85 protein-coding genes, 2 tRNA genes and 1 riboswitch are annotated in these 115,343 nt (G+C 53.9%); of the genes, 47 read left to right on the forward strand and 40 right to left on the reverse strand.

Annotated elements, in window-relative coordinates:
* Positions 1 to 171: 171 nt before the first annotated feature.
* The 3 genes from ACLHIL_RS03710 to modA form a co-directional block, all read right to left on the reverse strand.
* Positions 172 to 441 carry a GlsB/YeaQ/YmgE family stress response membrane protein gene (locus ACLHIL_RS03710; protein WP_411296606.1) on the reverse strand — a complete coding sequence of 90 codons (270 nt, stop codon included), beginning with the start codon at positions 439 to 441 and terminating at the stop codon, positions 172 to 174.
* A gap of 192 nt (positions 442 to 633) precedes the next feature.
* Positions 634 to 2,829, reverse strand: coding sequence for an ABC transporter permease (locus ACLHIL_RS03715; protein ID WP_411296607.1), 2,196 nt, complete (start codon positions 2,827 to 2,829; stop codon positions 634 to 636).
* A gap of 165 nt (positions 2,830 to 2,994) precedes the next feature.
* A complete protein-coding gene (gene modA, locus ACLHIL_RS03720) occupies positions 2,995 to 3,813 on the reverse strand; it encodes a molybdate ABC transporter substrate-binding protein (RefSeq protein WP_411296608.1) in 819 nt (272 codons plus the stop codon).
* A gap of 336 nt (positions 3,814 to 4,149) precedes the next feature.
* Between modA and ACLHIL_RS03725 the strand changes: the two genes are divergently transcribed.
* Positions 4,150 to 4,641: a molybdenum cofactor biosynthesis protein B gene (locus ACLHIL_RS03725; RefSeq protein WP_411296609.1), complete on the forward strand. Its 492-nt coding sequence runs from the start codon at positions 4,150 to 4,152 to the stop codon at positions 4,639 to 4,641.
* Between the two features lie 520 nt (positions 4,642 to 5,161).
* Here the strand turns inward: ACLHIL_RS03725 and glp are convergent.
* Both glp and moaC read right to left on the reverse strand, forming a co-directional pair.
* Positions 5,162 to 6,778: a gephyrin-like molybdotransferase Glp gene (glp, locus tag ACLHIL_RS03730; protein WP_411296610.1), complete on the reverse strand. Its 1,617-nt coding sequence runs from the start codon at positions 6,776 to 6,778 to the stop codon at positions 5,162 to 5,164.
* Positions 6,771 to 7,262, reverse strand: coding sequence for a cyclic pyranopterin monophosphate synthase MoaC (gene moaC / locus ACLHIL_RS03735; protein WP_411296611.1), 492 nt, complete (start codon positions 7,260 to 7,262; stop codon positions 6,771 to 6,773). The genes glp and moaC overlap by 8 nt, the downstream gene beginning before the upstream one ends.
* Before the next feature lie 168 nt (positions 7,263 to 7,430).
* Between moaC and ACLHIL_RS03740 the strand changes: the two genes are divergently transcribed.
* Positions 7,431 to 7,862 (forward strand): molybdenum cofactor biosynthesis protein MoaE, encoded by a 432-nt coding sequence (locus ACLHIL_RS03740; RefSeq protein ID WP_411296612.1) that lies wholly within the window; start codon positions 7,431 to 7,433, stop codon positions 7,860 to 7,862.
* A gap of 52 nt (positions 7,863 to 7,914) precedes the next feature.
* Here the strand turns inward: ACLHIL_RS03740 and moaA are convergent, their stop codons facing one another.
* Positions 7,915 to 8,961, reverse strand: coding sequence for a GTP 3',8-cyclase MoaA (gene moaA / locus ACLHIL_RS03745; protein WP_411296613.1), 1,047 nt, complete (start codon positions 8,959 to 8,961; stop codon positions 7,915 to 7,917).
* A 97-nt stretch (positions 8,962 to 9,058) separates the two neighbouring features.
* Here moaA and ACLHIL_RS03750 point away from each other — a divergent pair, with 97 nt between their 5' ends.
* Together ACLHIL_RS03750 and ACLHIL_RS03755 are read left to right on the forward strand one after the other, a co-directional pair.
* A complete protein-coding gene (locus ACLHIL_RS03750) occupies positions 9,059 to 9,733 on the forward strand; it encodes a molybdenum cofactor guanylyltransferase (protein WP_411296614.1) in 675 nt (224 codons plus the stop codon).
* 168 nt (positions 9,734 to 9,901) lie between these two features.
* Complete coding sequence (locus tag ACLHIL_RS03755; RefSeq protein WP_411296615.1) at positions 9,902 to 10,642, forward strand: helix-turn-helix transcriptional regulator; 741 nt, start codon at positions 9,902 to 9,904, stop codon at positions 10,640 to 10,642.
* A 227-nt stretch (positions 10,643 to 10,869) separates the two neighbouring features.
* On the opposite strand, the gene ACLHIL_RS03760 is transcribed toward ACLHIL_RS03755, so the two are convergent.
* From ACLHIL_RS03760 to xylA, 3 genes are read right to left on the reverse strand one after another with little or no spacing between them, the layout of a single operon-like run.
* Positions 10,870 to 12,240 (reverse strand): alpha-amylase family protein, encoded by a 1,371-nt coding sequence (locus ACLHIL_RS03760; RefSeq protein WP_411296616.1) that lies wholly within the window; start codon positions 12,238 to 12,240, stop codon positions 10,870 to 10,872.
* Between the two features lie 50 nt (positions 12,241 to 12,290).
* Positions 12,291 to 13,619: a xylulokinase gene (gene xylB / locus ACLHIL_RS03765; protein ID WP_411296617.1), complete on the reverse strand. Its 1,329-nt coding sequence runs from the start codon at positions 13,617 to 13,619 to the stop codon at positions 12,291 to 12,293.
* 37 nt (positions 13,620 to 13,656) lie between these two features.
* Positions 13,657 to 14,838, reverse strand: a complete 1,182-nt coding sequence (xylA, locus tag ACLHIL_RS03770; RefSeq protein WP_411296618.1) for a xylose isomerase — start codon at positions 14,836 to 14,838, stop codon at positions 13,657 to 13,659.
* A gap of 232 nt (positions 14,839 to 15,070) precedes the next feature.
* Between xylA and ACLHIL_RS03775 the strand changes: the two genes are divergently transcribed.
* On the forward strand, positions 15,071 to 16,705 hold the full coding sequence (locus ACLHIL_RS03775; RefSeq protein WP_411296619.1) for an ROK family protein: 1,635 nt from the start codon (positions 15,071 to 15,073) through the stop codon (positions 16,703 to 16,705).
* A gap of 104 nt (positions 16,706 to 16,809) precedes the next feature.
* Entirely contained in the window at positions 16,810 to 19,074 is a 2,265-nt protein-coding gene (locus ACLHIL_RS03780; protein ID WP_411296620.1) for a hypothetical protein, read from the forward strand.
* Between the two features lie 651 nt (positions 19,075 to 19,725).
* On the opposite strand, the gene ACLHIL_RS03785 is transcribed toward ACLHIL_RS03780, so the two are convergent.
* The 5 genes from ACLHIL_RS03785 to ACLHIL_RS03805 all read right to left on the reverse strand — a co-directional run bounded on the left by ACLHIL_RS03785 (position 19,726) and on the right by ACLHIL_RS03805 (position 26,597).
* Entirely contained in the window at positions 19,726 to 20,277 is a 552-nt protein-coding gene (locus tag ACLHIL_RS03785) for an O-acetyl-ADP-ribose deacetylase (RefSeq protein ID WP_411296621.1), read from the reverse strand.
* A gap of 234 nt (positions 20,278 to 20,511) precedes the next feature.
* Positions 20,512 to 21,447 carry a hypothetical protein gene (locus tag ACLHIL_RS03790; protein WP_411296622.1) on the reverse strand — a complete coding sequence of 312 codons (936 nt, stop codon included), beginning with the start codon at positions 21,445 to 21,447 and terminating at the stop codon, positions 20,512 to 20,514.
* Between the two features lie 958 nt (positions 21,448 to 22,405).
* Positions 22,406 to 22,482: transfer RNA gene (locus tag ACLHIL_RS03795), tRNA-Pro, on the reverse strand.
* Positions 22,483 to 22,579: 97 nt separating this feature from the next.
* Positions 22,580 to 23,770, reverse strand: a complete 1,191-nt coding sequence (locus ACLHIL_RS03800; RefSeq protein ID WP_411296623.1) for a metallophosphoesterase — start codon at positions 23,768 to 23,770, stop codon at positions 22,580 to 22,582.
* A 379-nt stretch (positions 23,771 to 24,149) separates the two neighbouring features.
* Positions 24,150 to 26,597, reverse strand: a complete 2,448-nt coding sequence (locus ACLHIL_RS03805) for a penicillin-binding protein (protein WP_411296624.1) — start codon at positions 26,595 to 26,597, stop codon at positions 24,150 to 24,152.
* A gap of 309 nt (positions 26,598 to 26,906) precedes the next feature.
* On the opposite strand from ACLHIL_RS03805, the gene ACLHIL_RS03810 reads away from it, so the two are divergent.
* The 3 genes from ACLHIL_RS03810 to ACLHIL_RS03820 all read left to right on the forward strand — a co-directional run bounded on the left by ACLHIL_RS03810 (position 26,907) and on the right by ACLHIL_RS03820 (position 28,044).
* Positions 26,907 to 27,245 carry a WhiB family transcriptional regulator gene (locus ACLHIL_RS03810; RefSeq protein ID WP_411296625.1) on the forward strand — a complete coding sequence of 113 codons (339 nt, stop codon included), beginning with the start codon at positions 26,907 to 26,909 and terminating at the stop codon, positions 27,243 to 27,245.
* A gap of 155 nt (positions 27,246 to 27,400) precedes the next feature.
* Complete coding sequence (locus tag ACLHIL_RS03815; protein ID WP_411296626.1) at positions 27,401 to 27,556, forward strand: hypothetical protein; 156 nt, start codon at positions 27,401 to 27,403, stop codon at positions 27,554 to 27,556.
* The gene (locus ACLHIL_RS03820) at positions 27,553 to 28,044 is read left to right on the forward strand and encodes a RidA family protein (protein WP_411296627.1); all 492 of its coding nucleotides are present in this window, start codon (positions 27,553 to 27,555) and stop codon (positions 28,042 to 28,044) included. The genes ACLHIL_RS03815 and ACLHIL_RS03820 overlap by 4 nt, the downstream gene beginning before the upstream one ends.
* 512 nt (positions 28,045 to 28,556) lie before the next feature.
* Here the strand turns inward: ACLHIL_RS03820 and ACLHIL_RS03825 are convergent.
* On the reverse strand, positions 28,557 to 29,234 hold the full coding sequence (locus ACLHIL_RS03825; RefSeq protein WP_411296628.1) for a Crp/Fnr family transcriptional regulator: 678 nt from the start codon (positions 29,232 to 29,234) through the stop codon (positions 28,557 to 28,559).
* 185 nt (positions 29,235 to 29,419) lie between these two features.
* Here ACLHIL_RS03825 and nth point away from each other — a divergent pair, with 185 nt between their 5' ends.
* A complete protein-coding gene (nth, locus tag ACLHIL_RS03830) occupies positions 29,420 to 30,154 on the forward strand; it encodes an endonuclease III (protein WP_411296629.1) in 735 nt (244 codons plus the stop codon).
* 421 nt (positions 30,155 to 30,575) lie between these two features.
* On the opposite strand, the gene ACLHIL_RS03835 is transcribed toward nth, so the two are convergent.
* The gene (locus ACLHIL_RS03835) at positions 30,576 to 31,484 is read right to left on the reverse strand and encodes an alpha/beta fold hydrolase (protein ID WP_411296630.1); all 909 of its coding nucleotides are present in this window, start codon (positions 31,482 to 31,484) and stop codon (positions 30,576 to 30,578) included.
* 159 nt (positions 31,485 to 31,643) lie between these two features.
* Positions 31,644 to 33,329 carry a hypothetical protein gene (locus ACLHIL_RS03840; RefSeq protein ID WP_411296631.1) on the reverse strand — a complete coding sequence of 562 codons (1,686 nt, stop codon included), beginning with the start codon at positions 33,327 to 33,329 and terminating at the stop codon, positions 31,644 to 31,646.
* A gap of 150 nt (positions 33,330 to 33,479) precedes the next feature.
* On the opposite strand from ACLHIL_RS03840, the gene ACLHIL_RS03845 reads away from it, so the two are divergent.
* The 5 genes from ACLHIL_RS03845 (at position 33,480) to ACLHIL_RS03865 (ending at position 38,127) form a co-directional block, all read left to right on the forward strand.
* On the forward strand, positions 33,480 to 34,523 hold the full coding sequence (locus ACLHIL_RS03845; protein ID WP_411296632.1) for a hypothetical protein: 1,044 nt from the start codon (positions 33,480 to 33,482) through the stop codon (positions 34,521 to 34,523).
* An 11-nt stretch (positions 34,524 to 34,534) separates the two neighbouring features.
* Positions 34,535 to 35,662, forward strand: coding sequence for a TadA family conjugal transfer-associated ATPase (locus ACLHIL_RS03850; protein WP_411296633.1), 1,128 nt, complete (start codon positions 34,535 to 34,537; stop codon positions 35,660 to 35,662).
* Between the two features lie 2 nt (positions 35,663 to 35,664).
* Complete coding sequence (locus tag ACLHIL_RS03855) at positions 35,665 to 36,525, forward strand: type II secretion system F family protein (protein ID WP_411296634.1); 861 nt, start codon at positions 35,665 to 35,667, stop codon at positions 36,523 to 36,525.
* Positions 36,526 to 36,915: 390 nt separating this feature from the next.
* Positions 36,916 to 37,422, forward strand: coding sequence for a hypothetical protein (locus ACLHIL_RS03860; protein ID WP_411296635.1), 507 nt, complete (start codon positions 36,916 to 36,918; stop codon positions 37,420 to 37,422).
* Between the two features lie 519 nt (positions 37,423 to 37,941).
* On the forward strand, positions 37,942 to 38,127 hold the full coding sequence (locus ACLHIL_RS03865) for a DUF4244 domain-containing protein (protein ID WP_411296636.1): 186 nt from the start codon (positions 37,942 to 37,944) through the stop codon (positions 38,125 to 38,127).
* A gap of 122 nt (positions 38,128 to 38,249) precedes the next feature.
* Here ACLHIL_RS03865 and ACLHIL_RS03870 read toward each other — a convergent pair whose 3' ends face one another.
* Entirely contained in the window at positions 38,250 to 38,390 is a 141-nt protein-coding gene (locus tag ACLHIL_RS03870) for a hypothetical protein (protein ID WP_411296637.1), read from the reverse strand.
* 46 nt (positions 38,391 to 38,436) lie between these two features.
* On the opposite strand from ACLHIL_RS03870, the gene ACLHIL_RS03875 reads away from it, so the two are divergent.
* The 7 genes from ACLHIL_RS03875 (at position 38,437) to ACLHIL_RS03905 (ending at position 46,190) form a co-directional block, all read left to right on the forward strand.
* Positions 38,437 to 38,823, forward strand: a complete 387-nt coding sequence (locus tag ACLHIL_RS03875) for a hypothetical protein (protein ID WP_411296638.1) — start codon at positions 38,437 to 38,439, stop codon at positions 38,821 to 38,823.
* On the forward strand, positions 38,807 to 39,232 hold the full coding sequence (locus ACLHIL_RS03880; RefSeq protein WP_411296639.1) for a pilus assembly protein TadG-related protein: 426 nt from the start codon (positions 38,807 to 38,809) through the stop codon (positions 39,230 to 39,232). The genes ACLHIL_RS03875 and ACLHIL_RS03880 overlap by 17 nt, the downstream gene beginning before the upstream one ends.
* 102 nt (positions 39,233 to 39,334) lie before the next feature.
* Positions 39,335 to 42,118 carry a type I DNA topoisomerase gene (topA, locus tag ACLHIL_RS03885; protein WP_411296640.1) on the forward strand — a complete coding sequence of 928 codons (2,784 nt, stop codon included), beginning with the start codon at positions 39,335 to 39,337 and terminating at the stop codon, positions 42,116 to 42,118.
* Positions 42,118 to 42,765, forward strand: a complete 648-nt coding sequence (tmk, locus tag ACLHIL_RS03890) for a dTMP kinase (RefSeq protein WP_411296641.1) — start codon at positions 42,118 to 42,120, stop codon at positions 42,763 to 42,765. Before topA ends, tmk begins: the two co-directional genes overlap by 1 nt.
* A gap of 2 nt (positions 42,766 to 42,767) precedes the next feature.
* Complete coding sequence (locus ACLHIL_RS03895) at positions 42,768 to 43,967, forward strand: DNA polymerase III subunit delta' (RefSeq protein ID WP_411296642.1); 1,200 nt, start codon at positions 42,768 to 42,770, stop codon at positions 43,965 to 43,967.
* Positions 43,968 to 44,355: 388 nt separating this feature from the next.
* Complete coding sequence (locus ACLHIL_RS03900; RefSeq protein ID WP_411296643.1) at positions 44,356 to 45,936, forward strand: alpha/beta hydrolase; 1,581 nt, start codon at positions 44,356 to 44,358, stop codon at positions 45,934 to 45,936.
* Between the two features lie 178 nt (positions 45,937 to 46,114).
* A tRNA-Thr gene (locus tag ACLHIL_RS03905) sits at positions 46,115 to 46,190 on the forward strand.
* A 90-nt stretch (positions 46,191 to 46,280) separates the two neighbouring features.
* Here ACLHIL_RS03905 and ACLHIL_RS03910 read toward each other — a convergent pair.
* Together ACLHIL_RS03910 and ACLHIL_RS03915 are read right to left on the reverse strand one after the other, a co-directional pair.
* Positions 46,281 to 46,700: a Fic/DOC family protein gene (locus ACLHIL_RS03910; protein WP_411296644.1), complete on the reverse strand. Its 420-nt coding sequence runs from the start codon at positions 46,698 to 46,700 to the stop codon at positions 46,281 to 46,283.
* Between the two features lie 85 nt (positions 46,701 to 46,785).
* Entirely contained in the window at positions 46,786 to 46,971 is a 186-nt protein-coding gene (locus tag ACLHIL_RS03915; RefSeq protein ID WP_411296645.1) for a hypothetical protein, read from the reverse strand.
* Positions 46,972 to 47,495: 524 nt separating this feature from the next.
* Here ACLHIL_RS03915 and ACLHIL_RS03920 point away from each other — a divergent pair.
* Positions 47,496 to 47,945, forward strand: a complete 450-nt coding sequence (locus ACLHIL_RS03920; RefSeq protein WP_411296646.1) for a hypothetical protein — start codon at positions 47,496 to 47,498, stop codon at positions 47,943 to 47,945.
* 1,080 nt (positions 47,946 to 49,025) lie between these two features.
* On the opposite strand, the gene ACLHIL_RS03925 is transcribed toward ACLHIL_RS03920, so the two are convergent.
* The 3 genes from ACLHIL_RS03925 to ACLHIL_RS03935 form a co-directional block, all read right to left on the reverse strand.
* Positions 49,026 to 49,841 carry a hypothetical protein gene (locus tag ACLHIL_RS03925; RefSeq protein WP_411296714.1) on the reverse strand — a complete coding sequence of 272 codons (816 nt, stop codon included), beginning with the start codon at positions 49,839 to 49,841 and terminating at the stop codon, positions 49,026 to 49,028.
* 554 nt (positions 49,842 to 50,395) lie between these two features.
* Positions 50,396 to 51,214, reverse strand: a complete 819-nt coding sequence (locus ACLHIL_RS03930; protein ID WP_411296647.1) for a hypothetical protein — start codon at positions 51,212 to 51,214, stop codon at positions 50,396 to 50,398.
* Between the two features lie 12 nt (positions 51,215 to 51,226).
* A riboswitch (SAM riboswitch) is annotated at positions 51,227 to 51,340 on the reverse strand.
* 749 nt (positions 51,341 to 52,089) lie between these two features.
* Entirely contained in the window at positions 52,090 to 55,011 is a 2,922-nt protein-coding gene (locus ACLHIL_RS03935; RefSeq protein ID WP_411296648.1) for an AAA family ATPase, read from the reverse strand.
* Between the two features lie 342 nt (positions 55,012 to 55,353).
* Here ACLHIL_RS03935 and ACLHIL_RS03940 point away from each other — a divergent pair, with 342 nt between their 5' ends.
* Positions 55,354 to 55,530 (forward strand): hypothetical protein, encoded by a 177-nt coding sequence (locus tag ACLHIL_RS03940; protein ID WP_411296649.1) that lies wholly within the window; start codon positions 55,354 to 55,356, stop codon positions 55,528 to 55,530.
* Between the two features lie 37 nt (positions 55,531 to 55,567).
* On the opposite strand, the gene ACLHIL_RS03945 is transcribed toward ACLHIL_RS03940, so the two are convergent.
* The 3 genes from ACLHIL_RS03945 to ACLHIL_RS03955 all read right to left on the reverse strand — a co-directional run bounded on the left by ACLHIL_RS03945 (position 55,568) and on the right by ACLHIL_RS03955 (position 57,903).
* Positions 55,568 to 56,056, reverse strand: coding sequence for a hypothetical protein (locus ACLHIL_RS03945; RefSeq protein ID WP_411296650.1), 489 nt, complete (start codon positions 56,054 to 56,056; stop codon positions 55,568 to 55,570).
* A gap of 543 nt (positions 56,057 to 56,599) precedes the next feature.
* Positions 56,600 to 57,454, reverse strand: coding sequence for a hypothetical protein (locus ACLHIL_RS03950; RefSeq protein ID WP_411296651.1), 855 nt, complete (start codon positions 57,452 to 57,454; stop codon positions 56,600 to 56,602).
* Between the two features lie 68 nt (positions 57,455 to 57,522).
* Entirely contained in the window at positions 57,523 to 57,903 is a 381-nt protein-coding gene (locus ACLHIL_RS03955) for a VOC family protein (protein WP_411296652.1), read from the reverse strand.
* 92 nt (positions 57,904 to 57,995) lie between these two features.
* Here ACLHIL_RS03955 and ACLHIL_RS03960 point away from each other — a divergent pair, with 92 nt between their 5' ends.
* Entirely contained in the window at positions 57,996 to 59,414 is a 1,419-nt protein-coding gene (locus ACLHIL_RS03960; RefSeq protein WP_411296653.1) for a hypothetical protein, read from the forward strand.
* 396 nt (positions 59,415 to 59,810) lie between these two features.
* Positions 59,811 to 63,182 carry an AAA family ATPase gene (locus ACLHIL_RS03965; protein ID WP_411296654.1) on the forward strand — a complete coding sequence of 1,124 codons (3,372 nt, stop codon included), beginning with the start codon at positions 59,811 to 59,813 and terminating at the stop codon, positions 63,180 to 63,182.
* Positions 63,183 to 63,265: 83 nt separating this feature from the next.
* On the opposite strand, the gene ACLHIL_RS03970 is transcribed toward ACLHIL_RS03965, so the two are convergent.
* Entirely contained in the window at positions 63,266 to 66,049 is a 2,784-nt protein-coding gene (locus ACLHIL_RS03970) for a class I SAM-dependent DNA methyltransferase (RefSeq protein WP_411296655.1), read from the reverse strand.
* Between the two features lie 828 nt (positions 66,050 to 66,877).
* Here ACLHIL_RS03970 and ACLHIL_RS03975 point away from each other — a divergent pair.
* From ACLHIL_RS03975 to ACLHIL_RS04010, 8 genes are all read left to right on the forward strand, one after another.
* Positions 66,878 to 68,671 carry a 5'-nucleotidase C-terminal domain-containing protein gene (locus ACLHIL_RS03975; protein ID WP_411296656.1) on the forward strand — a complete coding sequence of 598 codons (1,794 nt, stop codon included), beginning with the start codon at positions 66,878 to 66,880 and terminating at the stop codon, positions 68,669 to 68,671.
* A 92-nt stretch (positions 68,672 to 68,763) separates the two neighbouring features.
* Positions 68,764 to 69,153: an excalibur calcium-binding domain-containing protein gene (locus ACLHIL_RS03980; RefSeq protein WP_411296657.1), complete on the forward strand. Its 390-nt coding sequence runs from the start codon at positions 68,764 to 68,766 to the stop codon at positions 69,151 to 69,153.
* 666 nt (positions 69,154 to 69,819) lie between these two features.
* Positions 69,820 to 70,794: a 4-hydroxythreonine-4-phosphate dehydrogenase PdxA gene (locus ACLHIL_RS03985; RefSeq protein WP_411296658.1), complete on the forward strand. Its 975-nt coding sequence runs from the start codon at positions 69,820 to 69,822 to the stop codon at positions 70,792 to 70,794.
* The gene (locus ACLHIL_RS03990) at positions 70,791 to 71,342 is read left to right on the forward strand and encodes a tripartite tricarboxylate transporter TctB family protein (protein ID WP_411296659.1); all 552 of its coding nucleotides are present in this window, start codon (positions 70,791 to 70,793) and stop codon (positions 71,340 to 71,342) included. The genes ACLHIL_RS03985 and ACLHIL_RS03990 overlap by 4 nt, the downstream gene beginning before the upstream one ends.
* 12 nt (positions 71,343 to 71,354) lie before the next feature.
* Positions 71,355 to 72,986, forward strand: a complete 1,632-nt coding sequence (locus tag ACLHIL_RS03995) for a tripartite tricarboxylate transporter permease (protein WP_411296660.1) — start codon at positions 71,355 to 71,357, stop codon at positions 72,984 to 72,986.
* Between the two features lie 184 nt (positions 72,987 to 73,170).
* Positions 73,171 to 74,157, forward strand: coding sequence for a tripartite tricarboxylate transporter substrate binding protein (locus ACLHIL_RS04000; RefSeq protein ID WP_411296661.1), 987 nt, complete (start codon positions 73,171 to 73,173; stop codon positions 74,155 to 74,157).
* 478 nt (positions 74,158 to 74,635) lie between these two features.
* Positions 74,636 to 76,000, forward strand: coding sequence for a C4-dicarboxylate transporter DcuC (dcuC, locus tag ACLHIL_RS04005; RefSeq protein WP_411296662.1), 1,365 nt, complete (start codon positions 74,636 to 74,638; stop codon positions 75,998 to 76,000).
* Positions 76,001 to 76,026: 26 nt separating this feature from the next.
* Positions 76,027 to 77,367: a lyase family protein gene (locus ACLHIL_RS04010; protein WP_411296663.1), complete on the forward strand. Its 1,341-nt coding sequence runs from the start codon at positions 76,027 to 76,029 to the stop codon at positions 77,365 to 77,367.
* Positions 77,368 to 77,400: 33 nt separating this feature from the next.
* Here ACLHIL_RS04010 and ACLHIL_RS04015 read toward each other — a convergent pair whose 3' ends face one another.
* The gene (locus tag ACLHIL_RS04015) at positions 77,401 to 78,270 is read right to left on the reverse strand and encodes a MurR/RpiR family transcriptional regulator (protein WP_411296664.1); all 870 of its coding nucleotides are present in this window, start codon (positions 78,268 to 78,270) and stop codon (positions 77,401 to 77,403) included.
* A gap of 133 nt (positions 78,271 to 78,403) precedes the next feature.
* Here ACLHIL_RS04015 and ACLHIL_RS04020 point away from each other — a divergent pair, with 133 nt between their 5' ends.
* From ACLHIL_RS04020 to ACLHIL_RS04035, 4 genes are all read left to right on the forward strand, one after another.
* Positions 78,404 to 78,847, forward strand: coding sequence for a MarR family transcriptional regulator (locus ACLHIL_RS04020; RefSeq protein WP_411296665.1), 444 nt, complete (start codon positions 78,404 to 78,406; stop codon positions 78,845 to 78,847).
* Between the two features lie 103 nt (positions 78,848 to 78,950).
* Positions 78,951 to 79,199: a hypothetical protein gene (locus ACLHIL_RS04025; RefSeq protein WP_411296666.1), complete on the forward strand. Its 249-nt coding sequence runs from the start codon at positions 78,951 to 78,953 to the stop codon at positions 79,197 to 79,199.
* A 17-nt stretch (positions 79,200 to 79,216) separates the two neighbouring features.
* Entirely contained in the window at positions 79,217 to 79,852 is a 636-nt protein-coding gene (locus tag ACLHIL_RS04030) for a radical SAM protein (protein WP_411296715.1), read from the forward strand.
* Positions 79,853 to 80,216: 364 nt separating this feature from the next.
* Positions 80,217 to 80,450, forward strand: a complete 234-nt coding sequence (locus tag ACLHIL_RS04035) for a hypothetical protein (RefSeq protein WP_411296667.1) — start codon at positions 80,217 to 80,219, stop codon at positions 80,448 to 80,450.
* A gap of 420 nt (positions 80,451 to 80,870) precedes the next feature.
* Here ACLHIL_RS04035 and ACLHIL_RS04040 read toward each other — a convergent pair whose 3' ends face one another.
* The 12 genes from ACLHIL_RS04040 to ACLHIL_RS04095 all read right to left on the reverse strand — a co-directional run bounded on the left by ACLHIL_RS04040 (position 80,871) and on the right by ACLHIL_RS04095 (position 97,900).
* Positions 80,871 to 83,522 carry a DEAD/DEAH box helicase gene (locus ACLHIL_RS04040; RefSeq protein ID WP_411296668.1) on the reverse strand — a complete coding sequence of 884 codons (2,652 nt, stop codon included), beginning with the start codon at positions 83,520 to 83,522 and terminating at the stop codon, positions 80,871 to 80,873.
* Positions 83,523 to 83,538: 16 nt separating this feature from the next.
* On the reverse strand, positions 83,539 to 85,203 hold the full coding sequence (locus ACLHIL_RS04045; RefSeq protein ID WP_411296669.1) for a site-specific DNA-methyltransferase: 1,665 nt from the start codon (positions 85,201 to 85,203) through the stop codon (positions 83,539 to 83,541).
* A gap of 159 nt (positions 85,204 to 85,362) precedes the next feature.
* Positions 85,363 to 86,982 carry a class I adenylate-forming enzyme family protein gene (locus tag ACLHIL_RS04050; protein ID WP_411296670.1) on the reverse strand — a complete coding sequence of 540 codons (1,620 nt, stop codon included), beginning with the start codon at positions 86,980 to 86,982 and terminating at the stop codon, positions 85,363 to 85,365.
* Positions 86,983 to 86,997: 15 nt separating this feature from the next.
* On the reverse strand, positions 86,998 to 89,091 hold the full coding sequence (locus ACLHIL_RS04055; protein ID WP_411296671.1) for a glycerate kinase: 2,094 nt from the start codon (positions 89,089 to 89,091) through the stop codon (positions 86,998 to 87,000).
* Complete coding sequence (locus ACLHIL_RS04060; RefSeq protein ID WP_411296672.1) at positions 89,034 to 90,383, reverse strand: MFS transporter; 1,350 nt, start codon at positions 90,381 to 90,383, stop codon at positions 89,034 to 89,036. The genes ACLHIL_RS04055 and ACLHIL_RS04060 overlap by 58 nt, the downstream gene beginning before the upstream one ends.
* A 13-nt stretch (positions 90,384 to 90,396) precedes the next feature.
* A complete protein-coding gene (locus tag ACLHIL_RS04065; RefSeq protein ID WP_411296673.1) occupies positions 90,397 to 91,572 on the reverse strand; it encodes a thiolase family protein in 1,176 nt (391 codons plus the stop codon).
* A gap of 20 nt (positions 91,573 to 91,592) precedes the next feature.
* Positions 91,593 to 91,727: a hypothetical protein gene (locus ACLHIL_RS04070; protein WP_411296674.1), complete on the reverse strand. Its 135-nt coding sequence runs from the start codon at positions 91,725 to 91,727 to the stop codon at positions 91,593 to 91,595.
* Positions 91,728 to 92,096: 369 nt separating this feature from the next.
* Entirely contained in the window at positions 92,097 to 93,572 is a 1,476-nt protein-coding gene (locus ACLHIL_RS04075; RefSeq protein ID WP_411296675.1) for a CoA-transferase, read from the reverse strand.
* Positions 93,569 to 94,330 (reverse strand): SDR family oxidoreductase, encoded by a 762-nt coding sequence (locus ACLHIL_RS04080; protein WP_411296676.1) that lies wholly within the window; start codon positions 94,328 to 94,330, stop codon positions 93,569 to 93,571. The genes ACLHIL_RS04075 and ACLHIL_RS04080 overlap by 4 nt, the downstream gene beginning before the upstream one ends.
* Entirely contained in the window at positions 94,327 to 95,382 is a 1,056-nt protein-coding gene (locus ACLHIL_RS04085) for a LacI family DNA-binding transcriptional regulator (RefSeq protein WP_411296677.1), read from the reverse strand. Before ACLHIL_RS04085 ends, ACLHIL_RS04080 begins: the two co-directional genes overlap by 4 nt.
* A 300-nt stretch (positions 95,383 to 95,682) precedes the next feature.
* Positions 95,683 to 96,999 (reverse strand): MFS transporter, encoded by a 1,317-nt coding sequence (locus tag ACLHIL_RS04090; RefSeq protein WP_411296678.1) that lies wholly within the window; start codon positions 96,997 to 96,999, stop codon positions 95,683 to 95,685.
* A gap of 67 nt (positions 97,000 to 97,066) precedes the next feature.
* Positions 97,067 to 97,900 (reverse strand): SMP-30/gluconolactonase/LRE family protein, encoded by an 834-nt coding sequence (locus tag ACLHIL_RS04095; protein ID WP_411296679.1) that lies wholly within the window; start codon positions 97,898 to 97,900, stop codon positions 97,067 to 97,069.
* 275 nt (positions 97,901 to 98,175) lie between these two features.
* On the opposite strand from ACLHIL_RS04095, the gene ACLHIL_RS04100 reads away from it, so the two are divergent.
* The 9 genes from ACLHIL_RS04100 (at position 98,176) to ACLHIL_RS04140 (ending at position 115,254) form a co-directional block, all read left to right on the forward strand.
* The gene (locus tag ACLHIL_RS04100; RefSeq protein ID WP_411296680.1) at positions 98,176 to 99,522 is read left to right on the forward strand and encodes a hypothetical protein; all 1,347 of its coding nucleotides are present in this window, start codon (positions 98,176 to 98,178) and stop codon (positions 99,520 to 99,522) included.
* Between the two features lie 176 nt (positions 99,523 to 99,698).
* Positions 99,699 to 104,582, forward strand: a complete 4,884-nt coding sequence (locus ACLHIL_RS04105; protein ID WP_411296681.1) for a family 20 glycosylhydrolase — start codon at positions 99,699 to 99,701, stop codon at positions 104,580 to 104,582.
* 371 nt (positions 104,583 to 104,953) lie between these two features.
* On the forward strand, positions 104,954 to 107,128 hold the full coding sequence (locus ACLHIL_RS04110; protein ID WP_411296682.1) for an HtaA domain-containing protein: 2,175 nt from the start codon (positions 104,954 to 104,956) through the stop codon (positions 107,126 to 107,128).
* Between the two features lie 112 nt (positions 107,129 to 107,240).
* Complete coding sequence (locus ACLHIL_RS04115; protein WP_411296683.1) at positions 107,241 to 108,356, forward strand: hemin ABC transporter substrate-binding protein; 1,116 nt, start codon at positions 107,241 to 107,243, stop codon at positions 108,354 to 108,356.
* Positions 108,353 to 109,561, forward strand: a complete 1,209-nt coding sequence (locus tag ACLHIL_RS04120) for a FecCD family ABC transporter permease (protein ID WP_411296684.1) — start codon at positions 108,353 to 108,355, stop codon at positions 109,559 to 109,561. The genes ACLHIL_RS04115 and ACLHIL_RS04120 overlap by 4 nt, the downstream gene beginning before the upstream one ends.
* Positions 109,554 to 110,378 (forward strand): heme ABC transporter ATP-binding protein, encoded by an 825-nt coding sequence (locus tag ACLHIL_RS04125; protein ID WP_411296685.1) that lies wholly within the window; start codon positions 109,554 to 109,556, stop codon positions 110,376 to 110,378. Before ACLHIL_RS04120 ends, ACLHIL_RS04125 begins: the two co-directional genes overlap by 8 nt.
* Positions 110,375 to 112,456 carry an ATP-binding cassette domain-containing protein gene (locus ACLHIL_RS04130; protein WP_411296686.1) on the forward strand — a complete coding sequence of 694 codons (2,082 nt, stop codon included), beginning with the start codon at positions 110,375 to 110,377 and terminating at the stop codon, positions 112,454 to 112,456. The genes ACLHIL_RS04125 and ACLHIL_RS04130 overlap by 4 nt, the downstream gene beginning before the upstream one ends.
* Positions 112,453 to 114,537 (forward strand): ATP-binding cassette domain-containing protein, encoded by a 2,085-nt coding sequence (locus tag ACLHIL_RS04135; protein ID WP_411296687.1) that lies wholly within the window; start codon positions 112,453 to 112,455, stop codon positions 114,535 to 114,537. Before ACLHIL_RS04130 ends, ACLHIL_RS04135 begins: the two co-directional genes overlap by 4 nt.
* Positions 114,538 to 114,549: 12 nt before the next feature.
* A complete protein-coding gene (locus ACLHIL_RS04140; protein ID WP_411296688.1) occupies positions 114,550 to 115,254 on the forward strand; it encodes an FMN-binding negative transcriptional regulator in 705 nt (234 codons plus the stop codon).
* Positions 115,255 to 115,343 lie beyond the last annotated feature (89 nt).

Consider the following 115,343-nt stretch of genomic DNA (forward strand, 5'->3'; position numbering starts at 1 on the left):
CCCCCCCCCCTCCCCCGCCCTCCCCCCCCCCCCCCCCCCCCCCCCCCCCCCCCCCCCCCCCCCCCCCCCCCCCCCCCCCCCCCCCCCCCCCCCCCCCACGCTGTTTTATGAGATTTTCCAGATGCGTTGCTGTCTTACGCGGCATCTGGTGATGAGTGATTGGTGAGAGGGCTACTTCCGGGAGCTCTTTCCCGTCATGCCAAGATATACACCGATCACTACCATTGCGGCGATCGTCGAGATAATCCAACGCCACCAGTCGATACCTGGAGTGTTTGCCGAGTAGTGGAACAATCCAAGGATAAGATTGGCAATCGCGACGCCACAGACGCCGAGGACGACGGTGGCGATCACCGAGACGTTCTTAGCATCTTTGCGGAGGAAGCGGGCGAGAAAGCCGATGATCCCACCAAAGATGATGGTTCCAATGATGTTGCCCATTGTTAAATATCCTTTTCTGATAGGGGTTATCTGCAAAAGATTGCAGACGGCTACTTACTATACATTTCTAGGGAAAACTCGCATCTCAATAGAGCAAGTGTGCAAGGGTTTGCTGAAATTTTATTCGCGAAAATACCGACATGATGGCATAAAACGGCTAGAGAAAGTGTGCGGTTAGTCTACTTTGTCGGATTATTGGGGTGTACGCTCTGAGCTAAGTGGAATAATTCGCACCTGCATCGCCTTCACTTCTACGAACAAGTTACTGCCAGGATGCAAAGATAAATCCGCAGCAGCGCGCGTCGTAATAACCGAACGCACCACGTGATCGGTACCGATGTCAATACTGACTTCCACCCCGCTCGGTCCAGTATGAACATCTCGCACCTGACCGGCCCAAACGTTTCGAGGCGATCCAGCAGAGAGTTCTCGCCTAATAGTAACTGCCGTCGGATCAAATACGGCTGCAGCCCGAGGAGAATCCACAACCCCCTCCGTCATGCCATCAACACGCACCTGAGAGTTATCAGTATGCAACACCTGCCCGTCATAACGACCAACTTGCATATTGACTCCAGCAAAACGCGCTACAAAAGCAGTCGGCGGATGGGTGAGAATATGCTCCATTGAGCCCAGATCGACACATGCGCCATCTTCAAGAACGGCCACCTGATCGGCCAGCATCACCACATCAATCAGATCATGAGTCACAATCACCGTCGTTAAACCAGCAGTGCGCTCAGCGATAAGGGAGCGCAACGTAGCCGATGACGCAGAATCCAGGGCGGCGAAAGGCTCATCTAACAGAAGTAGCTGCGGATCAACTGCCAACAATCGAGCAAGAGCCACCCGCTGGGCCTGCCCGCCAGATAGCTGCCACGGGGCCTTATGTGCATAGGCAGATAACCCTACGGCGGCAAGCTCATGCTGGGCGCGCTCGCGAGCCGCTGAGGCGCTCATCCCGTGGCAGCGCGGGCCAAAAGCAATGTTTTCAAGGACGGACATGTGCGGGAAAAGCTGCGGAGATTGGTCAAGAAAACCGATCATTTTTGGGGCGTCCACCTGCGAATGCGGGTCAGTAATATCCCCAGCTAATAAACGGATACCAGTGGATTTGCCCGAACCATTCGGGCCGATGAGGGCAAGAGTTTGCCCCGGATTAACGCGCAACCTGTAGTCAACTCCGCGCTCGGGGACGCACGCATGCAAGGTGCAGCCGGCGCCGGAGTGCGAGGAGGCGACCAGCGCTTGTGAGATATGCGGATCGGATACGTTTGAGCGTGGCGAATCAGTGGCTGGCTGGCTAAGACCCGACGAGGTAGCCGCTGCTTGCGTGCGCGAAACTGCGTGAAGATCCTGCAAGCGATGAGAAGCCAAACGCGGGTTGAGAGCTGTGTTCGCCGCTGTATGCGGTACTGCATCTGATCTACGAGACGCAGTTTGCCGCGCCTCGTCTGCGGTCATTTCCCCCAGCTCATGCGAGACGGTTTCCAGTGCCTGGGATCTGGCTTGCGGGAATCCTGGTGTGGTTTGGGCTGACGAAAAATCGCCGGCTGCATCTGGCACGAATCCCTTGGGCGCGCGAAAACGTCGCATATTGCGCGCCTCAATAACCGTGGTGGCGGCAGTGAGGATTAATGCGATAACAATGAGCACGACGCTGAGGGCCAGGGCGCTAGGCGTATCCTGTTCCCGCTGAAGATACACCTCCAGCGGCAGTGTACGAGTAGTGCCCTGCATAGAACCGGCAAAGGTAATCGTCGCCCCGAACTCCCCTAACGAGCGAGCAAAACTTAAGGCCGCACCGGAAATAATGGAAGGTCCGAGCAGCGGAACAGTGATGCGTGAAAATTGGATCCAGCGTGAGGCGCCCAAACCACGGGCGGCATGTTCTAACTGAGAACCGGCTGTTTTAGCGGCAGTTTCTACCGTCATGACCAGATATGGCAAGGAGACAAAGACTTGGGCGATAATGACGGCAAGTGTCGTGAATGGGATATTAATGCCGAAGGCCGCTAAGGACGGTCCAAATACCCCGCGGCGCCCAAAAGTGGTCAAGAGTGCCAGACCAGAAACCACAGGCGGCATGACGAGTGGAACAAGGATGAAAGCGCGCAGTGGAGTGAGCCAGATGGGACGATGACCCTCACTTGCTCGCGCCAGGATTAATGCCAGCGGAGTTCCGAAGAGAATGCACCATATTGTTGAAACGGCACAGGTGCGCAGCGATAGCACTAGGGCTTCTCGCGAGGCCTCGGAACTCAAAATAGCAGGTAGTTCTGCCCACGGTACCCGAAACGCCATACCGGCAAGCGGGAGCAGTAGCACTCCGAAGGCAATTAATGCCGGAAGCCAAAACCAGTGAGGGATACCGCGTAGCTGTTTCATTGTGGAAATCCTCAAACTCGCCAGATCCATCAGGCGATGGGTCATAGATGGGTGACGGGCGGATAGTAGGTAAGTGGGTGGGGAGGTGGTGTGAGGTCAATGTGCTCATTGGCGTAACGGCTGAGGTGGGTGAGTTGCTGGGATGACGACTCACCCACCTGGTCGCTATTTGCCGTTACCAGTGCCAAACCCGTAGGTGGCGAGAATCTTTTGCCCCTCCGGTGAGGCGACGGATTCGAGGAAGGCGGCAGCCCAATCGCTATGTGTTGATCCGCTTAGTGCTGCGATCTGGTAGGAGGTTCCAACGTCCTCCATGCCGGGGATATCCACAATATCAACCTTGCCTTTTGCGAGGAGGGCGTCGGTGTAGTAAACCAGTCCAGCGTCAGCTTCACCGGATTCCACTTTGGTGCGCACATCCGTCACGGATTGTTCTTCGGAAACCGGCTGGAAGGTGATGCCTTTTGCTTTGGCTAGCTCCCCAGTGACGCGACCACATGGAACTTGTGGGGCGCAGACGACGAATTTTGTGCCGTTGACGGATTCCAAGTTAGTGATCTTGGCAGGGTTGCCAGTGGGAACGATCAGGCGCAAGGTGTTTTTGGTGAATGTAACGGGTGTTGGAGCGAATTCTTTGACTTTCGACATATTCTTCTCGTCAGCCGAGGCAAAGACGTCTACATCTGCGCCAGCCAGTATCTTTTCAGCAAGGGAGGAAGAGCCCTCGAAAGAAAAGTTCACTTTCACATGGGGATATTTTTTTGCAAAGACGTCTTGGGCGATCTGTGGGAAAGCGGTATTGAGTGAGGCCGCCGCGAAAACCGTCAGTTCTCCAGAATCTGTTGATTCGCTTGCTGCGGATTCGGTGCTGGTCACGGGGGCGTCGGTCTTTTCAGTGTTTTCGGTCTTGCCGCTCTGAGAGCATCCGGCCAGTGGAAGGGTTAACAAAAGCGCGCATGAGAGCGCAATCTTCCGAATATTCATCTGTATCTCCTGTGCATCGTAGGTCCCTAGGCGCCACCGGAGTGATGCGATTCCGGTGATAGGACGTGTGACGGTAGCTTTGTTCGCCCTACCGTAGCGATACCGCGATGCTAGCAGGATGGGGGCGGGATGTCGTGGCAATATCGCAGCGGAAGCGGTCAGCACGGCAAAGCTGCGGCGAACTCGCGCAATGGGTGCGAAAAACGTCGGAAAAATGAGAAATCCTTAACGGTAAAGTGATTAACCAGGGCGCTAAATGTTGCCAATACGGCTGAGTTACCAGCGTGAAGCTACCGGCATATTTACCCTGCCCAAACGCCACCCTAGAATGGGAGTATGACGATTACAGCCGCAGTAATAACAATTTCTGACCGATGCTCAACCGGCGAACGCACAGATATTTCTGGGCCGACGGCTGTGCAGCGTCTAACTGAAGCGGGCATTGAGGTCCGGCAGACCATGATTGTGCATGATGATGTGCGCGCTATCGCGGAGGCCGTCCAAACGGTGGCTCTCGATACTGTTGATTTTGTGCTCACCACTGGCGGGACGGGGATTACCCCGCAGGATTACACTGCGCGGGCGATGGATCCGCTGCTGCGTTTTGATATTCCGGGGATTGCCGAGGCGATTCGGATGTACGGGATGAACAAAGGCGTGCCGGGGGCTTTGCTTTCGCGCGGGCGCGCTGGCGTGATGGTGTTAGGGCCGCGCCGTATTTTGGTGGTCAATGCGCCTGGATCGGTCGGCGGGGTCAGCGATACTTTGGACGTGCTGCTGCCTATTTTGGAGCACACGATTGACCAGGTGCGTGGAGGCGATCACTGAGCGATTTCCCGTTTAAGCAGGGCAGATGCTGATCCGTCGGGGCTGGATTCTGCGTCTATAAATAATTCGGGTTAGGAATCTGAGGCTTATCTTCCTGCGTGGGAGGTAAGGGCGGCTGGTCGTTTGATCGGCTGCTGCGTCGGTGCAGATGGTAGGCAATGAGTGTAGGTAGCCGGCGGCAGGCGTTAAGCTGCCTGCGCGGGGAGATAGCGGTCATAGCAGGCAGTAGATGGTGTTCTCCTCTGACGCTACCACTGGTATTAGCACCATGTGGTGCCCTTGATTTTGGCTACTCGGTTGTTGAGTTGGTGCTTCGCTGGAATGGCGGGTAAGCGTAAAGCCGCAACGAGATGGCGTGAGGGGGCATAGCGCGCCAATTCTTATAGATGGTAGTCCCGCACGTCAGCCTGAGCACTGCCCGAAAGTAACGAGAAAAGGTAGGGTATGCATTGCTGCTGGTGGCAAAGCTGCGGCGCAGATGAGCGACTACTAGCGGAGGACCGCTAGGGGCTGCAGTCAATCACAGTGGGGAGATTCTGAGAATCCTTAGCTCATCGCCAGGATTGACGGTGCAACACTCCTCAGGAACGACGGCAAGTGCATCGGCACCCGCTAATCCGGTGACGAGGTGAGAACCAGATCCGCCGACGTGGGAGGGGCAAATAGTGGCGATCCCGTTGGAATAGCGAAGTTGTACGGGGACGAATTGGCGTCGGCCTGCAGGAGAACGCCATCCGATTTCCGCGCGGGCATATTGGCAGCCCGAATCGCTATCCATAGCCGTTGGCATACGAGCAAAGAGCGCGTCAATGATCGGGCGAACAAAGAGGCAGAAAGAGACCAGCACAGAAACAGGATTCCCGGGTAGGCATACGACGGGAGTGCGCCCAGAGGTTCCAGCCCAGCCGTAACCTTGTGGTTTGCCTGGTTGCATGGTTACTTTGCGGAATTGCCAGCCATGACGCAAACCGTGATGCTTAATGGGATCAAAAGCGCCCATCGACACCCCACCGGAGGTGATAATCAGATCCGCATCAATACTGAGAGCCTCGGCCAGCTCGTTCGGATTATCACCAACTCGCTGACAGAGCGGTTCGCCGCCCAGTTCGCGAATCAACCCGGCAAGCTGCACAGAATTAGAATCCGGGATTTGCCCTAAGCCGAGCTCTTGGCCTGGTGCGCACAGTTCGTCGCCGGTGGCGATAACCGCGATTCGGGGGCGGCGGCGAACCGGCACGTCAGCATATCCCACCGAAGCAAGGGCGCTTAGCCGTTGCGCGTTGAGTTGTTGCCCGCAGGGGATAACGAGCTGGCCGATCTCGATACTCTCCCCGCGCCGGCGCACGTTTAATCCGGCGTGTGGTGGGGCAAAAATCCGTACCTGTTGTGGCGCCTGGCTGGGGCCGCTCGGAGCGTTGGTGTCCTCAACTTTGACTACCGCGTCGGCCCATTCAGGTAGCACAGCGCCGGTCATAATGCGGCAAACGCGGATGGGGGAGTTGCCCTTTGCTGAGGATTCGGTTGATGGGTGTAGCTCAACTGCTGAGTAGCCGGTATCTGGCGCAGGGGTAGGAATCGAGCCGGTGTTCGGGCAATTAGGATTAGGCGAGCCGTCAGAGTCATTAGATTCCTCAGATCCGCTAGCTCCATCGGTGCTCTCAAGGTGGTCAGATCCAATCGAACCGGCCGCCCGATCACCATCCACCTGGCAGTCCCACGGCCCGCCTCCACGGAACTGTTCACTACAGACGGCGTATCCATCCATAGCGGAATTAGTGAAAGGTGGGACGGGAAAACGGGCATATATATCCTGCGCGCAGATACGCCCGAGTGCCTCACTGAGTGCAACATGCTCTATCGCCAGGGGAGATAACGCGAAAGTATCCAATAGTTCCTGGCGATAGGTTTCTGGGCTGATCGGTTCGGCAGGTGCGGGATTGTCCGAGTGGTTGGTGTTGGGCTGGGTGGCACAGTCGGTAGCGATGCTTGCATGGGCGGCAGAGGCGGCATGATTCGTCACTTCCGGATTGCCGGTATGTTTGTAAGCCGCATTAGCTCCGTCAGTTTCACCAATTTTGCCGCTTAAAGGGGTGTTTTCTGGGATCCTTGGCTGTGGTGATGAGTGCGGCTCACTCATGGTTTGTTTCCTCCCAGCCGGGGCGTACCCACTGGCCAGAGCGGCCGCCGTCTTTATGCGTGATAAGGAGTTCGCTGATGGCAGCGGAGCGATCTACGCCTTTGACCATATCAACCACGGCAAGTGCAGCAACGGCCGCCGCAGTGAGGGCTTCCATTTCTACTCCGGTGCGATCAGCAGTGCGAATTTGGGTGCGGATGAGGACGTGATCGTCTTTCAGGAGGCAGTCAACCTGCGCGCCATGAACCCCGATAGTGTGGGCGAGTGGCAATAGCTCGGGAACGCGCTTACACGCAGCAATTCCAGCGATGCGAGCTACTGCGAGGACGTCACCTTTGGGGACTCTGCCTTCGCGTAAGGCGCTCATAACCTCCGGCGAACAGTGCACCTTTGCCTGGGCGCACGCGGTGCGAACACTTGGTTGTTTGGCACTGACGTCAACCATGTGTGCTTCGCCGGTGTTCCTCAGATGGGTGAATTTCATCGAATATCCTTTCGCTCAGGCTGTGTTCCATCGTAGTGCGTGTGCTGCTTGGTGCTAGGTTGATACGGCGGCGCGGCACGTTGTCGATATGATCGGATAGGTTGATAGCAGATTGAACGATAACGTGCTCGATAGTTCGTGGTTAACGCAGGGCGACGGAGGATGGTAATGGAACGCGCAGAACATATTGGCATGGTAGGTGTCAGTTCATGCCCGCTCGTGACACAGCAGATTGCCGATACGGTACGTGATGATAGCGCTGGAGCGCTCGTCGTTTTTGAAGGGATTGTGCGTAATCACGATGCGGGTCGAGCAGTATTGGGGATTGAGTACAGCGGTCATCCCAGTGCGGCCGATGTACTGCGCGAAGTGGCTGGTGAGATAGCGCAGCGCCACCCACAGTGTCGGGTGGCTGTGGTGCATCGGCTCGGTCCGTTGCAGGTGGGCGAATGTGCGATGGTGGCGGCGGTGGCTAGCCCGCATCGCAGTGAGTCTTTTCGCGCGATTTCAGATCTGGTTGATACCGTTAAGGAGCGTTTGCCGGTATGGAAACGTCAGTTATTCCCCGACGGTACCGACGAATGGGTTGGTAGCGCGTAAGTGCCGTGAGTGCCACTGCGCAGTGGTGGGATTGATGGGTTGCGGTGCGGAATCAGCCGCCAATTTCAGACATGTACCGATCCGGCTGGACGAAATCGGGATCATCAATCCCGTGACCAGGTTTTTTATCCCACATTGCGCGTGCCCATAGGTCTGCGATTTCTACGTCGCTTGCTCCGGAACGCAGTGGAGTGCGCAGATCGGTTTCTGTACGGGCAAACAGGCAGGTGCGCATATACCCGTCGGCGGTAAGTCGCGTCCGGTCACAATTTATACAAAATGGCGCGGTTACAGAGGCGATAATGCCAACCCGCCCGCCAGGATGATCGGCTCCAGCGGCAACATCCCACAGGGTGGCTGGAGCGCTCAGATCGGTGCGCGGCGCTGGCGTGAGATCGAATTGTGCCCCCAATATTTCCAAAATCTCGTCGCGAGGAACGAGATTATCTCGCGACCAACTCTCCTGAGGGCCAAGTGGCATGTGCTCAATAATGCGCAACTCCGCCCCATTTTGCAGGCTGTATCGCAGTAGATCCGTCAAGCCGCTGTCATTTACTGAGCGAATCGCAACGGCATTGATTTTGATGGGGGAAAGCCCGGCGGCTCGCGCAGCGGTAATACCGCGGAAAACATCGTGCAGGCGGTCGCGATGGGAAATGTGGCGATACACCTGAGGATCGACGGAATCCATCGAAATATTGACTCGCTGCAAGCCGGCACGGGCGAGCGCTTCGGCTTTTTTATCTAAGCCAAGGGCATTCGTTGTCAGGGAAATATCCGGTTGTGTGCCAAGATATGTGCGCAAGCCGTGGGTGAAAGCAACGAGATCAACAAGGGATTTGCGCAGGAGTGGTTCGCCGCCGGTGAACCGAATTTCGGTGATGCCAAGCTGCTCAATGGCAATGCGGATAAGCCGCATGACTTCCTCGTCGCTAAGTGTTTCCTCGGTGGGCAGCCACTGTAGCCCTTCTGGTGGCATACAGTAGGAACAGCGCAGGTTACAGCGGTCCGTTAAGGATATACGCAGGTCGCGCGCTATCCGCCCCCACTGATCGACCAGCTCGCGGTATGGGCGAGACGGTATGCTGTTCACACTCATATCGCGAATTCTAGCCCACGAGTTGGCAGGGTTTCCTACCGAGATAGATCAGATATGATCTTTCCCAATATCACAGGAAAGCTGGAAGAAGGCACAGATGGATCGTTCGCCCGTCAAGCAGTCACATATACCGTATATGCCGCCTGCTAACCAGCTGGATGCGGTTATCGTGCTAGCCGGTGGGACGGCTCATCGGCTAGGTAGGGTCAGTAAACCGGAATATCGAGTGGCTGGGTATCGGCTATTAGATTTGGTCCTCGGTGAGATCTGTGCAATTGCTCCGGCGGCGCGGATTGTTGTCGTTGGTCCGCCGCAACTTTCTGTTCCGCCTGGGGTTATTCTGACGAATGAAGATCCGCCGCTGGGTGGCCCTTTGGCGGGAATTGCTGCGGGGGTAGCGGCACTCGGTGAGTTACCAGCAGATGGCGTCCTCGGGTTGGCAACGTGTGATGCTCCGCGTGCGATTGGGTGTTTTATTCCTCTGCTTGCCCGGATGGCTGGCAGCCCGCAATGCGCCGGAGCTGTGCCACGTGCCCAGGATCGTATTCAGTATGTGCATGGGGTGTATCGGTGGGCGTGGATACGTCAAGCTATTGAAAAAGAGTCACAGGTGGTGCGCAATGGCTCAATTCGTCAGGCATTCGCGCAGTTGCCCTTATGTGTAGTTGACTGTGATAGTAGCGATTTCACTGACGTTGATACCGTTGCGGACGCACAGCAGCTAGCTGAGCAAATTCGTCGTGGTGTATATGTTCCCCGACCAGTGAAATAGTGCGTTCCGGGACTTTCGCGCTCGTTGGGGACGTAATATCCTGGATCGTATCGTGTGGCTTTGCTCGCATAGCTGAGAGCTTCAATGATAGGGAAGCCCAGTAGTGGGCAGGTAGCCCGTAGTAGGTACATACTCGTAATGGTGCGGAGAAAGTGAGGGGTGAACATTATGGCACAGCATGACGTTCCGTTGACTGCGGCGGCGCTCTATTCGTCAATGGTGTCGCTTTCGGCTGCTCAGCAGGCGATGTTGACCGCCATTTCTCGGCATCGAGAGCACGTCACCGTCACGGAATTAGCTGAAGAATTAGATCTACATCCTAATTCGGTGCGCATGACGTTGGATTCGCTTGTGGAGTTGCGGCTGATTGATCGGGAGCCGATAAAAGGAGAGGGGCGTGGGCGCCCGGCTTGGGGATATTTTTCGCTGGCGCCGAGTTCGAGCGCATTTACTGCGGCATATTTTGTTGAGCTGACGAATTCTTTTTGTGACGCTATCCGAGAATATTCCCCTGATCCGGTGGGTAGTGCCCGCCAACTAGGGAAGGCATGGGCGGATCGGATCTTTTTGCAGCTTGCTCGAACGGCAGGTGGCGACGGGGCAGATACTGAGGCAGATTCGGACCATACACATCGTGTGGCTGCCATGCGGATGCTTTACTCATCAATGGGTACTTCAGCCTCGATTGATGACGATTCTTCGGCATTAGATCTGCACTCATGCCCTTTCGTTCATAACGGTAGTGTTGACCCGCTCATGTGTGAGATACATGCTGGGATGAGTGACCAAATGATGAAATTGTGGTACGACGAATCAATTGCTGCCACGCTTTATCCGCAATATCGCGACGGGGTATGTCGAATTCAGATGCGAGCGGTAACTGCGCCGTATAGCCCCCGTGCGGAGTAAATGTATGCCACGCTGTGGAACGTGTTTTACTCGATAGGGTAGGGCTGGTGTGACGCCGGGCCAATAGCGGCACGATAGTACCGACGTTCCGTGTGCGGCGGCGTGTCTTTCCAGCTTTCCGACGAAAATCTTCGTCTACCTTGGCATATCACGAAGATTGAGGATCACCCCAAAATCATCGCGACCGTGCGTAAAATTCCGGCAGCGGTCTGCTCTGTTCCGCAGCCTTATTCCACATCCCCAAAGGTCCACACCTCAGAATCACTACACGAAATACGGATCCATCCGGCGGCCGCATCTAGATCAACCGTCAGCCATTGGGCGCAATCGCTATCGTGATTACCTGGATTACCTAATTCAGGAGGGCAGTTGCTATCCTGCCTATCCGGTGCATCTCGCTCAGCGGGATAACCAGCAGGCGTGCCAGATGTGCCGGTTTCGCACCGCTGCGTGACCCGATAGCTGATCCGCTCATTCGTTTTCGACGTAACCTCAATGTGTGCATTAGCAATCCAAGGATGACGGCGGCGCACACCAATCAACGCCTGGTAGTGCCGATACATCCAGGCCCCAGCCGGAGAAAGTTCTGCGGGACTATCTGGTAGCGGGGCGCGAATCTGATCATCGGTCGCGACGCCATCGCCTTTAACCCCGCGAAATGCCTGCTCGTCACCTTGATAAATACTGGGCATACCGGGGACGCTAAAGACGATAGCGGTAGCAAGGGCAGCACCAGTATCCGTGAGCGTGGAAGCAATGCGGTCTACGTCGTGATTGCCGATAAAGGTATTCAACAAGGGCGGGTAGTAGCGGTGATCGCGCTGCCCGATCTGGTAGGCGCCTTCGGTGAAATCTGCGTGGCGCTCCAGGGCATGGGCCAGCTCCCACATATTAACGTCGGAAAGCGAACTCCAGATAGCTTTCCACAATTCGTACTGGGTAACGGAATCCAAATGTCCGTCGGCAATCAAACTGAGGTAATCACCGTGGATAATCTCGCCTAAGAAAAATGCCTGTGGAAAACGCTGGCGAACTCGGTCGGTGACGCGCCGCCAAAACTCATTCGGCACGGCATACGCAACGTCAAGCCGCCAGCCAGAAATGCCGCGCTCCAACCAATACTCCATCGTGTTGACGACGAGATCTTCAGTTGCTGGATTGCTGTGGTCCAGCTCGGCAAGATCTAAATGACCTTCCCAGTGTTGCGGGTAGCCATCAGGCGCTACCAGGACGGGAGAGGGCTCACCGGCTAGAGCGGCTTTCGTCAGTGGATGTTCCACTCCGACGTGGTTAAAAACGCCATCAAAAAGAACGTGCAATCCGCGCTCGCGGCACTGTGCCAGCAGCCACTCCAGATCCTCATTCGTCCCAAGCCGAGGATCGACGTGGAAATGATCGGTCGTATCGTAGCCGTGAGTGGTTGAGGCGAAGAGCGGCCCGAAGAGCAGCCCGTTACACCCTAAATCGCGCACGTAATCGAGCCAGTGGGATAAGCGGCGTAACCGGCCGGTCGTCCCGTCATCATGCCAATCGGGGCGAATGGGTGCGCCGAGAGCGCCAAGTGGGTAGATATGCCACCAGATTGCGTGTTCGTTCATGCCTCTCCTCGTCAGGGTATCTGACAGTATATAGAGTCACGGCGAGGGTGTTAGCGCAATTGAGCAGCTTGCCGTGCTGCCCCAAGGGCGACGTATTCCCGGGTAGGCGGAATCGTGACTGGCAGACCAAAGATCTGGGCGGCAAGGTGTCGAACCGCCTGCGACTGCGCTCCGCCGCCGATAAGAATAAGCTCGTGGAGGCTTACGGAATGTCGAGTGATACACCGGAGGGCGTCGGCCATGTGGTGCAGCAAGGCTTCGATAGCGGCTCGGGCGATATATGCTGGTTGGCTGTTTGCCAGGGTCATTCCGTGCAGTTCACCGCGGGCTTCGGGGAGGTTTGGAGTGCGTTCTCCGTCGAAATAAGGAATGAGTTTTAGCCCATTGGCATGAGGAACGCTTAGGGCGAGTTCGTCGAACTGGGCGTAGTCAACACCTAAGATGCGGGCCATGGCGTCAACAATTCGGGAGGCGTTTAGCGTGCAGACCAGGGGCAGCCAATGGCCGGTTGCGTCAGCAAATCCGGTGACTAAACCATCTGGATCGGCAATACTATGCTCGCTAACGGCACTAATGACGCCGGATGTTCCCAGGGAAACAAGGCCTTGACCAGGTTTTAGCCCAATTCCAAGAGCCGCTCCAGCGTTATCCCCACAGCCCGGCCCAAGCTGGATATGCCCCCATCTCTGACGCGGATCTCCGCTTCCGGCAACCTCCCACGGTGTGAGGATCTTCGGTAAAACAATGTCGTCAGCATGGGAACGACGTAGCGCTTGAGCGAGAAGATCGCGTCGGTAGTTTTGGGCGTCACGGCTGAGATAGCCCGTTCCTGAGGCGTCTGATCGGTCGGTAGTGAGCTGGCGGATGTCACCTGATCCGGCAATTTTCCAGGTCAACCAGTCATGCGGGAGGCATATTGCTGCTATTTTTTCGGCATTTTCTGGCTCGTTATCGGCGAGCCAGCGCAGTTTTGTGATAGTTAAGGAGGCAACGGGAGCGGATCCGGTGGCCTGAGTCCAGGCGCTAATGCCGTTTCCGTCGGGCTGATTTACGGCTAATTCCTCAATCAGCTCCTGGGCGGCGTGAGCGGATCGCGTATCGTTCCACAGCAGGGCGGGACGAATGACCTGTCCATGTTCGTCTAGGCAGATCATCCCGTGCTGTTGCCCGCCTATCGATAATGCGTAGACGTCCTCCAGTCCGCCGGCTTGTGAAACTGCCTGCTGGAATGCGAGCCACCAGTGGTGTGGATCAATCTCGCTACCGTCGGGATGTGGGGCTTTTCCAGATCGGACGATCTCTCCGCTGTGTGGATCGACGATGAGTACTTTCGTGGATTGCGTTGAGGAATCGACTCCGGCTACATAACGCGGTTTCACCCGTTGCCTCCTGGGTAACTATGGTTTTAGTTGCACATTAGCCGATGAGGTGACGCATGGCGTGGTGATACAACTCAACGAAGTGGTATTCGCGAGCTCCGGCTGCGTCGGCATCAAACTCTTCATAGCTGTGTGGGTCGGCGAGGAGGTCTGAAATGCTTTCTCCCTCGGATAAAGTGGGTGTGCTCAGCTCAGGGATAGATGCGCTGGTCATAAGTTCGGCAGTGCGCGGGTCGGCACGGAAAGCAATGGCCTTTTCCTTGAGCATGAGGTACATTTCCATGTTCGCGGCAGCAGATTCCCAGACGCCTTCGGCGCCTTCTGTGCGCGAGGGCTTGTAGTCGAAATGACGTGGTCCGTCGTAGCGTGGTCCGCCGCCAGGGAAACCGTTTTCTAGTAGATCGACGGTGAAAAATGCACTAGCGAGGTCGCCGTGCCCGAAGACTTTATCTTGATCGTATTTGATGCCGGACTGGCCGTTGAGATCAATGTGTACGAGTTTATTGGCGTTGAGCGCTTGAGCAATTCCGTGCGTGTAGTTCAGACCTGCCATTTGTTCGTGACCAGTTTCTGGGTTGACGCCAACGATGTCGCCGTTATCGAGTTGTGCGATAAGGGCTAGTGCGTGACCGACGGTGGGGAGGAAAATATCGCCGCGCGGTTCGTTGGGTTTGGGCTCAAGGCCGATTTTCAGGTCGTAGTCACGTTCTTTGATGTATCCGGCGATGACGTCTAAGCCTTCGCGATAGCGATCAAATACGGCGTTGAGGTCTTTCGAGGAGTCGTATTCGCTGCCTTCGCGTCCACCCCACATGACGAATACCTGTGCTCCGAGTTCGGCGGCAAGATCGACATTGCGCAGAATCTTTCGTAGGGCGAAGCGTCGGATGCTGCGATCGTTATTGGTTAAGCCACCGTCTTTGAAAACTGGGTGGGTGAAGGTGTTGGTGGTGACCATGGAGATCACGAGGTTATTGGCTTCGGCGGTTTCTTTGACTTTCATAACCCGCTGGTGGCGTTCTGCGTCGGAAGCGTCGAAGTCAAAGACGTCGTTGTCGTGGAAGGTGATTCCCCAGGCGCCAAGTTCGGCGAGGCGAGAGGTGTACTCCCAGGGGTCAAGGACTTCACGAGTGCCGGTTCCGAAGGGGTCAACAGCATTCCAGCCGACCGTCCATAAACCAAAGGCGAATTTGTCATCTGCGGTGGGGGTGCGCGTCATTGCGGGCCTTTCTGGTGAAGAATGAAATGAATTTAATTAGTTTTATTAATATACTAAATGCGGGTCGCGGTATAGTCAACACATCGTCTGTTCGCATTATCGGCATGTTTTAAGGGGTGAATCGCTGCATACCAACTTGCTGCGGTATATCGCCTCGCTAAAACGTCAAAATATGCCGAGGTGCTGACGAAATACCGCAGGCACAAGCAAGGGCATAAGGGAAACGAAACGCGTGAGTAATAACAAGAAAAGCACCAAAGGGGTGAAAGGCACTAATCTGCATGCCATTCCGCAAACACTTCGAGAGATGAATTTGCGGGTGGTCTTGCAAGAAATTCTTGCCAATCCAGGTCAATTATCTCGGGCGGATATTGCCTCGCGTACGGGTATGACGAAAGCGACTGCTTCTCGGCTTGTTGATGAGCTACTATCGCATGGTTTTATCGACGAGCATCCTCTGCCAGTGGGTAGGGTAACGCCAGCTCTGATCGCCAGCAAAGACGAGATGAATGGTCAAAGAGAGAAAACGAATAGCGAAGTAAGTGGCGAACAGAATAGCAATTCTTCCAATCAAACCCGATACCAGGAGGCGATTGAGCCGGTAAAGACGAGTACGCGGAATCATGCGGATGTCGCTGCGAGTCAAGAATCAAAGTCGCGCCGGCGAGGGCGGCCCGCAGTTTTTCTCTCACCACGCCGCGGCAGTATTGTCGCGCTCGGCTTGGAAATCAACGTCTCTTTTCTCAGCGCTGTAGCGGTAGATTTGGCGGGCAGAGTTCTGGCCCGTCGCAGGGAGTGTTGTGACGTCAGTGCACTGTCAATGCACGAAGCGATGACTCGATTAGCGCAGATAGCTCAGGAAGTGCGTGCCAGTGAATCGGTGTGTTGTGCTCGATTTGCAGGAAGCTCATTAGCGCTACCAGGGTTAGTCTCAGCCGATACCCTGGCAATTGCTCCCAATTTGGGTTGGAAAGATGTTGCTTTTGCTCAATTGCTCGCTCCATTAGCTGATTTTGACGTTCGACAGGTTGGTAATGAAGCAGACCTGGCGGCCTATGCCATTGCGCATCCGCGTCCAGGAGTAGCTGGCGATTTAGCGGAATTTATCTACCTATCGGGCAATGTTGGGGTCGGAGCGGGGATCGTGCTCAACCATGATTTGGTTTCTGGTTCTGGATGGTCTGGAGAAATTGGGCATGTCATGGTCGATCCGAACGGCCCTCAATGTTCGTGTGGAGCTCGCGGATGCCTGGAAGCCTATGTGGGATTGAATGCATTGCGGCAAGCTGCCGGAATAGATAATGCCTCCTCCTTGGGAAGTGAGCTAGAGCAAGTATCCCCGTATGAGGCAAACGTGGCAACGCACCGCATAAGAACCGACGGGAAATACGACCTAGCAACTGCGAACCAAAGCGAATCCAGTGAAAGTAAGGAAATAGCAGAAAATCTACTAGCTCCTCACCCATCTATCGAAGCATCTACCGGCATTGCGGTAACACCCTCTCGGGCAGAGGTACGCGATATGGGGGTTGAAGCAATTATGCAGGCTGCGCTAGCCGGAGATGCTCGAGCGTGTGCTGCGATGCGGGATGCGGGTATTGCATTGGGGCGAGCATTGGCTGCAACTATTAATACGCTCGGTATCTCCACGGTTCGAGTGGGAGGAATTATTGGGCAGATATTGCCGGTAATTCGATCGGTCATGGAATGTGAGTTAGCGGATCGCACATTGCAGTCGCAGTGGCAGGATATGGATATTGATGTCGTTGAGCACGCTATGGATTTAGCGAGTATTGGAGGGGCTCATCGTATCTTACGTGAGGCTGCCATTAACCCTGGCGCATGGATAGCTCAGGATTCAAAATAGCAGTTACTCTACTGCGGCGGTGGCATAGAATTGTGCCGTCATTATATCCACGCTGGGAAAGGTCACTCATGAGTGCTACCTCAAATTCTTGTGGCGCATACCGAATGCCTCGTCTTTTACGGTTGGCATGTGCGCTGGTTGCTGCGTGTTTGCTGGCTGCATGTGGCGTGAAAGTTACGTCGACGACGACGATTGATAAAAACATTGCCGGTACTCGCATATTCACGTTTGCCGTATCAAAAAATGATCTGTCATCTAGTGACGTGAAGAAGACTCCGGCAGAAATTGACGCGGTTATCCGTCAGCATCTGCCATCCATCCTGACGTATTCCGGTATGGCTGACGATGGATCGACGATCTCTGGCAGCTTTACGATGGGATTCAGCTCTGCTGACGATTATGCGCAGAAGATAGATACGTTGCGCTCTTTGGCGGGTCTTAGTGAAGATTCGTACTATGGCGAGCCAGAGATGAAGTATTACGATACCCCCTTGAAAAAGGGGTTGAGTATCAACGAGCAGTTCACTGATGTTGAACTGATGGGCTGGCTTGCCGATGCGCTCGTCTATGAACACGTGATTGAGGAGCACAATCGCAATTCCATTTTTGATAACAGTGGATCACCTAAACCCACCGTTGTCTTTGAGGGGAATACGTATCCATCTGAGAAGGGTAACCGTCTGGTAGTTAAGCAGATAAAGGACGATACCTTTGCGCATGTTGAGGTTTATACCTCGATGAAGCCGGAGAATCAGGGTGAAACCGTCGTCATCTACCATTCAGATAGCGGATTGCCGGATCATCAGGTTAAGGCATTGGAGGAATTCCTCAAGGATCGTATGCCTGAAGGCGCAGAGAAACTTACCCCTTTGCATCAAGGCGAATACATGATTCGCTTCATGCCTAAGGATATGGATGATTTATCAGCGAAGCTCAAGAAACTTCTTGATGATGATAGCGTCTCCATCAAACTCGATGTTGCCCCGAACGGGGATAGCATTACGGAGCGGATTTATCAGCTCACTGGCACTATCGGATGCCGAGGGGTGTGCCAAAGCACTGATGATGCAGATGATGAGCGAGCGCGGTGGTACTTCGTCTATGACCAAGAGAATATGACGCCAGAGGGTAACTCGTATGGTGATCCAGATTTCAGTGGAGTTATTCCCGATTGGACGGGATCCTCTGCTGGGGATGGCAAGAAAGTTGATTTGAGCTTCGCATCCAAACTGGTCTTTGAACCGTGGACGGTAACCGTGGAGCGCTCGTTTATGGGAGGCTACGACGTTACCTTTGAGTATCCGGTTAAGACGGAAGAACTCAAGAACTTCGATCTCGATTTAGAAAAGCTTTTTGATCCTGGGGATGCGGGCGATATTACGGTGGAAGAACGCGACGATACCACCGTTGCAGTTGTGACGCTTTCTGGTTCTAACGCAGAGGAGATTTCCGAACGTCTTGCGGGGTATCGCACTGGTGGTGAAATCCGTGAAGATGATCAAGGTGGGGCGTTGTGGTCGAAAAAGACGATGATCTCCATTGATTTACCAATGTTCTATGACAGTGATACCCCCAGTGGGTCAACACTTGTGGTACGCCCCTCTGTATTGCATAGTTTGGAGGAGGAACCGGGTGCGGTGGTCAAAACTGATGGTAAAGATCTGATCTATACCGATGCTGGCGCGACCCTTGTTATGGATCACGGGCCGACGTTATTCTCGCTGATTATCTTGGGCGTTATTGCTCTGACGATTATCGGGTTGATTGTTTTGGCTATCGTCTTGCGTAAGCGGGCGAAGCGGCGGATGGCTGCTGGTGGGATGACCCCAGCGGGGATGTCTCCTGAGGCAATGGCGTCGGCAGTGCCGTATTCGGGGGATTCTGCGGATTTTGCGCAGGGATATGAGCCAGCGCCGACGGGTGAGGCCGCGCAGTATGCGCAGACGCCGACGCCGGAGGGCTACCAGCCATATCCGGCGCAGGATTCATCTCCGGCATATTCGCCGCAGCCGTATCCGACGCCAGGTGGGTACGAGGCTGCGCCGTCGGGTGATGGCTATGGCGATGGTTATGGGCAAAATGGTGCGTATTATCCGCAGGGGGCAGCACAATACGGTCAGCCCTCGGCAGATATGCAAGGCACTGCAGATTATGCGCAACCTGCAGATATGGTCGCAGATACGCAACCGGCAGCGGGATATGTGCAATCTGCGCCAGAGTATGCGCCACCTGCGCCAGAAAGCGCCGCAGAAGGTGCCTCTGAGGGCGATCCAGAAAGCACGTCAGATGATCGGTTAGCCCACGGTGCGGCTGGGCCGGAGGATTTCGGCACAACGCCTCCACCTCCGCCGCCAGCCCCAACCGTGTAGGGGTGACTGCTTTGCCGCCTAAGGGGTTAATGTCATAACGCGTTAGGCGGTGAGGGAGGAATGTTACCGCTGGTGGGTGTCCATTGCTGGACACCCACCAGCTTTTTATTCTGCATGACGTCCATATCTGTGCGGCGTCTAACGCTGTCACATCTATGTTCCTTATTTGGGCGAGATGGCTATGCTGAGCTATTACGTCAGTTTTCCGCTTAATGTGTGGCGCTTGGGATGTGGTCAGGTTTCGCGTGAGGGGTATGCGCAAAGGGTGCCCGAACGCGAAATAGCTGAGAGGTTTAGAGGAAATAGGCAATGGGTCTGGGGTGTGAGGATACGTCACGATGTATGCAGTCGAGGAGGCGAAAGGCGCGTGAAGCTGAAGGGTATGCGAGGATAGCCAAAGCCAAGCCGAGGATAAGGTGCTCGGCGGCGGTCCATATATTCGTAACGTATGCTCCTGCGGCTGTCATTACGTCTGCAAAATCATTTGTATTGCGTAGGAAAACCAGGCGAAAGGAGAAGGAACAGGGCAGGATAAAGCGCACAATATGGCAAAGAATCAAAAGGCTCCTGAGAATCCCGCATGGGAATGAGCATGGAGCGTGCAGGTATTTACGTATTTACGCCCCTGTTGATGCGTGGCGGCAGCGAGTTTTACGCGCTGTACTGGGCAAGGGCTTGGCGAAAAGCGTGGTCGGCACGATGGCTAAAGGCGACGAGATATACAGTGATAGTGGCTGGCTCTTTCAGGTTAAGCGTGGCGGTTTGGGCAGTCTGCTGTAATTCGGTGACGGCGATTCGAGCGACCTCATCTATATCCCAGCCGTACACGCCGGCGGAGATAGCTGGAAAAGCGATAGATTGAGCGCCACATTCCAGCGCGCGCTGCAAGCTATTGCGGAACGCAGCCGCCAAAAGTTTCGGATCTGTCTGGCCGATGTGCCGATTTGGCCCGACGGTATGGATCACCCATTTGGCAGGCAGCTTGTATCCTGCGGTTGCTATAGCTTGCCCGACTGGCAGACCTGAGGGTAGCGAGGTTTCCCGCAGGTGGCGGCACTGCGCTAAAAGTTCCGGACCAGCTGCCCGATGAATAGCACCATCGACTCCGCCGCCGCCCAGGAGGGTGGAATTTGCAGCGTTAACAATCGCGTCTACGCTCAGCGTCGTAATATCGGCGAGGACCACCTCAAAATGAATAGTCACCGTTTCAGTGTAATTCGCTTTGGTGTCATGCGCCGCAGCTATTCCGGACGGCGGTTAGTGCTGGCTTGCACGATAGCTGATCGGCAACGCCAGCAATTCTGGCTATGGATCACCGCCGAAATTGAGAATCTAGCACTGTGGCAAGGAAGCGGAAAGCATGCATACTGCAGTGTTTTATAGGGGAGGGGGGACTCGGCACGAGTCCCCTATAATATACCTTCCTAAAACTTTTCCTTAATTAAACGGGTCGAACACTGGACGATTAGGATCTGGTGGTGGCGTCAAGCTCTTCACAAAATCCAACAACCCATCTACATCGCTACTTAAACCGTCGCTACTATCGGGAGTCCCAGTATTCCCGCCGGTATCATACCCGCTACCTAACCCTGCAACGTTACCGTTACCGCTGGTTGCGTAGCCTGTACCCCCGCCTTGTGGGTTGGTGGTAGCGCCCCCAGAGTGTGAGTACCCGCTGTATGGGCTGTAGGTGCTGTATGCTTGTGCCCGTTGAGCTTGAGCCTCAGCTACCCTTTGAGCCTCCTCAGCCGCCCTCTGTTGTGCCACCTCTTTATCATGCGCATCTTTCTTACCCTGCGCCCCAGCTACCGCCTGATTAACGCTTGTAATGAGACCTTTAACCCCATCCAGATTGTTAAGCTCATCAGCAGACTTGTTCAATCCATCCAAAGTAGCTTGGTCCACAAACCCGTTATAAGCCTCTCCCAGCATTGCAATCTGGTCGTGCAAAGCCTTCTTCTTACCGTCAATGGCTTTAGCTTTTGCCGTCGCTAAATCTTTCTTAGCACTCTCAAGTGCAGTATTAACATCTGTGGCACTCTTACCAATCTTGTCGAAAGTGTCTTTACTACACGTACCAATCTCAAGAGCGTTCAACCCGTCAAGGGTTTTCTGAATATTCTCGTTACCGTACTCTGCGTACTCGGTTAAGAACGTGGCATACTCCTCAGAGAGTTTCTTTGCCTCATCCTTACCAGCGGTGATCCCTTTAACATGACCCTCGCACCCCTCCAGTGCCTCCGCATACACCCTCTCATTATTGCTATGCACATGCCATGCGACCCCGCCAGTGATACCCCCTGCGAGGAGGAGGGTTGCGAGACCAGCCCCTACGTAGGTTTTCTTTTTGTTTGTAATGCTGCTCTTTGGCATGTTCCAGCCTTCTCGTCTTGAAATAATATTTTCATTAGGTTGCATGATTGGTTGGTTGCAGTACGCAGAAATATCCCGTTCATTTGCTACCGTGCCCGTTAACAGGGTAGCGCGCTCCCCCCCCTCGCAAGTTGGGCTATAGCTGGCATCAGGTGGTCCTGCACCAGATAATTCCAGCTAGTCATTTTCCCTAGACCGATCTTTTGACAGGTGGTTATTATCTTGCATGCTGTGTAGCGTGATGGTTCTGATACCCGCATGGCATCCGACCTGTGGTAGACGGTGATGCGGTGTAATGCTTACCGCCGAAATTGAGAATCTAGCCCTGTGGCAAGGAAACGGAAGGCATGCATACTGCAGTGTTTTATAGGGGAGGAGGCAGTATATCTTCTACCTGCCCGTACCAGCTTGACAATCTGCTATGCCTGGCACAAGCCCGACAACTCGAACGAGCCTTCAAACTTTAGCAATCCTAGATCCTGGCTCGTGTCACGTCTGGTTATAAAACTCTCCACCGAAGTTATGAGCAGTCTCTTCAAAGGTGGGCAAACGCCTGATACGGATTTACTAAGTTAGAAAACTGCCGAACCTGATACCTGCTCGGCGCGGGTAAACCCAACTGGCGACTACTAGGTAACAACTTTCCCCTAGCTCCACCAAAATCCGAAGAGCCTGGAAGAATCGACCGCTGAACGCGCATGCCTTAACCCGAAGCCTTGGCGTTGTAACGGCAGATACAGCGCTGGCATGCGCAATATGCTAACTACGTCAGGCCTATACATGGTGGTTAGATGCTGAGATGGATCGCGCACTGATCGGCAAGCTGCAACCCTGACGTACTCGGGGTACACATAGGGTACACGACGCGGGGATAAACTCCGCCATGCCTACTGAGAATCTTTCACATAGAGATACAGTAAATCGCCGCTTTCCTTATTTCCTAGAAAGCGGCGATTAGTGGTCGGGGTGGCGGGATTTGAACCCACGGCCTCTTCGTCCCGAACGAAGCGCGCTACCAAGCTGCGCCACACCCCGGTATGCCTACGGCAACCCAGTAATAATAACCAATTGTGTGCCCATTTGGAAAATTGAAAAAGGCTTGCTTGCTCACATACGGCGTTACGCAGGTTATTTACTGGACGATGAGATCAAGGATAATGGCTTCAGGTGGGCAGAAAGTCCGTACTGGCGCGTATGTCGTCGTCCCGATTCCGGCGCTAACCTGAACCCACATATCATCGTTCGCCTGGGCGGCTCCATCCTTTGCGATCAATTCCGTCAGACCATGACGGGTATGGCGCAATTGCCCGTCGCGTAGCGGGGATTCTGCGCTGGTAGTGGCTGGCCAGTGGAATAATCCGGCAGCAAGTTGCGGGTCAATATCGCAGTTAGAGACTAAATGTTTGCCGGGCAGGCATACCTGCCCACCGTGGGTATGCCCAGCAAAGACGAGGTCGCAGTTATCGCGTGCCATTTCATCGAGAATCCGCAGATAGGGGGCGTGGGTCAGCCCGATACGCAGTTGCGGGTGAAGGGAAAGCACCGAGGTTTCCGAGGCGCAATGCAGATCCGGCACTGGTTTATCGCCATGCGGGATTGGAAATACGTCGCGGCGGATATGCGGATCGTCAACGCCAACAAAATGACATTCCCATCCGGCTACTGGCAACATCGCCCGAGTGTTCGTCAGGTTAACCCAGCCGAAGTCTTCGTAGATCTGCACAAGATCCTGCCAAGGCAGGGGGCGGGCTTTTGGTTTAGGCGGTGGAGTAGATTCCGATTTTTGTACCATTTTCCGCGACGATGGGCCAAGGAGATACTGGAACGGATTTTTTAGTTTGGGAGCATAGTAGTCATTCGATCCGCAGACGAAGACCCCAGGAATATCTGCCAGTGGAGCCAGGGCTGCCCGGAGCGGGGAAAGCGCAGAGGAATGGGCAAACATATCGCCAGTTATGACGATCAAATCTGGCTCATAGGCAGCCAGAGAAGCGATGAACTCAAAACGGTTACGATGGCGAGCTAAAGCGTGTGCGTCGGAGATATGCAGGATCCGTAGTTGGGCGCTCGGTGCGTGCTGATTCTGCGGTGGCAAGGTGAGCTGTGAAGCCTTTGAGTCGCGATTAGCTTCGCGCTTTTGCGTGTTGTCTGACGCAACGCAAAGAGCAGTCGGCGTTACGTTGTACACCCGCTCAGTGGGCATATACAGCGTGCGGTGGCGAACGGTATATGCGTGAGCGTGGGTCAATCCGTATATGGCAGCGCCGATTCCGGTTGCGGCTGTTGCTGCCAGTGTGCCGCGTAAGTTTTTCGATAAGGACATTTAGCTGTACTCCTGTCCGTCCCATGTAGTACTGCACTATTGCTGTGCGTTGGCTATATATGGGATTTTCGGTTTCTTCTCCGTTTCTCATGAACGCAAATCCCCGGAAATCCCGCACGTACCTGGTATGCCAGGTGAGGGCAATAGGTAATAGCTGTCAGCTATCTAGAGGCTGGAGCAGGTGGCTAGCCTCGCCCGATACCTGCTTAATACCTTGCGCTAACTGCTCCCCCCCAACTACTTGCTGGAGTTTCTGCTTGCCGGCTAGATCTCCAATCTATCTGGCAGAGCCCCGCTACGTGGCATGATTCGGTGCCGATTGGTATGCGGTTAGCCTCGCGTTTCTCACATCTCGCTTCTCGTTGGCCTTAGTTTCGCGTCAGCCTCTGCCGTTGGATACCCAAATGTCAATACGTATGCCTGGTTCTGCTTTTTCACCGGCGGCGGGGGATTGGGCTACCACGGTTCCGGCTGGCTGGTTCGAGTCTTTCGCGCGGGTGGTGTATCCAAATCCGGCGGCAAGCGCGGTGTTTTGGGCATCTTCTTGGCTCATGCCAATCAGATTTGGCGCGCTGGCGTTCGAGTCGTTATTTTCCTTGTCTTTGTTCTTGTCTTTATCTTTATCCTGATCTTGATTCTTGTTCGCGTCTGCTGGTGGGCGATTTGCTCCGCGCAATGGATCTTTCGCTGGCTTATTGAACTGTTGGATAGGCGTATTTGCTAAAGCATTATCCATGTATTGCTTGAAGCTTCGGGCGGGATACAGACCGCCGTACACTTCGGAGTGGAAGGTCCCGTTGATGACGCTATCAAACATGGAGATTGAGCCTTCATAGTGACCTTGCCATACGGCGGTGGCCAGTTGTGGGGTGTAGCCCACGAACCATGCGTGATAATCAAGATCGGCAGTACCCGTCTTACCGGCGGCTGGGCGCCCTCCGGCGAGGATCGCGTTTTCGCCGGTTGCTCCTCGAGTGAGAACCTGTTGGAGGACGGCAGTGGTCTGCCGAGCTAGCTCGGCATCCACCGCTTGGCGGCACTGGGGTTCAACGGCGGCAAGGATAGTGCCATTGTTGTCAGTGATCTGGGTGAATGATGTCGGTTCGCAATACTTTCCTTCTGCTGCCAGGGATGCCATGGCATTTGCCATAGATAGTGGCGTAACCGGATTTGTACCTAAGATTGAACCGGGATTGGGCAATAGCGGCAAGGGTTTGCCGTATTCGGCGTGTAGCCCGGCATTGAGAATTTCGGCGGTTTGGGAGCTGCCTTCTTGGGCAAGCGTTCCGCGGCGCACCCCGAGCGCGCTGGCGCGATCAACGATGTCACATAGATCGTATTGGTTTGCCATTACCGCGAAGGCAGTGTTCACAGATTTTCGAGTGCTTTCCAGGACGGTCATTCGCCCGCCGCCAGCGCCTTCCAAGTTACTTGGGTTGAAGACGTCGGCAACACTAGGAGCGCACCGAATTTTCCAGGTATTAGCTGGGAAGGTTCGTATATCTGTGTTGATAACTTCATTGACGTTACGCCCTTGATGTAGCCATTCCATCAAGGTAAAGATCTTGAACGTCGATCCTGATTGGAAGCCGAAACCGCCGCCCATATCTTGACCGGCGTTGAGATTCAGCTTCGTATTGTTTGGACTTTGCTCGGTGGGGTTGCCATACGTCGAATTTTGGACCATGGCGACGATGTGCCCAGTGTTCGGTTCAACGGACGATAGGGCCATATCGACACTAGAGGGATCGTTGACGGGGGTGGAGGCAACGATGGCGTCATAAGCGGCTTGCTGTTTGTGTAAATCCAGGGTGGTTTTGATGACAAGACCACCGCGGTAGAGCTTTTGGATGCGCTGAGCGCTGCTCTCTCCCAGGGATTTAGATTTCAGCACATCTTGGACGACGTAATCGCAGAAGTATGCGGAAATTCCTGCCGTCGCACAGCCATTGGGAACTTCCGTTACGTGCAGCATGGCTTCAATCGGAACAGCGGAGGCGGCTTCAAATTGTTCGCGCGTGATCTTATCGAGCTTGTACATCTGCCCTAAGACGGTATCGCGGCGGATCTTAGCATTCACTGGATCAGTAATGGGGTTCCATTTGCCGGGTGACTGGGTGATACCAGCAAGCATGGCGGCCTGTTCGAGGGAGACGTCTTTTGCGGAGACTCCGAAGAAATAGCGCGAAGCTGCCTCTACGCCCCATTGGGATGGACCAAATTGTGCGATGTTGAGATATGCGGTGAGGATTTCGTCTTTAGTGAGCTTGTTTTCAACGGCGATTGCGTAGCGGGCTTCGTTGATCTTTCGAGCGATAGAATCCTCGGTGGCTTTTGCGATGAGGTTTTCATCGCCCAGGATACGCCCTTGTTCGATGAGTGCGTTCTTGACGTATTGCTGGGTGATAGTGGAACCACCTGCGAGGGCGCCGCCGGTGAAGTTGTTGACAGCCGCGCGGAAAATGCCTTGCGCATCTACGCCGTTATGCTGGTAGAAGCGTTCGTCCTCGATGGAGACGACGGCGTCTTTGAGGAGCGGTGAGATGGCGTCAGATTTGACGATGATTCGGTTTTCGGCATAGAACGTGGCGATCTTTGTGCCGTCGGCGGCAAGAATGACGGATTGCTCGGACGGGCGAGTGAAGTCGATTCCGGTGGGTAAATCATCGAACATTCGCGTGACGGCATTGGCCGCAGTTCCAGACATTGCTGTGAATGGAATAGCTGAGGCGGCAAGGAGAGTACCACCGACTCCGCACAGCAAAGAGAAGCTGAGAAGGGCAACGATGAGCTGCCGAATAGTAAGACGCCGACCAGTTTTCTGCATAGCGTAAGCCTATCCGGTTTGGCTTTCACCTGACATACCTTCCTTCAGACTGTGGCATGGTCGGCGCGAATGGTGGGGTGAGGCAGCGGGCGAGAGGGAAGGTGTATGCGCACTGGGTAGTAGTTGTTTTCCTGAGATGTGCGGGTATTGTGCGGGTGGTAAATGGCGGTATGCCAGAGAAAATGGTGACTAGGTGTGAGCGTGAGATAAAGGTAATTTTTCTTTCGGCACATGTGCATGTAACATAAAACACGTGACCGTCATCACGCCACTTTGGAAGCAAGGGCGCTTCCTACGGAGGAGAGAGACATGACACAGGTTTATCAAGATCAAACTTGGGCGGCCCAGGCGCTGTGTGCAGACATTGATCCTGACGCACTGTTCGTCCGCGGTTCGGCACAGGTCGATGCCCGCCAGATGTGCTTCTCGTGCCCGGTTCGGATTCAGTGCCTTGCTGACGCATTAGATTCCGGAATGACCTTTGGAGTATGGGGCGGAATGACGGAACGCGAACGCCGAGCATTGGTGCGACGTTTCCCTGAAGTGCGCGATTGGTGGCTTTACCTCAATGAGTCCGACGATATTGTTGCCGTGGAACTGCGGGCAGGTCGGATTCCGCGGCTCTCACGTCGGCCTGCCGGGCGCTAACCGTAAGAAGTATATGCCCGCGCTGCGTGGCAAACAGGCGTTCGGCAAGTGTGCCCGTGAGGGAACGAACAGATAGTAACTGAGTAGATCGCGCGGGCAGTAGCCATCGCGGAGATCACCTTGCTGGCGGCAGCGTCACTGCCTAGGCTTGAGCTATGACTACATGGGAATACGCCACAGTGCCATTACTAATTCACAATACGAAAGCCATTCTAGATACGTGGGGTCAGGACGGGTGGGAACTCGTCACGGTTATCCCTGGGCCGGATGGAACGAATCCGGTTGCTTACCTGAAACGAGAAAAGCAGTGAGCGGATTAGTGGGAAACGAGGAAAATGTGAGCATATCGCAGCGGTTAGCCCAGCGCGGATTGGAATTGCCTGAGGTTGCTGCGCCTGTGGCAGCGTATATTCCGGCAAAACAGGATGGCCATCTGGTGCGAACTTCCGGGCAGCTTCCGTTCGTTGCCGGAAAATTACCGATGACGGGGAAAGTGGGCAGTGAGGTTGACGCAGAACAGGCCAAAGAGTTAGCTGCTCAGTGTGCCCTGAATGCTATTGCGGCGGCAGCGGCAGTATGCGGAGGCGTAGAACGGCTAGTGGGGGTTTCCCATGTGACGGGATTCGTGGCTTCTGCGCCAGAATTCACCGGTCAGCCAGGGGTTATCAACGGGGCCTCGGAACTGTTGGCAGATCTTTTTGGAGCGGCTGGATCACATACGCGATCAGCGGTAGGTGTGGCAGTGCTGCCGCTCGATTCTCCAGTAGAGGTGGAAGTGACCTTTCTGGTCGCGCAGTGAGCAATGAGTCGCGGTCAATGCTGCGAGTTATTGGCGATACGTTGAAGAAAAGCCGGAAAGGGCCCGCGGTAGGGCGGCGCTGGTAGGGCGTGGCGCTCTGCCTGTCTCTCAATAGCGCCACTCAACGGAATGTCGCATGCGGATTTGCCTTGCTGGATCAGGCGAAATAAGCCTCCAGGGCGATATAACTGGAGCAAATGCCCTAGCGTAAATGAGGGTAAATCATGATGGCGGGGTGGGGAGAGTTCATACTCCCCACCCCGCCATTGCTATGTTCTTGCGGCATTTACGGCAAAAGCGCCGCAAACCTATCGCACGCCCCGCGCGCCACCACGGGAGGAAGCCCCCTGCTTTTCCGGTGGGATGTTAGGGGGCTGCGGGCGCGCAACCATCGCGGCGCTTTGGCATTACCAGGAGAACTAGACTGCCAGGAAGAACCGGCGGTTACGCTATGTGTGCACACCTATTCGCGCGTCACTGCTATGTGGCGTCCTCAGCCGAGCCGTGCGTGCTCAGTGGGCGCGCCGCTGGAGGCGCCCTACCTGCATGAGCAGGACCGCGCGACCCTCTAGGCGAATCCAGCCACGAGCAGTGAAATCAGCCAGCGACTTATTCACCGTCTCGCGGGAAGCACCAACCAAATGCGCCAGCTCTTCCTGAGTCAAATCATGAGCCACATAGATACCTTCAGGCGTGCGCTCACCAAAGCGCTCCGCCAAATCCAACAGCGCCTTAGCCACTCGACCAGGAACGTCGGAAAATACCAAATCCGCCATCTGGTCATTGGTGTTGCGCAAGCGGGTAGCCAGCTCGCGCAACATCGACTTCGCCATCTGTGGATGGGCGTCAATGTATTCCATCATTTCCTGGTGGGATAGGTACAGGAACGAGGACGGAGCGATAGCCGTCACCGTTGAAGAACGAGCGCCGAGATCAAACAGCGACAACTCGCCGATAATCTCACCCGGCCCGAGGATGGCGATGAGGTTTTCCCGCCCATCATCGGCAGCGTGCGAGAGCTTAACCTTGCCCTCTGTGATGACGTAGAGACGATCGCCAGCGTCACCCTCGTGGAAAAGTGATTCACCACGCTTGAGGCTTGTCTCGGTCATAAGGGCGAGCAGAGCATCACGCTCGTCGTCGTTCAGCTCCTTAAAAAGCTCTACATTGGCAAGGATGTTGGATTCCATCCGAATACCTTTCTCGTGATCGGGCACGAACCATCAGCACAGCAGAACCGACATACAGTACTCTCTGGCTTGTGTTCGAGGTCATACAGAATCTATCTTGCCATGTAGGAGGCTGGTATGCACGACATATTGATAGGTTTGTTGTGCGCAAAGTCGGCAATATTGAGACAAGGAAAGAGATACCGATGACGAATACGAGTTCACGAAGATCAGCGTCATTGGCCAAGAACACCCCACAGCGGGCGAATTCTCGGCGCTCTGCCGCCGCTACTCGCCGCAAAAAGCGTCAGCCTCGCAATGTAGAGCCAATCTGTGACCAGCTTGCAAAACTGTATCCGGATGCCCGATGCTCACTCACCCATCGCAACGCTTTCGAACTACTCGTTGCAACCGTATTATCTGCACAGACGACCGACGAACGAGTCAATTCTGTGACCGGAGAACTATTTGAACGCTACCCCGACGCGCAAACCCTAGCCGGCGCAACTATTGGGGATTTGCAGCGGATTTTGCGCCCCCTGGGATTCTTCCGAGCAAAAGCTGATTCGCTCAGCCGACTCTCGCGCAGCCTCGTCCACGATTTTGGCGGCGATGTTCCTCAAACATTGGAAGAGCTGGTGACCTTAGCTGGAGTAGGGCGCAAGACGGCCAACGTCGTTCTCGGTAACGCCTTTAATACCCCTGGAATCACCGTCGATACCCACGTCGGGCGACTTTCGCGCAGATGGGGATGGACGAAAGAAACCAATGCGGAAAAAGCCGAGCGTGACCTGATGGATATTCTCCCGAAAGACCAGTGGACGGTCTTATGCCACCGCATTATTGCGCACGGGCGGGCCATCTGCCATGCGCGAGGACCGCAATGCGGGATCTGCCCTATTGCCTCGCTGTGCCCGTCAGCCAAACTCGAATCAGCATAGCGAAAACACGACAGCGCGGATTAAGAAAAGACGAAAGGACGAGCGCGCTCAATATTGTAAACGCCGACGCATAATCCACGGCTTATTACTGGCTCGTCACGATGGATTACAGCCGGGTTGTTGCCGTTAACCTGGGCGACCAGGAGCGGTCACGTACTAAAACCCCAGCTAATCTCAATGCGGACTGCGGATTCAACATATCAAAACCCATAGCGAAATCACGACGCCACCGCAGAGCACAACCAGCGGGAAAAGAGAGAATGCCACGTCGAGCGCCACGCGCACCCCTCACAGGGCAAACCACAGGGAATACAGATCAATCGCTGAACGCCGCCGACGAGGATACGCCCAGCCGCTAGCGCAAGCACCGATGATCCTAATCCGTGATGATCCATGCGCGCCCTACTGCGGCGACTGCAGGTTACAACCCCGCGAGGAAATTCAACAAGATTCGGTTAAACACCTCAGGTTGCTCCTCAGGAACGAAATGCCCAGCGTCACTGACCCGCACCTTCCGATACGGCCCGCCAGCGAATTCCCAATCCTTATTCCACGCACGATCCGGCAAAAACGGATCAAGTTCCCCGCGAACTGCCAACACAGGAATATACACAGTATTGGCAGCCTCGCGCAGATAACGTCGGCCAGTTGGATTGCGCTGTGCCCGCCACGTCCACCGCAACTGATCGACAGCGATTTGCGCCGCCCCTGGCAACTGCAAAGCCTGACTGTAGATCTCCCACTGGCTTGCCGCCCCGTCGTTCCCAGGAGCAGACCAGCGGGTCAATAGCTGACGGACGGACTGCGGATCGCGCAGATTTTTACGACCCATCGGCGGAACAAGCGTGCCTAATACCTGCTGCCACGTTTTGAACGTAACGTGCGTGCCAATGCGATGTAACGTGCGCGGATGAGGAGAAGAAACAGTGACTAACCCGGAAAATAAATCCTGTTTCATGGAAACAGCCGACCACGAAAAAGCTCCCCCACGCCCCAAACCAACCAGCACGGCCTTACGCGCGCCCAAGGCTTGAACGATAGCGATGAGATCTTGAGTGAGCGTCAAACCATCTTCCGAGTTCGGCGTTTTATCGGAGCCGCCGATTCCGCGTTGGTCAATAGCCGCAACCTCATATCCGGCCTGCGCCAGAGCAGAAATCTGATGACGCCACGCCCACCAATACTGCGGAAAACCGTGAACAAGCAAGACTAACGGCCGGTCATCGCGATGTTCACCGGCGTAGGCGGCGTGGAATTGTGCGCCATTAGCTTGAATTTTGCGGTGCGTCCACGGGCCACAGAGCGTAATGCACGAAGTGTCGGCGGGCATGTGCAAGAACCTACCTGTCTGACGAAAACGAGGGAGTTTTACCGAAAACGTGCGCCGTCATGCGCGATGCGCAGCACACGGGCTGACGAAATAGCTAGAGATGGGATTGTGGGAAGAAAGGAAAGACCCGACCGGAAAACTCCGTGTCGGGCCGATCCACTACTTTGCGTCTGTCTCGTGGGCGAGAAGCAGATCGCGACGAGTAACGATGATGGCTCGCCGTTCTCCACGTCGGCGCGCCAAATGCGAAACTAGACCAGTGAACAGCAACAGGAAGCCAAAGACGGCGATACGACCTGAACCAAGATCATTGGTCAGATGATAGACGACATTGCCAGTGAAATCGTTATATGACCCAATGGCGTGGTCAATCTTAGCGATCACCTCATGAGCGAACTTCGGCATGATGAGGGCAAGCGAACCAGCCACCGCAAGGATCAGACCAAAGAACTGTGCGCCCAGTGAGGAACGGCGAGCTGTGAGCCACAAGATTGCAGCAACAGCGACGCCTCCGAGAAGCTCAACAAATGGCCACAACTGGAAAACCTGCTGATCCCAGCCATTGTTAGGAACTGTGTAAAGGCGCGCCCCCGCGTCGGCAATCAAATACCAAGCAATCGGGATGAGGATGAGCGTCAGGAAGAAACCGCCGATATGCGCCCACGTGCGCGGCTTTGGTTCCTCGGGAATATCAGTTGATACCTCACCAGGATCTTTGGACCAGCGCTCGCGGCGGGCCTCATCTTCGCTGTTTCCGGCGACGGGTGCAACGGCAGTATCGGTTGTCGTTGCAGGTGTGAGAGTCTCATCACCCGCTGGGGTGGCAGGGGTAATAAGTGATCCGCCCATGACGGAGGTGCGAGTAGGAGCGCTGGAGCGAATCTCCTCAGCTTCTTCCTCGCGTTGGCTGACGTAGCTGCCTAGCGTGGGATTATCTGAGGTCCGTTCCATGCGGCGTGAAGACAGCCCTGGGCGGGTTGTTGCGGCTGTTGTTGCTGCGGCGGCAACGGATTCGCTCGGAGATGCTGCTTCAGGCGCAGCGGAACGTTCGCTGCTATCGCCGGTAGCGGCTGGGCTTTCAGCGGAACGGGCAGATTCTGAGCTGGAATCGTCATCGCTGGTCGCAAAGGGATTGGTGGCGACAGTGCGATCTGAGGAGCTGCCGGCTGATTCTTCTGCGCGCTCGGCGGAAGGGGCGCTATCAGGCGTGCTTACGCGGGATGTGCCCGTGTGGAAATCTGAGTCGGTATCCGAGCGGAAATGATCTGATGAGGCTGAATCGCTGGGATATTCGTGGGAATATGCCGTCGCGCTCTCGCCATCTGCAGGGGATGGAGCTGCGTCGGTGGAATCGCCGGGCTGGTATGAAGAGCTGCCATTCGATGGGGAATCCGCATAACCAGATTCTGTGGATGCGAAGGACCGGTATGAGGACTCCGATGATTCACCGAACTGCGGATCGTCTGCAATATCGAGATCCTCGTTGGAAAATTCGCGAGTAGGGTGCGAGGCGTCTGACGCCGGATCAGAGTATGTGGACTGATCATAGGCTGGCTCGCTGGGCGTGGCAGACGCCGTATTGTGTACGCGGTATCCTTCAGGATCGTCGTCATCTTCGGGTGCTGTGGAAAACGCGCGATCCCAGGCGGCGTGTTCGGCTGCCGCAATATCGACTTCAGCAGGGCTGGCTTCAAATGAGCCGGCTGTTTCAGCGGGGGCGTCCGTAGGGGACGCTTCGGACGCGGTATCGCGTGCTTCTTCGTCGGAGAGCGGATCGAGGATGTTCTCCTCGTCCTCAAATGGACGACGGGACGCCGAGTTATACGGATCAGTTGGCATAGACACAGTTACTCCTATCAAATGCTGTTTTCAGCGTAACTGTTATGCGGGTGCTAATCGACAATGATTGCGGCGTGCCTTTGTGGATAAGAGGAGTTTTTCCACACATCTTGCCGATCTTGCTCAGAAATTATGGGAAGCAGTCAGGCTAAAGGCATGGTTGATATGGATATCTTTTCGGTGCTCTACACTGGAGCAGACCGAGCAATTGCCGCAGAATTACAGCGGTTGGCAGATCTCGTCGGGGTGGATTTCACCTGCGAACCGCGCACATCTATCCGAATCTCTCACGCACAGGAAGACGATTCAGCCTCCCCTATCGTCTCTCGGCAGTCAATGGCCGTCCTGTACTTTAATGACGCGCCGACCCCAGGGCAGGTAGAGGCGCAATTTCATGAAATGTTTGCCCCGTACTTTCCCCGTGGAAAAGTACGGCTACACCCACGAGAGGACTCCTCAGAGATTCTCGAACTCATGGCAGCCGTTGGGGCAACAGTACGTGGGCGAGTCGTTGGCGTGCTTGGTGCTCACGGTGGCGCGGGAACATCAACAATTGCTGCCTGGCTCGCACGCATATTCGCACGCGAAGAATCCGCTGGACTCATTGATCTCAACCCAAGCTCCGTCGGAATAGATCAACTCCTCGCAATTGAGACAGCGCCCGGAAAAAGATGGGCAGATCTCCTCGGCAGCGGAGCAGTGCTCGCCGGTCGGCTCAACGACGTCTTACCAATATGGCACGCAGTGCGCGTCGTTTCTGCTGATGAGCGCGGGGCAGTACCCAATATGGAAGCAGGGGCACGAGTAATTGCGGCACTATCACAAGTGCAACCGTGGACGATTCTCGACCTACCCACCTACGCTGGCGTGCCCGGAACAGCAGAACACAGCCTCGTGGAATGGTGCGATATTCTCGTCCTGCTCACCAAAACAGACGCGGTTAGCCTGGCTCACGCCGCCTGCCGGATCACCCACATATCCCAACAGGTGCTCGTCGTTGCCAATGGTATTTCTGGTTCGTTTCACAGCGCGCATATCGCGCACAGCGTGGGAGTAGAACAGGTCCTATCGGTCCGGCATATCCGAGGAATGGCCGCAGATATTGACCACGGGGTTAGCCCAGGTGATCGGAGTCGGGCCGCAATGGCAAAAGACATCCGGAAGATTTGCCAGCATATTCGCGATCAAATCTCGGCTTAAGCGGTAACGCCATGAAACTAGCAGGTGAGCAATTGGCGGCTATGCGCCAACGAATCGCTGCCGGAGAATCAGTGCGCGCGGCCGTCGCCCAACTCTCTGGTGCTGTATTCACGGCAGATCTGGCGGCAGTTGATACCCAAATTCGCCACGAACTGATCGGGGCAGGGCCTGTGATAGCCCCACTTTTGGAAGATCCCGCAGTGACGGATGTCGTCATCAATGGGCTACACGTATGGGTAGACCGAGGTGAGGGGATGGTGGCTATTCCTCAGGCACAATTTGATGACGAAGAAGAGGTGCGGGCCTTGGCGGTGCGGCTAGCGGCTGGATGTGGGCAACGGCTGGATGATGCCAGCCCAATCGTGGATGGCACATTAGCTTCCGGGGTGCGGCTTCACGCTGTAATTCCGCCACTATCTGCGGAGGGAACGCTCATTTCGCTGCGTACCCATCGGGCTCGGGTGATTGGGCTGCACGAATTAGTTGCTAGCGGTTCCGTACATGAAGAACTTGCCGATCTAGTGCGCCAGCTAGTAGTGCAACGGGCAAACGTCATCATTTCCGGAGCTACCGGATCAGGTAAAACGACCTTCTTGAACTCGGTTTTATCGTTAATAGATCGTCGCCAGCGGATCATCATTATTGAGGAAGCCGCGGAATTACGCCCCGAACACCCGCATGTTTTGCATTTACAGGTGCGTAAAGCCAATGTGCAAGGCGCTGGGGAAATCACCATGAGTGACCTGGTGCGAGCGGCCATGCGCATGCGCCCCGACCGCATTGTTTTAGGGGAATGTCGCGGGGCAGAGGTGCGCGATGTGTTAGGCGCATTGAACACTGGGCACGAGGGTGGCTGGGCGACGCTCCATGCCAATTCCACGGCGGATATCCCTGCTCGATTAGTGGCTTTAGGGGCGCTCGCTGGGATGAGTGAGGAAACGACGGCGGCGCAGGCGGTAGCGGGCTTAGATTGCGCTATCCATATCAGGCGGGCGGGGCGGCGCAGATACCTCCACGAAATTGCAACCTTTCGTCGGGAAAATGGACGCCTAGTAACAGACGTGGCAGTGCGAATAACGGATAGCGGGCAGGTAATGCACGGCAATATGGCCGTTCTCGAACAACGATTGGTGAGATAGCCATGTGGATAGTTGTGTGTGCTGTGATTTTTGTGGGGTATCTCAGTGTTCCGCGGCGATATGTGCGGCATCGGCGGCGCAGTCGGCGCGTTCGACAGCCAGTGGTGCGCCAAGATCTGGATATGGGGGCGATCGTTACGGAGGTGGCGACGCGGTTACGCTCTGGGGCAAGTGCTGAACAGGCCTGGGCTGGAGCTTTAGATCATGCGGGCTTGCGTGCGCAGATACCGATGCCTGGGCAGCGGTTGGCTAATCCTGTGCAGCGGTGGCGCGGACGAGGAGGACGAGGAGGTCGCGCGCTGCGTGGCGGGAATAGTGCTAGCAGTAATGCGTCGGAATATGGGAGGAATCGCTCTGGAGTGAAGAATCGAGCGAAGTTAGCGGCTCCGCAGGCTACGGCTGGGGCGGGTGGTGCAGAGTCGATCTTGGATGAAAATGGCGTGCCGCTAGTGCTGTATGACCTCATGCGTCGGTCTTGGGGATTGCCGTGGAAGCATCGCGTTTCTCAGACGGTTCGCCATTCGCTTCCGGCGGTATTTGCGGTGTGCCATATGAGTACGCGCACGGGTGCGCCAATGGCGGAGGTATTGGATTCATGTGCGGCTGGGATTACGGAGTCAGGGGAGGCCCAGGCGGCTCGGGAGGTGGCGTTAGCTGGGCCGCGATCCTCGGCACGTATGTTGGCTTTTCTTCCAGTTTTGGGGTTGTTCTTGGGGTGGTTGTTAGGGGCTGATCCGGTGGGTTTTCTCTGTGGAACTGCGATTGGGCGGATTGCTTTGCTGGCAGGGGTGGCTTTTGAGAGTGCCGGAATTATGTGGACAACGCGGTTGGTGGCGCGCGCACGTTCTCAAGCGGATAGGTAATCGTCGGTGACAAGAGGCAAGAGCGGGTCAGCGGTGGATAGCGTGCGAATCAGGGAAGTATTTACGGGCGTGGTCTGTGGTGTGCGGTGCAGAGAACGGATTGGTGATGTTACAGCTTAGGGCGTCGGTCGGTTTAGCTTACGGCAAGTCAGGTGGATCGTTCGGTCAACGGCTGGGGTAACGAAGCGGGTTTCTCGCTATTTTGCGCAGATATTTTACATATTTTGCATGGGATTTCATTGCGCACGATGTGTATAGGGATTGTGTGCGGGGATTGTGTATGGGGCTTTCACGTCATGATTACCCCTTGAGCTTAGAGAGGGAAAAGACGGGTGTGCTGTTTTGGGTGGTAACGGGCAGTGCGGGTAGATGTGGGGAGATGGAAACAGGATGCATATTGTTTTGGGATTAGCTGTGGCGGCGTTGGGGCTAGTGTGGGTGGTGCCTGGTCCGGGTCGAGTTCCGCGGAGTGTGGAGTTACGTAGCACGGATAGTGCGGTGTTGTTGGATTTAGCGGCGGCAGCGCTCAGCGCGGGGTTGTCTATTCCGGGAACTCTTCATGCGTTGGGGATAGCTACGGGTGGTGCACAGTTGACGACGACGGCGAATCTTTTGCTGATGGGTGCCGGATGGGAAGAGGCGTGGGCGGATAGTCGGGCCTGTGATATGCCGATCCGAGAGGCTTTATATGCGGCGTGGACGGATGGGGCTGCGCCGGTTCCGTTATGTGTTAGAGCTGCGCAATCGGTGCGTTTGGCGCGGCAGCGTCGTGCGCGGGAGGCGGCAGCGCGGTTAAGTGCGCAGCTTGTTCTTCCGTTGGGTTTGTGTTTTTTGCCGGCGTTTATCTTTTTAGGGATTGTTCCGGTCGTGGCTGGCGCTGCGCGTTTCGTCTTGTGAGGAGTGCGCGTCTTACGAGGAGCGCGCGTCGGTTATTAGGGCGTCAGTCGATTATGGGATGCCGGTGCGTTATTAGAACGACGGGCGGATGGCGGAAATACGAAGGTGGATGGGTGGTGGCATGGTTCGTTGCGATAGCTGGATATGCGTTCTAGACGAGCTGTGAAAGCTGCTCAGATCTGTCTTATTGGGAGAAGGCCAAGGCGGATAGTGCTGGGGAATAAGGCCGATGGTGTCGGGAAAAGGAAAAGAGTGGATTAAGGAAAGCGGGGGTCAAGGAGGGGAGGAGGGCGTTGCACGTAGCACGTACCCTAGAAAGGTTTTCCACATAGATAGCTGCGTAGGTGTTTTCCACCAGAACATTGCGGTGCTGACGGGCGCGGTAGCTCAACGCGCACAATCAAAACGTCACATCCGGTGGCAGGCCTTACGGGATGGATGCTGGGTTTCCCAAAGAACCATTGGGATAGTCAAGCCTCGGCCGTAGGGCAGATTTCCTACAAAAGAAAAGAGAAAAACATGTTTCACAAAATGATGACTGCAGCGGTGACCCCTCGCGTTGAATCCGGCATGGTGGCCGCAGAGTATGCGGTGGGTACGGTTGCTTCCACAGGTTTGGCCGGGATTCTCGTCTGGCTAGCAAAGCAAGATTGGTTCCGAGAGGGCATTTCCTCTATTTTCAAAATGATCTTTAAGTGGGTCTAATCCCAGATAATATCGGTCAGATATGGGCAGTCAGGGCGAGCGAGAGATAGTCGCGGCTCGCCCTGGGGTTCCCAGTCATGGCGCGTTTCTTATTGGTTTCCGACGCTGAGTGGTTGCTGTATCTACATTCGGCGTATCGGAAGTAATGCGCTCGCAATGCTGGCAAGGAGCGTCAAGTGATAGGCGTCGTTGTGCGGAGCAATAAAGCTAAGAGCCAATCCGTTTAAGACCACTTTGAGGGCGTCAGTGGAAAAACGCGTCACGTATTGATTCAAAATATGTCGGATATGCCGAAGAAAGGAGGCAGGTGTGAGACGTTCAAACAGTTTTTGTACACATGCTGGCGGTGCTGTTATTCGTGCTGAGCCAGGAATGGTAACCAGTGAATTTGCGATGGTTACTCCAATCGCCTTGATGGGGACCTTCCTACTGGTGAGCAGTATTGTCCAGTCTTTTCACGTATTAAATGCAGCTAATGATGCGAGAGATATTGCTCGTCAATTGGCTGTCAATGGCACCTCGTCAATTCAGTCGGAAGTAGAGGCTCGTGGTGGGCGAGTGGATGTTTCGATGGAGGGATCGTCTCTGACTGTGCGAGTCACTGAGCCAGTTCGAGGGCTTTTCCATTCGCTGGGAGTAGAGGTTAGCGAAGAAGCTCATATCGCGATGGAGCCTGGTCATGGTCGCAATCCGTAGTAGGCGAAAATGGTGGCGCGTGGGTAGCTTGCGCAAGAGTCGAACTGCGAGGCCCGGCAATGAATCTGGTTCTATGACGGTACTCGGGGCGTTTTCCATGATGCTATGTGCCATACTGGCTGTTTTCCTTATGCAAGGGGGATATACCGCACTGGAAGCCCATCGGGCGCAGAATTCAGCAGATCTGGCGGCGATTTCTGCAGCGACGGTACTGCGCGATACAGGTTCGGAGCAGCAGGCCTGCCGTCAGGCGAATGAGGTCGCATATCCGTTAACTGCCAAGTGTCGATTTCGCGGCGAGATAGCTATTGTTGATGTTCGAGGTGCGGCACGGTTTACCTGGCTACGATCCGAACATCAAGCACAGGCAACGGCTGGGCCAGCTCGTCTCATGCCGAACTCCGAGTAAATATCGTGGTTTCTGAGACGATTGGGCGCTGTCATAGCTAGATGGTGCCTGCACATGGTTACAATGTCCACGAACAGCTAAGCCGAAAGAGGGTAAGAGCAGATGTCGAAGCTAGTGATCGTGGAGTCGCCTGCGAAAGCGCGAACGATCGGGAAGTATTTAGGCTCCCCGTACGTTGTGGAGGCGAGTGTAGGTCACGTGCGAGATCTTCCGCGCCCGAGTGATCTGCCAGCACAGATGAAAAAAGGGCCGTATAAGAAGTTCGCAGTGGACGTCGAGAATGGCTTTGAACCCTACTATGTGGTTAGCGCAGATAAAAAGAAAAAGGTCGCAGAGCTCAAGAAGATTTTGAAGCAGGCTGACGAACTGTACCTCGCCACCGATGAGGACCGCGAAGGTGAAGCAATTGCGTGGCATCTTCGCGAAGTCCTTAAACCAAAAGTTCCGGTTAAGCGCATGGTCTTTCATGAGATTACTCAGGAAGCTATCTCGCGCGCCCTGGATAATACGCGAGACATCAACATCCCCTTAGTGGATGCGCAAGAAACCCGCCGAATTCTTGATCGACTCTACGGTTATGAAGTTTCGCCGTTGCTGTGGCGCAAGATTGCGCCAAATCTCTCGGCTGGTCGAGTGCAATCGGTGACGACCCGTTTGATCGTTGAACGTGAGCGGGAGCGTATCGCTTTCCGTCCGGCCTCCTATTGGGATGTCACTGTCACTCACGATGCAGCCGGAGAGTCATTTGTTTCTAAGCTCGTTGCATTAGATGGGCGGCGAATCGCCACTGGCAAGGATTTTGATGATGACGGGCAGCTTAGCGCCAAGGCACGGGGAAATAATCTGCTAGCTTTGACGCAGGCAGATGCGCAAGCAGTGGCATTATCTTTGGCTGATAGTCAGGCTGGAGTGGCCTCAGTGGAAACGAAGCCCTATCGTCGGCGCCCACCGGCACCGTTCACAACTTCCACCTTGCAACAGGAAGCCTCTCGTAAGTTGCGCGTAACAGCTCGGGAGACGATGCGAGCAGCACAGTCGCTGTATGAAAACGGCTACATCACCTATATGCGTACTGATTCGGTGAATCTATCGAGTCAGGCCATCGGTGCCGCGCGTAAGCAGGCGGCAGCTATGTATGGTGCGCGGAGCGTGCCAGAAAAACCGCGTATCTACACGGCAAAATCGAAAGGCGCTCAGGAAGCGCACGAGGCGATTCGCCCAGCCGGTGAGTCTTTCCGCACGCCACAGGAATTAGCGTCGGTGCTCTTTGGCTTGGAGTTAAAGATCTATGAGCTGATCTGGCGTCGAACGCTGGCCAGTCAAATGATTGACGCGACGGGCGTGACGGCTTCGGTGCGGTTGCACGCGTCAATTGACGCGGCTGGAGCGCGGCAGGCGGAATTGGCGGCATCGGGGACGGTAATCACCGAACAGGGATTCTTAGCGGCATACCAAGAAGGTCGCGATAAGAAACGATATGAGGACGAGGCAGAAGGGCAGTTGCCGGAGCTATCCGTCGGGCAGCATGTGAGTAACGCTGAAGCAACGGCAGAAGGTCATCAGACGACGCCACCACCGCGATACACAGAAGCGTCTTTGGTGCGAACCTTAGAAGAGCGAGGAATCGGGCGGCCGTCAACCTATGCGTCAACGATCTCAACGATCATTGATCGCGGATATGTAACGAAGCGGTCGCAGGCTCTAGTGCCGACTTTCCTGGCGTTTGCTGTGGTGGGATTGATGGAAAATAATCTGCCGCAGTTAGTCGATTATGACTTCACCGCTGAGATGGAAACAGAGCTGGATAATATCGCTGCTGGTGAGCAGGATCGGGTGGCATATCTCAAGGAGTTTTATAACGGGGATACGAACAGTACGGGTTTGCATGCCCAAGTGGATGGTCTTGCGGAAGAAATTGACGCACGTGCGGCTAATACCTTAAAGCTTTCTGACGAGGTTGCGATTCGTATTGGGCGCTATGGCCCGTATGTGGAGCGCAGCAATTCTGCCGGGGAAGCGGTTGGGCGAGCAACGATTCCTGATGATGTCGCTCCCGATGAGCTGACCTTAGAGCGGGCGCTCGATTTACTAGAAAATTCTGGTTCAGAAGAACGCGAGTTGGGTCGTGATCCGCAGACGGGTTATCCGATTATCGTTAAGAATGGTCGCTTTGGTCCGTATGTTACAGAGGTTTTGCCTGATGATGCTGTGGCATATACCGCGACGGGGAAGGTTTCCAAGGTGAAGCCGAAGCCGCGCACTGCGTCCCTGTTTTCGACGATGAGCCCACAGACCATCCGTTTGGAACAAGCCTTAGAACTCCTGACTTTGCCGCGTGAAATCGGCGAATTCAATGGTGAGATTATTCGGGCGCAAAACGGTCGTTATGGTCCGTATATTACGTGTGGCAGCGAATCGCGGTCCTTGGAATCGGAAGAGCAAATCTTTACAATCACCGTGGAAGAGGCCCAACAGCTCCTCTCTGAGCCGAAGAAGCGTCGGGCGGCGGCAAGCCGTACCAGTCTTAAAGAGTTCGGAGCAGATCCAGTTTCCGGGGGCAATATCGTTATGAAGACGGGGCGTTTTGGTCCGTATGTTACTGACGGTACTGTCAACGCCTCGATTCCGCGGGCTGAGGCGGCAAACTTGGATACTATTACGCCGGAGCGCGCTCAAGAGCTACTGGCTTTGCGTCGGATTAAAATTGCGGAATCCGGTGGGGCAACTAAGTCCTCGCGCACATCGGCAGCAAAGAAGGGCGCCGCAGCAAAGAAAGGCTCAACGGCCAAGAAAGCTAGCGGATCACAGCGAGCCTCGGCGAAGAAAACAACGAGTCGCACAGCTAAGACGTCTCGGAGCGCGCGCACAACAAAGAAGGATGCATAATGGCGGGCTGCTTCATCTCTTTTGAAGGTGGGGATGGCACCGGAAAATCCACCCAGGCGGCGATTGTGGCCAAAAAGCTCGAAGAACGCGGGTATCGCGTGTGCGTGACGAGAGAGCCTGGCGGAACGGAATTGGGCAAGCAGATCCGTCACTTGCTGCTGCATGGATCGGATATGGGGCCGCGGGCTGAGGCACTGCTGTATGCGGCTGATCGCGCGCACCATGTTGATACGGTGGTGCGCCCTGCTCTGGAACGCGGGGAAGTGGTGCTCACGGATCGCTACCTCGATTCTTCTGTTGCCTATCAGGGGGTTGCCCGTCAGCTTGGTAAGGATGAGGTTCGCAATCTTTCGATGTGGGCGACGAATGATCTGCTCCCGGATGTAACGATCTTGCTGGATTTATCGCCGGAGGCTAGTGCCCGACGGACGAATGAGCGAACGGGAGGAAAGCTGGATCGGCTAGAGTCGGCAGGGGATAGTTTCCATGCGGCGGTCAGAAAGCAGTTTTTGCAGATGGCACAGGAGTATTCCGATCGCTTTGCGGTAGTGAATGCCGATCAGACGGTTGATGAAGTAGCTGCAGATGTTTGGGCGGTTGTTGAGGGAGCGCTCGAAAGAAGAGCAATAACGGTGGATGCACAGTAGCCATGAATGTATTTTCCGACGTGGTGGGGCAAGAAGAGGCGGTCCGCGAATTACAGCGAGCTGCTCAGGCCGCGCATGAAGTGCGTAGCGCATTCGCTGACTCTAGTCAGTCGGAGATGGCATCGGCTGCGATGAGCCACGCCTGGCTCATCACCGGCCCGCCCGGGTCGGGCCGCTCGCTCGCCGCCCGCGCCTTCGCGGCAGCCTTGGAGTGTACCGGCGAGGAACTCGGCTGTGGGCAGTGCTCGTCGTGTCGTGCGGTGATGGCCGGTAATCATCCGGATGTAACAGTGGTGAGCACGGATCTGGTGACGATTAGCGCGGATGAAGTGCGTGGTTATGTTGCCAGCTCCTATCAAGCGCCAGGCAGTGGGCATTGGCGGGTATTCATTATCGAAGATGCGGATCGTATGTTGACTCGCACAACGAATGTCTTGCTGAAAGCCATTGAAGAACCTGGCCCACGGACGGTGTGGATGCTGTGTACGGCGGCGGTTGCAGATGTTTTGCCAACGATCCGGTCGCGCTGCCGGAACGTCAATCTGGTAACGCCGTCGGAGCAGGCAATTGTTGATTTGCTGGTGCGGCGGCATGGGGCAAGTGAGCAAGAAGCTCGGGTTGCGGTTGCGGCGGCGCAGCACCATATAGGGTTAGCGCAGGCGCTTATCACTGATAAGACGGCGGTGGAGTTGCGCTCGCGAACCCTAGATTTTTTGGTGCAGGTGCGAGGTGTTGGCGATGCGGCGTTGGCGGCCCAGGTTTTAGTTGATCCGCAGCTTATGGGTGGAGCCTCGAAAGCGGCGGATGAGGAGTCGATTGCTCAGGAGGAAGCGGAGCGGTTGGCGGCTCTTGGGTTAGAAGTGGGGGCGAAAGTTCCGGTAGCTTTGCGTGCTCAGATGAAGAGTGCTGGTGTTGATGCGAAACGACGGGCAACTCGGCGCTTGCAGGATACGATTGATCGGGAACTAACGTATATGATCTCGTTTTTTCGCGATGTGCTCGTGTGCCAAATGGGGGCAGAGGTTGCACTGGTTAATTCGGATTATGAGAAATATATCCGTCAGTGTGCTGAGCAAAACAGTGTAATATCGATTTTGCGCCGCATTGATGCGCTAGCGGAGGCTCGTACGAGATTGACGTCGAATGTAGCCCCGCAGCTACTAATGGAATCGGCGTTAATGCAGGCTCGTATTGCGCAATAATAGGCGCAATGATATAGGCGTGTCTTTGGTGTGCTAGTGCCGATGACGTTCCTGGCCAGGTTTTCATATTGATTGTTCTTAATAGGTAGTTTTAGTAGCTGGATTTCAATGGCTAATCTGCGAGTTTGCCCTAAAACAATCCTCAAGGAAGATTCCCAATAGCTACTTATGTAATGAATATTTTGCCGATTTTAATGGGCGCGTTACAGAATTTAATAGCTGCTTGCCGAGGTAATAGGTGCTTTACTGAGCTGAAATCTGAACAAAATGGAAAGCTATCAAGCTGCCCTTGTGTAGAAACTTTTCCACAGTTTTATTCGTGTGGGTATTTCCTGGAGATCTGTGTACAACAGATGCTGAATATGACGAAATGGCTTAGATTTATGGGGTGAAGTCATACAAGAAGATTGCTACCGTTATTGCCGTATCGGCAATGGGCTTGGCTGCGTGTTCAGCAGATGTCAACGTTGATAACGTTGGTTATCCGTCGGGGAAAGTCAGTTCTTCATCAACAAGTGAGTCAACAAATAGCTTGGTTCCGCAGGCAATCGAAGCTCCTATGCCGGCTATCCCTTCCGGTTTAGAGAAGTTTTATACCCAGAAATTGACGTGGACGGACTGCGATTCGCAAAAATGTGCTGATCTGACGGTCCCAATGGATTATCAGCATCCTGACGGGAAGACGATTACATTGCGGATGCACATGGTTCCGGCGCGGGGTACGGCGATTGGGAATCTGTTGACGAATCCGGGTGGTCCGGGGGCAAGCGGTCAAGAAATCGCAAAGATGGCCGATCAGTATTTCGATTCTGAGATTTTAGATTCCTTCAACCTCATAGGTTTTGATCCACGTGGTGTTGGAGATTCCACGCCGGTGGATTGTTTGCCTGATAAAGAGCTGATTTCTGTTATTGAAGCGTCTTATCCAGATACGCCAGAGGGAACGGCACAAAATGAGGCTGACGCGAAGAAAGTAGTCGATGGATGCGTTGCCCGAACAGGTGATGTGCTGAAATTCCTTGGGACGGAAGAGGCGGCACGGGATATGGATGTTATGCGCCATGTCCTCGGCGATCCACAGTTGTACTATGTTGGATTTTCTTACGGAACGTCTCTCGGGGGAATGTATGCTCAGTTGTTCCCGAAGAATGTGGGGCGTCTAATTCTTGACGGAGCAGTGGATGACTCCCTATCCTCATTTGACCAGTATCTGACGCAGACCAAAGGTTTTGAGCGGGCCTTCAACGCGTATTTAGAGTCGTGTTTGTCGAATAAGTGCCCCTTAGGTAATAGCGTGGATGAAGCTCGCGCAAAGTTTAGCCAACTAGCGGAGCAAGCGAAAAAGACGCCATTCCCAGGTGAGGATAACCGGACGGTTAACGATACGGTGCTGCTGTATGGCGTGATCCTTCCTCTGTATGACAATATGGCGTGGCCGGCATTGACTTCAGCGTTCGATGAGCTTGTTAATGACGGAAAAGCGGGGCTATTCCAACGATTCTTCGATATGTATATTTCGCGTGAGGGCGATACATTGACGAGTAATATGATGGAAGCAAATTGGGCTATTAGCTGTGCGGATACCGTGGTAACAGGAAATCCGGAAGAGTGGAAGCGACTATCGCAGCAGGCGGCTCAGGAAGCTCCTATTTTTGGCAAGCTCATGCAGTACAGCGAATATATGTGCTCTATTTGGCCTGGTGGTGGGCGTAAGACTCCATTAGGCCCGTACGTTGCTAAAGGTTCGGCACCGATCGTAGTTGTTGGCACGACGGGTGATCCGGCAACGCCGTATGAGTGGGCGCAGAAGTTTGCAAAGGATCTTGATAATGGTGTGCTGGTGACGTGGAAAGGCGATGGCCACACGGCTTATGGTCGGGCGGGGGACTGTATCAGCAAACCGCTTGATGAATATTTGCTGACTGGAAAGGCTCCGCAAGACGGCTTGACCTGCGAAGGAAAAAACTAAGAAGAAGCGGGATCAAAAGTAGAAGGACGAGGGGCGCCGCCGGTAGCACGGGTAGTGTATGGGGTGCGAGTAGCGTACGCGGGCTACGCGGGTAGCGCCCCCACGTCACTCAGATCACGTCTGCCTATTTGAAATTCTATGGGGATGTTCGGTAGATTGATCTAGCTGCTTGCAGCGTGCCACCTTAGCTCAGTCGGCAGAGCGATTCACTCGTAATGAATAGGTCGAGAGTTCGATTCTCTCAGGTGGCTCCAGTTATGCGTAGACACCCATTTTGATACAACGCCCGGCGAGGTCGGGTAGCGAATCAGGATGGGTGTTTTTGCTCGTCAGCGCATAGGGGTTTATTTTTCGGCTTGTTCGGCTAGTTGGGGAAAGAACACTGACTGAGTGCGAGTGTTGCCCTCTCTAAATGAGTGAACGACGTTGATTTCACCCCAATACTCAGCCAGTGCTTTCACGAAATCCTGCCGGTCAAGCCCGCGCAAGCAGTTATCTGTACCAAGACTATCGAATAACCGCTCAGCTTCGCGGGTTAATCCTGGACCAGGCGGATAATACCTGTGCCCGCCCTTGATCGTGCCAACGTGACGTTCTTGACCGGCCCACGGGTAAACATCTTGGAAAATATGACGGTGGATGGCTTTGAAATGCTCATAGGAGAAATCCTCAACAAGCGGCTTATCGAGCCATTCAATAGCGCGCACCATCGTAAAAGACGTCTCAACATTTTGCAATACTTCGCCATCGCGAATATTAGCCACATTAATGAGGCAACCGCACCCTGTGATGGGATCTATAGTTTCAGGGTAGAAATACGACTCCCAAGTGGGATACTCATTCCCTTCACTAAGCAACATATTTATCTAGTACAATCGCGCGGTATTCCTCCATCGTCATCTCATGGCGGGCAACCTTCAGAAGAAAAGGACGCAGATCTTCAGGCACGTATCCGGTTGCTAAGCGCACGCATCCCATCGCTTCGTCAACGATTTCTTCATCAGTTTTTCGAGTGTTAATATCTGTGCTACTCATCGCTCTCCCTCCTTTTCCAGTAGTTCAGCTATACTCAGCTCACTGCCTATTCACTAGAGTAAATCCTTGGATAATCAACGTTTTCAGGTTGTTCTAGTCTGATTTCGTATCCTGGGATTCTCCGATGTTTAGCTCCTGTTTCTCGCCGTCAAGAGAGGTGAATATGCCATGAGAACCCCATCATTTTCCTCAACGAGGCTATCACTTCATGTATGGACTGTTTGAATCTCAATAGTCTGGCTAGTGATGACTCTGAAATAGATTCCACAACGCCAATGTTTGTGGCGTATGACCTCACCTACTTCTGGCATCGAGTGTAAAGTTGTGTTTGCTGGATATTTCTGGAGTGACTGTGGCTATAACTTTCGGGTTATGCTCTTGTGGTGCTGGCAGGGATTGTTGGCTTTACCTACCCTGGAGGCGGTTTTGGCTATAGGGTGTATAGCTACCGAGCTACGACAATTTCGTGGAAGAGCGAGTAAGTGAACGCTGGTAGTAAGTATATGAGAAGGTATGCTCTCTACATGACGATAAGGAAAATTGCCCTTATCGTCGCTACTATCTTGTTTTCTCTTTGGGGAATTTTCATTGCGCTCAACTTTGATTTAATCCCAGGAGTTTACGTCGGTCCTCCAAAAATTGATGAGGAATATCTTGTATATAGTGTCACTTCTGGGGTCAATACGGTTGATGTCTACCAGTACGACGATGAGGTTTGTGTAGATACGTACTCGACTTCAGAAGCCGATATTCCAGATCAGATCTGTTCACCTATGTCGAGAAAACTTAACCCTAGCGATGTTACGCTTCGCTGGTTCACTCTCAATGGTGATGAGGAAGAAGTTGAGGCAGGACATCCGAATACAACATCGGTGCATATCCTTATCAAAGACGGAGAAAAAGTAATTCTTGACCATAAAGAATCATTTGTCGAAAGGTTTGTTGAAGCTCTTAATGAGGCGATGAATAGGTAATCTTCGCCCAAGTAACGCATTGCAGGCAGTTATGCCTCGGTTGATTCTGAAGATTCACCGGAGATTTTAGGGTGAGCAGATCTTAGGCGTTGAATATGAAGGTTTTGTTTATGGTAGATAACTGCCAGGAGGCAGAGAGCGATATATAGTCCGATATTGAGCGAAATATGACCACAAAACATTTTCCGCATTGTCGCATCGGCGTCCTCGGTTATAAGCCGCGTGGCGTAGGCGGTCAGGATCCCTATGAAAATAACACCTCCACATCTCAACAAGGAGCGAGAACTAACGTTCATCAGTGGTAGTACGCATCCAAGGAAAGCGCTTAGCGGCATTGAAGCGACTATTAAAACCGAGCCAACTAGCTGAAACTTAGGAAAAGTAGATAGCAAAAGATAGTAGGAAATATGACAGGTGAAAAACACAAACGCGATTCCTACCAGCCACCTGCTTTTAATCTCATGTTTAGATGAATCCTTGCCAGTATGCATCGCACTACTTTCTGGATACTGCCACCGTGCACTCAACCAATTCAATGGTAGAGCATTATTCACTAACTATTTATAACAAGAAATGAGTATGTGGATAATAATGACATTAATGATACGGACGTCAAGTTTATGCAGGGGAGGGGTGAACTCGACGCGCTCAGAGTGACCCTTGCTAAGGGTGTTCGGGTTTTCCGTCGGAGAAGGAGAACTTCGCCGACTAGTTTTTGATGGAATGTGTGCGGGGCAGGAGGAGTCCTGTTGTTTGTATTGCAGTTGATGTGTTACCGACGCGGGATTGGGCGAAGATCAAGGTTGCCTCGATGCAGGATGACGGGTATTCATGTGGGTTTGCTCGTCCGTTAGGCGGGTAATACGGATTGGATGGCAGTCGAATGCGCGCCGGAGTGGCGGTAGCGTTTTGTGAGAGATTCCGACGCCATGTGGGTTTTCTTTCTGGAGTCAGTTTCAGCGCCTGATGATACTGATGTGCCATGCTGGAGTGCTGACGAGTTATCTCGGTACACCAAGTACTAAAAATATGAATGATTTGTTGATTTTTCAGTGTTATTAAAGGCTGTTATGGGTGGGATCAACAACTTTGGTGATTGCGTCTATGCGTGAAGTATAGGAATATAGCCGCTGCGGTATAGACGATCCAGGGGCTCATACAAAAGAGGAGGTTTTCTTGCCAGTCGCCAAAGCAAATTTCGTCCGCACTCGTATCGCGATAGATGGAGCTCTCCGCACACAACAGTAATGCTGCAACACCGCTGGCTATGATCTTTATCCACAGTGTGGTTCTACGCGGAAGCGGCCAGCGTCGTGGTGGGTCAACCGCTAACAGAACGAAGCCGGTCAAGAATGCTCCATACAGTGGGAACACCATCAACAACGTCCCCATTGCCGCAAGCCCAGCAGAGGGAATGGCGAAGATCCCGAAGAAGATTCCAACCCATGCCGCAAAGGTACGGACCGCGTCGGTGCCTTTCGTGGATTTAGTGGTTGCGGTTCCTTCGGCGGGTTGGCTTACCTGGGTGTGATTGGACTTTAGCTCAGCCGCGATAGCAAAAATGAGCCATGCCACGCCAAGGGATATGAGCGTTTCACCCCAATGTCGCGATCCGTAATGGTTACAAAAAGTCGCGTCAAAAGCGACGAGGGTGGCGGAGGCGAAGCCGGTTCCTGCTAGTCGGGAAGATAGGGATGCACGCCGAGGTAAACGCCATCGTGAGGGTGGGTCAATATAAAATAGCAGTAAAGCGACGATGGGCATCGCCCATAATGGGGTGTTTACTGGGGCTAGTCCGAGTGTGAAAAGCAGGTATCCCGGGATGACGGCCAAGCCGTAGAGGAGTCCGATCCAATAGACGTAAGAGCGGATGAACTCTTTGGCGTGCTCAATCATCACGACCCCCATCCTCGGTTTGCCCGTGCTCAAGCATACCGAGGCAGGAGCGTCGGCTTATAGCAGCTTTATAGTGGTGTATGGCGTGTATAGCGATTTTATGGTCGTTTATAGCAGGACGGGTATAAGCAAGGCGGCGGGGGGGGGGGCCCCCTCCCTGAAAACGTCCCGTCTTCTCCCTCTGTTTTTTCTTTTTCAGCCATGCCAGCTTACGGGAAGCTGGCATGGCTGCCGCTGAGCTTTTGATTTGCTGGCGTTGTGACCATCAGAGCCAGGGCTGTGCCAGTTGCCTCTGGTATCTCGCGATCTGCTCAAAGCCTACGACCTTGCGGCGTTGATATTAGCGATCAGGCAATACCGGCATGCTACCCGTCATCCCCAAGAATCCCGATCCGCTTTCCGAGACTCAGCCAACGCCAATGTTTGTGGCGTATGACCTCACCTACTTCTGGCATTGAGTGGAAAGTTGCGTTTACCGTATATTTCTGGAGTGAATGTGGCTATAACACTTGAGTTATGCGCCTGACGCCATCTGCTCTAACAGCAGGCCTGCGTCAGTCAATATCACTCCAGTTGAGCCCGCCCTCGCAGGCTATTTCCGGGCAGCCGTTCCAGGTTTTAGAGAAATATCCAACGATGTCCACTGCCACCGAATACGGATACTTTTCCGCTACTTTCCCATAGACCGCCCTAGCGGAAAGCGCGACGTGGTCGAAGAAGAAGTTGCATACGCTTTCGTAATTCCACAGCTCTTGGATGACCTGGCATACTGTCCGGTGGGATACCCATTCCGGGATGTCTTCGAGAATAAACCACAGTTCATCTTCGACGGTTTCTCGGTCAATTTCGCAACCCGCACCACAATCGCACCACTGCATACCCTCATTTGGCATTTCCCAAACATCTGGCTTTTCCGGCGCTTTCGCCGGTGCTGGAGCTTCAACTGGGGTTTCAGTCGATGGTGACGCGGGGATCTCAACTGGGGTGCTGCTATATGGCGGTTCGGAAGCTGTAAAAGCCCCAGTGCGCGGTGAGATAGAAGTTGCAATCACGTTTTTGGTAGGCGGTAGTGCGGCACATTTATCTAGAGTTTTGGCGCATGATGGCATAGGAGTTACGGCGGTGGTTTCAGTATGCGATATTGCAAGAGCGTCAGTGAGTGATTCCATCTCATATATCGGATTGTGGGTGCTGACGAGCGCTCCGGCAGCATGTGATGAAATATGAGTATTGACGTCCGTTTTGGTGCCGCTCGACGAGGCAAAACCCTGAGGCGTGCCAACTACAGTCGCCCTAAACACTGTTTCACCAGGGATGGTGTGGCGGTTAAAAGTGCCGAGAATATTGGTATCAGTCGTATTTACGGTTCGCATTGCGGAACTCCTTTCGCATTATTCAGCGAGTCTCTCTCGCTGCGGATCTTCCTTCAGGGGCACCGTGTGCGAAAACGCGGTTGCCAGATAAACAAGCTGAAGGGCTTGGCGTTTATCTTCTTGATCGTTACCTGACCAGTTTTCCCAAAGAGGTTTGAGTCGTACCGACCAGGCGATTGCTACTCTAGAGCAGAATTCCCTTTTCTGCAATATATTTTTTGGGTGTCCGTCATTACCCAAAGTATTTCTGACGGGAACAGCATATCCCGCCTGCCTCCAGCGCCTGCTGCTCACTGTGTAACATGATCTGTGCTATAAAGTGCCGTCACCGCCGTAAAACACTGCCATCGAAACGAAACCTCGCGCTGAAAGACGTTGTCACCCTGCGCCTGTAATGCAGGTAGCTCGCACCCTTCTGGCGATCCGGCGCATATCTATCTGCCGTAGCGCCAGGAAATCCGACGTAGATCTGGGATTCAGTGACTATCCAATGCGGGCTTGCCGTCGGTACGTGTTACCGGCATGTATCCTTTGGTCGTTAGTTTCCAGCAGGTGAGACTGTGACCAGCGCACAGATTGATACATTCTTAGCTATTGTGTGCATTGCTGTATGTCTGCTCGTTGGCTCATATTCAGCCACCGGCTCACCGTCAGCACGTATCTAAATTGGTTCGTCTGCTCTGGTCTGCAGGTTCGGCATGTAAAAGCGCATCCCGCCTAGCTAGCTCTGATTGGCGAACACCTGGCAAACCTCAGCAGGAAATACGTTTCCCCAAAGTATGGAAAGGTCAGGCGGTAGTCACTGCCTTTCCGATCTTCTTTCCCTCCTCTCGCACCTACCTGTGTACTTTCTCTTTTGCGCTAAGGACTCCTGGTTAGGCGCCGATCTGGAATCCAATGTGATGAGGTCTGTTATCCTGTAGCGGCTGTTCAAGATCGCAGACGTCAATAACGTCATCTGCTGTTGCGTCACTTGCCAGCCCGCTGTTGACCATGCGCAATGCATGTTTCTTCAAGGCGGCATGCAAAATGTTGCGCACGCTGCGAGCATTGGCGAAGCCGAGAGTGCCACACAGCGAACGGAACATCTCAGTTAATGCCGTAATTGCCGCTTCTGAGAGCGAATAATCCGCACGGGCAACCATCATTTTTGCAATATCCACCAGCTCCTCAGGCGAATAGTCCTCGAAAATGACGTGAGTATCTACCCGAGAAGCAAAACCGGGATTAGTTCGGATTAGTTCGTCGATTTCCTTGGTGTATCCAGCCAGAATGACAACAACCTCATCTCGGTATTGCTCCATGTGATCCAATAACGCCACAATTGCTGCTTGGGCGTCGGCGCTGGGCTGATTGATGGAGTATGCCTCGTCAATAAAAAGGATTCCTCCGCGCGCTTGATGAAAAGCCGCACTGACGGCGAGGGGATTGGCGATCTGATAACCACTTACCGGCACGAACAATCCAGTGGCAAGCACCCCGGCTTCGGCAAGCGCATGACCGACGAGCCTCGCAACCTCAGATTTTCCAGTGCCGGGGTTTCCTTTGAAAGCCATGTGAAGGGGGAGCGGGGCGGTACGTTTTCCGGCGTCACGTCGTTGGCGTGCATGTGAATGGTAGGTCAAGTATTCCGCTAGTTTTGCCTTCACATTGCTCAGACCGATCATGTCATCCAGGGATAATTCGCTTAATTCTTTTTGACGTTGGGCTGCGTCAATATCCATCGCTTGAGCTGCCTGACGAATATCCGCTTCGATGATAAGGCGTTGATCGGCGTCCTGATTCTCCGGTTGGGCAGTTATCGCAGTCCTGGTCGTGCTGGTTGTGTGTTGCGCAGGCATCGAAGTAGTAGCGGTATCTGTAGTATCTGCAGCACAAACAGCAGGAGTGCCCACAGCAGCAGTTTCCTCGTCGGAACTCATAATGGAGCGAGATAGCCGAAATTCCTGAGCAACCAGGGATTTCTCAAAAAGTGAGCGCACAAAACGGGCGTTTCCTTGGTCACTGGGTACGCCCATCCGTTCAAAGACTTCGCGAGCGAAGCTGCGTGCCTCAGGGGTTAAATTGTGCTCAATCTGGTTCACCATGAACTCAAAGATCGCGAGTTTTTCTTCTGAGGTGTAATCCGGAAAGTTAATCACATGAGCTATCCGAGAGCGGAAACCAGGATTGGTTGCCAGGAGCTGGTTGATTTCACGTCGATAGCCAGCAAGAATGACCACGGTATTTCTTCGGTTGAGTTCCATGTAGCTGATAAGTTCCGAGATGAACACCTCGCGCCCGGTCAGGGCGTATGCCTCGTCAATGAAAAGTACTCCGCCGCATGCGCGTTCTAAGTGATCGCTGGTGAGGGATTTTCCCGTCACGGTAACGACCCGAGCTTCACTAACCAGATGATGGGCTTTGAAAAGATCGGCGATACGAGTGGCGAACTCAGTTTTTCCAGTTCCTGGTGCACCGACGAAAGCCATGTGCATAGTGGGCAACGTGACGGGAATACCTGAGTTGATCTTGCGTTTGACGGCGATCTGCCGTCCGATTAATGACTGAATGACCCGCTTAGGTTCAGTCAGCCCGATAAGGGCGGCGAGGCGTTGTTGGGGGTCGGGTTGCGCGGTGTGCTGATCGAGTTTCTGATATTGCGGGAAGTCTCGTAAGAGGATCTCCTCGCGATACCACTGGCGATAGGTCTGCTCTACGCTTATATCGCCTGAACGGTGGGCGTGTTCAGAAAGGAGCTCTAAGGCGCGGTCGTTGAGTTCAACGCCGTCGGATGTGGCGCGCATGTGCAGATATTTGTGTGCTGCATCGTGATCGCCTAGCGATGGGGCAGCGAGTGGGCGAATGACTTGAACTATCCCTGGCAGATAATCCTGTACGAGTTGGAGGACTTCCTCGTCGGTGGTTGTTAGCACGATAATGAGTTGGAGTTTTCCTTCGTATGGTGCAATGACACGAAGCCACTGTTTGAAATTTTCTGCGGCAGAACCGCGATCGTTGACTTTTCCTAGGGCGTCAAAGCGACCGTATTTAAGCACGAGGGTATTGCCCAGCACTCCATTTAGCGCGGCGGCGGTGGGAATAAAGCGTGGGTGTTCGAAGGAGGGGCGCGGTACGTCGAAATCGAGTTCAAAGACGTGCCCTGATATTCGGTTCTGCGCTGCCAGGGCAGATAGGAGAAGCGTTAATGCGGGGATGTGCCCGGTATCCGTTGCTTGATGAAAAACATAGGAGACGGGGAAGCGCAAATTCTGAGATTCGGTGAGTTCGGTGCGCGCTACAGATTGTATGACGGCAAGTTCGTCCATGACGGGGGAGTGCCAGTTATTCGGCGGTAGTTCATCGATCAGTGTTGGTAAGGGTTTGGAATCGTCAATAATCCAGTCTGTTGCCCAGGTGGAATCGTGGAATATATCGGCAAAACGAGTCAGGCCCAGGCGTGCCATATTTGCTTTGCTTAGCTGACCGAAGAGGTATTCGCTTGGGCGGGTAAACTCGCCGGCATTAACGACATGTTGGGTAAAGCTGAGCTTTTCGGGTGTAGGTAAGCCCCACTTTTTCAGTGCTTCATGCGTAGCCTTAGTCAAATCCTGTTCGCTGGTGTGATCCCACGAGCTGAGGATATATACCGCAAGGGATTCCTGACTAAATCTGGAGGCGACGGGTATTGCAACAAAATGCGGATCACTGAGCTGAGTAATATCGCTGGGTATGTTACGGCTTATCGAAGCGAACGGATCTGCGTCAAACTTTGATGGATGTGACGGGAAAACGAAATGTACTTTGAAGAACTGCACGATATTCCTTATGTATGCATTAGAGGGGACGAAAGACGGGTGGAAACGGGTGTGATTGACCAGTAGTCATTGATAGCAGCTAGGCCAATTGATGCCAGTTGCCAGCGCTAATTAGCTAGTTGCTAGCGTCAATTAGTAGGCGTGTGCGGGTCCCTGGGGAACCGACGGGTGTGCTGCGGCAAGCTGATCGTGAGGAAGAGGTCAGGTGTAATGCTCCTTTGATTTCAGGTGGTATCGCTGAGGGTACGGAGGCTGCGTGAGGCGCGCAAGGCTTCCGGCGAAAGGTAAACTTTGCCCTATGTACGGCGTGCTTACGCAGGGCAAATCCTGAGGAAATGGAAGGTGCTTTACCGTAAAACGCGCCTGTGCGAAGCGAAATATGCCTGGCAGCAAGAGCTGCTGTGTAAAGCTGGCATGTCTGCTATCTGCTCCCCGATGAATCAATGCGTGCTGAGAGCCGATCAACAGGCGTTACCTCCAGATCTGACGATGAAGTTGGCTTTGGCAGGTAACGCCTGATGGTAACTGCTAGCCGCGTGCTATAGGCAGCGCATTTTTAGCACGCGGCTTTTCGTATCGCGTTCCGTATTTCCTCATCAATGTTACGGAAAAATTCCTCTGGGCTGAGGCGCGGATCAACACGGTTGATGAGGTCATCTAGAGCGAACTCGGTTACTTGCGTATTGGTTTTGCGGAATTCTGCGGCGGCGGTGTTCGCAAAGCGTGCGCGGCTTTGGCCTTCAAAGGAGAGCGGATGGGTGACGTATGCTGCGGTGCCGATGCCGAGTTGGTGTGCCAGGTGGGCTGTTTCTATGGCAAGGCTTGTTCCGGTCGGACCGCCACCACCAAAAACGATGATGAATTGGGTTGCGGTGTTCGCGGCTGCTATAAGGTGTCCGCGTTCGGATTCAGTAAGGGTGGTGGGCTCGGTGGGAGCCGCAGATTCGTTTGGTTTACGGTCGAGATAGATGACGGTAAAGCCGTCTTTTTCGAGTGGCTGTGCAATGTTCTTACCGGCACTTCCGGTTGCAATAATGAGTTTCATGGAATGTTTCCTTCTCCTCACGGTCTTATTGACCTAGCTCAGTCAGCCCGCAGGAGGTTGCCGATCGGCAACGCTTACCCCGCGAACCGAACGACGGTAAGCGTTTCAGGATAGCAGAGGGGAAAATCCTGCGCAAGCGTCCTGTTGGTGTGCTCTCTGTAGTGTTAGAAGCCGTGAATGTGCCTACATCATCCTCGGTGTTTAATCAGGGCTAAAGACGCGGGTGCGGTTATGTACGTTCTTTTCTTTATTTATTGCCTCCCCTTTGTGCTCTCAAGGTCTAGCCATCTGGTTTTCCTAACCTGCTAGCGGCTTCCTACTGTTTGGCGTGCGCTAACCGACCAGCCCTCACGGCCTATCTACTCCAAAGCGTCATCAATGCCGAGCTGTGTCCGTCAGTTCATGGTGCGTGGCTAAACGGGGTAACAGCCCGATGTTTTGTATGAATAATGTTCCTATGTAATCGGCTATTTCTCATGTTTGGTATAGGTGTTAGCAGCCATCCGCACGCTCGAACGAGATAACGCTGGGGAGGCGTCAGCGCTATTTCCCGAGAAAATCCTGAATGCGTTTTCTGCGCAATTGGATTCGTCTCGTCATCTCGCCAATGAGTTCGTACCAGTCTTCGCGACTTTGAGGACGCGGAGATTCTACGCTGTGACCAGGAAGTAACTTCGCTGCCAGTCTTCCGTCTTTTTCTGCCAGCCAATCATCCAAAAATAGATTGTTAGGATCCTTAGAAATCATCTCCCGCATAAGATCTGCCAGATGTATTCGCTGTTCCTTGGACGTTTCCCCGAGAAAGGCGCAGTTATTCTCGATGAAGTGATACGTTGATAAATCCCAATAATCGTCGGTTTTCCACGGTATGCTTCTTCTCGTATTGAAACCATTGGGCACAATCACCAAATTTGCCAGCGTATAGGCTTCCCGAATGAATTCAGCTAGCGGCTCGATGTACTCTGCCGTCGCAAAACCGTATTCTTCATCGTAAAAATGTTCGTTGATAAAATCCCATCGCCAATTACTATCACCAGGCCATAATCTCATGGCTCTCCGGTATGTGGTGGCGATGGAGCACATCCAGTCCCCTTGAACCACTATCTGCCCAGCGGCATTTCTTGGGGAATCCTTAGGGTCCTCTCTTTTGACGCACTTATATGTGGGGTTCTTAAGCCAAAGCTGATAATAAAAATCCCATGCGTATGCGCCACCGTCTGAATCCTGATGAGGGCATCCAAAAAATCCAGTAGTGCTATCTGGTCGGCAATCGCATGTGGTAGGCAGCGGGGCATAATATTCGAGCCATGCTTTCACATGCGCTGTTCCAGGTTTTTGCTCATCCAATTCCGGATTCGCGCTAATGAGGAAGGTGTGAAGATCAAATACTGTTTGCATGGTTTTCCTTAATCGAGGTTGTACGCGTGAGGCGGTATGTCGGCGTTGTGTAGGAGGATTTTGCGCAGCTATACGGTGATTTCGATGTGGTTGCCCTCGGCGTCGAGGATCACTGATTCGTAGTAGCCATCGCCGGTTGTTCGTGGAGCGCTTTCTAGCCGGTATCCGGCTGCCGTGAGTTGGCGAGTTTTCTCATCTACAGCTTCGCGGCTACCGACGCTAAAAGCGATGTGGTGGTATCCCAATCCCTGCCCGCTAGCCGAGCTATTGCGATTGTCATTGTGCATAATTTCAAGACGTGGTCCGTCGGAAAAAGTTATGAAGTACGACGAAAAGCCAGTGCGCTCGTTGACGTATCTGTTATTGGATGTGCCGTCGAAATATCGCACAAAGAATTCTCGTGCTCGCTCAAGATCTGCAACGTACACGGCGATGTGTTCAACCTTCATGCAACCACTTTAGACCAGGGGGGGGTGAGGGCAATAGAGGGCAATAGGAATAACAGAGAAAGGCAGGAAGAAAAACGAAAGAGCGCCGGAGAATGAAAACTTCACCAACCGTCGGGCAATCTCCGCGCATGGTTATCTTCGCTATCGCTTATGATGACTCTATGGGAATACCGGGAAGTGAGGAAGTGGCTCTGAGTCGGCCTCGCGCAATATATGCCTGGATGCGCTGCCACGGGTGGCTATTTCGGCCGTTGTTACTGCTTGCCGTACTTATCACCTTAGGGGTCGTGACCTTCTTCCTGTTCGATGCCCTGGAGCCAGGCTCGTATCCGGCTGAAATCAATTCCGCGATTATCGGATCTCTCGTCACTGTTTTTATCGCGTTCAGCGTCGCCATTGTTGCGCTCTGGTCGCAGTTCGCCCAGCGTCATGACGCGAGAAGGCTGGAGCGTGTTCGCCGTGATTCTCGGCAGCGTCGAGCCATTCAAGTGGGGCGTATGCGGATTCCAGATATTATCGCTATCCGTTCGGCACGTAAAGGCGTTGATCTGCGCGAGATTTGCCCGATTGAATGGCATTGGAATCCAGACCCTCGACCGTTATCAGATGATGCCCGACGTGAAGTTGAGGCTGTGCTGCCGTCGTTGCAAGAAAAAGCGGAGAAAAGAGGTGTCGTTCTGACGAATGGCCCGCGTGTTGATTTAGTTCGTGCGATTCCTTTTATGAAGACATCCACCCAAGAAGTAAAGGCGGGTGGGCGCAAAGATCTTGCGGGCTTACGGTTAGAGGTTTCCTCTGGAGAGTATTTCGATTTTGTTTCGACGGCGGCGCGCCTGGAAGCGAAGGCAGCGGCTGGCGAAGGTACCGTGCGCGAATTTCTCAACGTGCACATCGATTGTATTGAAGAGATCCATCGCTTGCCTTTCCTGGCTTCGATGGGGTCGGGAACTGTTGTGCTGACGAAAGATCAGCAGCTTGTTGTGGGGATACGAGGAAATACTTACATTGCCAGTGGTGCTCGTTCTGGGGATTACGCGGTTGATAGCCCGAGGAAGGTTCATTTCATTGCGGAGGGGATGCTTCCTGACGATATCAGCACAGCGGATGATCCAAGCGAGATTGCTTCGCGCAGAGGCTTAGAAGAGGAACTAAATATTGGGTTAACTCGGGGCTGTACGGGTCGGGTTGTTGAGCATGCGGCGACGGGATTTTTTCTCGACACATTGCGGATGCAGCCCTGTTTTTCGTATTTTGCACAGATTGATCAGACCTTTGACGAGCTGCACACCTGTCATGTGATGGCGCCAGATTCGTGGGAAGCCTCGAATTTGGTGGCGTTACCGTTTTCGCTGGAACGCCGCGATATGCGGCAGTTATTGCTCGGAAGCCATCCTGATTATGAGTTGGCGTCGAATCACGCTGCCGCAATGTTGTGGTTTGCGCTCATCTATCGTTTTGGTTTTACTGCTGTACGCGACTATCTGACGACGCCGTTCTTGTTAGAGAAGTGAGAAGTGCCCGAGCTGTAATGCTGTGTTCCCTGCGGGTATTTTGGCGGTTTGCGGTCGGCTGGTAGGCGGGTTGGTAGCGCGTATCTTGCCTGAGATCTGTTCCGATGGGAATTGCTCCATTTTGCGTGCTGTCGCCTAACGCTCTGTGCTGTTATCGGGATCTTTTCGGTTTATGCCGAACCCCATGCTGCGCTTTGTTGTCGGCAAGCCGAGATGCAATGTGCTCTTGCTGTTTGAGTAGCTGGTTTGTAGTAGATCTTCAGTTGATTCGGGTGCAGGATTGGAGGGGATTAAGGAAATGTCCTTTTGTTTTAAGACGGATCTGGGCGGGATATAATCAAATTGGCTGTATTCCTTAAAGCCGGCGAATAGCTCTTTGCGATGGGAGTTTACTGCATGTCTATCGTCATTACCGAAGAATTTGCTGCGGCTTTAGCACGCTTAAACGCGAGAAAAAGCGTGTTGATTACTGGTAAAGCGGGCACCGGAAAGTCAACGCTACTTCGGGAGTGGATAAATTCAGCCCATAATCGCAATATTCTCGTTACTGCTCCTACAGGTGTGGCAGCGCTAAATATTGACGGGTTCACAATCCATCGTTCTTTCGGGTTTCGCCCTGGGATGTATCCTGATGATCTTGCGGCCGGCGGAGCCTGGAAACCGACATCTCGTATTCGCAAACTACTAAAGACTATAGATGCTCTTGTTGTGGATGAAATTTCCATGGTTCGGGCGGATTTATTTGACATGATGGATCTTGCGTTGCGTGATATACGTGATTCGCAAGTGCCTTTCGGTGGTGTGCAGCTAGTGCTTGTCGGTGATCTGCTCCAGCTTCCACCAATCGTTGACTACAAGGAAGCTCGAGTTTTTGAATCGCGCTGGGAAACGCCGTTTTTCTTTTCATCGCATGTTTTCCGGGAACTTCACGTGCAAAATATCCATCTGACAACGGTATGGCGGCAAGTTGATAGTCAATTTCTGGAAATCCTCAATCAAGTTCGTGAGGGGAATGTTGGTGAATCTGCGCTTGAGGTGCTAAATCAGCGGGTGGATCCGAACTTCCAGGCCCCTGACGGGTGGGTTACGCTTGCCTCCCGCCGTAACAGAGTGGCTCTTATTAATGAGTCTCGTCTTGACGAACTTGACACTCGCCAATTTACGTCGCAGGCCCGTTATACCGGCAAATTTGATAGTGATTCCTTCCGTAGCGGTAAGTTCGGTAGCAATTCCTTTCCTGGCTCAGAAGAGCTGACCTATGCGGTTGGCGCTCGTGTTATGACGATTAGGAATGACGAAGATGGTCGCTTCGTTAATGGCAGTTTTGGCACTATTACTCGCGCTACTATGCATCGCATTACCGTCCGTCTCGATCACAGTGGTGAGGAAGTCGAACTTGGGAAACATACGTGGGAAATTAAAGAACCCACAGTCACTGGAGGCATGCTCAGCAGTGAAATTATCGGCACAGTTACGCAGTTTCCCGTCATTCTTGCCTGGGCGATTACTATCCACAAGGCGCAGGGTAAAACAATTCCGAAGCTATTTATTGACCTTTCTGGTGGAACGAGGACGGAAGGGCAGTTCTATGTGGCGTTATCGCGGGCGGTAGATCTGGAGAATGTTCGGTTCAGCGCTCCGGTTAAAACCGCTCATATCCGTGCGAATAATAGCTTGGTGCGCCAGATTCGTCGGGAGGTTGAGACGGGTGAATCAACTGATCGTCTAGTTCTGATGTCTTTTGATGGGGTAGATTTTGGGATCAGTAACCACCTGGCCCGTGTGCACGTTATCGTGCTGGAACGCGGAGAAACGGTTGCAGAGTTTGGGTCCTGGATCAATCCGATGGCAGATCTGGGTGATTTTGGCGAACGGAATAATATTCCGGTTGGCGGTTTAGCGCTTGCCCCTGCTCTGGGAGATTTCTGGCCGTTGCTGTTGCGCCAATCTGCCGGTGCGCTTGTTATTGCGGATGGTCTGCCGATGGTGGAGCGAGCGGTTCGTCATCAAGAAAAAGGCATGGATCTCGCACTTGGGCATGGATATGACGCATCTGAGCTGGATATTGACGTCTCTGGTGAGGATGTGATGCAACGGTGCCGAAGTATTAGAGATGCTCTGATCCGTAAACAGCAGTTTTCCGCGTATGGGCATCTTGTTCCTCCGGCGGCTCAGGATACTGAGGGTGCGGTATTTATTCCGTCTTGGGCTCCACCAAGCCCTATGGTGTTAGATCCTCAGCGGGCAACGGCATCGGATCGAGCCTGGGCGGCTTATTCTGGCGGTGAGACTGAGAACCAGGATCGAGATGAGCTTGTTGAAACTGCAGAATTGCTCTCGGCATGGGCGCTATCGAGAGGGTCATGGACGGCGGAAGAACTGGCGGACGTGCGCCAGCGTGCGGCCCGTGCCGGTGTGACTCATCTGGACCTGCCGAATGTTGAGAAGCCGGACGGTAAAGTTGGAGAGCTTTTAGCTCCTGGAACTCGCGTCGCGTTTACGGGGGTTAGGGATCTTATTGGTGGATTTGACGATGATCAACTCAAGCAGATCTGTTCGGAAAGAGGATTGACCTATGCGGCGGGAGTTTCCCGGACGCGCTGTGACGTTTTGGTGGCCTGTGATCGTGCGTCTATGTCGCGAAAAGCTCAGAATGCGCGAGAGTATGGGAAACCGATCGTCACGTGGGAGGTATTTGAGGAATGGTGCGCCTCGGCAGGGTCTGTGCCGTCTGAACCGATGACGGTGTTGCCGCAGGAGCAGATAGAAGAAGCGGAGGTAGTGCGCGAGCTGCCGGTGTGTGACGATTTGCGAAATTCTACGGTGGAGGTCAAGGCTAAGGCAGAAGTTGTGGAAAAGGCGGAAGAGCCAAAGATGACGGAGCCTGTGCGTTGGGAAACCCCGGAAGAGTTCCTTAAAGAAGGGATTCGAGTGGCTTTCCGTGGCTCAACCATTATTGGAAACAAGCTGTATCCACACGGTGAAGCCTTACAGAATGTTTGCGTCAGCCTTGGGATTGAGTATAAACAAGCTGTAACAAAGACCCGTTGTGATCTTCTGGTAACAGACTCTGCTGAGGGTAGTGACGGAAAGATGAAACTGGCACGTCGCTACGGTACTCCGCTGATGCGTCAGGCGGATTTTAGCCGCTGGGCAACTAAACAGCTTGATGATGAAACCAATGTCGATAATGCGTTTGACAACGCAGGTGGCGTTTCACCGGCACGTCTTGACGAGGAGATTGTTGACGATGTTGATCGCGGTGATGTGCGAGAGGTATCGTGCGATGGGGTGCACGGTTCGGAGTTGAACTCAGCCTCTTTCTCTCCTTCTCGGCGCGGGGCGCCTCCTGCTTATATGCCACCTATTAGTCCGGTATCGTCGCCATCTTATGACGAGAAGGTAAACTCCTTTCGTGATCCGGCGATCTCAGGATTATCCAATGCGGCGTGGCTTAATTGTGGTGGAGTGAGTGTGCCATCGTTGGAAGCAAGCGGGCGTGAAGAATTAGAAACGGGTGTGCCTGGCAATCTGAAAACAGGTAAATCTGGCGATGAGGCAGTGCGGAAATGTAAAAAATACGCTAAGTATGCTCTCATTGTATTTCTGCTGATACTGCCGGTTGCGGGGTTGGCGCCGAAGTTACCTGTGTTAAATAATGTCGGAGCCGTCATGGTACTTGTATGGTTTATATTCCTTGGGTTTATGACGTACTTTGGCATTATTGCACTGATTGCTCGAAGGAAAGAGAAAAGATTGCAAAGGTAGCTGTTAGCTTATGCGCAACAGCGGTACGCGCTCGCTGGCACGGTAAATTACGGGTACGAGAGGCGTGGAATCTGTGGGATAACTCAGCTCGTGGCTTTTTCATACAAGGTAAACAGGTGGGCGACGATCTCCTCTTCGCTGCAGTCTGCGGGCAGACCGTAGGCACGTTCCACCGCGGCGTCGAGGGCTTTATGTGCCTGAGTGAGCTCTGGGTAGAGCCAGTCGTTATCGGGATCGTAGAGGTCAGCTAAGGTGGCGTCGGGGTATTGGGCGCGGGCATCCAGCACGGCTTGTGCGGCTGTTTCGATAGCTGAGCGCTGGGCATCGGTCGGCGTCGGCCAGACGAGGGTGTTATATATGATGGTGTTGGCGTAGCTATAGTCACTTTTTAATCGGCCTCCTACGGTTCGCATCCAGGCATTATGTACGCGGGACATTAAGGCCCCGAACACGTATAGAGAATCCGACATAACAAAATACAGCTTGTCACCAGGGATCATACCGTTGGTTACGAAACCCATTGGAATATAACGCCGACGCTCAGAGGAAACTTTTGGAACCCCAATATATGTGCCATTACCTTGGTATCGGATTTCATCGAAGAGCCATGGGGTAGCTGCTTTTTTCTGAGTGGCGACTTTTGAAGACTGTAAGCGCATTTCTCGCACACCTTCAACGCGCGCCCGTGTAAGAGGCAAATCTTTCAGGTGATGAGGTGGGCAATCGACTAGCCACAAACAATAGCGAGGGATTCCCTTAATAAATTCTTCACCCATGGAAAACGGTTTTATCCACTGGGCTGCTGCTGGTTCAGCCTTGATTAGTTCGTCTCGTTCGGCTTGAGATAATAAAAGATTTCCGGCATCGGTGGGTTGGTTTCCACGGTTCATGTTTACGGGAGCACTTAGTGGTTTGCTTCGTTTGGAAATAAATACATTGGGAGCAGGCGCTAAATAGGCATTGATATTTGCGGAGTGCTCAATCGTGACTTCACCGTCTTTGCTATGGCTAAACAATATCTTTGTTTCACGCTCTTGATAGCCAAACCCCACAACCACCACATGCACATGCGCGGCGTCGTTAGAGCCATTCGTCCACACAAAGGAGCGATGTGCAAAGTTAATTACCAATCCGTCAGCAAACAGCGGTTTCCACAGCGGCTCTACCTGTTGGCCCTGCGTGATGGAATTAGAAGCAACGAGAGCAGCCTGCACGTTCGTGCCTTTCATATACTCAGCAGCCCGTTTGAACCAGCACGCTACATAATCCAGCACTCCACCGGACTTGCCCATCACCCGCAAACGGTCAGCTTTTTGCTCGGGCGAATGGTTGGAATACCCCACAAACGGCGGGTTGCCAATGATGTAAGTGCATCGGGGGGGGGGTACTATTTTCTGCCAGTCCAGCTCTAAAGCATTACCCTGCACAATATGCGCCGTATCGTGCAAGGGTAAATCTTCAACCACGCCATACACGATAGATTGTGTTTCCGCATTCGCTTGCAGCTCGGCAATCCATAAGGCGGTTTTGGCTACGTTAACCGCAAAATCGTTAATCTCGATGCCATGAAATTGTTGCAGGGAGACTTTTAAGGGCGAATATTCTTCAGAGAGTGCTAGCATGCCTTGATGATTTTGCAGTTCAGAGAGAACTTTGTTTTCCAGTTTTCGCAGTTCAATATAGGTTTCAGTCAAAAAGTTACCCGAACCGCAGGCGGGATCAAAAAACGTCAAGCCAGCGATTTTATCGTGGAAACGCATCAATTGATTACGTCGTTTCGATTCGCTTAACCTGTCAGTATGCAAAATTTCTTTCAACTCATTTTTGAGATCATCTAAAAATAGCGGATCAATCACGCGGTGAATATTCTCCGGTGATGTGTAATGCATACCGCCGGAGCGGCGCGTTTCCGGGTTAAGCGTAGATTCAAACACCCCACCAAACACGGTGGGAGAAATTTGCGACCAGTCCGTGCCTTGGGAAACTTCATTTAATAAAAAGTCCACAATTTCGGCAGTAAAGTTAGGGATCTCCACCTCGGCTTCAAAGAGACCCCCATTCACATACGGAAATTCTTTTAAGGTTTCAGCGGCATAAGGGTCGCGCTGATCGTCTGGAGTTTTTAGATATACGAATAATTCTTTGAGCGCGAGCCGCACCATTGAGGCTGGTAGCGCACGTAAATAGCGATAAAAAGAATCTTTTTTGAACAGCCCTGCATCTTCAGCAAATAATAAAAATACGAGCCGCACGCATAATACGTTTAAGCAATGGCGGGCATGAGCTGAATCGGGGTCTACATATTGTGCACGTAATTTATCGTAAAGCTGGCCGATAAGCCGCCCGGCTTCTACCGACACTTTGGTTTCTCGGCGACGGCGCGCTAGTTGCGGATCGATAAGAAAATCAAGCAAATGTAACTGTTCAGGCAGCTCAGCAAGCGTAAATTCTTCGTAGTTTTGGGCGGGATTATCAGCGTCTAAATTATGAATTCTAAAAGTACCAAAATCACACACAATAATCGTGTTCGGGCGTTCAGAATTACGCAACGAATCTGCATAACGTTTAGCCTGTTCAAACGGGGTAACTAGGGTGCCTTGTCGCAACTCAGGTTTATCTAAATTTACGCCCAGTGACTTTTGTTCCACCACAGTTTTGGCGTCTCGAATAGTTACATCAATAAAACCGCGTGCCGTTGTCGCATTTTCAAAACGCACATTAGTGGTGACGTCTTCCATCCCCACCACATTGCCTAAAAGCTCCAACCAAAAAGATGCGGTATCGCCTTTTTCGTAACCGCGCCCAGCCCACTTTTCGGCAAAGCGCCGGGCGGCTTGCTTTCGCTCTAAAGCGGCCTGTTGCGCCATTTCAACTCCCTGGTTAGTTGGTTGGCAGTTAGCTCTGGCTGGCGAATCGCCGGATACTGCTGCCTGCCGGCAGGATCTTGTGTGTGGAACCTTGCGGTGGCACTACCAATTCTGCCACATGCTACTTTTGCCGGAAAACACTGCCTGGGTTCTTTGGTTTGCTCACATGCCTAACCGCGTCTAATAGATTGCTGACGTATGCCTGGCCTCTTGCCCGCTCTTCTGATGCTGCTAGTCTCGGGCGGGGCGGCTCCTAATGTTATAGGTGGGGCACCTCCTAATGTGCGGGAAGTATCTGAGTATGCGGTGCTATCTCGTATATGCCGGTGTATGCCTGTTTGAAATAATGCGGATATGATCTGGGGAATAGTGCGGATATGATCTGGCTTTGCTTGTGGCAGTCCTGCAAAACGTCGTCCGCCAAAAACTTCTTTGTCAAGAAAGAACCCTTGGAAGCAAGGTATAGAAATCATGCACTCACTGGCTCTTATGTGGGTTTTCGCGAAGGTAACATCCAAGTTTTCGCAGATGTCATATCCAATCTGACTGGCTTTTATTTATGCAGCCAAGAAAGGTCAACTCGTTCTCGTTGCCGCTGGAACGGGGATTTGTGTAGACCTGTTTGGCAATAACCGTCGGACCGCCCATAAAGGTGGGATGTCGGTATTGAGATCGCCATATCTGAGGTGCTTCGCCTATTCGCAGTTTTCCGCGCTATCTCGGCATTTATCCTTATCCGTATTTTCCGTGAGCACCCAACAGGTGAGGCGGCAAATAACCAATTAAATTTACTATCGCCTGCACATATTGCCCGTTAGTATTGGGAGCATGAAACGTCTGTGGTCAACGATGACGGTCGCCTTCGCCGCGACTCTTCTGCCCCTTTCCGCCTTCGCTGCTTCACCAGAGCCCTCGGCAGGTACAGCTTCCCCAACAGACCCTGCCCCCACATCGGCTACTGATCTGACTACGAGATCAACCCCAGTTGCTTTAGCGGCAAACGATAATAACCCGACGCCGGATGCTCTGCGCGCGGCCGATGCCTCAGTTGACGTGCTTGCCATCCAAGACGCCCACGAAGTCGAACAGCGCACCTGGAAAGATGGCAGTAAACACGGAGGGCTTGCACAACTGGCCACAGTTCTCGCTGCCCAGCGCGCCGCCAGCGCCAATACCATCACGGCCTTTGGCGGGGATTTAGCGGGCGGAACCCTGTTTGGCGCGGTCTACCGTGGAGAGCCGTTCGTCGATGCGTTTAATGAACTCAAGTTTGATGTTGCGGGATTCGGGCAGCACGATTTCGATTTCGGACTTGACCACACGATGTCACTTATCGAACGGGCAAAATTCCCGTGGATTAGCTCGAACCTGACGGCAAATGGTAAGCCCCTCAGCCCTGACGGAACGGTCGCAATTGTTGACCGCGGTCTACGGGTGGGTTTCCTATCTATCACCGGAAATATGACGACGACGGCTGCCTCCGCACAAGTGCAGGAGCGCGATTGGGTGCAGGCCAGTAAAGAAGCGGCAGCAGCATTAACCGCTCAGGGAGCTGACGTTATTATCGCGTTGACCCAGCTTAGCAATGACGAAACCCAGGCAATCATGCGGGAGGTGCCACAGATTCATGCTGCGGTTACGGAGGAAACGAGCGGCTCGTCACCGGCAACGCTTACCCAGGTAGATGGGCGCCCGATACTGACGCCGGAGGCTGACTATGGCACAGTGGCGCGGCTGCATATTGTGCGCTCTGCAGGCAAAATTTCGGTAGAGCCGAGCTTTATTCCGGTTGACGGGAACGTCACTCCCGATAGTGTGTGGAGCGCAAAGACTCAGCAGTACATGGATGAGTTGAATCAGCGGCTATCGGAAAAGCTGGGTGTTGCCCCACAGGATATGGCACGCGATGTCGTCGGACCAATTGTTGCCCAGGCATATCGAGAGCATGAGGGCGCCGATTTTGGTTGGCAAAACGGTGGCGGGATTCGTGCGGAAATCCCTGCCGGTGACGTCACCAAGCGAACAGTGCTTTCGGTGTTGCCCTTTGCTAACAGCGTGATTACGATCCGGACGAACGGGGAGCATTTGCGCACCGCTTTGGAGCAGGCTATCGCCTCAGATCCGAAAGGAAATCGCGGATTCCCGCGTCTGGCTGGCTTACGGGCAACGATTGATCTGACCGCCCCAGAAGGCCATCGAGTGACTGCGTTGACGACGGAGGATGGAACGCCGATCTCTCCCATTGGCTCATATACGATCGCTTTGACCCGCTATGTTTATCAGGGCGGGGATAAGGTGACGGCATTCCGAGGTGATGAGATTGTATCGGCGGATCCAGTGTTGGATGCTGAGGCCTTCGAGGCGTATGTGCGCCGCCACGGAACGCTGGTGCCATTGGATAACAATGCAAAGCCCACTCCGGCGCCCGCTCCCTCTCCGGTAAATCCACAACCGGAGAAGCCCTCAAATCCTGCTCCGAATCCGATGACCCCTGGCACTCCAGGTCCGCGCGGATCTAGCTTGGCGGCCACTGGTCTAGCTGGCGGGGAGCTTCTTGTTGGGCTGGCGCTTGTGGCTATCGGTGGCGGATTGTTGCTGATGCGGCGTTATCGTACCTACTGAGACCCCTGCCCCAACGCGGGTAGATAGAGTCTTTGCTTAGGTGGTTAAGGATTCTTAGGCAGATCGGCGTTAAAGCAAAGTATGGTTTGTGGGTGAGTCGAGACGAAAAAGCGGCGATGACGCGGGTGCTCAATAGCTGTTCGGGGCAAAAGATACCAGCCGCCGATCAGGCGCCTGATGTTGAGCCAAATGGTCCTAAGCCTCAGCCCGAGCCTCAGCCGGAACCGACTCCGGTTGTGGAAGCTGCGCCCTCACAGCCGCAGCCACTATATGAACCAGCGCCCGCTTATGAACCGGCTCCGGTTTACGATCCAGCCCCTGCGTATGTGCCCGATCCGGCTCCTGCTCCGACGCGCACATATTATAAGAACTGTACAGAGGCTCGTGAGGCAGGTGCTGCCCCTATCCACATTGGGGAGCCTGGCTATGGAAGCCATCTTGATCGTGATAGAGACGGGATTGCCTGCGAGCCAAAGCCGTAGCTCATTAACGTGATTTCTAAAAGAGACAAGGGTTTATTGATGCGGGTCGCGGCATCAATAGGAGAGCGGCAGGCAGCATGGATAAGCCTGGGCGGTAAGTGCCATAGGTTATCGGTTTGAGGGCGTAAGCAGCACACCCACCCGTTTCCTAATCTCGTAACGCCCCTTGCGTTATCGTGTTACCGATAAGCAACATGGATTATCAACTGAGCTGCGAGTAATTGCCCGTGCCTCTAATCTTGTGTAGTGCGGCTACGCCGTCGATACTCGCGGTGTCATGCTTTAACTGGTATGCGCGTTTAGCCCTACCTTGCGGCTGAGTATTGGATCCCTGCCAGCTTTTCCTAGCATTAAGCGGCGTCCCATACCTTTCCCTGCCATCACAGCGAAAATAGCTTCTTAACAATTCGATAAAATCATTGACTCCTTAAAATCCTATATGATATATCTAATAGCAAATATGTCGATGGTGACATATAGAGCTGGCAAAGGAGACAGACATAAATCTGCAGCGGCTGCTGCGTCATACGCAAAAACTGCTGTGCACAACAAACGAACGACGGATGCTCTCTTCGCGTATCCATGCAAAGCACGCGAAAAGGGGATCGTGATTGGAGAAGTGCTGTGGGTGGATGTACCTGTGAAACTGACCGTCCTCGTCTGGTAATGACGTTAGGCGACCTATCGGGTGTAGGACCTGAATTAGCTATCAAACTGCTATCGAATGAAGAAAATCGTCGGAAAGCCAATATTTACCTCATGGCTTCACCGGCAGAATTACAGCGATTTGCCGACGAGCAAGGCGCAACAATCCCAACTGCCGATCAGTTCGGCGAGGGGAATATCGTGCTCGTCGAATCAAAATATGCCGATCAGCCGGTCGAACGGGGCGTGGCCAGCGTTGCTGGTGGCACTCGCGTCATGAGTGATCTGCTCGATTGCCTAGCGATGTTCAAAGACGGCAAAGTTGATTCCATTATGTTCTTGCCGCTGAACAAATCCGCATTGCATGACGCCGGCATGCACGAAGAAGACGAACTGCGGTGGTTCGCTAAAGAACTCGACTATCATGGCACCACTTCGGAGCTAAATTTCGCCGGTTCGCTGACGACCTCTCGGGTGACCTCGCACTGTGCCATTAAAGAGGTATCCGAGCGGATTAATGCGCGCTCAGTCTATGAGGCGATCCGGCTACTAGACGGCGTGATTCGGGGCAGTGGCGTGGATAATCCTCGGTTGGGCGTCTGCGCATTGAACCCACATGCCGGTGAATCTGGGCAGTTCGGTCGGGAGGAAATCGACCATATTGCGCCCGGTATTGCCTTGGCGCGCAACGAGGGTGTGGACGTGGAAGGTCCATTCCCCTCCGACACGATCTTTATTGCCGCTCGCGACGGTAAATACGATGGCGTGGTCACGATGTATCACGACCAAGGTCAGATCGCGATGAAACTCATGGGTTTTGACGGCGGGGTGACGGTTCAAGGCGGATTGCCCGTTCCTATTGCCACTCCGGCACATGGCACGGCATACAACATCGTCGGGCAAAACAAAGCGAGTGTTGGTCCGTCCCAGCGGGCTTTCGATATTGCTGTTTCCTTGGGCAAGCGCACAATGGAAGAACGTAAGGCTGCGCAATGAGTACCACGACGTCAGATAATTCTGTGGTAGATGATCGCTCTGATCGCCCAGCCCCGACGCGGAAATTCGATGTCGGCGAATGGGTTGTCAAATGTGTTTTCCTCGGAGTGGGAATCGCCGTCCTCATTGCCGGGCTAGGCTACGGACTGCAAGATAAAAACGGTCTGGTTGGCCCGGGGCTTATGCCTTTCGCTGCTGGGTTAGTGACGGTAGTGGCATCGATGTGGGATATGGCGAGATCTTTGCGTGCTCCGGTTGCCGCGGTGGCAAGCGAAGAGCCTACAGCCGCAACAACAGATGGGTTTTGGGCAAAGTATGCGAACGTCATTAAAGTATTCCTCGCCCTTTTCCTTACTCTCGTTCTCTGCCGGTTTATCGGCCTACTGTTATCGCTATGCCTGATGGTTGCCGGATTGATCGTCCTGGTTGAGAAGCGCCCCTGGTGGCAAGGGGTGATTGCTGGCGTTATTGCTTTCCTTTTCGGCTATGGCGTCTTTGTACTCGTCCTCGATGTGCCGCTTCCAACCGGCATGCTTGATCTGGTTTAAGGAGGGCAGCTCATGCTTGACAACATTATTTTGGGATTCCAGACTTCGCTTACTCCCGATAATTTGCTGTGGTGTTTTATCGGTGTGGCGCTGGGTACCGTCATCGGCATGCTGCCTGGTTTGGGTGCGACGACGGGCGTTGCCGTATTGTTGCCATTGACCCTGAGCATGGAGCCAGTAACGGCGCTCATCATGCTTGCCGGTATTTACTATGGATGCCAATATGGCGGTACTATTGCGGCGGTCCTTATCGCCACCCCAGGCGACGCGAATGCGGTGGCTACCGTTATAGACGGCTATGCCTTAGCGAGAAAAGGGCAGGCGGGCAAGGCGCTCGCGATTGCCGCAATTGGTTCCTTCATCGCTGCCATCATTTCGCTGGTACTGTTAGTACTCGTTGCCGCTCCGATTGCGACCTTTGCCCTTAAGTTCGGCCCTGCTGAAATGCTGGCCATTATGATTATGGGCTTGCTGACGATCATCTCCTTCTCTGGCGATAATCTCGCTAAAGGTCTGGTTATGGCGGGTCTGGGATTGTTCCTATCCACGATTGGCATGTCCTCAGGCTTTGCACAGTCGCGCTTTGCGTTCGGCAGTGTCAACCTGCTCGGTGGTATTGACTTTGTGGTTGTGATGATCGGCGTCTTTGCCGTCGGTGAAGTTGTGAGCCAGGTCGGTGCTGGTGGGGTAGCGCCAATCCGCACGAGAATGCGCGATATGGTCATTAAGCGACGCGATATTCAAGAGTCGATGCCCTCGATTTTGCGTGGCTCTGGCTTGGGCTTCCTGTTGGGATGTTTGCCGGGCGCTGGTTCAACGCTTGCCGCTCTCGTCAGCTACGGCGTGGAAAAGCAGACCAGTAAGAATCGTGCAATGTTCGGCAAGGGGGCAATCCAAGGCGTTGCGGCGGCTGAGTCGGCAAATAATGCGGCGGCGAATGCGAACTTCGTGCCTACGTTGGCGCTCGGTGTTCCGGGTGGTACGACGACTGCGGTGTTGCTGGGAGCCTTCGTGATGTATGGCGTCCAGCCGGGACCGCTGCTATTCCAAAATCAGCCGACTTTGGTGTGGGGCTTGTTGACGTCATTCTTCATCGGTAATGTCATCTTGCTGATCCTGAACTTGCCGTTAGCTCCGGTATTCGCTCAGGCCTTGCGTTTGAACTACTCGTTCTTGTATCCGGCAATTTTGTTCTTCTCGATGATGGGCGCTTTTGCCGTCGGTAATAATCTGTTTGCTCTATCTATCTTGTTCCTTGCTGGTATCGCCGGATTCTTCTTGAAGAAGTACGACTACCCGACGGCTCCGCTCATTTTGGGTCTGGTTTTAGGGCCGATGGCTGAGCGCGCATTGGTTCAGACGTCCTCGTATGCGAATGGTGATCTGACGATTATCTTCCGTGAACCGCTGGCTGTGGGCATTTTGGTGCTGACCCTGCTCATTATGTTGGTGCCGACGCTGGCTAAGCGAGTGAACTCGATAGGGCGTAAGAAGAAGGCGCGTGCTGGCGCAACTTCTGCGACGGAAAATCCCGCAGTAGAAACTCCTGCGATGGAAACCTCGGCAGAAGATGTCGTGGAAGTTGAGCTAACCAAGGGCGAAATAGCTGATGAGAAGCTTGGTACGAAGAGTGTAGACGGGTGAGGTGTATGTGCGGGATAGCGCAGTGGGCGTGAGCGTGCAGATTCGGCGCTGTGCCTCATAGCGGTGGATCCAGATTCCGGTGCGAGTGCGTCAGCCGTGCTATCCCGTCATCGCCTGATAGTAACCAGAACTAAAAACAACTAAATAATCAACTGTCAATGACGACATATTGAGGAGTGACATCATGATGAAAAAGCGTGCGTATGCGGCTATTGCTGCTGCTGGCCTGCTCGTCGTATCCCTCGGTGGCTGCGGCAAATCAGGCGGTTCAAGCTCGGAGGGCGGCTCGGATTTCAACCCGGGCAACCGACTGACGATGATTGTGCCGATGGCCCCTGGTGGTGGCTCGGATCTATCTGGCCGAGCAATTGCCTCGGGGTTGGAGAAAGTTATCGGTAAGTCGATCTCGGTAGAGAACCATCAAGGCGGCGGTGGCGCGGTTGGCTACGCCGGCTTCATGGGTAACGAGGGCAATGCCTCGTATTTGCTAGCAACGGAGACGGCGCTGGTGAATCTGCCGTTAACGGAGGATGTGCCCTTTACGTGGCGCTCCTTTACCCCGATTATGAAGGTTGGGCAGGATTCGACGATTATGGTCGTGCCGAAAGCTGCTAAATATGCCACCTGTGCTGACGTGGTGAGCGTAGCGAAGTCGGGAGCTGTTAAGGTTGCCGTTTCTGGTGGCGTGACGGGTAATGACGCAATCCAGTTCGGCTTGATTGAGAAGGATCAAAAGGTTCAGTTCCAGCGGGTGCCGTATGAATCCGGTGGAGAAGCTATCGCGGCGGCGCTCGGCGGGCATGTTGATGTGGCGCTGACGAACCCGAGTGAGGTTATGGGTCAGTTGCAGTCCGGTGATCTCAAGCCTTTGTGTGTTATCGCTGATAAGCGTTATGACTATGAGGAATTGAAGGACATTCCGACGACGATTGAGCAGGGGATTAACGTGACTTTCGCTCAGTTCCGCGGTGTTATTGCGCCGGGCGGTATCAGTGATGAGGCTAAGGCCTACTGGATCGACGCGGCGAAGAAGTACGCTGAGTCGGATTCTTTCAAGGAGTACATGTCCTCGAACTATATGCAGACCGACCCGCTATTCGGTGATGATTTCGTCAAATATTTAGAAAAGTACGAGGCGGATCTCAAGGCTGGTTTGGGGGAGGCGAAGTAGCTTCCTGATATATGGCCTAGTTGTTTTGTGCTGATGGAGGGGGTGCGCCTGCGGGTGTGCCCCCTCTTTTTGCGTGTTGGGTTTGTATAGCCAGTTGTGTGTTGGGTTTGGTTGTAGTAGCCAGCACGAGCTTTGGGTGATACCTCGCCTTGATATGTGCCGTTGTGTTGTGGGTAAGTATGTGCCTCGTACGTCGATTTCGGTGAGATGTCATCAGTTGGGGCGCCGTCAGTTATCGTGCTTTTAGGGCTCTATATCTCGTATTCCTTGTGCGTTGATGTTAGTAAACTGTCAAAGTATGTAGGCAGGGCTTCCAGCTTATCTTGCACCTAGGTGACTTCTCTCGATGTTTTTCAGTTTTTAATGTCAGATTATTGACACGCCGGTCTAATGGGGTTATATTACTAACAATTAGTACTGAATAAGTTACTAATTTTTCATCAGCGTCGATGTGTTACATAAAAATAAGAGGTCGCCAATGTCTGCCGTACTTACTATCTGCGCCATAATGGGCGTTATCGCTGCCGGATATTTCTTAATTAAAGGTCACAAGCCAGTCATCGTCTTGCTACTTACTGGCATTATCCTGACGGCAGTTTCCGTCATTGCTAAACCGGATCTGCAACTCCTCGACGAGAAAGCGACTTCTGGCTCTCGTTTCTTTGATATTTTCACCCTCTTTGAAAAGGTGGCTGGTAGTCAACTTACTGGTGTAGGTCTGATTATTATGGCAGCAGGCGGTTTCTCGGCATATATGAATAAAATCGGCGCCTCGCGCGCCCTGGTATCAGTAGCAGCTCGACCGATTGCGAAAATACATAAACCTTATCTGCTACTGATGGTTGCCTACCTACTCGGGCAGGTGCTCTTCATGGTTATCCCCTCCGCCGCCGGGCTGGCAATCCTCCTGCTGGTTCTTCTGGTACCTATTCTGACCGAAGCAGGCGTGACCCCAGCCGCCGCTGCCGCAGTCATTGCGACCTCCTCAGGCCTGCCAATGGGGCCAGCTACCGGAACGACGGTTCTCGCAGCCGACACTGCCAAGATGTCCCCCGTCGTGTACTTCACCCAAAATCAGCTTCTTGTTGCCGTTCCTGCCATGATCGCCGTGATGTTGACCCACTACTTCACCCAACGCTATTTCGACCGAAAAGGCACAGAGGTGTATCAAACCCCGGTGCTGAAAAAGCAAGCCCCGAAAAATATTGCGCCGCGCTACTACGCGCTGTTCCTGGTTTTGCCCATCGCTATGCTCGTCATTTTTAGCCCGCTGACGAACGACAATATTGAGCTATCGACGGTGACGGCTTTCTTTATTACCTGGCTATTGGCCGTTATCGTGGAGTTGATTCGCCGACGTGAATCGGCGGTACTGGCAGAATCCACAGAATTCTTCAGCGGAATGGGCTCAATGTTTGCGTCGGTGGTGTCCTTGATTATCGCAGCGCAGATATTTGCTCAGGGAATAACCCATACTGGTGTTATTGCGCACCTCATTGAAGCTACCTCAAAAGTGGGTGCCGGAATGGTGATCGTGACGATCCTCTTTACCCTTATCGTTGGTATCGTGACGTTCTTGACGGGATCCGGTGTTGGAGCATTTTCTGCTTTTGCCAAGCTCGCTCCCGATGTTTCTGCCGGATTAGGCGGATCGACGGCAGCTCTCGTCACCCCAATGCAGTTTGCCAGCGGGCTATTCCGATCATTTTCTCCGATAGCAGGAGTCGTTATTGCTGTTGCTGGTGGCGTCGGAATTTCTCCCATTGCACTCGTTAAGCGCACACTTGCGCCAATGCTCGTTGGGATTATCGTCATGCTGGCAGCCTCCTTGATCCTGCTCTAATTACTCCAAACGCAAAGGAGAAAATCATGCCAATCGGTGCTTTGAATTCCTCGCTAACCCGCAAGGGGTATCTCAGCGATGAAATGGCTGAAATATGGGGAGAAAGAGAAACAATTGCGCGAGTCGTAGAGGTAGAATCGGCACTCGCGGCTGTGCAGGGTGAACTCGGTATTATTCCGGCGCGCTTTGCGGCAATAATCGTCGAATATGCGTATATGACTGACGAGTTAGTGGCAAAAATTTCGGCTGGAAAAGTAGGTAATCCACTTGTTGCGGCACTCGATGCGATTCGCGCACAGATCCCCGAAGAAGCCAGAGGGTTCGTGCATTATGGGGCGACGAGTCAGGATATTCTCGATACTGCTCGGGCGCGTCAGATTCTGATGGGAATGGGCGTTCTTGATGAAAAACTTAAGGAGCTCATTGGCAGGTTGCGTCAGCTTGCAGGGGAACATGCGCAAACGTTAATGGTGGCGCGCACGAATGGGCAATATGCCCTGCCGACCACGCTCGGTATGCGGTTTGCTCGTTGGCTACGCGAGCTGCAACGGGCGCAGGCGCGGCTGGCGCAAACAGTTGAGCGTGCCGCAATGATTCAGTTCTCGGGGGCTGCGGGGACGTATGCGGCCACCGGAGAGCAAGGCGTTCGTGTGGCGCAGGCGCTAGCTCAGCGTTTAGGGCTGACTTTTGAGATTGTGCCTTGGCATGCTTCGCGCGACGGGATTACGGAATTGTGCTGCAATCTGGCGATTTTAGGGCAGAGCTTGGCAAAAATTGCCGAAGATTTATTTGCCATGCAGCAATCGGATATGGGAGAAGCCCATGAGCAGATGGATGCGCATAGTTCCGGCTCGTCAGCAATGCCGCAAAAACTTAATCCGTTTACCACGATGAAAGTCAGCGTCAATGCTCGGCTGGCAGCCGGTTTAGCGGCGACGGTTTTGACTGCGCCGCCAGGAACTTTTGAACGGGATCATCGGCAGCTAGAGGTGGAACGCGATGCGCTGGGGCAAATTTTCACCCATATTGATGGTGCCCTGACGAAACTCCTAGGGTTGTTTTCTCGCCTGAGTTTTGACGTGGAAAAGCTGCGCGACGGGGTGAAAAATGGCGGTGAGTTGCTGATGAGTGAATCGGTGATGATGGTGCTCGCGCCAAGGATTGGCCATGAGGCGGCGCATGATCTTATTCAAGAATTTGCGAAAGCCCAGCGCAGTGAAGGGATTTCCCTGGCGGAGTATATCGGGCAACGCACGGATTTAGCGCTCAGTGATTCGGCAGTTGCAGACCTGCAGGAGGCTTTAGATCCGCGATCCTATTTAGGGTTATCTGTTGATATTGCCCGAGGAGTTGCGGCTGGAGAGTAGCGCCCGGGAGCGTGGTCCGTCGTCAGTTCTTCGTCACTGATCTATGTGAGGAAGGATGAAAAGTTCGAGTTGATCGATGATTTCCTCGATTTCGCGGGTGCGCTGTTGGGCGAGATCAGGGTTGTGTTCGGCCATAGCGGCAAGGAGGGCTTCTAAGACGACGATCATGCTCGCGCGGCTCTTAAATCGCGCGGAGGAAGAATGTACTGTCAGCATGTGGTCGGCGTGTACTCGCAGTGGCGTTGTTTGCCGGTTTGTCAGCAGTATGGTCGTCCCGCCTCGCTGTTTGACGGCGTGCATTATGCGATACATGGCAGCGGAATGGCGGTCGAAGCTGGTTACGAGAAGGACGGCATTTTCGCCGGCATCGAGGAGGTCGTGGGCTGTCATATCTATGCCAGATAGTAGGCGAACATTGGGACGTCGATATTTTGCGAGCAGTGCAAAGTAGGTCATCAGGGAGCGCCCGCTTGCAAAAGAGGCGAGGAATAGTGGGCGGTGAGGGTCGGAGACTAGGGCGGCAACAGTGTCGAAGGTTTCTGTTGAGATATATTCGGCGGTTCGTTGCATATCGGTGGCGGCTCGATGTAAATGATCGCCGACGAGGTGTGTGGCTGCGAAGCGGTGGGGATCTTCGCGTTGCAGGGGGCGGTCAAAGTTTTCTGCCACTTCGGCCTGAAGTTGACGAGAGAAATCGCGGAATCCGCTGTAGCCAAGGGTGCGAACGAATCGAGTTACGGAAGCGGTGGATAGCTGGGTATCTGCACAGATTGCTTCTAGGTTGCGGAAGGCTAGATTGGGGTATTTTTCCACGAAATAGTCAGCAAGCACCTGTTGTGAGGGGGATAGGTTGCCTAGTGTACTCAGGCGGTCAAAAAGACTCGTGTTACGTCCGGTGCTCATAGACGTATTCTAGGTGAATAGGGGGAATGCTACAGCTTGACCTTGCCCGTCTGATAGGTGTGGCTCGCCAGTAATAATTCGATATAGTATATTCTTATATAGAATTATAAGCGGGTGAGAAGAGAGGCTGAATATGCGTCGTACATGTATGGGGCACGTATTGGCTCAGGCAAAACAACTGGCAGACCGGCGGTTTGCCCGAATTTTGAATCAGCATGGAATTGACGCTTTTAATGGGGCGCAAGGGCGAATCCTGTATGTGCTATGGCATAACGACGGGCAATCTTTGCGGGAAATCGGGCAGGCTACCGGCTTAGCTGCCGCCACTTTAACGTCCATGGTTGACAGAATGGAAAAAGCTGGGTTGGTTTCCCGAGTGCAATCATCTAAAGATCGACGTACTACGCTCATTCGCTTATCTGGAGAAGCCCAAAAGCTAGAAGAAGCCTATTATGCGGTTTCCGACGAGATGGCTGAGGCGTTTTTTGCGGGCTTTAGCGCTGAAGAACGTCGTATGTGTGAGGAGCTTTTAACTCGTGCGGTGGAAAATTTGAAGCGGTTGGAGTACTCGGAGTAGTTGGATCAGTTGGACTCGTTGGATCGGTTGGAGTAGCTGGAGTTGGCAGGTTTGCTGAAATAGCTGGGGTGCTGAGTTGGTTGGAGTAGGTGAAGGAAAGGTAATGCGCGAGCTGATTATCAAAGAGATCAACGTCAAATCGATTATGACTAAATCGCAGCTGCCAGTTGGGGGATATAGCGTCAATCCTTATGTGGGATGTGCTCATGCCTGCCGATATTGCTATGCCTCGTTCATGAAGCGGTTTACTCGCCATCCGGAGCCGTGGGGCGAATTTGTGGATGTGAAACAGTGGAAACCGCTTAGCGACCACATAAATATGACGATCAGCGTATTGTCATCGGTTCGGTAACTGACGGGTATCAACCAATTGAGAAAACGTTTCGCCGCACTCGAGCAATCTTGGAGCAACTAAAAGAGTCTCGGGCAAAAATTTTGATTTGTACTCGCTCTGGGTTGGTGACGCGAGATCTAGATTTACTAACGACCATGCCCGACGTCACCGTAGCCTGGTCAATTAATAGCCTTGAGGAAAAATTTGTGCGTGATATGGAGCATGCGGCTACGATTAAACGGCGTTTGGCGGCCATGCAGGAGCTTTATCAGGCCGGAGTGCGAACCGTTTGTTTTATTTCGCCAATTTTTCCGGGCATCACTGATCCCGTCGAGATTATTGAACAGGTAAAAGATCGGTGTCATTATGTGTGGCTAGAAAATCTGAATCTGCGAGGCGGTTTCAAGAGCGATATTCTCAACTATATTCGGCAAACTCGCCCTGGATTAATCCCGCTCTATCGAGATATTTATGAGCGTAAAAACTATGAATATTGGGACGAACAGCTACTAGATATTGAATCGTATGCACAAAAGCATGGGCACCAGCTTTTCGATAATTACTTACCCGATCATCGAATGCCGCCCGGAAAACTCGGAATTATCAACTACTTATATCACGAGCAAATTAGAGGTAGTGACAATACTGGGAAAAGGAATAAAGCCTCGTAATGTGGGTGGATTAGGGGCTTTAAGGGTTGCGATAGGCGCGTGTTCGTGAGTAGTTGTGGCGTGTTTTTGTTTTGTAGGTAGCCGAATTGGGTGGCGGTAGGAGCGTTGTGGCATTACATTCGGGTGTTGCTGGCGCAGGATTCCTCTTATTCGCACTCGCGCTGTTTTGGTGTTGTTGCTGGTGATTGGGTATGTAAGGCGTCAGGGCAAAGCAGATAATCCACCGGCAATTAGGTATTGCAGCGGCAGATTGGGTGTGATACGTTTCATTAATCCTATGGCAAAGATGTTTTAGGATTGCTAATCAAATAAATCGCAAATGGTGTTTAAGGAGCTGTTTGGTTATACGGTCGTGAGGTGCGAGATGAAAGTAAACAAAATCCTTGGAGCAGTTATCTTTCTGGGGCTAGCGTTTGGAATTATTTTTCTTGGCACGTGCTATAACCGAGTTGATGCTATGCAGAAACTTTTCGCAGCGGGTGTAGGCCCTTTACCTGAACACGTCATACGGGCGATGCAGTGGATGGAGTATTCCGTTGCTGCGTTTGCGGTTTCCGCAGTCAGTGCTGGAATTCTCTATATTCGTAAGCGGCGATAGGGTGTGTTCCTAGCTCGGGCTAAAGATTGCTGTGCGGGGCGTTACGTGTGAGGTAGCGCCCCGCGCGTTTAATCGTGAAGTCAAGTCGTGTTTGCTGCGGCGGGTAGGAGGATGCTGCTGTGTTGAGGATTGTTAGGGTGTGCTAGTTGGAGATCCGGCAAAGAAAATGACAGGAGATGTTCTCGTCAGCGTAGAATCCGATTCTTAGGAACAGCCCTATTAATGGCTCTACTCTGCGTTATCCACTGCTGAAAGCAAGAGATAAAACTGGTTTCATCGCTTCAATTCGCTTAAGCAAATGTTAAGGCAAGTACTCCTCTGGAATCTAGACCAAATCTGAGCTGTCGTTTCCACAGTAGATAACATCTGGGAGATAGTGGCATCCGTTGCACCAAGCGATTCTTTTAGTCTGCTCCTGCCTTATAGTTGTTCGAGGATGCGGAAGAAATTCGAGGCATTGACTGCACCGTCCAGCGGAGGAATACCGTCTTGGAATACCATGTAGTAGCGGAAATTATCTCCTGACATGGAAGCCCAGAGGCGTCCGAGTTTGACCTTTCGCAGCGAGTCATCGTTCTTGAGCTGCGCTCCCTTAGGCTCGACCATGACGATAATTCCGCTGGTGGTCATGACGATGAAATCAGGATAGTGGTTGAAGGGTCCGTTGATATAGAAGCCTTTGCGTTCAATATTGCGATGCCACCAGCGAACATTACTCATTGCGGAGAATCGGGCGGCAAATTCCATCTCGTCGTTATTCATTCGATCCTCGGCTTCATATAATGAGCCGCCGACCAGTGAAGAAGCGTGGATGGGTTGAATCATGGGAGGTAAAGTATAGGAGGGCTGTGTGAGAATCTGGCGCGTCTCGATGTCCTCATAGAAGCGTTTTGCCTTGTGTTCATCAAGCAAATTCACGATCTTCGTTCGGATCTTGCTCGTTACTGCGCCGGGATGTTCTTGGTAGGTCAGTAGTTCCTCTGTGCCGAAGTTTTCAGTAATCCGATGGATATACGTGCGCAGCTCGGAGTCAATGACTGAGTTAATCGGCTTGAGCCGCTCGTAGATCGCTTCAGCCGCATTAGTTTTCTGTGATTCGACGCTAAGTTTGCCAAAGCGTTCTCGCATGTATTTTTGGTCGGCAGTGCTCATCCGCCATGCTCGCGGTATATCGGAGTTTTTAGTTACGTCAATTTGGAACATCTGCTCATCGGCAATGGTTAGATCAAGCTGAATGTCTTTATCCCGCAGGGTGAAATTAGCCGCCAGCGCTTCATGTTGCAGTAGGTCATGCCCGTCTTTGCCGGTGGAAAATAGGGCAGATGACGGAGTTCTGATGAAGAACTGCGGTATTTTCAACGCTAAGACTGCCTCAAGATAATCCTCAAACATGCTTGTTGTCTTCACGGCGTCCTCCAGATCGGTTGGGACGAGAGTGTCGTGCAATTCTGCAGCGGCTTGCGCCTCTTTCTCGTACTGTGATCCCTGCTGTTGCGCCTTATTTAACATAGCTGTCAGGCTCGCTGGCGCAGAAGTATTCTCACTGGGAATATGTGTGGCGCTGCGAGCTTTCAGATCAGAAGCTACCTGTGATTCGTCGAAATCTAAGAACTCTTCACCCTCTGAATCCATTGCTTTAGATACGTCTGGTTCGGAGATTGGGATAGGTTCGGTCGTAGGTGGAGGCGTGAAATTGAGCTGAGTGGCTTCGATGGCACGGAAATCACGACGTGTGAAGCCGGCAGTGTTCAATCCGGCAATGATGTGCTCAAGGGTGGCATTGAAGTCATTGGAGGAGGTCAGCACATAGCTCATATTTAACAGCGGATTGTGATGTCTCATGGTGTGAGGCTGACGTAGCACTCGACCAAGGATCTGCTCAACGTCTACCTGACTGGTCTTATTTGCCAGAGAAGCAAGAATATATGCGAAGGGGCAATCCCAGCCCTCTTTAAGAGCGTTAACGGTAATAATGAATCGGATAGGGCATTCAGGGCTGAGTAAGTCAACATCTTTAAGCTCGTTGATATTCGCCGTCTTTATCGCGATCTGTTCGGCATGAATGCCGGTAGCGATGAGTTTTTCACGCAACCGTTCAAATGAGGTTGCGTCTTGACCTGTTCTTGGCTGGGCTTGAAATAAAACAATTGGGCGAATATAGCGCCCGCCTTGCTCGTATTGCTGATTGGCTGCGAGCTCCAAGGATTGCTGGAGATCTATCGCGTCAGTAATTACCTCGGTTTGACAGGAACGGTTATAGGCGATTACTGGTAGCTTCACCATGTTCTCGTTTTTAAGGGCAAGCGCATCAACATAGGAGATGATATTCGCTTGTTTCTTCGGTGTTGCTGTGAGGTCAAGGATGAACGAGGGGTTGAAATTTTTTAGCATTTCAGTGCTTAAAATGCTGGTTGCATGATGTGACTCATCAACGATGACCACTGGGTTAAGTTGATTAATTACTTGGAATAGTGCTGTTTCGTCGGCGCTATCAATCTGCTGTTCGGGAGTGCCTAGCACAGTGGCGAATCGTGCAAGATTGCCATTAGCCTGGTATGCCTTGCGACCTTCTTTGCGGTTAGCGCGGAAGGAATCATAGGAGAGGACCATCACTGAGAGCTGTTCAGCTACCGTAGCGGGGGTGAAATTCTGACCGCTCAGCAGTTCTTCCTTGGAATACACCTCAACCCGTCCACCGAAATCTGTATTCAGTCGTTGGCGGTAGGGGTGTGCTGGATCTTTTAACGCTGTGAGAGTTTGGGTCAAGATTGCGTCTGACGGTACTAGCCATACGAGTGCGCGGTGGCGGATTGGAGGCAGCGCATCAAAGATAGGTTTAACTGACGCGCAGGCTAAGAACGTCTTTCCGCCACCTGTGGGAACTTTGTAACATACGTGCGGCACGCCATCAATCACACTCTGGTATCCCGCAATGCCGTCGTGCCCCACTGAGATTTGACGCGACTCCCAGAAAGCGGCAAAGGCGCCCGAGAGTGAGGATTGAGCTTTCAATTGCGCCAGGTAATCTGTTAAATCAGCGATCACCCGTTTCTGATACTTCTTCAGCTCCATTTGTGTTCTTCTCCTATTACAGACGGGTTATGTCTCGCGGGATCTTCTTAAACGTAATGTTGTGTGCTAACAGTTCTTGCTCGCTGAGCACGCAGGTATCGGCATAGATGACGTAGGAATCTGCCGCACATTCAGTTGGAACGGACGCTAAAAGGTCGCGATTCAGCACTGTTGGGGCGTGTGGATCAAAGACGAAGAAATATGCCACTCCTAGAGATGAATGCCCTAGGAAGTATGGATAAACCTTGGCTGATTCTGCGCGGTAGACCTCGCCAGTGTCAGTGAACCAGATATATTCCCGTATCCGTTCTAGCGGAACGTCGGGGTTTAATTCGGTGTCAATCATGAGTGGTTCACCGAGCTCATAGTAGGAGAACGAACCGCCCGTGCCTTCCACGGCTCTATTACCCTCGCCATAGCCGTCAATGACGCGCTTGACGCGCTCGGCGGTGATGGTGTCGGCATAGTCCATCATCTCGCAGAGAATGAAACGGCGGTTGCCACCATCTTGTTTGTTCAAGTTGAGAACAGCGTGGGCGGTGGTGCCAGAGCCAGCGAAGGAGTCGAGGATGAGAGCGTTTTTATTGCCACAGATTTGAAAAATCTTCTCCAACAGAAGTGTTGGTTTGGGTGTATCAAAAGAGCCGACCGTACCGAATAGTGCACGAATCTCTTTGCGTGCGCCATCGTTGTGCCCGGCAAATTCATGTGGCCACCACGTAACGGGAACAACACCTTGTTGAATCTCTGAAAGATACCTTTTCAAGCGAGGTCCTGCTGTCCCTTTTGCTCCCCAAAAGATACGGTTGTCCGCTAAAAGCTCTTGCATACGTTCTTGAGGGAAAGACCAAACCCTACCAGCTGGAGGATTGAATACTTCCCCAGTATTGGGATTGGTGATGGGATAAACGCCACTTTCTGAAAAGGTACGAACAGATAAATTATCGCTCGCATAAGGACCTCTACCATCCTGATCATCATATTTATAGATGCTATTATTGACCTCAGATCGTGGAATTAAATTGCGCTCAAACGCGTCCGACTTGGCATAGAAGATGATGTAATCGTGCATGTCGGAAAAGCGTTTTGCATCATTGGCGGGTGAATATTTCTTTTGCCAAACAACTTGTGCATAAAAGTTACGTCGTCCAAAAATTTCATCTAAGAGCATGCGCATGGACGGCATCTCATCATCATCGATACTTACTGCGATTACCCCTGTCGGTGCGAGCAACCGATGCAGCAAGCGCAGGCGTGGATACATCATGCACAGCCATTTATCGTGGCGGGTTAAATCTTCGCCTTCTTTGCCGACGACTTCACCCAGCCATTTTTTGATGCGGGGATCATTGACGTTGTCGTTGTAGACCCAGCCTTCGTTTCCCGTGTTATAAGGCGGATCGATATAGATACAATCCACTTTGCCTTCGTACTGCGGAAGCAGTGCTTTGAGCGCTAGTAAATTATCGCCATGAATTATTTTGTTCTCGGCATGGCGATCATCAACATTGCCAAGGGCAGCGTCAGCGCTGCTGAAATGACCATCAGTGCTTCCAGGAATTATGTGCGGGTCGTTCTCCCCCCCCCCGCAATAGGCATATTTCCGCTCTAAGACGTGATAAGGAACATCTAGGTGGTGATTAATCACCTTATCCTTGCCAATCCATTGAAGCTCTGGCACGAGATTCTCCTTACCCTTATAACGCGTTAGCGTTGCGCCTCCGGTGTTAAACCGACGTACACCTACCGCTCAGTCTACCTCCTGGCAGGATCTATCCGTGCCTTTGTAATGTGCGACAGACTCTATAGTGCGCAGTTGCCCGTTTGTTATCCGGTCACCTCACCCGTTTTCCTCGGCAAACAGCTCCCGAATTGCTCGTTTATCAATCTTCGAGCCGGCCGTCGTCGGTAACTCCTCAAGCACTCGGAAATACACCGGAACCTGATAACGGGCCAGCCGCAAATTGAGCTGTTCGCGCACCTCTTCCCGATCAAATACTGCGCCTGGAGTTAGCACCACAGCCGCCGCCGGAACCTCCCCATACACTGCGTCGCGCACCCCAACCAGCGAGGCATCGGCAATCTCAGGCAGGCGCCGCAACTCCTCCTCAATATCGAAACACCAGATCTTTTCGCCGCCGCGGTTAATCATGTCTTTCTTACGGTCCAAAATAGAGATATACCCATCGGGGTCAATCCGCCCAATATCGCCAGTTCCCAGCCAGCCGTCGCCCGTCATAGCGGGCGTGGTCAGCTTGTCATAACACCGAGCGATATTTGCCCCGCGCATCCAGATCTCTCCCGAGCTCCCCTCAGGAACTTCCTCGCCCGAATCGTTGCGAATCTGCACATCCAGCCCAGGGATTGGCATCCCAGAACTCCCCAGATGTTTTGACGTGGCAGCGTCAACAGGGAACACAAAAGCTGGTGAGCAGCTCTCCGTCAGACCATATACTGTGCGGAACTGCATCTGCGGCATCCACTCATGAAGCGCTAAGATCCGAGAGACCGGCATATGCGCAGCACCGCACGCCATCTTCTGCACCGAAGGCAGCTCCGGGAAACGATCTCGCTCCTCTAGCATGAGGGCAAACACCGTCGGGGAGGCATGGATGAAACTAATTTCTGACGCCGCAATCTCGCGCACGAACGGCCGACCAGACATGCGTTTTTGCACATGGATCGAACCGCCTAAGTAGATAAACAGCCCAATAATCGCGATCATTCCAGTGACGTGGTAGATCGGCACAGCAATGATCGTAGTATCCTCGCTGGTCAGCGCCAGGGTGCGTTCATAGGAGATGATGGCGTGAATCGCGTTGAGGTTTGTTAAAACCACGCCTTTGCTCTGTGACGTCGTGCCTGAGGTAAACAGCAGGATTGCGTCATCTTCCCAGGTGGGTAGGGGATAGTCTGTGAGAGCTGCCGCCCATCTGGCGGTGTGTTCACCGGCTAGTTCTGTTTCAAGCAAGCCGAAAGCACAGGACGTGGAATTCGTGGTCAAGGTTGGAATATCTGCAAACCATCCCGCCTGTTCTTTTTGGCAGATCACCAGTTTCACATCTGCCTGTTGGATAAGCGCCAGGATCTCATTTTTTCGAAATTTGCCGGGCAGTGGGACGATCATTGCTCCCAGGCGATTCACGCTGTAAAACGCTGTCACGAAGTCGATGCCGTTATCGAGTAGCACCCCGACGCGATCCCCGCGCCCAATCCCATGCTCGCAATGTAAAAATGCGGCAAAGTTATCCACATAGCGTTTCACGTCGGCAAAGGTAAAACGGTTGGAATCCTCCGCATAGATGGCAACCTTTTCACCGAAACGCTCGGCAGTGCGCGCCAAGGTATGGTAGAGCGAATGTGGTGCACCGGCGTAGGTGCGAACGGTTCGCCCATAAAGAGTGACTTCTGTAAGCCCTGCTGTAACCTCATCGTTCCACAGGGTATCTCCGCTTAGCATGATCGTCAGTCCTTATCACTGGTCTGAAAGTAAGGATAAAAGTCGGCACGTCATCGTGACGGCTTCGTACAGATTTGTTTCGCCGCATTCCAAAGCGGTCGGTAAGTCGCACACTTCGCGCACAATCGGGACGATTGCGGTGAAGCCTGGCGTTAAGGGGGTGCGGCGGGGTGCGTGCTGGCTCGTATGGGCGGCTACTTCCAGGGCGGCGGTAGCGGGTTGCCCGGCAGCGGTATTAGCGGGCAGTTCTGGGGAAGTGGCAAGAGGAAGCCTGGCGCCCGTGGTAACTGGCGGCTCGGCAGCCGTGGCAACGGATGACTCTGCACCCGTGGTAGTGGGTGACTCTGTACTCGCGGCGAGAGCCAGCTCTGAAACTGCGCTAGAAGCCAGTTTTACGTCCGTGTTAAAAACTGGGGCTGGAGCTGCACTAAGACCCGAATCCTGAACTGCCCCCTGAGGTGGGGTGTGAATCGGGTTGTGGGCTGGGGCGTTGAAAGTAGGGTAAGGCGGTTCATGGAAAGTGGGCTGGGGCGGCTCGTTGAGAGCAGGGTGGGCTGGCTCGTGAACCGGCTCGTGAGATGCCTGCGAAGTGAGGTTATTGACCAAGCCCTGAACCAGATCATGAGCTGCGTGCGAGGCTAGGTGCAGCGAAGAGGCGTGGGCTGAGGAGGAATCTAAGTTCGGTAAAGAGTTTTGACCTGGTGAGACAGATAAACTCAGAGAAAAGCCCGAGCTCACGGAAGAATCCTGGCTTGGGTAGGAACCGTGATTCACGGACAAATCTTGACTCGAATTATCGGGCGCCACCGGAAAAACACCCTGAGCTTTACCCTGACCGCTGGCGGATGGCGCCTCGGTGGCAGATGGTGCCCTAGTAGCAGATCGCGCCGCAGTGGCATATAACGCACCCGCATCCGCGCCAACCCGCCCAGCAAAAGCAATCGTGGGAATCCCCAGCTCATATGCCGCCTGCATGACGCCCCACGGGGTTTTGCCTTCCCTCGTCTGCCCATCAATACTGCCCTCGCCAGTGAAAACCAGATCGGCACCCACTAACGCATCGCGCAAGCCAACAGTATCCATCACCAACTCCACTCCCGGCTGAGAATGAGCGGCAAAAACCGACATGAACGCGAAACCAAGCCCGCCAGCAGCCCCAGCTCCAGCCCGCTCCGCACACACAACCCCGGTTTGCGATTCGACGAGGGTGGCCCACCGAGCCAAAATCGCATCAAAATCGGCGACCTCCTCCGGGGCGACGCCCTTTTGCGGTCCAAAAATCGCGCTCGCACCATTCGCACCCGTCAACGGATTAGCAACGTCGCACGCCAACTTAACCGACACTGCGGCCCAACGCGGATCTACGCCAGCAATATCAACGCGCACTGCACGGGCAAGAGCATCAACATAAGGTGGCAACGGCAAACCGGCATCGTCATAGGCGCGAACCCCGAGAGCATGGCACATTCCCCAGCCGCCATCATTCGTGGCAGAACCACCTAAACCGACGAGAATCGTTGCCGGATCGTAGCTCAACACGTGAGCGAGTAACTCGCCCAAACCAAACGTCGAAGCTGTATGCGGATCGCGTTCCTCGCGCGCAATGTGCTCAATCCCGATGGCTTGAGCCACCTCAACAATAGCCAGCCGTTCCCCAGCAACCCAGCCAAATTCTGCCCGACGAGCCCGCCCCAAAGCGTCATGCACATCGGCATATTGCACCTCGCCACCTAAGGCACTGACGATAGCCGCCATTGTGCCCTCGCCGCCGTCTGCCATCGGGACTTCGCAACACTGAGCATCAGGCCAGACCTGTTTCACAGCTCGCCGCATACACTTTGCCGCTTCCGACGCTGACAGGGACTCCTTAAAAGAATCCGGCGCTAGCACAATCTTCATTGATACTCCCCAGGCGGTTGGGTTGGGAGCGTAAGTGGTGCTCCCAACCCAACCAGCTCGATTTTTATCAGATACGAATACCGTATCGTTGACGCTCGCCGCCGTGGCAGGCAACCGGAAGGTTGCGCCTGCCGGACCGCGAGAGATACGCGCTACTTGGCAGCGTTCTCCGGCGTGGCAGTCTTGGCATTGCGATACTTCAAGCCCCACACCAGCAGGCATCCCACCAGCACCGCTGCGATGATGAACCACAAACCGGCGATCTTACTTCCGGTTGATTCTTCCAAGGAACCCATAACCGTCGGGCCAAGGAAACCACCAAACAGGCCGCACATATTCATGAACGCGACCGCCCCAGCAGTAGTTGCGCCAGAGAAACGCTGCTGCGGGAACGTGAAAAGCACCGATTGGATGACGAATAGCTGCGAAGCGGCAATAAAGAAACCAACAACAGCAATCCACAGATTATGAGAATTCAGCGCGGCAATCGCCAAACCGACGGCAACGGCAAAGAAGCCAGCCGACGCCATCGTCTTTGCCCGCCGCTGCCCAACCGCATACTTCGGCAAGAACCACGAACCCAGAGCAGCCGCGATCCACGGAATCGCAGTAATCAAGCCAATCTGGAAGGTCTTCATCGTCGGATCATAAGACTTAATAATCGACGGCAAGAAGTACGACAGCGAATACACTGCAATCTGGTGGGTGAAGTAGATGACGGCCAGCAGCCAGAACACCCCATCTTTCATCGCCGGAGCGAGCGCCCGCAAATCGCCATGCTGGGAGGATTCGCCAGTATCTTCATTCGCAATGGCGCGATGGATCAGGGATTTATCTGAATCCGAAAGCCACTTGGCATGCTCGGGGCGATCCGGCAAGAACTTCCACACCAAAACGGCCAACAGCACCGCCGGCAGACCCTCGACAATGAACATCCACTGCCAGCCCTTCAGGCCGAGGAAGCCATGCATATTGAGCAGCAACCCAGCCACCGGAGCACCGAGAATATTTGCAATAGATACGCCCAGTAGGAAAATGCCGATCGCTCGGGCGCGATACTTCTGGGTGAACCAATACGAGATGTAGAGGATCATGCCAGGGTAGAGTCCAGCTTCGGCCGCGCCGAGAAGCATTCGTAAAACGTAGAACGATACGTCATTCCACACTACAGCCATCAACATCGAAATAATGCCCCAAGTGACCATAATGCGCGCGATCCAGAAGCGAGCACCCACCCGATGCATGATGAGGTTGGAGGGAACTTCCAAAATGGCATAGAACAAGAAGAACAAGCCAGCACCTAAGCCGTAAGCGGCAGCCGACAAGCCAATATCAGCTTCCAGCGCCTCCTTGGCCATGCCGATATTCGTCCGATCAATGAAGCTGATGATGTAGACGATCACCATAAGCGGCATGATCTTAGCGAAGTTGCGCTGAGTTAAAACGCCAATATGGCGTTCCTCCTCGGCAGATAATGGCGTTTTGCGTGTTGATTTAGCCATGATTTTCCTTTCTTTACAGTGCCCGGAACACTGCTGCTACGCCTTGGCCGCCACCGATACACATGGTGACCAGACCTAGCTCTTTGTTTGTGCGATGAAGGTTGTAGAGCGTGCGCAGCGTAAGGATCGTGCCCGTTGCTCCCACCGGATGCCCGAGGGCGATTGCGCCGCCCAACGGGTTCGTCTTGCTCATATCGAGGTTCTGATCGCGAATGACGGAAAGCGCCTGCGCGGCGAATGCCTCGTTAAGCTCAATCCAGTCAATATCCGCTAACGTGACGCCGGCCTTCTCCAATGCCCGCGGAATAGCTAATGCGGGTGCGAAGCCCATGATCTCTGGAGCGACGCCAGCCTTCGCAAAACTGACAAGCTCACCAATGGGTTTCAACCCGTGTGCCTGTGCGGCGGATTCGGTCGTCATAATCAACATGGCGGCGGCGTCATTAATTCCCGACGAGTTACCCGCAGTGACGGATCCGCCCTCACGGAACGCGGGGCGCAGCTTGGCGAGTTTTTCCACAGTTGTGCCTGGGCGCAGATGTTCGTCACGGTCAAAAACCCGCTCGGTGCGCTTTTCCTTAACCGTGATACCGGCGATTTCGGCGTCAAAATGCCCGGCTTCTTGGGCGGCAGCCGCTAAATTCTGCGAACGCGCAGCAAATTCGTCTTGATCTGCACGGGAGATATTGAATTTTTTGGCAACTTTCTCAGCCGTCATGCCCATGGGGTATCCACCGAAGGGATCAGTGACCAAAGACAGCGTGCCGTCAACAAGGGTGTGATCGCCGAGCCGCCAGCCGTTGCGGGCCTCAAAATCCATAAAGGGCTGACGGGACATGTTCTCCGAGCCGCCAGCGGCAACGAAGGTTGAGTCGCCAGAATGGAGTTCAAATGCGGCACTGGCCAGTGCTTGCAGGCCAGAACCACACAGACGATTGACCGTGAAAGCGTTGGAATCTTCGCGCACTCCAGCTTGTAGTGCAATACGGCGAGCCAGGAAGGCATCCCCGCCGACCTGCCCGACGCAGCCAACAATCACTTCGTCGATTGATTCCATCGGGACTGCAGCACGTTGAGCTGCTGCGTTAAGAGCATGAGCGCCCATAAGGTGATTCGGAGTACCAGCCAGGGAGCCGCCATAGGCTCCGATTGCGGTACGCGCACCGTCAACGATGACGATTCGTTCCATAATGTTTCCTTTTCTCTGTGTTACATGGCTGTGATTGCAGCTTGTTCGGTGCTAATGGCTGGCCATGCGCGGCCATGCGGCGGCCAACCGTGAAGTTCTTCCTTTCCAGTTAGAGCGAGAAGCAAACCGAGACGGGCAGTAATCCGGTAGTGCATGCCCCCCCCTAAGCGGAGGTTAGGTATTGTGCTGGATTTGCTTGCTGGCTGTGATAGTGAGCTGCGGTGCTAGTGGGTTACCCGTTCGGCTAGGGGTGCGATACCCGTATTCAGATGGTCATCAGATAGCCACTAGCTAGATGCTCAGATGTGGCCAGATAGCCAGCTGCAGTAGCCGCCAGCCCGATACCTGCGCACTCGCGCGCACGTAGGTCGCGAACACCGTTCAGGTGAACAGGCACGGCGAACACCTGATAGCTACCCTGCTGAGGTGCAGATCCTGTGTCGGGCAACGCTTTCAGCCCAATCGCTTTGGCGTTCCGGTATCCGTCAGCACTGCTTACGGCCTGGCTGCTCTGGCACTTTTGCTTAGGCATGGCCACCGCTATCAGCAACTTTGATGAGCGCGGCAGCACGGCGAGCAGTGTCATTGTCATCTACTGCGAGGATGACCCATCCGGTATTCGTCAGTTGCACCAGATAGTGCTCCGTTGCCAAATACACCTCCTGACCTTTATCTATGGCGGCCTTGCCGTAGAAAGTCAGTTGGTCAACCGTATCGACCCACTTGGGATGTTTGGAATCGGCAACCATGAGGAAGCACACCCGCTTTGCGCCATCGACAATATCCATGAATCCGCCGCATCCCACAGCTTTCCCGCCGAATGCTGAGACGTTGATATTGCCTGCGCCATCAACCTGCCCAACCCCCATAAAGGTGATGTCCACGCCGCCACCGTTATAGAAGTCGAATTGTTGCGGATGGCCAATAATTGCCGCCGGATGTAACGCACACCCGAAATCAACTCCGCCGAGTGGCACCCCGCCGTAGGTTCCGGATTCAACGGTGAGCGTCACCCTGGCAATCTGACCGCTTTTTGCCAGTGCACGCCCAATGGAATCTCCGGGTAGACCCGTCCCCAAATTGATAATGTCGCCATCGCGCACCAGGCTAGCTCCTCGCTCCCCGATAGCTTGGCGAACCGGATCAATCTCCTGAGCCAAGATAGATTCAGCGAGCTCTGCCGCGGAGGCATACCCCGTGATGAGATCCATGTTGACGCTCAGTGCGCCATTGGTCTGCCGGTGATATTTCGCCGGATCAGAGACGACCATAACGTAATCGATCAGCACCCCTGGCACGTTGACGAGCCGCGCTGGAATATCCCCACGATCCACGATCTCTTTCACTTGCGCGATGACGATTCCGCCGCTGTTGTGTACCGCCTGAGCGATAGCGAGCGCATCGAGGATCGTCACGTCATCATCTTGGGCGAGGTTCCCATCTGGATCGATTCGGGTGCCACGAATAATGCCGACGTTAATCGGGAACGACTTGTAAAACAGGTATTCGCGCCCGTCAATTTCTTGCAGCTCAACATATTCAGTGGGGGAAGTGGCCGCGCGGGCGCTGGCATTGATTCGCCCGCCGTCAATTCGTGGATCAACGAAAGTTCCCAATCCGACGCTGGAGAGTTGCCCTGGACGGCCGGCAGCGATCGTGCGGTAGAGAGTGGAGATCTGCCCTTGGGGGAGGCAGATGGCTTCTATCTCGTCAGCCCCTAACATATTCGCCATTGGTGGGTTCAATCCCCAATGTGGGCCGACGATGCGCTTGACCAATCCCGGATGGGCGAGCCGAGCTAAGCCGTCAAAACGATTCGATTGGCCTGCCGCATGAACAAAGGTCAGATCGTGTGGAGCGCCAGTGGTAAGGAAAGATTCTTCGATACGCAGGTAGATCTCGTCGGCGACGCCCATCATGGTGAACCCGTCGCCGGCGACAGTTGCACCATTGGGTATCAGGGCTGCGACGTCTTCCGCGCCAATCTGCTGGAAGCTCACAGCTTGTACCCTCCTCCGATGTTGATGACTTCGCCGGTGAGGTAGGAGGCGTCATCGGAAACCAGGAATGCCACCAGGTTGGCGACGTCTTCCGGCTGGCCAGCTCGGCGCAGGGGTACTTTGGCGACTTGCTCCTCGTACAGATTCTCAAAGCCGGCGCGGGAGGGAACATCTTTGAGTGCGCTCGTCATGGCGGTTTCGATAAATCCGGGGCAGATGGCGTTGGCGGTGATTCCCTTGAAAGCTAGTTCTTTGGAAATGGAACGGGTCAGGGAGACGACGCCGCCTTTGGCCGCAGCGTAATTTGTTTGGCCGATATTCCCCATCCAGGACGCTGAGGCCACGTTGCAGATCCGCCCGTAGCTGTTTTCGCGCATGTGTGTGCCGACTTTGCGACAGAAATAAAAGACGGCGGATAGGTCAACGGCGATGACGGCATCCCACATCTCGTCAGTCATTTTGTGTAGCATTCCGTCGCGGTTAATGCCGGCATTGTTGACGAGAATGTCGATTTTTCCGTGGTTTTCGATGATTTCATCGACGGTGCGATCCACTGCTTCGCGGTTCGATACATCTAGGGCGACGGAGACTGCTCCGTTGCCACATTCGTCTGCGGTGCGCTGAGCGGCCTCGGCATTAATGTCAATAACGATGACGCGCGCGCCGCGTTCGGCGAGTTTTAGCGCGATTCCACGGCCGATTCCTTGGGAAGCGCCGGTTACGATAGCAACGCGATTTTCTAGGGGTGTGCAGCTCATTGGTTATCTCCTTGGGGTTTGGGGCAGCGGCAGGAATTGCCGATACGCAGGGTGTAGGGGCAGATCACATCGGTTATGCAGATGCGCCGATGGTGAATGAGATCGTCGATGTACGTGATTGCTTGGGCGGCCATCTCGTCAATGGGTTGGACGATGGTGGTCAGTTCTGAGTCGGGAACGCCGAAATTGGTGATTCCGTCGAATCCGGAGAGGGCGACGTCGTGGGGGACTCGGATGCCGTGCTCGGCGAAATCGTGAATAATTCCGCGGGCAATGGCGTCTGTTCCGCACAAGATCGCTTCGGGAAGTTGTGGTAGGGAGCGCAGATAGGCTCCGGCTTTTCGCCCGCCCTCACGCCCAAGTTCGGTGCGGATGATACGTTGTTGCGGGACGTAAATATCGTTTTCGATGAGCCCTTCCAGGTAGCCGACGTGCCGTTCATTTGAGGCGGAGGATTGCCGTGGGCCGATGGCAATGGCGAAGTTTTGGTAGCCGTGGGAGGCCATGTGATATGCCATTTCTTTGGCGGCGGCGCGGTTGTCAATCCCGACGAACGTCGCTCGGACCGTGGGCATTTTGCGTGAGACTTGAACGTAGGGGATGCTGGCTTTACGCAGAATTTGGGCGATGGAGGCGTCGCCGTCTTGAGTGGCAGTGAGGATGATGCCATCGACGCGGTGGGCAACCATCATCTCTACTGTGGTTGCAAGATCGGTGGCGGTATCTCCGGTGTGGCTCAAAATGACGTTAAAGTCGTGGTTTTTTGCTGCTTGATGGAATGCGACGCCCAGTTCCTGGTAGAAGGGGTTGGCTAGGTCTGCCAGTACTAAGCCAACTAGCGGTGTGCGAGTGGTATCGCGTCGTGTCGCGTTTGAGGTGTCGATGCCGTAGTCGCGGGCAAGGTTGATAATGCGCCGACGGGTTTCCTCGGAGACTCCTGGTTTGCCGTTCAGTGCGTAAGAAACGGCAGCGCGAGAGATGTTAAGTTGTTGGGCGATTGACGCCGCGGAGGGACTCCGTCCGTTGGAGTCAGGTGCACTTGTTCTCTTCACGTCATCACCCCTTCGTGACTAACGAGAATGCGAAGCTGTTGTGGCTAAGCTCACCTCTTCGATTCTCGGGGGGGGGGGGTATGGGTTAAGCAACCTTAAGTTCCTGCTGATAATGGCGGGACTTACCGCTTTGACGCTGGGAAAACGCTTTGAAGGAGAATAGCACCCCTGCGCGATTGTATAGGATATTGGCGGTATAGCAGCGAAAACTGTGCGTCGAAACCTTAAAAATATTCGGGGCGGAAGATTCAGAAAATTACTGAACTCCCGCCCCGATTCACATCCTTAAACCGCTACGAATTAATTAGCTTTGTTCTTGAGTGCGATCTGGAAGAGCACTCCGGCTATCGCGCTAACCATCATGAAGATGAACGAAATGCTATATCCGGTGACGTTCCCCCATCCGCCTCCCACGGAGATGAGGAAACCAATGATGAGCGGCGCCAAACCGCCACCAATAAACATGGATGTGGTGATAATGCCGTTTGCCGTTCCGCTTGTACCGCGTGGCGCTGCGTCGGTCGCAGCAGCATAGAATATCGGCCACGGAGCGTTAGCGACCATGCCCAAAAAGAGCTGCAAGCCGATGTAGGCAACAATAGTGTGCGCAAAGTAGAAGCCACCTACTGCGACTCCCATCCACAAACCGCAAATAATGAGCGTCATTCGTCGCCCGAGATAGTCAGATAGCGAAGGCCAAAAAATCTGCCCCAGAATTCCGGTGATGGTAAAGACGATGGAATACGCGGCAGCTTCGCTGTATGACAGATTGATGATATTTGCGAGGTAGAGCGGCAAAATATAGCTGACTCCGTTGTACACAATCTGCGTTAAGGCACAAGTTGCCCCAGTAAACATAACAACTTTGTTGCGCAGGCAGACCTGGATTGCCCCTGCTACCTCGCCGGTTTCCGCTTCGATATGCTCATTTCGGAAACTCGTCATCTCGCGACTGTCGATTTTATCTAAGGTTTCGACGTATCGACGCTCAGAAGAGTAGTACGCCCAAAAGCCCATGAGCGGAACAGAGACGATGAGACCAATATAAAAGACGTAATACCACTTATCGACGCCAAAGGATTTCAAAATCCATGCGACCGTCAATCCGCTCAGGAGCGCGCCAACCGGATAGCCGGTGTGGTGAACTCCGAGCGCAAATCCACGGCGCTCTTTGGGCCACCATTCTGTCGTATTAGAAACCCCAACAGGTTCTGCCCAACCGGCACCGAGATTAACTCCTAGGCGCAACGCGATGAACACAACGAGATGGTGAATGGCAAATTTCAAACCGGATAGTGCGGAAATGAAGTTGTAGCCAATAACTAAGGGGACTTGGAATATTGCTCGTTTCCACCCGAATCCGTGCTTATCGCTCCACCGAGATCCTGGGATGGCGAGCAGGGCAAGGGCAAAGAAAATTGCGGATGTGATTGCGCCCCAGGCTTCCGGGGTGAGCTGGAAATGGTCAGAAATTACTGGACCGAGGCGTAGGACGACTTCTCTATCAAATGCGTTTAATACCCAGATTAACCAGGTGACTCCCAGCGCCGTCCACGATGCTGCGGGCATGAGTCGAAATGGTGCGTTAACTTTTTTCATACGCGGGCGTTTCGTCATGACGTTCCCCTAAAAGCTGGACTCGCGGCCAAAACGAGGTAGGGCGTACCCCTGGATGTCGAGCCCGTCAATGACGTATAGCGCGCCACGCTCTGGTCCGTCTTCGGGGAAGCGTTTCAGGGGGGGGGCGACCCATCGTTGTGATAAATAGTCGAGATAGATCCTGACCGCCGAATGTCGGGCAGGTGACTTTGCGTACCGGCATGTCGATGCTGCGTTCGAGGGTGCCCTCCGGATCGTATCTGTTGATTTTCCCGCCGTACACATGGGCTTGCCAGACAAAACCATCGGCATCGACGGTCATACCGTCAACAGCGCCACCGTCGGAGGTGTCAACTGTGGTAAAGACTCTCTTATTGGACACCGTGCCGGATGTCAGATCGTAGTCATAGGCCCAAATATCGCCAGACCAGGTATCGGCAAAGTAAAGGGTGGATCCGTCGGGGCTAAAACATGGCCCATTTGAACATACGATTCCTTCGTCAAGTACGGATAGCTGATAGTCGGTGTCGAGGCGATAGAGCCGCCCAGATGCCTGTTCTTCGGCTTGATCCATTGAGCCGACGACGAAGCGCCCACGAGGATCAACCTTTCCGTCGTTGAAGCGATTATGCGGTAGGTGTGGTTCAGGGTTGACGATAAGTTTTGCCTCATCCAGTTCCGGATTGTATTCGTATAGCCCATCCTCGCCCGATAGTAAGAAATTTTTACCGTCCTTAAATAGGGCCATTGAGCCGAGCTTTTGGCGGGCGTCCCAGACTTTCAGGTTGCTGCCGCTTTCGGTGTGGCGATAGATTCGCCCCTCCGTAGAGTCGATCCAATATAAATACTGAGATGCGCAATCCCAGACGGGACCTTCGCCCAAACTGGGTTTAAGGTCAATGATGTGCGATATATGCATGGGAATATGCCTTTCTTTAGGCAGTCTGCTTTGACTGCGGTGTATAAGGTGTGGTCGCATAATGCGACGCGGCAGGGCGGTCGGTGATTACTGCGAAGTGGGAGCACTGATTTGTGCGAATAACATCCAATGACGGAGTAATCCCCAGCTATAACCTCGTTGTTGTCGCTTGGGTCACATTTTTGTAATCGTTTCTGCTGGTAAGCAAGGTTAAGTACGACGCAATCTGGCGCAGGTAAACTGGGCTATCAGTTGAGCATGTGAGGAGAAAATAGATGTCGGCCCGTCTTTCTTCGGCATATACCCAATGGTTATTAGATCGTGGGCTACCGGCTTTTGCCCAGCACCGACCGCGGCTCTCAGAGCTGTGTGCGCGGGTTGCTCCGATGGCTGTTTTTGTGCTGGTAGGGCAGATCTTTGCACTGGTCGTCGGCGCTATTGTGGCCTTTGTTTTGCGCTCGCCGATTTTTGCCAGCCTTGAATCGGACGGTGCCACAGTGCGTGCGGTATCGACGCTAGGGGAGCAGGAAAATGCGCTGGCACAAATGGTGGCTCTGGCAACCTTGCTCATCCCAATCTTCGGCATTATTGCGGCGATTTTATTAGCCTGGCTAGTTTCGCGGCAAAACGCTCATGTGCGCCAGCGAATTGGCTGGATAGCGATGGTGGGCTGCGTTTTTGCTCCACTGATTGCGCGTATATTTATGGATTTTACGGGTCTATTTTCATCAAGTCCGGTGCGAATTATTGGCTGGCTAATGATTCGCGTATGTGCCGTCCTCGTCGTTTTGTGGACTATCCGTATCGGTTTTGGTTCGATTGTGAGTTATGCTTGGCGGCAAGCCCGCCGTCAAGTTGGGGCGATGGGACCAGTGATTGCCAAAGCCTTACCGTTGACGGTGCTCGCTTTTCTATTTGCGTTCTTCGCTGCAGAAACCTGGCAGGTAGCCGCTGGATTATCGACTGGACGGCTGATATGTGTGCTGGTGATCCTGTTTGGCTTGGCGTTCGCGCTGGTTGCAATGACGATTTCGGAGCGAATCGACGATGTTGTCACCGACGGATTATCTGCTCAACGTGCCAGCGATCTTATGCAGGCAACACAATTATTATCGGAATCTCCTAATGGCAGTGGATTAGCGCCGACGGTAGACGGGCAGGCTTTGGAGGATGACCCGCCTGTGGTGGAGCTCCTGCGTGCTGAAGAGTGTCCGTCGCGCCTGTATGTGCCACTGACGCGCTGGGAGAGACGTAACCTGGTGGTAGTGCATGTACTGGTGCACATGTGGCAGGCGATCGTGTTCGCAGCCTTCATTTTTATCTTTCTCGTGGGCTTTTCCTTGGTGGCTATTCCGTCGGGAATTGAAACAAAATGGACGGAACTGCCGGTTAAACACCTTGTCGTCAATGGGGTTACGCTGCCTGTGACCTGGGCTTATGTGAAGGTCTGTAGTTTGTTGGCAGCGGTTTCTGCCTTGAGCTATGCAGGTGCGGCGGCGAGCGATGACTTCTATACTCGGACTTTCATGCGCGATCTCAGCGATGACGTGGAGCAGGTGCTAGCTGTTAAACATAGTGGTCAGTGCCTCGCTCAGGTGGTAGGCGCTGGCGAAAACGCCTAACTTTTCCGTTCTGCTGTTATTTTGCCACGCAGATCTTTCGCCCAGCCCTAGCGAATATGACTGCGAACACATTAGAGTTGTTCCCAACCTTGAATGCGGCCTAACGCACTGTGCGGGGTGACGTTTCCTGGGCTATCCCCAATAGAACACGTATCTCAACGTTGAGAGGAAAGCATATGGGTAGATCGCATATGCGCAGGGTTCTCAGTGCGGCTTCCACGTCGATCCTCGCTCTTGTGCTAGCAGGTATTGCACCATCTGCAGCACAGGCAGCTCCGACGCCGGCACAGCCACTGACTATCCCTGCTGTTTCGCACTACACCTCGGATGCGACATCGTGGTCGCTGAATCCGAGTGGAAAAATCATTCTTGGCGGAGACGCCATAACCACTGATGGGCAGACTTTCGCACAAGAAATCGGCAACATCCTCAAGAAAGACGCAATGAGCGTCACCCGTGATGGTGCTCCCGCTGCCGGTGACATTGTTATTCAAACTGGCGATGTCGCAGGGGTGAACGGGCCAGAAGGCTACTCCATCCAGGTTCGCGACGGTGCGCTCGTCATCACCGGCAAAAGCGCTGTTGGTGCCTGGTGGGGCACCCGTACCGTCTTGCAGATCATCCGCGGGGCAACGGCTCAACCGGCCACCTTTGCCGGAACAATTACCGATGAGCCAGCCTATGGCGAACGTTTGGTCATGATTGACGTCGGCCGTAAGTACTTCACGCCAGACTTCATGAAACAACAGATCCGCCAAATGTCGTATTTGAAGCTCAACCGCCTCCAGCTCCACCTTTCCGAAGGTATCGGCTACCGTTTGGAATCCCAGGTAGCGAAGGAGGCTGTCAGCCCGCAGCACTGGACGAAAGCAGAGCTGGCAGAGATCCTCGCGGTGGCTAAGCAGTATCACGTTGAGGTCATCCCCGATGTTGATACGCCCGGGCACATGGATAACCTGCTCAAGGCCCATCCAGAGTGGGCATTGACTGTCAACGGGAAGAAATCCACAGGAAAGCTTGACCTCGCGGTGCCGGAAGCTCGGCAGTTTGCCAAGGATTTACTGGCAGAAGTTATTGATATGTTCCCCGATTCCAAGGTGGTACATATCGGCGGTGACGAATACCTGCCGGCTCCTTGGGAAGAAAGCGCGGGCAATGCCATCAACAACCAGAGCGCCCCGAGCCTGGTGAAATACGCCAACGAGGGGGTTGCGGGCGGCAATCTGGGAGTCAATGACGCCTACGCCAAGTACATGAACGAAATCGGCGATCTGGTGCGCAGCAAGGGCAAGGTCGCGCGGATGTGGAACGACGACGTGTACCCCAAGGGCACGACGATTCAAGTCAGCCGCGAAACCGAGTTGAGCCAGTGGATTCGCTGGAATGCCAGCAAGCCCAACACCTCGGATTATGTGGATGCCGGTTTCAAAGTCGTCAACGCCAACGGTGATTATCTGTACTACATTCTGACGAATGCGGGCGGCTCTGATGACGGATTGGGAACCGGTCCGAATAAGAATCCGCAGGCGATTTACGAACGGTGGACTCCGCGTACTTTCATGGGGGCGGCCGGTAACGGCGGTGATTACATCCTGCCTGACGGCAAGCCGATGCTGGGCGCGCACCTATCCATCTGGTGTGATAACGCCGACGCGCAAAGCGAGCAGAAGATTGCGGAGCGGTTCCCAGAGTGGATGCGGGCCTTCTCGCAGTCAACCTGGGGATCGCCGAAGATGCGCACCTCGCAGGCGGATTTTGAACGCGATGTTGCCCGTCGGGTGGGCAATGCTCCGCTCCCACAGGCCGGTGCAGATTCAGGTGCCGATGCGAATACGCTGCCTGGTCCGGGTCTGCCTGCCGTCTATCCGGGTTTGCGCGAGTACCAGCCGGTAGCGGGCGCGACCCCGTGGACGATCACCGATGCGACCCGCATCATCATCACCTCGGAAGAACTCCGCGCTGATGCGAAGCTGGTATCACGTGAAATCGCAGTTATTCGCGGAACGAATCCACCGGAAATCGTGGTGGGAACGCCGCAAGACGCGGGCGAACACGACATTGTGTTGAATAAGCAGGCAGATAACGGCATCCCGAATCCGGAGGGATACGTCCTGGATACTCGGGCTAAGGGAGCGGTTATTACGGGCACGACGACCGATGGTGTGTTCTACGGTACGCGCACGTTACTGCAGTCAATTCAGAGTTCCGGTGGCGCACAGAACGCCCTGGTGCGGGATTGGCCAGAAGTGAAGGAGCGCTCTTTCCATATTGACGCAGCGCGCAAGTACTATTCGCCGGATTTCTTCAACCAGTTGATTCCGCAGTTGGCGTGGCGCAAGGTCAATACCCTGCAGTATCACTTCTCAGAGAATGAGGGATTCCGCTTAGAATCCACTCAACATCCGGAGATTGTGTCGGCTCAGCACCTGACGAAGGATCAACTTGCGGAGATCATTGAGTTGGCCACGATGTATCACATTGAGGTCATTCCGGCTTTGGATATGCCGGGGCATTTGCGTCAGGTATTAAGTGCCCATCAGGATTTGCGTTTATCGGATAGCCAGGAGGGGCGCAATGGTTTGAACTATGCCAAGCCGGAGTCGCGTCAGTTGATGAAGGATCTATTGGCTGAGTATGCGCCGTTGTTCCCGTCAAATAAGTGGCATTTGGGTGCGGATGAGTTCATTGATTTTGCCGCTGCGCAGAGCAAGAACACCTATCCGGATTTGATCTCCTATGCCAAGGACGTCACGGGCAAGCAGGACGCCACCATTGCTGATGGTTTCACGTATTTCATCAATGACATGATTGATTACCTGGGCACGCTCGGTAAGAGCGATGTTCGGGTGTGGAATGACGGCTTCTACCGTTCGGATATTAACCAGACGGTTCAGCTATCTCCGAAGGCAACAGTGGATTACTGGACGGCATGGGATCGGCACATGTCTCCGTTGGAGACTTTTGTGCAAAAGGGTCACAAGGTCGTGAACTTTAACGATAAGTACATGTACTACGTGCTGTACTATCCAGGTGGGGCATACCATGATCGCCCGCAACCAAAGGCGATCTGGAACGAATACCATCCGGGCGTATTCCCGCGTCATGCCCGTGGTTTTGCGCAGACGTATGAGCGTCCGTATCCGCAGTGGCTGCTCGGTGGCTCCTTTGCGATCTGGTCCGATAATGAGCGGATGGAAACCGAAGAGCAGGTGTTGGCGAATTCGACGCCGCTGGTAGATGCCTTTGCGGGTCGGGCGTGGGCGCCGGAGGATAAGCGCGATCACTCCACCTACACTTCGAATATTCGATCCAGTGGTCGGGCGCCAATTTTGCCGAAGGAAGTTAAGGTGAAACTGGAATCGGCCTTGCAGGCGGATCCAGCGGCCGGAGCGGTTGCGGCGAAGTCGCCAATTAGCTATACCGCTACGACGACGAATAAGACAACGGTTCCTGTTGAGACGACGGTCAGCATCAACACCCAAGCTACGGCGGGGCAGTTAATGGCTGATGGGGTGACAGCTCAGATTCTCGATGAGAATGGCAAGCCGGTGATGAACCAGGCACGCAATGTGGCCGCAGCTAGCGAAGGGTCGAGTGTAACTGCGTCGGGAACGGAAGAGATTAGCCCTGGCGTCCCGTCAAGCTTTACCCCAGATAAGGCAACGGATGGGGATACGACGGGTGGTTCTCGCTGGTCCTCGCTCTACGATGACAATTCCTGGATTCAGGTGACTTTCGCGCAGCCGCAAACCCTGGATAAGGTGCGCTTGGCCTGGCAGGAAGCCTGTGCTCCGACTTATGAGGTGATGGTTAAGCTCAATGACGGTCAGTGGAAGTCTTTGGGTAAGAATACGATTACCTGCCCGTCGGGCAAGTCGGAAGTGTTGTGGACGGAACATCCAGTTAGTGCCGATGTCACTGGCGGTCAGACGGTGACGGCTGTGAAGATGCAGGCCAGTAGTCGAGTGGCTATCGGCGGTACGAAGTATGGCGTTTCCCTGTGGGAGATTCAGGCGCTGACGCCGGCAACGCCGGTACAGGTTCCGGCTCCGACGGTGGAAAATGGCGTCATTACCTGGAAGGGGACGCTGGCTCCACGTCAACATGTGGCCCTGAAGTGGGCGGGGGTGGCTCCGGCTGCTCCGGCACGCGGGCAGAATCCGGCTTCGGCAACGGTAACGCTCAATGCCTCCGGAACGGCAATGGGATTTGCTGGTACGGCTGCGGAGCAGTCGGTCACTCATACGGTTGCTCCGGCGAAGTTCTCGGTGACGCCGCATGGGACGGATACTCTGAAGGTGAATCAGAACCAGGAGTTCCAGGTGGATGTGCATAATGCTGTGCCGGATACCGACGCAGTGTTCCAGCTACATTCTGATGTGACGGATCTGGGAACGGTGCGGATTGCTTCGGCTGAGGAGACGGTGACCTTGCGTGTGCCGTGTTCGGTTGAGGCGGGTGAACACCGTCTGGTGGTAACCAATGGTGATGCGACGGCTGAGTTGCCGGTGACGGTGGCGGCAGATCCGGCGGCGTGCGGGGTCTATCATCCGACGGTGACGGTTCCGGCGGAGCCAGTTGCACCTGGAAGTAAGGTGGCGATTACGGCTGCTGGTTTCGCGCCGCAAGAGGCGGTGGCTTTGGAGATCGTGCGCATTACTGATCCGGCGACGGGCGCGGGGGATGTGGTTGCTGGTCCGTTGACCATCACTGCGGATGCCTCTGGTGCTTTTGCTACGACGATGGATCTGGTGAAGGATCTTCCGGCTGGGTCATACACGGTACGTGCAACGGGTAGCGTCTCTAAGACTCCTGCGGTTGCGACGTTAACGGTGGTGGCGCTCTCGCCAACGCCGTCGCCGGAGCCAACTAATCCGAGTGTTCCCGGTAAACCGGATGTGCCTGCTAAGCCAGGCGTTCCAGTCAAGCCTGGGATGCCGAGTAAGCAGGGGCTGTCGCATACGGGCATGCAGGCGGGCGGAATTATGCTGCTCGCGGGTATGAGCGTGCTGTGTGGTGCGGTACTGCTCGGAGTGCGGCGAGTACGCCGAGAGAGCTGAGGTGCAGGTTCTGCATACGCAATCTCCGTGCTGCCGCTAGCGGTGGCGCTGCGAGATAGCTTGATGTAAACGTCTGCCCCGCCATCGTGGATGGCGGGGCAGACGTCTTTCTTTTAGTCTTTTCTTTCTTACTTCTCCGTTGTTTTCGTTTCTCACTCTTGAGCTAAGTATTTTTTCACAGTATTCACGGGTGAAATATTCGTCGGTAATTTTGGCTAAAAACCAGGGTTTTACGGGGGTGTGCTAAGAAAATCCGACAGGTTAGCGACACTATTGCAGTGAAATAACATCAAACTTTCGTTGCGTAATTAGAAAAACTTGGGATACCCTAACTTTGCAGAATTAGTCGATGTGTCAGTGGAAGGAATAATATGACACGCGCCAAAAGAGCCATTATTGCGCTGTTTGCGGTGTTGGGACTCCTTGTTCCCGGGCTAGCCGTTACCTCGCCAGCACATGCTGAAGGTGCGCCAAGCCTCACCGCAACTGTTGCCCCGCGCAGTGGCGGAACCGTCACGATCACCGGCAATGGATTTAGCACAAAATCTCCGGGAATCTACGTCGGGCTTGCTGCCAATGCGCAAGGAAAAACCTTCTATCAGTACTTCACTGCTATGGATGACGAGTCGATGAAGAAAGTCAAGTACGTTCTTCCGCCCTCCGACTCTCCGGCTGCAGGTAAGTACTACCTCAAAGCGGATGGTTCTTTTGAACTGACCTTCGATATTCCCGCATTCGCCGAGGGAACGACCTACACCATCCTGACCTCGAAAGCACATGGCATGGGGGCGCAAGATCCCTCGCAAAATGCCTCGGTGGATATTGCATACGAGCCAGCTCCGGCTCCCACCCCCGATCCGGCGCCAACTCCAGATCCGAAACCAGATCCGCAGCCCAAACCAGATCCCGCACCTGAGCCTGCACCGGCGCAGCCAACGGTTAGCGCCAGCGTGGCCCCCTATGCTGGCGGAAAAGTCACCGTCACGGGTAAAGGTTTTGCTACCAGTGGTCCGGGAATCTACGTCGGTATCGCCACTAACGCCGAAGGAAAGGCCTTCTACGAGTACTTCAAGATGGGTAGCGATGAGATGAAAAAGATCATCTATCTGCGCCCACCGACGGATTCTCCGACGGAAGGTAAGTACTACCTCAAAGCCGATGGCTCATTCGAAGTGACGATGGAGGTTCCGGCCTACGCAGAAGGAAAGAAACTCACCGTTTTGACCTCCAAGGCGCATGGCATGGGCATGATGGATAAGTCGCAAAATGCTGCGGCTGATATTACCTATGAGCCAGCTCCGGCTCCCACCCCCGATCCAAGCCCGAAGCCTGAGCCGAAACCGGAACCCAAACCCGAGCCGACGCCACAACCAGCAACTAAGCCGAGTGTGACGGTAACGGAAGTCTCGGAGGATGGCGGCACAATCACCGTCACAGGTAAAGGATTCTCTGCGCAAAAGCCAGGCATTTACGTCGGGTTAGCAGAAAATGCGCAAGGAAAGAGCTTCTACGAGTACTTCACCACGATGGATCCCAATGCGAGCAACGTATTCTGGGTCAATCCAGGAATTACCGCACGCCAAGGGCAGATGATCCCGTTAAATCCTGACGGCACATTTACTGCGACCTTTACCGTGCCAGCAAAGAAAGACGGCGTAGAATTCACGATTCTTACCTCCAAAGCGCACGGAAAGGGCGTGCAGGATCCCTCCCAAAATACCGCGACTCCGGTGGTCTATCGGGCTGGCCTCAAACCGCAGCCCGCACCGGATCCAGCTCCAGCACCTACCCCGCAACCGGCTCCGGCGCCGCAGCCCGCGCCAGTTCCGGCTCCTGAGGCTCCCGCTCCGGCGAAGCAATGCGAGGTGGACCGCACCAAGACTCGGGTGACGGCTGGTTCGCTGGATTGGGGCGTGCGCTCCTCGTTCGTTAACTACGTTCGCGGTTCAATCGCCAACGGCACGATGGAAACCTCCGGTGGGGTGACGTGGACCGGATCAACCCTGGTGTGGCCAGCGCGCAGCGGCTCCTACGATCTGAATGCAGGCACTGGTACGCTCAACTACTCTGGCACAGTCCATTTCACTGGTCACAAAGGCGTTTTGGATATGACGATCTCGAACCCTTCGCTCGTCATCAACGGAAATTCCGCCGCGCTATACGCGACGGTTTCCTCCTCGGATATGTCTGGCAATCGGACGGATCACGGTCGGGTTCACTTTGCTAACGTCGTGCTCTCCGGAAAGAAAGCAGGCTACAGCTCGCTGAGTTTCTCAACAGCGTCAGTGACCTTGACGTCAGCAGGTGCGGCTGCCTTCGCTGGTTTCTACTCGGCTGGCGAAGAACTCAATGCGATGTCCTCCTCCGTCTCTCTGACTCCGAACAATGCCTGCGATCCGGTGACGGGTGAGCACACATTCTACGACGGGTCAGGCAAGCTCACCTACACGGGTGCGGCAGTGCCTGCCACCGCTGGCGTGGCCTTGGCGCTGTCTCTCCTGGGTGCGCTCCTCCTGGTCGTACGGCGTCGGGAAATGACGGCATAAATATCAGCGAAAAACCATATATGTGAGCGGAAAACTCGCAATAAAACCCTAATGGTGTGGGATGAATGCAAATCTGTAGCGCGTTCATCCCACACCATGATGACGAGGAACAATGAAAAAACTGCGTGCATTCAGCCTCGCGCTCGGGGCCTCCTTCACTCTGCTGTTGACCGGATGTGGAGCAGACCCCACGTCGCCTCCAGCCTCTGATAACAAAACCTCCACCAGCACGTCAGATGGCACATCAACACAAGCGCAGGCCGCAGAATCAGGTAAATCCTCGCTACCTGATCCAGCACGCCTCACCGGAATAAGCCAGGTAGCAGATATTGGCGATCCCGTCCCCATTGAGGGGAGTTTCGCCCAAAAACTTCCGGTGACGCTCACCGATTACGAGCACAATTCCGTCACGGTATCCGATACCTCGCGTATTCTGGCCCTCGATATTAACGGCACATTATCGCGTACCGTCATTGCGCTGGGATATGGCGATCGGCTCGTCGGGCGCACAGTATCCTCAACGGAAAAGGCATTGCAGAGCCTCCCCGTCGTGACAGAAAATGGCCACTCCATCAATACTGAAGCCATTATTGCGCTGAATCCGACCGTAATCTTGGCAGATAGATCTGTTGGCCCGCCAGAATCTCTCGACCAACTGCGGGCTATGGGAATTCCCGTCGTATTAGTTGATCCGGCACGTTCCATCTCTCATACTCGCACCCTGATTGAAACAGTGGCGCACGCATTAGGAGCTGACGAGGCTGGGAAAGCCCTCGCGCAACGCACAGAGTCAGAGATTGCCAGCGCACAAGAGCAGATTGCTCAGTGGACGCCAGCTCAGCCGCTCGATATTGCGTTCTTGTATGTGCGCGGGACGGCAGGAATCTTCTTCATCCTTGGTTCGGAGGATGGGGCCGGGGAACTCATTACCCATGTGGGTGGGCGTGACGTTGCGAGCGAACACGGGATTACCTCGGTGGCTCCCGCCAATGCGGAAGCCTTAGTGGCATTAAATCCGCAGGTCATCTTCGTGATGAAGAATGGTTTGGAATCCACTGACGGATTAACTGGTTTATTGGCCCGCCCAGGAGTGGCACAGACACGCGCTGGGGAACATCAGCGTGTGGTAGTGATCCCTGACGGAATATCGCTCGCCTTTGGCCCGCAAACGGGTGAGATTCTGTTGGCAGTGGCTCGGGCGCTTTATGGGGTCGATGAAGCGCAGTGAGTGTTTATCAGCTATTTCATCGCCGATCGCATACCTCACCGGCTAAGGGCTCGCCTGCGGCACAAACATCTGGGGTGAAACATCCGCACGCACAGCAGCTTTCGGCACAGCAGCCACAGAAAGAACAGTGCCAGTGTGCGCGCCCGGGGTGTAATTCGCGCCGTGGCGGGCTTCGTGCCCGCACCCGCCGTCGCGTACTGACTTTTATTGTTCTCATCGTCGCGCTTATCGGAGCGGTCGTGCTATCGGCGTCAATTGGGCAATACGAGATTGCAATCCCGGACGTCATTCGTGGGTTCTTTTCGCATTTCGGTATTGGTGGTGAGCCGGCAGACGCTAACGCTACCCAGGTGCTGTGGAAGATCCGATTCCCGCGGATTGCTCTTGGTTTGCTGGTCGGAGCTGCATTGGCGGTATCTGGCGCTATTATGCAAGCTATTTTCTCTAATCCGCTTGCCGAGCCGGGCATCATCGGGGTGTCATCGGGATGTGCGGTCGGGGCGTCGATAGCCATTGTGGTCTTCCCTTATGCACTCGGCGGATTTGCGGTGCCCTTGGCGGCTTTCTGTTCCGGGCTTATTGCTTCTGCGGCGGTCTATTTATTGTCGCGTTCTGGCGGTCGGGCTGACGTCATCACCTTAGTGCTGACGGGAATTGCAGTGACTGCCGTATGTTCGGCGTTGACGTCAATCGCAACGTACGTTGCCCCCACGACGGCTCGTGATCAAATCGTGTTTTGGCAAATGGGATCGCTTAATGGGGCAAGCTGGGCACATGTGCTCACAGTTGCGATCATTACGGGGATTGGCCTGCTCGGTGCCATAAGCATGGCGTGGAAACTCGATACATTGGCGCTTGGTGAAAAAGCTGCTGGGCACGTAGGAGTCTCAGTTCATGCAGTGCGAGTATGTGCTATCGGGATAACGGCATTAATGACGGCGGCGGCAGTGTCATACGCTGGAGTGATTGCTTTCGTCGGGTTGATCGTTCCGCACGTTCTGCGTTTACTCATTGGACCTATGAACAAATATCTCTTGCCGGGGGCACTGCTCGGCGGGGCGCTGCTTATCACGCTTTCTGATTTGGCAGCTCGCACCGTGATCCCGTTTGCCGATCTGCCGATTGGAATTTTTACTGCGCTGGTAGGGGGTCCAACGTTTTTCATCCTGCTGCGCCGTGGCATGAGAGGAATGCGTCGTGGCTGATACTGATACTCCCACTCGTACTGATACCGGCGCGATAGACCCTGGTGAAGTACTGATTACCTGCCATGATATTTCCTTTTGTTACGGGCAGCGGCCAATTCTGAGCCAGGTCAGTGTGGATGTGCGAGCTGGTGAAGTGGTGGGCTTGCTTGGGCCGAACGGGACAGGAAAATCCACGCTGTTGGGGGTGTTGGCCGGAGATCTGCGGCCCGCTAGCGGCACGGTATCCCTGTGTGGGCGTTCGTTGGCGGAATATGATCGTCGGAGTTTGGCACAAAAGCGGTCAGTCATGCCGCAATCAAGCGATTTTCCGTTCTCGTATTTAGTACACGATATTGTGTACATGGGTCGCTCGTGTTGGCCGCGCGATACTGAGCGTGACGAGCAGATGGTCGGTCGCGCTATCGAATGTACCGATGTGGAACATCTCGTCGATCGGGATGTCACGCAACTATCTGGCGGAGAAAAATCACGAGTCACACTCGCCCGCGTCATTGCCCAAGACGCCCACGTCGTTTTTCTGGATGAACCGACGGCTGCCTTAGATATTGCCCATCAAGAGCGAACGATGGAGTTATGCACCCAGCTTGCTAGTAAGGGATGTGGGGTTATCGCGGTGATGCATGATTTGCAGTTGGCAGCGGCCTACTGTGATCGCATTGCGGTGATGAGCGCAGGGAAAGTCGTTGCTTTTGGTCCGCCGAGCGAGGTTTTATCTCCAGATCTTCTCACTGAGGTGTACGGATGGCCGATTCGGGTGAGTGAAGTGGACGGCGAGATAGTGATTATTCCGGAACGCAAAGGAGTGCGAAAGTGACAGCAACAGCAATTTCTGCTCAAGGAATTCGCACCACCCGATTCGTAATGGCCTTGCGTCTGGGCTATGCCCTCTGGGTGGGGGCAACGTTATGTGCGCTGGCACCGCAGGTTTTTCGCCCAAGTTCTCACGGCTGGATCATGCCTGCGATATTCGCGATTCTTGCCGGAATATGCGCCTATGGTGAATTGGTTGTCGGTGGGCGTGGGGCGCGGGCGGAAGAAAAATATTTGCGCCGACGGATCCTTCGTCGGTTATATGAGACTGGACCGAGCCCAGACGATGCGCCGGATCGCGATGCGCACGTCGTTACTTTGATGACGGATAATGCTGAGCGCGTCACGGAATATCTCCAGGTGTATCGCGGAGCAACACAGGCAGCGCTAGCTATTCCGGTGTTAACGATCGCCTATATTGCGATTGCTATTGATCCGCTTATCGGGCTGGCAATGCTTGTGCTTGTACCCTTTGTGCCTGGATGTGTACTGGGCTTTTTGCGGCTATTTAGAGGGACTTCAGCTCATTCCCGACGCCAACGTGCAGCGCTCATGGCCCGTTATATTGACGCGATTCGCCACCTGGTGATGATCCGGCTATTGGGCGCCGGCCGTCGGGTAGAAGACGAATTACGAGAGGCAGGGGAACGCAATCGCAAAGCCATTATGAAACTGTTGGCGGGCAATCAGATCGTCATTATTGTGCTCGATGGGGTATTTTCCCTTATTTTGATCTGTGCTGTGGCTGCTCTAGCGGTGTGGCGGCATAGCTCTGGGGCGATAACGATGAGCCAGGCATTGACGGTGGCACTGTTAACGTTTTTACTGATCGAACCGCTACAGCAGGTGGCAGGGTTCTTCTATATCGGAATGGGCGGTAAAGCGGCCCAGCGGGCGATCAATCGCTACCTATTCTCGGCGGATTCGGCTACGTTGGGGCGGCACGCGCGCTGTGGCAAGAATGAGCATGGTGGGCACGATCAGGGTAATGGGCATTCCCAGCATAGCGCGCGTAGTGCACATCGCGGGCGTGACCAGCGCGAGGAGCAGAGCCAAGAACGTGGCGAACATAGCCGATCCCACGCGCATAGCCAATATGGCGAGCGTAGTGAAAACCACGAGCAGACTTACCGCGCCGAGCGCTCGCAACACAGCAGCCAGGCGCCACAGAGCTCTCAAAATTCGGATAAGGATCAGGGCCGATACGTCGGCAAAACGCAATATGACGCGCAAGTCGAAGCTGAAGGGCATCCGCAACGCGCGCAAACTGCCACTCGGTCGGATACTCCGGTTCAACGCACGCGATCTGCTTGCTCTGAGGCCCAGAACGCCGAATCCAATCCGACCTGCACCAAAATGCAACTACCGGCAGCCCTACCAGAGCGCAGTGGGGTACGCGTGAGCCGCGCTTGCCCAAATAAAGCGATTATCCATCTCGAAGATTTATGCCACGACTATGGGCGAGGCCCGGTACTACGCAACCTCAATCTCACGGTGTACCCGGGTGATCGTATCGCTGTGACCGGGCGTTCTGGTTCGGGAAAGACGACCCTCTTATCCCTCATTGCGGGAGTGCTGCCGCTGCAACAGGGTGCTTTGAATATCGCCGGTTATGAAGCGGCGACGACGGATCTTTCCCGCCTGCGAGCCTGCTCAGCCGTGGTATCCCAACGCACCTGGCTGTTCACCGGAACAATTGCGGATAATCTGCGGATGGCTTGCCCACAGGCGACTGAGGAGCAGATGTGGCAGGCTCTGGAGAAAGCCTATGTGGCACATGATGTGCGAGCGATGCCCGCTGGATTAGAGACGGATTTAGGTGAGGGTGGGGCGTTGATCTCTGGGGGTCAGGCGCAACGACTCTCCTTGGCGCGGGCTTTTCTCTCCCAGCGTCGGCTGATCCTCTTCGACGAGCCAACCTCGCATGTTGATATGGATTCAGAGCAGCATATTCTCCGTGCTATAACGCAGATTGGCCCGGAATATACCTGTATTTTTATTACCCATCGCCCAAGTCTGCTGCAGTTAAGCAACCGGCAATGGCATCTGGCTGATGGGCATGTGACGGAGGAACAGCGATGAATGGGCCGACGAAGAATCAACCGGCAACGGATCAGTCAACTAAAGATCAGCTAACTAAAGATCAGCTAACTAAAGATCAACGAATGACGGATCAGCCGACGGCGCATCGCCCCACAGCACATCACCTGGCAGCAAACCAGGCCTCACCTGCCCAGGCAGTTTCAGCCGTTGCTCAACCAGTGACAGCGCAATCGATGCCAGCCCAGCCAGTAAATGAGCAGCCAACGGCAGATCGGCTAACGATGCCCCAGCCAACCGCGCCTCAGCCAGCGATAACGCAATCAAAGCTGGCTGAGGCGGCAAGGAACAACTCGGCGGCTGCCTCCTGCCCGGATTCGGCAGCCGATTTTGCGCTGCGCGCCGCCACATCAACCACTGCATCGGCCGCTACATCAACCGTAGTGACGACGCCGCAACTGATCCGATGGTTAACCGCCATCACTCGTCCGGTTCACAAACCCTTGTTTTTCTCGGCCTTTATGCGGATCGTCAACCTCAGCCTTGAGATAAGCCTCTTTGCCGTGATGGGGGCAGGGGTGGTGGCACTTTTCTATGGTGCTGCTTCGCCGATCATCTTCCTGGGATTAGTGCTTATCGCGCTGGCAAAAGCTGTGGCCTACTATTTAGAGCAGTTCTCTGGGCATTACGTTGCCTTCAAAGCCTTGGAATTATTGCGAACCCACGTTTTTGCAACCCTGTGGCCGAAAGCTCCGGCGATCGTCTACCGCTCTCGCTCCGGTGATATTTTGGCGTCCCTGACCCGAGACGTCGATCGTATTGAAGTGTTCTATGCTCATACTTTCGCTCCGTTGGTTGCAGCATACGTCGTGCCACCGTTGGCCTTACTCGTCACTGGCCTATGGATCGGTTGGGATATTGTGATAATCCCAGCCCTATGTGTAATGCTCTCGCTCAGCCTGGTTCCTTATGTGGGAACTCGCCGAGCCTTAGCCGCGACGGCCGATACTATCCGCACTCGGCGGGTCCTATCCCACCACGTTTCGGATTCCATTTTCGGCAAAGAAGAAGTTGTCGGATATGGTCGAGCAGATGATCGCGCGGCCGAGATGGCAAAAATTGACGACGAAGTTGCCCGCACAGCAGCGATTTCCCGCCGTATCCTCGCTTCACGTCGGGCAGTAAATATTATGTTGATGCTGTTCGCAGCGATCTCTATCCCCGCCGTTGGCCACTATTCACCAATTGTGACGGCAGGCATGGTTGCGGGGGCTTTGCGGCTGTTTGAAGGGCCGCGCGGAGTAGAAGATGCCGTCGGCTATCTCGATCATTCCTTTGCCGCAGCGCGCCGCCTGTGGGATATTAGCCACGCCCCAATACGTGTTGGTGATGGTTCGCAAGAATTAGTGCAGAATTCTGCCCCGACGGTGGCATGGAATAACGTCTCCTATCAATATGAAACCGCCAGTGGGCAGCCAGGTTTTGAGCTACGCGAGGTATCTATCGTCGCTCCAGCAGGGAAACACACGGTGTTCTTAGGGGCTTCCGGCTCTGGAAAATCAACATGCGTGCAACTATTGGCGCGGTATGACGATCCTGATACCGGAAATATCACTGTGGACGGCATCCCAATTACCGAATACACCCTGGATTCCTTGCGCACTGGCGTCGTCATCGTCTCCCAATATAATGAACTGCTCAACTGTTCGATTCGGGAGAATCTCCTGCTTGCCGTGCCGCAGGCAACCGAGGAGCAGATGTGGCAGGCCTTGAGTATCGCCGCCCTCGATACCGATATTCGCGATATGCCGCAAGGGCTGGATACACCAGTGGGGAATAATGGCGCGGCGCTGTCTGGAGGTCAAGCACAACGGCTATGTTTGGCGCGGGCGTTACTGATGAAACCCAGGGTGCTTGTTCTTGATGAGTTCACCGCGCATGTTAATGTCGAACTGGAACGCGATATTCGCCGAGCCTTGGCGCAAGCGGAAGTGGAGATGACGCTTATTGAGATCACACATCGTCGTGATTCCATCGCAGACTGTGACCATGTGGTGCTCTTTGACGCGGGGAGCGTGCGGGCGCAGGGGTCGGCGCAACAGATTCGTGCCATGTTTTCGTGAGGTGGTCAAAAGGTGTACGTCGCGCAGCAACATCAGCTTGACGAGGAGCGCGCTTGGCAGCTTGTTTGCCAGCTCGGAGTCGGCCAGTTTGTGAGCCTTGCCTCTGGGCAATTCGATGCGAGCCTATTGCCCTTTAACGTTGTTCGTGACGGGGAGCGCGCCATGCTCCAAGCGCATGTGAATCGGGTGAATCCACAGTGGCGCAGCCCAGGGGCGGCGATGGTGATTGTGACTGGCCCGCAAACCCATATCGCAGGAACAGATCTTCCGGCAGAAAAACCAGAGGCGAAAATGCCCGTCGTTCCCACCTGGAATTACATCACGGTACATCTGCACGGGCATTTCACTATCCATGACGATCCGGCATGGAAACGGGAACACCTGGCGCGACTAGTGGCGGCACATGAAGATACCTGGCGGCCTGAGACGCACTCAAACTATCAGCGAATCAACAATGCCTTGAATGCCCTCGTCGGTATTGAGTTTGAGGTGGAGAAAATTGCAGGTAAGGCAAAACTTGGGCAAAATATGGCGGCGATGGAGATCCGAGATACGGCACAACGCCTGCGCGCTCGCGATCCCCTGGCCGCTCCGGTTGCAGATGCAATGGAGGAGATTGCCGTGCCCTGGGCGCTGGCTCGGGAAGCACGAGTGGAAAATGCTCGGCAGGCCGGGCGCTCAACGCTACCTATCGCCCTACCCGATGTGGAGTTTTAGCGTTCATAACCTTAGCGCGGTATTTTCGTATTTTCGTTCGCAGTGTTTGCAGTCGTGCAGAGTTTAGACTCATAGCGCTTCGAAACTCT

It is taken from the genome of Trueperella sp. LYQ143 (assembly GCF_046599595.1).
Classification (GTDB): Bacteria; Actinomycetota; Actinomycetes; order Actinomycetales; family Actinomycetaceae; genus Trueperella.

Bases quoted from the DNA above. Each gene is read 5' to 3' on its own strand.
- ACLHIL_RS03710 (WP_411296606.1), bottom strand. From the start codon at position 441: ATGGGCAACATCATTGGAACCATCATCTTTGGTGGGATCATCGGCTTT.
- ACLHIL_RS03715 (WP_411296607.1), bottom strand. From the start codon at position 2,829: ATGAAACAGCTACGCGGTATCCCTCACTGGTTTTGGCTTCCGGCATTA.
- modA (WP_411296608.1), bottom strand. From the start codon at position 3,813: ATGAATATTCGGAAGATTGCGCTCTCATGCGCGCTTTTGTTAACCCTT.
- ACLHIL_RS03725 (WP_411296609.1), top strand. From the start codon at position 4,150: ATGACGATTACAGCCGCAGTAATAACAATTTCTGACCGATGCTCAACC.
- glp (WP_411296610.1), bottom strand. From the start codon at position 6,778: ATGAGTGAGCCGCACTCATCACCACAGCCAAGGATCCCAGAAAACACC.
- moaC (WP_411296611.1), bottom strand. From the start codon at position 7,262: ATGAAATTCACCCATCTGAGGAACACCGGCGAAGCACACATGGTTGAC.
- ACLHIL_RS03740 (WP_411296612.1), top strand. From the start codon at position 7,431: ATGGAACGCGCAGAACATATTGGCATGGTAGGTGTCAGTTCATGCCCG.
- moaA (WP_411296613.1), bottom strand. From the start codon at position 8,961: ATGAGTGTGAACAGCATACCGTCTCGCCCATACCGCGAGCTGGTCGAT.
- ACLHIL_RS03750 (WP_411296614.1), top strand. From the start codon at position 9,059: ATGGATCGTTCGCCCGTCAAGCAGTCACATATACCGTATATGCCGCCT.
- ACLHIL_RS03755 (WP_411296615.1), top strand. From the start codon at position 9,902: ATGGCACAGCATGACGTTCCGTTGACTGCGGCGGCGCTCTATTCGTCA.
- ACLHIL_RS03760 (WP_411296616.1), bottom strand. From the start codon at position 12,240: ATGAACGAACACGCAATCTGGTGGCATATCTACCCACTTGGCGCTCTC.
- xylA (WP_411296618.1), bottom strand. From the start codon at position 14,838: ATGACGCGCACCCCCACCGCAGATGACAAATTCGCCTTTGGTTTATGG.
- ACLHIL_RS03780 (WP_411296620.1), top strand. From the start codon at position 16,810: ATGCCTCGTCTTTTACGGTTGGCATGTGCGCTGGTTGCTGCGTGTTTG.
- ACLHIL_RS03790 (WP_411296622.1), bottom strand. From the start codon at position 21,447: ATGCCAAAGAGCAGCATTACAAACAAAAAGAAAACCTACGTAGGGGCT.
- ACLHIL_RS03800 (WP_411296623.1), bottom strand. From the start codon at position 23,770: ATGTCCTTATCGAAAAACTTACGCGGCACACTGGCAGCAACAGCCGCA.
- ACLHIL_RS03805 (WP_411296624.1), bottom strand. From the start codon at position 26,597: ATGCAGAAAACTGGTCGGCGTCTTACTATTCGGCAGCTCATCGTTGCC.
- ACLHIL_RS03810 (WP_411296625.1), top strand. From the start codon at position 26,907: ATGACACAGGTTTATCAAGATCAAACTTGGGCGGCCCAGGCGCTGTGT.
- ACLHIL_RS03815 (WP_411296626.1), top strand. From the start codon at position 27,401: ATGACTACATGGGAATACGCCACAGTGCCATTACTAATTCACAATACG.
- ACLHIL_RS03825 (WP_411296628.1), bottom strand. From the start codon at position 29,234: ATGGAATCCAACATCCTTGCCAATGTAGAGCTTTTTAAGGAGCTGAAC.
- nth (WP_411296629.1), top strand. From the start codon at position 29,420: ATGACGAATACGAGTTCACGAAGATCAGCGTCATTGGCCAAGAACACC.
- ACLHIL_RS03835 (WP_411296630.1), bottom strand. From the start codon at position 31,484: ATGCCCGCCGACACTTCGTGCATTACGCTCTGTGGCCCGTGGACGCAC.
- ACLHIL_RS03845 (WP_411296632.1), top strand. From the start codon at position 33,480: ATGGTTGATATGGATATCTTTTCGGTGCTCTACACTGGAGCAGACCGA.
- ACLHIL_RS03850 (WP_411296633.1), top strand. From the start codon at position 34,535: ATGAAACTAGCAGGTGAGCAATTGGCGGCTATGCGCCAACGAATCGCT.
- ACLHIL_RS03855 (WP_411296634.1), top strand. From the start codon at position 35,665: ATGTGGATAGTTGTGTGTGCTGTGATTTTTGTGGGGTATCTCAGTGTT.
- ACLHIL_RS03860 (WP_411296635.1), top strand. From the start codon at position 36,916: ATGCATATTGTTTTGGGATTAGCTGTGGCGGCGTTGGGGCTAGTGTGG.
- ACLHIL_RS03865 (WP_411296636.1), top strand. From the start codon at position 37,942: ATGTTTCACAAAATGATGACTGCAGCGGTGACCCCTCGCGTTGAATCC.
- ACLHIL_RS03880 (WP_411296639.1), top strand. From the start codon at position 38,807: ATGGTCGCAATCCGTAGTAGGCGAAAATGGTGGCGCGTGGGTAGCTTG.
- topA (WP_411296640.1), top strand. From the start codon at position 39,335: ATGTCGAAGCTAGTGATCGTGGAGTCGCCTGCGAAAGCGCGAACGATC.
- tmk (WP_411296641.1), top strand. From the start codon at position 42,118: ATGGCGGGCTGCTTCATCTCTTTTGAAGGTGGGGATGGCACCGGAAAA.
- ACLHIL_RS03895 (WP_411296642.1), top strand. From the start codon at position 42,768: ATGAATGTATTTTCCGACGTGGTGGGGCAAGAAGAGGCGGTCCGCGAA.
- ACLHIL_RS03915 (WP_411296645.1), bottom strand. From the start codon at position 46,971: ATGAGTAGCACAGATATTAACACTCGAAAAACTGATGAAGAAATCGTT.
- ACLHIL_RS03920 (WP_411296646.1), top strand. From the start codon at position 47,496: ATGACGATAAGGAAAATTGCCCTTATCGTCGCTACTATCTTGTTTTCT.
- ACLHIL_RS03925 (WP_411296714.1), bottom strand. From the start codon at position 49,841: ATGATTGAGCACGCCAAAGAGTTCATCCGCTCTTACGTCTATTGGATC.
- ACLHIL_RS03930 (WP_411296647.1), bottom strand. From the start codon at position 51,214: ATGCGAACCGTAAATACGACTGATACCAATATTCTCGGCACTTTTAAC.
- ACLHIL_RS03945 (WP_411296650.1), bottom strand. From the start codon at position 56,056: ATGAAACTCATTATTGCAACCGGAAGTGCCGGTAAGAACATTGCACAG.
- ACLHIL_RS03950 (WP_411296651.1), bottom strand. From the start codon at position 57,454: ATGCAAACAGTATTTGATCTTCACACCTTCCTCATTAGCGCGAATCCG.
- ACLHIL_RS03955 (WP_411296652.1), bottom strand. From the start codon at position 57,903: ATGAAGGTTGAACACATCGCCGTGTACGTTGCAGATCTTGAGCGAGCA.
- ACLHIL_RS03960 (WP_411296653.1), top strand. From the start codon at position 57,996: ATGAAAACTTCACCAACCGTCGGGCAATCTCCGCGCATGGTTATCTTC.
- ACLHIL_RS03965 (WP_411296654.1), top strand. From the start codon at position 59,811: ATGTCTATCGTCATTACCGAAGAATTTGCTGCGGCTTTAGCACGCTTA.
- ACLHIL_RS03970 (WP_411296655.1), bottom strand. From the start codon at position 66,049: ATGGCGCAACAGGCCGCTTTAGAGCGAAAGCAAGCCGCCCGGCGCTTT.
- ACLHIL_RS03975 (WP_411296656.1), top strand. From the start codon at position 66,878: ATGAAACGTCTGTGGTCAACGATGACGGTCGCCTTCGCCGCGACTCTT.
- ACLHIL_RS03985 (WP_411296658.1), top strand. From the start codon at position 69,820: ATGACGTTAGGCGACCTATCGGGTGTAGGACCTGAATTAGCTATCAAA.
- ACLHIL_RS03990 (WP_411296659.1), top strand. From the start codon at position 70,791: ATGAGTACCACGACGTCAGATAATTCTGTGGTAGATGATCGCTCTGAT.
- ACLHIL_RS03995 (WP_411296660.1), top strand. From the start codon at position 71,355: ATGCTTGACAACATTATTTTGGGATTCCAGACTTCGCTTACTCCCGAT.
- ACLHIL_RS04000 (WP_411296661.1), top strand. From the start codon at position 73,171: ATGATGAAAAAGCGTGCGTATGCGGCTATTGCTGCTGCTGGCCTGCTC.
- dcuC (WP_411296662.1), top strand. From the start codon at position 74,636: ATGTCTGCCGTACTTACTATCTGCGCCATAATGGGCGTTATCGCTGCC.
- ACLHIL_RS04010 (WP_411296663.1), top strand. From the start codon at position 76,027: ATGCCAATCGGTGCTTTGAATTCCTCGCTAACCCGCAAGGGGTATCTC.
- ACLHIL_RS04015 (WP_411296664.1), bottom strand. From the start codon at position 78,270: ATGAGCACCGGACGTAACACGAGTCTTTTTGACCGCCTGAGTACACTA.
- ACLHIL_RS04020 (WP_411296665.1), top strand. From the start codon at position 78,404: ATGCGTCGTACATGTATGGGGCACGTATTGGCTCAGGCAAAACAACTG.
- ACLHIL_RS04025 (WP_411296666.1), top strand. From the start codon at position 78,951: ATGCGCGAGCTGATTATCAAAGAGATCAACGTCAAATCGATTATGACT.
- ACLHIL_RS04035 (WP_411296667.1), top strand. From the start codon at position 80,217: ATGAAAGTAAACAAAATCCTTGGAGCAGTTATCTTTCTGGGGCTAGCG.
- ACLHIL_RS04040 (WP_411296668.1), bottom strand. From the start codon at position 83,522: ATGGAGCTGAAGAAGTATCAGAAACGGGTGATCGCTGATTTAACAGAT.
- ACLHIL_RS04050 (WP_411296670.1), bottom strand. From the start codon at position 86,982: ATGCTAAGCGGAGATACCCTGTGGAACGATGAGGTTACAGCAGGGCTT.
- ACLHIL_RS04060 (WP_411296672.1), bottom strand. From the start codon at position 90,383: ATGGCTAAATCAACACGCAAAACGCCATTATCTGCCGAGGAGGAACGC.
- ACLHIL_RS04065 (WP_411296673.1), bottom strand. From the start codon at position 91,572: ATGGAACGAATCGTCATCGTTGACGGTGCGCGTACCGCAATCGGAGCC.
- ACLHIL_RS04070 (WP_411296674.1), bottom strand. From the start codon at position 91,727: ATGCACTACCGGATTACTGCCCGTCTCGGTTTGCTTCTCGCTCTAACT.
- ACLHIL_RS04080 (WP_411296676.1), bottom strand. From the start codon at position 94,330: ATGAGCTGCACACCCCTAGAAAATCGCGTTGCTATCGTAACCGGCGCT.
- ACLHIL_RS04090 (WP_411296678.1), bottom strand. From the start codon at position 96,999: ATGACGAAACGCCCGCGTATGAAAAAAGTTAACGCACCATTTCGACTC.
- ACLHIL_RS04095 (WP_411296679.1), bottom strand. From the start codon at position 97,900: ATGCATATATCGCACATCATTGACCTTAAACCCAGTTTGGGCGAAGGT.
- ACLHIL_RS04100 (WP_411296680.1), top strand. From the start codon at position 98,176: ATGTCGGCCCGTCTTTCTTCGGCATATACCCAATGGTTATTAGATCGT.
- ACLHIL_RS04105 (WP_411296681.1), top strand. From the start codon at position 99,699: ATGGGTAGATCGCATATGCGCAGGGTTCTCAGTGCGGCTTCCACGTCG.
- ACLHIL_RS04110 (WP_411296682.1), top strand. From the start codon at position 104,954: ATGACACGCGCCAAAAGAGCCATTATTGCGCTGTTTGCGGTGTTGGGA.
- ACLHIL_RS04115 (WP_411296683.1), top strand. From the start codon at position 107,241: ATGAAAAAACTGCGTGCATTCAGCCTCGCGCTCGGGGCCTCCTTCACT.
- ACLHIL_RS04135 (WP_411296687.1), top strand. From the start codon at position 112,453: ATGAATGGGCCGACGAAGAATCAACCGGCAACGGATCAGTCAACTAAA.